Annotated in this window: 92 protein-coding genes, 1 tRNA gene, 5 pseudogenes and 1 other annotated feature (2 of these 99 cut by a window edge); of the genes and pseudogenes, 27 read left to right on the top strand and 71 right to left on the bottom strand. The window is 44.0% G+C overall.

Translation table 11 applies throughout. The features are described 5' to 3' along the window. A protein-coding gene (locus DP114_RS29470; protein ID WP_171977805.1) for a hydantoinase B/oxoprolinase family protein crosses the window boundary here: on the bottom strand, window positions 1–87 show its 5' portion. It extends 3633 nt beyond the left edge of the window; the window shows 87 of its 3720 coding nt (coding positions 1–87); it begins with the start codon at window positions 85–87; its stop codon lies off the left edge, out of view. A gap of 290 nt (window positions 88–377) precedes the next feature. On the opposite strand from DP114_RS29470, the gene DP114_RS29465 reads away from it, so the two are divergent. Further along, a complete protein-coding gene (locus DP114_RS29465) occupies window positions 378–602 on the top strand; it encodes a FitA-like ribbon-helix-helix domain-containing protein (RefSeq protein ID WP_169262989.1) in 225 nt (74 codons plus the stop codon). After that, window positions 602–994, top strand: a complete 393-nt coding sequence (locus DP114_RS29460; protein WP_169262988.1) for a type II toxin-antitoxin system VapC family toxin — start codon at window positions 602–604, stop codon at window positions 992–994. The genes DP114_RS29465 and DP114_RS29460 overlap by 1 nt, the downstream gene beginning before the upstream one ends. A gap of 232 nt (window positions 995–1226) precedes the next feature. Here DP114_RS29460 and DP114_RS29455 read toward each other — a convergent pair whose 3' ends face one another. The 5 genes from DP114_RS29455 to DP114_RS29435 form a co-directional block, all read right to left on the bottom strand. Further along, the gene (locus tag DP114_RS29455) at window positions 1227–1514 is read right to left on the bottom strand and encodes a hypothetical protein (protein ID WP_169262987.1); all 288 of its coding nucleotides are present in this window, start codon (window positions 1512–1514) and stop codon (window positions 1227–1229) included. Between the two features lie 577 nt (window positions 1515–2091). Beyond that, window positions 2092–3927 (bottom strand): AAA family ATPase, encoded by a 1836-nt coding sequence (locus DP114_RS29450; RefSeq protein WP_171977804.1) that lies wholly within the window; start codon window positions 3925–3927, stop codon window positions 2092–2094. A 135-nt stretch (window positions 3928–4062) separates the two neighbouring features. After that, the gene (locus DP114_RS29445) at window positions 4063–5934 is read right to left on the bottom strand and encodes an ArsA family ATPase (RefSeq protein WP_246163450.1); all 1872 of its coding nucleotides are present in this window, start codon (window positions 5932–5934) and stop codon (window positions 4063–4065) included. A gap of 58 nt (window positions 5935–5992) precedes the next feature. After that, the gene (locus DP114_RS29440) at window positions 5993–6676 is read right to left on the bottom strand and encodes a GvpL/GvpF family gas vesicle protein (protein ID WP_169262985.1); all 684 of its coding nucleotides are present in this window, start codon (window positions 6674–6676) and stop codon (window positions 5993–5995) included. 24 nt (window positions 6677–6700) lie between these two features. Continuing rightward, window positions 6701–8290 carry a LamG domain-containing protein gene (locus DP114_RS29435; protein WP_172195331.1) on the bottom strand — a complete coding sequence of 530 codons (1590 nt, stop codon included), beginning with the start codon at window positions 8288–8290 and terminating at the stop codon, window positions 6701–6703. A 208-nt stretch (window positions 8291–8498) separates the two neighbouring features. Between DP114_RS29435 and DP114_RS29430 the strand changes: the two genes are divergently transcribed. Continuing rightward, window positions 8499–8846: a gas vesicle protein gene (locus DP114_RS29430; protein WP_169262983.1), complete on the top strand. Its 348-nt coding sequence runs from the start codon at window positions 8499–8501 to the stop codon at window positions 8844–8846. 50 nt (window positions 8847–8896) lie between these two features. Here DP114_RS29430 and DP114_RS29425 read toward each other — a convergent pair whose 3' ends face one another. The 4 genes from DP114_RS29425 to DP114_RS29410 are packed head-to-tail and all read right to left on the bottom strand — an operon-like array spanning window position 8897 to window position 10851. After that, entirely contained in the window at window positions 8897–9142 is a 246-nt protein-coding gene (locus DP114_RS29425) for a gas vesicle protein GvpG (protein WP_169262982.1), read from the bottom strand. 14 nt (window positions 9143–9156) lie between these two features. Continuing rightward, window positions 9157–9891, bottom strand: a complete 735-nt coding sequence (gene gvpF, locus DP114_RS29420) for a gas vesicle protein GvpF (protein WP_169262981.1) — start codon at window positions 9889–9891, stop codon at window positions 9157–9159. A gap of 24 nt (window positions 9892–9915) precedes the next feature. Further along, the gene (locus DP114_RS29415) at window positions 9916–10386 is read right to left on the bottom strand and encodes a gas vesicle protein K (RefSeq protein WP_171977802.1); all 471 of its coding nucleotides are present in this window, start codon (window positions 10384–10386) and stop codon (window positions 9916–9918) included. 12 nt (window positions 10387–10398) lie between these two features. Further along, the gene (locus DP114_RS29410) at window positions 10399–10851 is read right to left on the bottom strand and encodes a gas vesicle protein (RefSeq protein WP_169262980.1); all 453 of its coding nucleotides are present in this window, start codon (window positions 10849–10851) and stop codon (window positions 10399–10401) included. Between the two features lie 616 nt (window positions 10852–11467). Here DP114_RS29410 and gvpA point away from each other — a divergent pair. The 11 genes from gvpA (at window position 11468) to DP114_RS29355 (ending at window position 22429) form a co-directional block, all read left to right on the top strand. Beyond that, a complete protein-coding gene (gvpA, locus tag DP114_RS29405) occupies window positions 11468–11686 on the top strand; it encodes a gas vesicle structural protein GvpA (RefSeq protein WP_169262979.1) in 219 nt (72 codons plus the stop codon). Between the two features lie 57 nt (window positions 11687–11743). Further along, the gene (locus DP114_RS29400) at window positions 11744–12118 is read left to right on the top strand and encodes a hypothetical protein (RefSeq protein WP_169262978.1); all 375 of its coding nucleotides are present in this window, start codon (window positions 11744–11746) and stop codon (window positions 12116–12118) included. A gap of 2 nt (window positions 12119–12120) precedes the next feature. Beyond that, window positions 12121–13035, top strand: coding sequence for a gas vesicle protein GvpN (gene gvpN, locus DP114_RS29395; RefSeq protein ID WP_169262977.1), 915 nt, complete (start codon window positions 12121–12123; stop codon window positions 13033–13035). Window positions 13036–13039: 4 nt separating this feature from the next. Continuing rightward, window positions 13040–13231, top strand: a complete 192-nt coding sequence (locus tag DP114_RS29390) for a hypothetical protein (protein ID WP_169262976.1) — start codon at window positions 13040–13042, stop codon at window positions 13229–13231. Between the two features lie 189 nt (window positions 13232–13420). Next, window positions 13421–13693, top strand: a complete 273-nt coding sequence (locus tag DP114_RS29385) for a hypothetical protein (protein ID WP_169262933.1) — start codon at window positions 13421–13423, stop codon at window positions 13691–13693. A gap of 79 nt (window positions 13694–13772) precedes the next feature. Next, the gene (locus DP114_RS29380; protein WP_169262975.1) at window positions 13773–14423 is read left to right on the top strand and encodes a 4Fe-4S single cluster domain-containing protein; all 651 of its coding nucleotides are present in this window, start codon (window positions 13773–13775) and stop codon (window positions 14421–14423) included. Between the two features lie 80 nt (window positions 14424–14503). Then, window positions 14504–17047 carry a LamG domain-containing protein gene (locus tag DP114_RS29375; protein ID WP_172195329.1) on the top strand — a complete coding sequence of 848 codons (2544 nt, stop codon included), beginning with the start codon at window positions 14504–14506 and terminating at the stop codon, window positions 17045–17047. A 17-nt stretch (window positions 17048–17064) separates the two neighbouring features. Next, entirely contained in the window at window positions 17065–18891 is a 1827-nt protein-coding gene (locus tag DP114_RS29370; RefSeq protein ID WP_169262973.1) for an AAA family ATPase, read from the top strand. Between the two features lie 43 nt (window positions 18892–18934). After that, window positions 18935–20218, top strand: a complete 1284-nt coding sequence (locus tag DP114_RS29365) for a coiled-coil domain-containing protein (protein WP_169262972.1) — start codon at window positions 18935–18937, stop codon at window positions 20216–20218. Window positions 20219–20330: 112 nt separating this feature from the next. Continuing rightward, window positions 20331–20552, top strand: a complete 222-nt coding sequence (locus tag DP114_RS29360; RefSeq protein WP_169262971.1) for a hypothetical protein — start codon at window positions 20331–20333, stop codon at window positions 20550–20552. A 56-nt stretch (window positions 20553–20608) separates the two neighbouring features. Continuing rightward, complete coding sequence (locus DP114_RS29355; protein WP_171977800.1) at window positions 20609–22429, top strand: bifunctional serine/threonine-protein kinase/formylglycine-generating enzyme family protein; 1821 nt, start codon at window positions 20609–20611, stop codon at window positions 22427–22429. A gap of 165 nt (window positions 22430–22594) precedes the next feature. Here the strand turns inward: DP114_RS29355 and DP114_RS29350 are convergent, their stop codons facing one another. Then, window positions 22595–24439 (bottom strand): lipoxygenase family protein, encoded by a 1845-nt coding sequence (locus DP114_RS29350; protein ID WP_169262969.1) that lies wholly within the window; start codon window positions 24437–24439, stop codon window positions 22595–22597. 289 nt (window positions 24440–24728) lie between these two features. After that, window positions 24729–24923: pseudogene (locus tag DP114_RS29345) on the bottom strand (transposase); the annotation flags it as partial. Between the two features lie 293 nt (window positions 24924–25216). Here DP114_RS29345 and DP114_RS35980 point away from each other — a divergent pair. From DP114_RS35980 to DP114_RS29330, 3 genes are read left to right on the top strand one after another with little or no spacing between them, the layout of a single operon-like run. Continuing rightward, a complete protein-coding gene (locus DP114_RS35980; RefSeq protein WP_169262967.1) occupies window positions 25217–27214 on the top strand; it encodes an AAA family ATPase in 1998 nt (665 codons plus the stop codon). A 3-nt stretch (window positions 27215–27217) separates the two neighbouring features. Further along, window positions 27218–28438, top strand: a complete 1221-nt coding sequence (locus DP114_RS29335; protein ID WP_171977799.1) for a vWA domain-containing protein — start codon at window positions 27218–27220, stop codon at window positions 28436–28438. Then, a complete protein-coding gene (locus tag DP114_RS29330; RefSeq protein ID WP_169262965.1) occupies window positions 28438–28842 on the top strand; it encodes an FHA domain-containing protein in 405 nt (134 codons plus the stop codon). Before DP114_RS29335 ends, DP114_RS29330 begins: the two co-directional genes overlap by 1 nt. 105 nt (window positions 28843–28947) lie before the next feature. On the opposite strand, the gene DP114_RS29325 is transcribed toward DP114_RS29330, so the two are convergent. Then, on the bottom strand, window positions 28948–30282 hold the full coding sequence (locus tag DP114_RS29325; protein WP_169262964.1) for a protein kinase domain-containing protein: 1335 nt from the start codon (window positions 30280–30282) through the stop codon (window positions 28948–28950). 340 nt (window positions 30283–30622) lie between these two features. On the opposite strand from DP114_RS29325, the gene DP114_RS29320 reads away from it, so the two are divergent. Continuing rightward, a complete protein-coding gene (locus DP114_RS29320; RefSeq protein WP_171977798.1) occupies window positions 30623–36436 on the top strand; it encodes a HAMP domain-containing protein in 5814 nt (1937 codons plus the stop codon). Window positions 36437–36700: 264 nt separating this feature from the next. Here DP114_RS29320 and DP114_RS29315 read toward each other — a convergent pair whose 3' ends face one another. The 15 genes from DP114_RS29315 to DP114_RS29240 all read right to left on the bottom strand — a co-directional run bounded on the left by DP114_RS29315 (window position 36701) and on the right by DP114_RS29240 (window position 49967). Continuing rightward, window positions 36701–39802, bottom strand: coding sequence for a beta strand repeat-containing protein (locus DP114_RS29315; protein WP_171977797.1), 3102 nt, complete (start codon window positions 39800–39802; stop codon window positions 36701–36703). A gap of 590 nt (window positions 39803–40392) precedes the next feature. Then, window positions 40393–40707: a slr1957 family protein gene (locus DP114_RS29310; protein ID WP_169262961.1), complete on the bottom strand. Its 315-nt coding sequence runs from the start codon at window positions 40705–40707 to the stop codon at window positions 40393–40395. A 683-nt stretch (window positions 40708–41390) separates the two neighbouring features. Further along, window positions 41391–42572, bottom strand: coding sequence for an ABC transporter permease (locus DP114_RS29305; RefSeq protein WP_171977796.1), 1182 nt, complete (start codon window positions 42570–42572; stop codon window positions 41391–41393). Window positions 42573–42809: 237 nt separating this feature from the next. After that, window positions 42810–43202 carry a 50S ribosomal protein L7/L12 gene (gene rplL / locus DP114_RS29300; RefSeq protein WP_169262959.1) on the bottom strand — a complete coding sequence of 131 codons (393 nt, stop codon included), beginning with the start codon at window positions 43200–43202 and terminating at the stop codon, window positions 42810–42812. Between the two features lie 63 nt (window positions 43203–43265). Beyond that, window positions 43266–43859, bottom strand: a complete 594-nt coding sequence (gene rplJ / locus DP114_RS29295; protein WP_171977795.1) for a 50S ribosomal protein L10 — start codon at window positions 43857–43859, stop codon at window positions 43266–43268. Window positions 43860–43941: 82 nt separating this feature from the next. Further along, window positions 43942–44140 (bottom strand) — a sequence feature (ribosomal protein L10 leader region). A 58-nt stretch (window positions 44141–44198) separates the two neighbouring features. Then, a complete protein-coding gene (gene rplA / locus DP114_RS29290) occupies window positions 44199–44915 on the bottom strand; it encodes a 50S ribosomal protein L1 (RefSeq protein WP_169262957.1) in 717 nt (238 codons plus the stop codon). A gap of 96 nt (window positions 44916–45011) precedes the next feature. Further along, on the bottom strand, window positions 45012–45437 hold the full coding sequence (rplK, locus tag DP114_RS29285) for a 50S ribosomal protein L11 (RefSeq protein ID WP_169262956.1): 426 nt from the start codon (window positions 45435–45437) through the stop codon (window positions 45012–45014). Between the two features lie 6 nt (window positions 45438–45443). Then, window positions 45444–46085: a transcription termination/antitermination protein NusG gene (nusG, locus tag DP114_RS29280; RefSeq protein ID WP_169262955.1), complete on the bottom strand. Its 642-nt coding sequence runs from the start codon at window positions 46083–46085 to the stop codon at window positions 45444–45446. Beyond that, window positions 46082–46306, bottom strand: a complete 225-nt coding sequence (secE, locus tag DP114_RS29275) for a preprotein translocase subunit SecE (protein WP_169262954.1) — start codon at window positions 46304–46306, stop codon at window positions 46082–46084. The genes nusG and secE overlap by 4 nt, the downstream gene beginning before the upstream one ends. Window positions 46307–46500: 194 nt before the next feature. After that, a tRNA-Trp gene (locus DP114_RS29270) sits at window positions 46501–46573 on the bottom strand. Window positions 46574–46720: 147 nt separating this feature from the next. Next, entirely contained in the window at window positions 46721–47083 is a 363-nt protein-coding gene (gene rplS / locus DP114_RS29265; RefSeq protein ID WP_169262953.1) for a 50S ribosomal protein L19, read from the bottom strand. Between the two features lie 782 nt (window positions 47084–47865). Beyond that, on the bottom strand, window positions 47866–48786 hold the full coding sequence (locus DP114_RS29255) for an RNA polymerase sigma-70 factor (protein ID WP_171977794.1): 921 nt from the start codon (window positions 48784–48786) through the stop codon (window positions 47866–47868). Further along, the gene (locus DP114_RS29250) at window positions 48783–49196 is read right to left on the bottom strand and encodes a hypothetical protein (RefSeq protein WP_171977793.1); all 414 of its coding nucleotides are present in this window, start codon (window positions 49194–49196) and stop codon (window positions 48783–48785) included. The genes DP114_RS29255 and DP114_RS29250 overlap by 4 nt, the downstream gene beginning before the upstream one ends. 10 nt (window positions 49197–49206) lie before the next feature. After that, entirely contained in the window at window positions 49207–49671 is a 465-nt protein-coding gene (locus DP114_RS29245) for a carboxymuconolactone decarboxylase family protein (RefSeq protein ID WP_171977792.1), read from the bottom strand. Window positions 49672–49778: 107 nt separating this feature from the next. After that, window positions 49779–49967 (bottom strand): ribbon-helix-helix domain-containing protein, encoded by a 189-nt coding sequence (locus DP114_RS29240; RefSeq protein WP_171977791.1) that lies wholly within the window; start codon window positions 49965–49967, stop codon window positions 49779–49781. A 123-nt stretch (window positions 49968–50090) separates the two neighbouring features. Between DP114_RS29240 and map the strand changes: the two genes are divergently transcribed. Then, window positions 50091–50906, top strand: coding sequence for a type I methionyl aminopeptidase (gene map / locus DP114_RS29235; protein WP_169262948.1), 816 nt, complete (start codon window positions 50091–50093; stop codon window positions 50904–50906). Between the two features lie 121 nt (window positions 50907–51027). Here map and DP114_RS29230 read toward each other — a convergent pair. The 4 genes and pseudogenes from DP114_RS29230 to DP114_RS29215 all read right to left on the bottom strand — a co-directional run. After that, window positions 51028–51298 (bottom strand): annotated as a pseudogene (locus DP114_RS29230) (efflux RND transporter permease subunit); the annotation flags it as partial. Between the two features lie 300 nt (window positions 51299–51598). Then, entirely contained in the window at window positions 51599–52663 is a 1065-nt protein-coding gene (locus DP114_RS29225; RefSeq protein WP_246162871.1) for a formylglycine-generating enzyme family protein, read from the bottom strand. 33 nt (window positions 52664–52696) lie between these two features. Beyond that, window positions 52697–55978 (bottom strand): efflux RND transporter permease subunit, encoded by a 3282-nt coding sequence (locus tag DP114_RS29220; RefSeq protein WP_171977790.1) that lies wholly within the window; start codon window positions 55976–55978, stop codon window positions 52697–52699. Between the two features lie 23 nt (window positions 55979–56001). Continuing rightward, window positions 56002–57348 carry an efflux RND transporter periplasmic adaptor subunit gene (locus tag DP114_RS29215; RefSeq protein ID WP_246162869.1) on the bottom strand — a complete coding sequence of 449 codons (1347 nt, stop codon included), beginning with the start codon at window positions 57346–57348 and terminating at the stop codon, window positions 56002–56004. Window positions 57349–58232: 884 nt separating this feature from the next. On the opposite strand from DP114_RS29215, the gene DP114_RS29210 reads away from it, so the two are divergent. Beyond that, complete coding sequence (locus DP114_RS29210; protein WP_171977788.1) at window positions 58233–58775, top strand: phycobiliprotein lyase; 543 nt, start codon at window positions 58233–58235, stop codon at window positions 58773–58775. Window positions 58776–58785: 10 nt separating this feature from the next. On the opposite strand, the pseudogene DP114_RS29205 reads toward DP114_RS29210, so the two are convergent. Then, window positions 58786–59118: pseudogene (locus tag DP114_RS29205) on the bottom strand (Uma2 family endonuclease); the annotation flags it as partial. Window positions 59119–59269: 151 nt separating this feature from the next. Here DP114_RS29205 and DP114_RS35900 point away from each other — a divergent pair. Beyond that, window positions 59270–59395, top strand: a complete 126-nt coding sequence (locus DP114_RS35900) for a hypothetical protein (protein ID WP_256379292.1) — start codon at window positions 59270–59272, stop codon at window positions 59393–59395. A 54-nt stretch (window positions 59396–59449) separates the two neighbouring features. Here the strand turns inward: DP114_RS35900 and DP114_RS29195 are convergent, their stop codons facing one another. The 5 genes and pseudogenes from DP114_RS29195 to DP114_RS29175 form a co-directional block, all read right to left on the bottom strand. Beyond that, the gene (locus DP114_RS29195; protein ID WP_169262943.1) at window positions 59450–59632 is read right to left on the bottom strand and encodes a hypothetical protein; all 183 of its coding nucleotides are present in this window, start codon (window positions 59630–59632) and stop codon (window positions 59450–59452) included. 14 nt (window positions 59633–59646) lie between these two features. Beyond that, a complete protein-coding gene (locus DP114_RS29190) occupies window positions 59647–60096 on the bottom strand; it encodes a type II toxin-antitoxin system RelE/ParE family toxin (protein ID WP_169262942.1) in 450 nt (149 codons plus the stop codon). 589 nt (window positions 60097–60685) lie between these two features. Further along, window positions 60686–60943: a ParE family toxin-like protein gene (locus DP114_RS29185; RefSeq protein WP_169262941.1), complete on the bottom strand. Its 258-nt coding sequence runs from the start codon at window positions 60941–60943 to the stop codon at window positions 60686–60688. Continuing rightward, a complete protein-coding gene (locus DP114_RS29180; protein ID WP_169262940.1) occupies window positions 60921–61142 on the bottom strand; it encodes a hypothetical protein in 222 nt (73 codons plus the stop codon). The genes DP114_RS29185 and DP114_RS29180 overlap by 23 nt, the downstream gene beginning before the upstream one ends. A 133-nt stretch (window positions 61143–61275) precedes the next feature. Beyond that, window positions 61276–61686: pseudogene (locus DP114_RS29175) on the bottom strand (flavin reductase family protein); the annotation flags it as partial. Here DP114_RS29175 and DP114_RS29170 point away from each other — a divergent pair. Further along, window positions 61684–61833 (top strand): annotated as a pseudogene (locus DP114_RS29170) (phycobiliprotein lyase); the annotation flags it as partial. The pseudogenes DP114_RS29175 and DP114_RS29170 overlap by 3 nt on opposite strands. A 161-nt stretch (window positions 61834–61994) precedes the next feature. On the opposite strand, the gene urtE reads toward DP114_RS29170, so the two are convergent. The 4 genes from urtE to urtB are packed head-to-tail and all read right to left on the bottom strand — an operon-like array spanning window position 61995 to window position 65747. Further along, a complete protein-coding gene (gene urtE / locus DP114_RS29165) occupies window positions 61995–62693 on the bottom strand; it encodes an urea ABC transporter ATP-binding subunit UrtE (RefSeq protein WP_169268810.1) in 699 nt (232 codons plus the stop codon). A gap of 23 nt (window positions 62694–62716) precedes the next feature. After that, complete coding sequence (gene urtD / locus DP114_RS29160; protein ID WP_171977787.1) at window positions 62717–63463, bottom strand: urea ABC transporter ATP-binding protein UrtD; 747 nt, start codon at window positions 63461–63463, stop codon at window positions 62717–62719. After that, entirely contained in the window at window positions 63438–64556 is a 1119-nt protein-coding gene (gene urtC, locus DP114_RS29155; RefSeq protein ID WP_171977786.1) for an urea ABC transporter permease subunit UrtC, read from the bottom strand. The genes urtD and urtC overlap by 26 nt, the downstream gene beginning before the upstream one ends. Window positions 64557–64586: 30 nt before the next feature. Beyond that, complete coding sequence (gene urtB, locus DP114_RS29150; RefSeq protein ID WP_171977785.1) at window positions 64587–65747, bottom strand: urea ABC transporter permease subunit UrtB; 1161 nt, start codon at window positions 65745–65747, stop codon at window positions 64587–64589. Between the two features lie 84 nt (window positions 65748–65831). Here urtB and DP114_RS35895 point away from each other — a divergent pair, with 84 nt between their 5' ends. After that, window positions 65832–65957, top strand: a complete 126-nt coding sequence (locus tag DP114_RS35895) for a hypothetical protein (protein ID WP_256379291.1) — start codon at window positions 65832–65834, stop codon at window positions 65955–65957. Between the two features lie 32 nt (window positions 65958–65989). Here the strand turns inward: DP114_RS35895 and urtA are convergent, their stop codons facing one another. From urtA to DP114_RS29130, 4 genes are all read right to left on the bottom strand, one after another. Then, complete coding sequence (gene urtA / locus DP114_RS29145) at window positions 65990–67306, bottom strand: urea ABC transporter substrate-binding protein (RefSeq protein WP_171977784.1); 1317 nt, start codon at window positions 67304–67306, stop codon at window positions 65990–65992. A 278-nt stretch (window positions 67307–67584) separates the two neighbouring features. Beyond that, on the bottom strand, window positions 67585–69297 hold the full coding sequence (locus tag DP114_RS29140) for a diflavin flavoprotein (protein WP_171977783.1): 1713 nt from the start codon (window positions 69295–69297) through the stop codon (window positions 67585–67587). A 39-nt stretch (window positions 69298–69336) separates the two neighbouring features. Continuing rightward, complete coding sequence (locus DP114_RS29135) at window positions 69337–70092, bottom strand: alpha/beta fold hydrolase (RefSeq protein ID WP_171977782.1); 756 nt, start codon at window positions 70090–70092, stop codon at window positions 69337–69339. A gap of 38 nt (window positions 70093–70130) precedes the next feature. Next, window positions 70131–71855, bottom strand: a complete 1725-nt coding sequence (locus DP114_RS29130; protein WP_169262937.1) for a diflavin flavoprotein — start codon at window positions 71853–71855, stop codon at window positions 70131–70133. A 168-nt stretch (window positions 71856–72023) separates the two neighbouring features. Between DP114_RS29130 and DP114_RS29125 the strand changes: the two genes are divergently transcribed. Then, on the top strand, window positions 72024–72899 hold the full coding sequence (locus DP114_RS29125; RefSeq protein ID WP_171977781.1) for a pantothenate kinase: 876 nt from the start codon (window positions 72024–72026) through the stop codon (window positions 72897–72899). Here the strand turns inward: DP114_RS29125 and DP114_RS29120 are convergent. The 3 genes from DP114_RS29120 to DP114_RS29110 form a co-directional block, all read right to left on the bottom strand. Continuing rightward, window positions 72890–73738 carry an alpha/beta fold hydrolase gene (locus DP114_RS29120; RefSeq protein ID WP_171977780.1) on the bottom strand — a complete coding sequence of 283 codons (849 nt, stop codon included), beginning with the start codon at window positions 73736–73738 and terminating at the stop codon, window positions 72890–72892. The two genes, DP114_RS29125 and DP114_RS29120, sit on opposite strands and share 10 nt — an antisense overlap. Window positions 73739–74594: 856 nt before the next feature. Then, entirely contained in the window at window positions 74595–75089 is a 495-nt protein-coding gene (locus tag DP114_RS29115) for an NUDIX hydrolase (protein WP_169262935.1), read from the bottom strand. A gap of 2 nt (window positions 75090–75091) precedes the next feature. After that, window positions 75092–75268, bottom strand: a complete 177-nt coding sequence (locus DP114_RS29110; RefSeq protein ID WP_169262934.1) for a hypothetical protein — start codon at window positions 75266–75268, stop codon at window positions 75092–75094. A gap of 482 nt (window positions 75269–75750) precedes the next feature. Between DP114_RS29110 and DP114_RS29105 the strand changes: the two genes are divergently transcribed. Beyond that, window positions 75751–75918: a hypothetical protein gene (locus DP114_RS29105; RefSeq protein WP_169265640.1), complete on the top strand. Its 168-nt coding sequence runs from the start codon at window positions 75751–75753 to the stop codon at window positions 75916–75918. A 74-nt stretch (window positions 75919–75992) separates the two neighbouring features. Here DP114_RS29105 and argH read toward each other — a convergent pair whose 3' ends face one another. The 20 genes from argH to DP114_RS29015 all read right to left on the bottom strand — a co-directional run bounded on the left by argH (window position 75993) and on the right by DP114_RS29015 (window position 109780). Then, a complete protein-coding gene (gene argH, locus DP114_RS29100; RefSeq protein ID WP_171977779.1) occupies window positions 75993–77381 on the bottom strand; it encodes an argininosuccinate lyase in 1389 nt (462 codons plus the stop codon). A 171-nt stretch (window positions 77382–77552) separates the two neighbouring features. Next, window positions 77553–78074 carry a GNAT family N-acetyltransferase gene (locus DP114_RS29095; protein WP_171977778.1) on the bottom strand — a complete coding sequence of 174 codons (522 nt, stop codon included), beginning with the start codon at window positions 78072–78074 and terminating at the stop codon, window positions 77553–77555. Window positions 78075–78112: 38 nt separating this feature from the next. Beyond that, on the bottom strand, window positions 78113–78886 hold the full coding sequence (gene larB / locus DP114_RS29090) for a nickel pincer cofactor biosynthesis protein LarB (protein ID WP_171978336.1): 774 nt from the start codon (window positions 78884–78886) through the stop codon (window positions 78113–78115). A gap of 347 nt (window positions 78887–79233) precedes the next feature. Next, a complete protein-coding gene (locus DP114_RS29085; RefSeq protein ID WP_169265643.1) occupies window positions 79234–81537 on the bottom strand; it encodes a M20/M25/M40 family metallo-hydrolase in 2304 nt (767 codons plus the stop codon). A gap of 242 nt (window positions 81538–81779) precedes the next feature. Next, entirely contained in the window at window positions 81780–83096 is a 1317-nt protein-coding gene (locus DP114_RS29080) for an MFS transporter (RefSeq protein ID WP_246162866.1), read from the bottom strand. Next, window positions 83078–83203, bottom strand: coding sequence for a hypothetical protein (locus DP114_RS35890; protein ID WP_256379290.1), 126 nt, complete (start codon window positions 83201–83203; stop codon window positions 83078–83080). The genes DP114_RS29080 and DP114_RS35890 overlap by 19 nt, the downstream gene beginning before the upstream one ends. Window positions 83204–83306: 103 nt before the next feature. After that, complete coding sequence (locus DP114_RS29075; RefSeq protein WP_169265644.1) at window positions 83307–84596, bottom strand: alpha/beta fold hydrolase; 1290 nt, start codon at window positions 84594–84596, stop codon at window positions 83307–83309. After that, the gene (locus DP114_RS29070) at window positions 84565–84936 is read right to left on the bottom strand and encodes a cupin domain-containing protein (protein ID WP_169265645.1); all 372 of its coding nucleotides are present in this window, start codon (window positions 84934–84936) and stop codon (window positions 84565–84567) included. The genes DP114_RS29075 and DP114_RS29070 overlap by 32 nt, the downstream gene beginning before the upstream one ends. A 224-nt stretch (window positions 84937–85160) precedes the next feature. Continuing rightward, the gene (locus tag DP114_RS29065) at window positions 85161–86129 is read right to left on the bottom strand and encodes a chlorinating enzyme (RefSeq protein WP_169265646.1); all 969 of its coding nucleotides are present in this window, start codon (window positions 86127–86129) and stop codon (window positions 85161–85163) included. Window positions 86130–86192: 63 nt separating this feature from the next. Then, window positions 86193–88064, bottom strand: a complete 1872-nt coding sequence (locus DP114_RS29060) for an amino acid adenylation domain-containing protein (RefSeq protein WP_169265647.1) — start codon at window positions 88062–88064, stop codon at window positions 86193–86195. A 244-nt stretch (window positions 88065–88308) separates the two neighbouring features. After that, the gene (locus tag DP114_RS29055; protein ID WP_172195327.1) at window positions 88309–91161 is read right to left on the bottom strand and encodes a condensation domain-containing protein; all 2853 of its coding nucleotides are present in this window, start codon (window positions 91159–91161) and stop codon (window positions 88309–88311) included. Then, window positions 91158–93359, bottom strand: coding sequence for a M20/M25/M40 family metallo-hydrolase (locus tag DP114_RS29050; protein ID WP_172195325.1), 2202 nt, complete (start codon window positions 93357–93359; stop codon window positions 91158–91160). The genes DP114_RS29055 and DP114_RS29050 overlap by 4 nt, the downstream gene beginning before the upstream one ends. Before the next feature lie 242 nt (window positions 93360–93601). Next, window positions 93602–94918 (bottom strand): MFS transporter, encoded by a 1317-nt coding sequence (locus tag DP114_RS29045; RefSeq protein ID WP_246162866.1) that lies wholly within the window; start codon window positions 94916–94918, stop codon window positions 93602–93604. After that, the gene (locus tag DP114_RS35885) at window positions 94900–95025 is read right to left on the bottom strand and encodes a hypothetical protein (protein ID WP_256379290.1); all 126 of its coding nucleotides are present in this window, start codon (window positions 95023–95025) and stop codon (window positions 94900–94902) included. The genes DP114_RS29045 and DP114_RS35885 overlap by 19 nt, the downstream gene beginning before the upstream one ends. A 103-nt stretch (window positions 95026–95128) precedes the next feature. Beyond that, window positions 95129–96418 (bottom strand): alpha/beta fold hydrolase, encoded by a 1290-nt coding sequence (locus DP114_RS29040; RefSeq protein WP_169265644.1) that lies wholly within the window; start codon window positions 96416–96418, stop codon window positions 95129–95131. Further along, window positions 96387–96758, bottom strand: coding sequence for a cupin domain-containing protein (locus DP114_RS29035; protein ID WP_169265645.1), 372 nt, complete (start codon window positions 96756–96758; stop codon window positions 96387–96389). Before DP114_RS29035 ends, DP114_RS29040 begins: the two co-directional genes overlap by 32 nt. Before the next feature lie 224 nt (window positions 96759–96982). Continuing rightward, a complete protein-coding gene (locus DP114_RS29030; protein ID WP_169265646.1) occupies window positions 96983–97951 on the bottom strand; it encodes a chlorinating enzyme in 969 nt (322 codons plus the stop codon). 63 nt (window positions 97952–98014) lie between these two features. Next, window positions 98015–99886, bottom strand: coding sequence for an amino acid adenylation domain-containing protein (locus DP114_RS29025; RefSeq protein ID WP_169265647.1), 1872 nt, complete (start codon window positions 99884–99886; stop codon window positions 98015–98017). 244 nt (window positions 99887–100130) lie between these two features. Further along, entirely contained in the window at window positions 100131–104351 is a 4221-nt protein-coding gene (locus DP114_RS29020; RefSeq protein ID WP_169265648.1) for a condensation domain-containing protein, read from the bottom strand. Window positions 104352–104362: 11 nt separating this feature from the next. Next, the gene (locus DP114_RS29015) at window positions 104363–109780 is read right to left on the bottom strand and encodes a non-ribosomal peptide synthetase (protein ID WP_169265649.1); all 5418 of its coding nucleotides are present in this window, start codon (window positions 109778–109780) and stop codon (window positions 104363–104365) included. Window positions 109781–111181: 1401 nt separating this feature from the next. Between DP114_RS29015 and DP114_RS29010 the strand changes: the two genes are divergently transcribed. Beyond that, window positions 111182–111514, top strand: a complete 333-nt coding sequence (locus DP114_RS29010) for a helix-turn-helix domain-containing protein (RefSeq protein WP_169265650.1) — start codon at window positions 111182–111184, stop codon at window positions 111512–111514. A gap of 71 nt (window positions 111515–111585) precedes the next feature. Here the strand turns inward: DP114_RS29010 and DP114_RS29005 are convergent, their stop codons facing one another. Together DP114_RS29005 and aroA are read right to left on the bottom strand one after the other, a co-directional pair. Next, window positions 111586–113379 carry an ABC transporter substrate-binding protein gene (locus tag DP114_RS29005; protein WP_169265651.1) on the bottom strand — a complete coding sequence of 598 codons (1794 nt, stop codon included), beginning with the start codon at window positions 113377–113379 and terminating at the stop codon, window positions 111586–111588. Window positions 113380–113548: 169 nt separating this feature from the next. Then, window positions 113549–114901 (bottom strand): 3-phosphoshikimate 1-carboxyvinyltransferase, encoded by a 1353-nt coding sequence (gene aroA / locus DP114_RS29000; RefSeq protein ID WP_169265652.1) that lies wholly within the window; start codon window positions 114899–114901, stop codon window positions 113549–113551. A gap of 126 nt (window positions 114902–115027) precedes the next feature. Here aroA and DP114_RS28995 point away from each other — a divergent pair, with 126 nt between their 5' ends. Beyond that, window positions 115028–115343: the 5' portion of a hypothetical protein gene (locus DP114_RS28995; protein ID WP_169265653.1), read on the top strand. The gene runs 200 nt beyond the window's last position; only the first 316 of its 516 coding nucleotides appear in the window; its start codon is at window positions 115028–115030; its stop codon lies off the right edge, out of view.

The raw sequence follows: 115343 nt of genomic DNA, 5'->3' as shown, positions 1-115343 counted from the left end.
CACTATATCGGTAAACGTACCGCCTCGATCAATCCAAAACTGCCAGCGTTCAGTAGTAGGGTTGTTCGTGGAAGAATTATTCTGCATTGTCATTTCCTGAATTCGTTAAATACAGCCTACTAATAGAACTGAAAAAATCTCTACTTCAGATGTAGAAAGAAGTGCTACATCTGTCGCTTTTAGGACTGATGCCAAAATTTGATCGGATTTTTAGAAGTGGTAGGAGATTTGAGATAGTTGCGTTGATTTCTCTGAATCGCCAATACCTTTCTTAGTTAATCGGATGCTGAAATAATTTAGGCGACTCAAATGCTAGCAGAATGCTAGCATAAAGGTAACGATCCGCGAGTATTCTAGCACTCTTCTAAGGAGGCAGTATGGCAACAATTACGATTCGCAATATATCTGATGAATTAGTCGCTCGGATTAAACGCTTGGCGGGACAAAAGGGGATTTCGATGGAGCAAGAAGTCCGCGATTTACTGCAAAAACGCTATGGCGAACGTAATGAAGTGCTTGCTCGTATTCGTCAACGCGCGGAAGCGTTACCGATGGAACAAGAAAGTCAGGTGCAGTCTTGGAAATCAGAAGGACGACTCTGATGGTGATTGATACGATGGTGTTTGCCTATGCGCTCTTACACGTAGAGGAGAAGTATGACCAGGCAATCACTGCTTTAGAAAGTGTAGATCGGATTGTGGTGCCTGATTCGTTGTTTACCGAGCTCGGCAATGTGATTTGGCAATGGATACAATTTCGGCAACTACCGTTGCAAATAGGTTTAGATGCGCTGCAAGATGCTGAGGCATTGGTTGATATCACGATTTCTAGTTCTCAAATTCGGGATATTGCTCTAAAATTGGCAGTCGAGGCAAGTCATTCGTTCTACGATACGTTATTCGTGGCAGCAGCAATTCAATCTAATACTCAGGTGCTGACTTATGATCGCAAACTAGCGGCTAAGTTTGGCGCTCACGTTGAATTGCTGGAATAGGGATAAATATGTGCAAAGCATCAAGTTATATCAAATCCGGTAGCATCTGAATGATTAAAAAACCGCAGAGGCGCAGAGGACGCAGAGGAGCCAGCGCTGCAGGAGGGTTTCCCTCCGTAGGCGACTGGCGTGGAGAGGAAGGAGAAATAATTCCGATACAAACGGATTTGATATTATTCCTACATTGATCGTAAATGCGACCATTTCCATTTTTGTTGTTGAGGATTCCATTTCACAGTAACAATTTCTGATGGTGGTTCAAAGCGATCGCTTCTTGATCAACTTGCATTAACTCTGATATTTGAGAATAGATATAGTGAGACAATCGATCTCTAACACTTTCAGCAGGTAAACGCAGTTGAAGAGCAATGTGTTTTCGAGAGTGTCCTAGTAAAGATTGACAAATAATCTCTTTATCCCACTCGCTAAGTTGTCCTCTACCTAAATCTGCTAGCTTTCTGAAAAAAAGCTCAATGTCAATTCCTAGCTGTTCGATCACCTGTTGGCAATGTTTGCACATGTCATACCAATTCTATTCCTATCAGAAATGATAATCCCAAACCTTAGTGAAAATCGTCTTAATACCAATTCTCCATGATAGCTTGCTCGTAAAGTGCCATAGATGTACTTTATTTTTAAAACGTAGACGCGCAGCGGCTTCCCGCAGGGTACCGCCAAGAACGCCAAGAACGCCAAGAAAAGAGATTTAATTATTTAGTGCAAGTTTATAGCAGAATCGGTATAAAGATTCAGGTCTAAGATTGAGGATAGGACTTACGCACGAGTTACTAATAATAGTTGACTGTGAGATTGCGTACTCCTGGTCGCAATGACACAACTACGTTTCCCTTGCGTAAGTCCTGGAGAAATTAAATACGGTAATTGTTGAGAATTATTAGCCAGTGTTTTACAGCGGTTTTCTGTAAGGTGGGCATTGCTCATTAATATCTCAAATGTCTATCAAATCGGCTTTTCTAAGCAATGCCCACCCTACGATTTGTGGTCTATTCATATGAAAACTGCTGTAATAGCTAGCCTACGGAATACCGGGAAAAACTGTGTGCCATACACCGAAAACTGTTTTTCAACGCAGCAGGTTACGCCGGACGCTGTTGGCTTAAAACCTGGTAGGCATAGTTAAAATCGTCAGTTGTAATCCGGATTGCCGCCGGATCACTCATTCCACCAGAGCGATAGCGACGGATTGCTTCTACAGCAGAGCGATCGCCTAACAATGCCAAATCCGCCCCGTTCCAACCCTCAGTGACTGCTGCCCAGTATGCTAAACTCACATCCTGCAATGGACGGTCTTGGTTGTGGAGTAGCAGAATTGCCAAGCGACTTTCCAAATTAGGTAAATCCACTAATAGCTGTAAATCTAACCGTCCAGCGCGAAGTATTGCTGGATCTAAGGTATCAGGACGATTGGTAGCGGCAATCACTAGAATGGTAGCACCTGTCTGCAACCCGTCTAATTCTGTGAGCAACTGTCCCACAACGCGATCGCTGACTCCAGAATCGCCATTGTAACGCCCTCTTGCTGGTGCTAAAGTATCAATTTCGTCGAGAAAAATAACACAGGGGGCTGCAAGTCTAGCTTTGGCGAATAATTCCCGCACTGCTTGTTCGCTAGCACCCACCCACTTGCTCAGTAATTCCGGACCATTGATGCAGATAAAATTAGCTCTAGCTTGGGAAGCAACGGCTTTAGCTAACATAGTTTTGCCAGTTCCAGGTGGTCCCCAAAGTAAAATGCCTTTGGGCGATCGCGCTTTGGTTCTTAAATAAAGTTCTGGATGTAACAGTGCACCTTCTACCGATTCGCGCAGAGTTTGTTTGATTTCCTCAAGTCCACCAATTTCTGACCAAGCAACATTAGGAGATTCTACTTGTACCGAACGCAAAACGGCGGGTTTAATTTCTTGAAGTGCTTGCAAAAAATCTGACTGCTGTACCGTCATCGTCTCTGGAATTTGGGCTTCAATGGAGGGGACTTGGCGGCGCAAAGCACTGTAGGCAGCTTTTTGACAGACGGCTTTCAAGTCTGCACCCACAAATCCGACGGCTAAATCGGCGATCGCTTCTAAGTTTACCGTCTGGTCTAATGGTATAGCGCGAGTCAGAATTTGTAGGATCTCCAAGCGTCCCTGACGGTCTGGTACGCGAAATAACACTTCGCGATCAAATCTTCCAGGGCGTCGCAACGCTGGATCAAGATGGTCGGGACGATTAGTGGCCCCTAGCACGATCACGCCTTTAGTTGTGGCAAAACCATCCATCAGGCTGAGGAGTTGTGCGACTAGCCGTTTTTCCACTTCCCCTTCTACTTTGCTGCGATCTGGGGCGAGACTGTCGATTTCATCTATGAATATCAAGCAAGGAGTACTTTTCGCAGCTTTCTCAAAGATTTCTCGCAGTCTCTGTTCCGCTTCGCCGTAGTGTTTACCGATGACTTCTGGTCCAGCTATGGCAATGTGGTTGACTCCCAGTTCTTCAGTAAGGGCGCGGGCAGTGAGAGTTTTGCCAGTACCAGGGGGACCGACTAATAAAACACCCCGTGTCGGTTCTAGTCCAATTTTCGCAAGTAGGTCAGGACGTTTTAAAGGTATGGCGATTAATTCTTTGAGTTCTTTGAGGACTTCCCCAAGTCCGCCCACATCTTTTAACGAATAATTCTCTGTTGTCTGATTTGGTTTGACTGGGTTTGGGGTTGTAGAACTCGATCCACCAGAACTAGAACTAGATGAGTGTGGAGTGCGGAAGCTACTTGTGCTGACATTATTTACATAGCTAGGACGGGGAGAACGAGGTATACTCCTCAAAGGACGAGTTCGGAACTGCATATCTGCTTTGAGTTCTCCAGTTTCAATTTTTTCTTCCAAGGCTTTTGCAAGTTCTAATAACTGCTCAAAACCTTTGAATAAATCGTTCATCAAACTTCTCCCCTTTTTTTTGCAGTCACATTTGTACTTATTAACCCGTTTCAAGTTGAGACTAAGCTTTTCAGTTTATGCCCTCCCCTATCCATCGTCACCGCTCCCGGCGGATGCGGAATTTCGCGGAATTCGTTAAAGTAACATACTCGCAGCTGCTTTAATTCGGTCTAGCGGTTCCACAGAACGAGGTAAAATTGGTAAGCGAATAATAGTTTGCTGAGCAAATAAACTATCATCAAGTTCCATATTCTGACTGTAACGGTTATGCACTATGTAACGCTGCGGAACTCCCATATTTTGCAAAGACTCAGTTAACCGCACTTGTTCTGCAATAATTGCAGCTTCAGCTTGGATGACACCAATAAATTCAGTATGGTGGGGGTCTTTTAATTTCTTCTGTGCTTGTACAACTTGTTGTCGCAAATTCCGCAGCCTTCCCATAAAATCTACCCTACCTAAAACATTTTGATACTTCATCCACAGCTTGAATATCCAGGCTAGCCAGTCTGCTAATGCAGATGGCATTTCTAGAAAGCGCAGAAGATGACCGGTAGGGGCAGTATCCAGGATAATTAAATCTTGCTGTTTGCGCTCTAATAAATCCATCACTGTGATCAGAGACAGCATTTCATCAATACCAGGTAAAGCTTGCGCTACAATTTGTCGCCAAGCTTCGGGAGTGTAAGCAATTTTCACCGCCCCGGCTTGAGATCCTTCGCCGCTCATCATTTCGGCTAATTCCCAAAGATAATCATTGCGGAACTGTTCCAAAACTATATCAGCATCGATTTCTTGACCGCTCAAATTGGTCGTTATCTGGGTGGGTTCGTGTTTTAATTTTGCCCCAAAAGCATCTCCCAAAGAATGGGCGGGGTCGATAGAAATGAGGCGAATCTTTTTATCAGGATAACGATTTGCTAACGCCCACCCTATAGCAGCTGCTACTGTCGTTTTTCCAACTCCACCTTTGCCGCCAACAAGGATAAGTTGCCGTCCTTCTGCGATAAAATCGCTGAAATCGGGTAGCACTTTAGCCGGCCACTGTATGGGTGGTGGTGGGGCAATTGGAACTGTATCAATTTTTTGAATTTGGTTAATAAGATTGTCTAATGCTGCACTGCCAAGTGGTTCTGATGGCTGTTGTGATATAAGAAAAACAGGTTGGTTTCCTGGTAGTTTGACAAACTTATTTAGCAATTCTTGTTGTTCGCTATAGCGATCTAAATCTGTATCTGCATCTGCTAAAATCTTGTTAACTAATAACCCACCACTCTTAATTTCTAACACTTGTAAGTTTTCTAGAAATCGTTCTGTTTCTAAAAGGCTCATGGGTTCAGCGATCGCCACTACCAAGCAAGTAGATATATCTTGATTTTGTAGTAGGCGTCTGCCTTCTGCTAATTCAGATTTCATCTTGACCAAAAAGTCATCGATTTCATCGGCGGTATAACTTCGCTTAAAAGTTTGGGTAATGACCCGATGTTTTTCTTGAAATAATTCTAAAGAATTTAAAACTATATCTAAAAAATCTTTGATTCCCAACAAGTTTAAAGTGTGACCGGAAGGAGCCATATCTACTACTACGCGATCTACCACTTTTTCTGTTAGCAGGCGTTGAATTTCCAACAGACCCATAACTTCATCTAAACCGGGCCAGTCTAAATCCCAAACAGGTGTTAAGTCTTCGCCCTCAACAAAACTTCCCCGCTCAACTAATACCTCTAAAAACTTGCCGTATTTTGCCTTAAATTCTAAAAGTAATTCTTTAGCATCCAACGCTCGAACACTCAAGTTAGGTAAATCAGGTAAGGGTAAGGCGTTGTCTTGCACTTTTATTTGTAGCACATCGCCTAAAGAATGGGCTGGATCTGTAGATATTAACAGTATTTGTTCGTTGGGAAATAATCTCGCCCAGCGTCGGGCAAAACCGCAGGCAAGGGTAGTTTTTCCTACTCCACCTTTACCGCTAAACATTGCTAGCTGAAGCGAGTCGTACTTTACCATATCATCCATCTCTACACCTCCTGATATTTTTTAGATTGAAAAATTCCAGATATAACTTTTAGATAAAATGGTACGGAGGTAGGGCGAGTCCTAACTGTAATTCCCAACGAGAACACGCTTTTTGCCAAGCTAGAAATTGTTCTGCAAGTAAAGGTTCGTCTTGGCGACTGACTAAAAGATAAATCCGCGCATCTTCACCTTCCGGTTGAACAACAATTGCCGACTTATATATCTGGGTTATAAGATGAACTGCCCGATCCCATTCCGCAGTTTGAGCTATTTGAAAGTCTTGCTGTGTTTGATAACGTTGTTTCTTGGCTAAAAAATACTGTCTTCCTCCTGCTTCAGGTGTTATGTTTGGTTCATCTAAAGTCCGGGGAATAAATTTCAACATATATTCGGCTTTACCATTTAGTTGGCGTAGCTTTTCTAGATATTCCTCCGCGTGGGATTCTAGATGAGTTAGTAAGCTTTCTTTTGAGGCAAAGGAAGTACCGAACCGCAAGGGTAAAATTGTAGTTTGGCGAAATAGTTCACAAACCACTCGATCATGGGACAAAACTGCTTGGATTAATCGTTCGTCATCGTTCTGTAATGATTCACTAGACACCTCTGGTTCCACCAAAGCTGAAACGCCAGCATGACTGATAAGAAGTACCATGTCGCCAATGCCGACAGGTAACTCCAAAACGGTGGCTGGTGTCAAGAGAAAAGCGTAAGTGTAAAAGTTAGACAGTTCCACGCTTAGTTGTAAAAGTAAAAATTTTTAACTAATTGGCACTTCAACTTGTTTCCAGGTTGCTCCAGTTATCTTGCCGTGATTGGCGTTTTTGGTTTTGTCAGAGACTGTATCACCACTTCCTTCATTCAAAGCCCAGTAGCCCACTAATCCGGGTTCGTCACCCACGAGATGACGCGACATATCGGCTTGGATTTCCGCTTGAGAACGAGTTCGATTCCAAATACGGAATTCAACCATTTGACCTTTAAACAAATGCCGCCCCCCTCCCACTGCCCCTCGACTTAAGTAAAGCGGTGAATTGTTCTGAGTTGTTCCTATAGTTGTGTCATTTGTGGTTGCCACTTCGACACCATCCACATACAAGTACAGTTGGGAACTTTGTTTCACAAACGCAACATGATGAAACTGTTGATCGTTAATCGGTTGCAAACAGGAGACTGCTGGATTCTTTTTGTGATCATCATAGCGAGATGCATAGACGCGACCATTCTTACTGCTGTATCGGATGGCGTATGGAAACGGGGTTCCTACCCATTTTTCAAGGACATTGATATCGAATGTTTTTTTGCTCTTAGTTTCCTCCATAAGGTCTGGCTTTAGCCAAACTTCGATCGCAAAATCTTGCGTTTGAGGAAAGTCTAAAGTAGGAGAATATGGGATTTCTACATAATCATCTTGCCCGTCAAACATCAATACTGGCTGTAAGGATTTCTCTAGCTCTTTGCTTAATGGTTTTATCTCAGAGGATTCAGGAGGAGTTGTAGCAAGAGGCTTGGCAGGTACTTCTGGTTGCTTTACCTGAGCAACTGGAGTCGGGATGGGTGAAGTGATAGTTACTTCTGGTTGCTTTGTCTGAGCAACTGGAGTCGGGATGGGTGGAGTGATAGTTACTTCTGGTTGCTTTGTCTGAGCAACTGGAGTCGGGATGGGTGAAGTGATAGGTACTTCTGGTTGCTTTACCTGAGCAACTGGAGTCGGGATGGGTGAAGTGGGTTCCACAGTTTGTTCCACAGTTTGGTCGCCCAGTACTCCCTCAATAGCAAGAGTCTGAATTTCAACCGGGGAAAGCGCTTCCGCCCAAATCCGCACTTTAGTAATACTCCCGTAAAAGAAACACGAACTTGCTCCGGCTTCGGTTGCTCCTGCGCCCACATGCAATGGATGGCGATTGTTTGGTTGAAACGGAATTCCTGTGTATTGCCCCACAGCTAGACCATTAATATAGAAAGCCATTGTTTTGGATACTGAGTCATAGGTTCCTGTTAGATGAGTCCAGATCCCTCGTTGAGCTTTCGAGCCTGTAAGAATAACCCAAGGAATTCCTATCTGACCGCTACCGAGCCAAAACTGCCACTGTTGTGCGGCGTTCACACAGAAGACATACCCTCGACGCCCAAGGGTTGCAGAACCACTGACGGAAGTCAAAATAGCTCGATAGCCTCTACTGCGTTGAAACAGAACCCACATCTCGACTGTAAAGCTAGTAGGGTTAATATCTGTAGCGTAGGGGATGTCAATTTGATCGCTACTACCATTGAAGTAGGGAGTTGCCGAGGTAGGATAACCAAGGTCAACATCTTTTGGTTGTCCGGCAACAGTTTCTTGCAGTTTCATTGATCGCTCACTCCCCTTCAACGGCTTTCTATAGCAATCCTACTTTTCTTGGCGCTTTTAGGGTCTTGGCGGTTAAAAATTTTCATAAATTAGATAGGACTGCTATATTAAAGGTTTTACTAAGAAATTTTACCCAGCTTTAGTAATAGTATTTGCGAACGCCGTTTTTTAATTATAGTTGATTTATACGTTAATTTTTAAAGTATACATGAAAAGCATTCCCCCGCGCCGCACAATTCAGCCTAAAATCAGCACAATACCTCGTAATAAAAGTGAAGCTGCTGAACAATTAGATTTATATAAAATGGTAACGAAACGGCAGCGTATCCAGCAAGAATTGGAGTTTATGGAACAGCGTATTCAGCTATTGAGACAACAACTGGGGCTTCTCGATCACCAAATAGAGAATACAGAAAAAACTATTCAGAACTTGCGTCAATCAACTCCTAGTTCTTCTCAAAGTGCAACTCCTAATACTTGTTCTCCTCAAAATACAACGACTCCTAATAAGAGTGTTAAGTCGAGTCCTTTCCAAACTTTTTATCTTGAATATTAATTTCTGACTGCTGGCTTTTGTACAAACGCCTCCTAAGGCGTTTGTACAAATCATCCAGATTCTTCTTCTGCTTCTTCCATGGCTTGAATTTTCAGCAAAAGTTCTTCTTCTTGAATTTCAAAGTCCTCTTCTGAAATCTCACCGATATCAAAGGCTAACTGCAAAGCTAATAACTGTTTTTGCAAATTTTGTTCATCATCTAATTCAGCATTAGCACGCTCTAGAAGTTGCTCTCCTAGCCAGATGATTCCACCAAGTGGTCCTGAAATAGGAAAAGTTAAGAGTTCCAGAAACATAATATTAGGTTTCCTTAAGAAAGCTGGGCAAAGGTATAAGGAGCCGTAAAATTGTTGTAGCGAATTCGTAGGCTATCGCCAAATTCCTGGTCGATTGCTTCTACTTTTTCGCTAAAGTTAGATTCACTTTCCCAGGGAATCAAATAAGCCGCATTGTAAATCATCTCTTCCGTCATTGTATCGTTTTCCACAAATTCCTCTGCCAGATCGTTCAATTCAAAACGGAAAACATCAATAACTGCTTGCTTACGAAGTTGCAAACCATTTTCAATCAGCTTACCAATTTCGATGATTTCCGATCTACTTAAAGCTTTACCTTCCATCGCATCGCGCTTTTTTTTCAAGCTAACATTTGACTCTAGTAACCCCTGAATCTCCGACTGGCTATTCCAAAATACCTTGACGCTTACTTCTCTGCGTCCTTCCAATTTTTGAAATAACTCTTGGAGTTTTTCCTTATGGGGACGAGTCAATTGCTCGGTGACTGTTTCCCAGGTTTTCACTACCAATCCAAAGCGAAGAGGTAGTAGAGTGCGAAACCCCTCACTCATCGCCTCTTCCAAAACTTTTTCATGGCACAATAAATTGCGTCGGGAAGTAAGATATTTTTCTTTTTTCGCTTCTGAGTATAAAAAGTTGAACCCGTCAACACTATAGCTCTGAACTGGTTGTTGATCTAGTCCTTCGAGAACTACTTTTTCCGAAATAGGTGCGGGTAAAATGCCGTAAAGATAAAGACCATTATTCATAATTTTTTTGAAATAAAAGAACTTTTATATCGGTTTTGATGTCAAAATCAGCCGCAGCTTCGCGTGAATCAAATTCAGGTTACCCAAACCCAAATCAACATCGCCATGCACCACAATTCCAATATTTAAAAGTCTGTCTAGCAGTTCCAAGATAGAAGGACTGTTGCTAGTTTCTCCCGGATAGTAAGTTCCAGGTGGTGGTAAAAGGGTGCCGAATTCTCCCAGATTCACATTCAAATCTGCTGGATCTATTTCAAAAATCTCGCATAACTGCAACACTTGTTCTTCTAGCTTTTGCAGACTTTCTGCTGCTCTATCTAACTCTGTTTCGCTGAGAATGTGTTGTTCCATGCGGCGAATGACTTGCGCTTCCATGAGTTGGCGAAGCAATTCCACCACTGTTAACAGTAAAGAAGCCAACCCCGCCTTACTGTTCAATTTGTTACTGGTACTTACTATTTCCGGATTTTCAGAGGATGTCCCAAGTAATGCCATAATGTCAATTTTTTATGTTTCATCTGTAGGGTTAGTGTTGTTTTCAGTAGAGGGATTTTTCGACATAGAATAAGGATTTTTTGACTGCTCACTTGCACCGAATTCTATTTGACTGGTAGCTAAAGCTTTGAGCGATCGCATTTCTGCTTCTATACTTTGCAACCGTTCCTGAAGTTGGCGATTTTCTTCAATTAAAGTTTGAGACTTGCTGGTGAGATAGGGGTCATTTTCCCACCAATTTATTCCCATCTCTCGCGCTTTATCAACTGAGGAAATCAACAAACGAATTCTGATATGCAAAAGTTCGGTGGAGGCGACAGAAACAGAGATATCACCTGCAATCACAATTCCCTTATCCAAAACTCGTTCGAGAATATCCGCCAAAGTTGAGCCTTGGGTAGATGTTGCAATCGTTCGATTAGCGTTGGATTGAGAACTTTTCGGCAGAATCGGCGTAGAAGTCACGATTGTTTCGACTCTTTATCTATAGTATTTGATGCTTTCCCATGTTAGACGAGAATATAAAAAAAATTTTTTTTTTGAATCCTCTGAAATTTATCTGAATTTCTTTAGAAGGATGCCTTTTTAGAACCAGTATAGCTGCTTTCTCAACAGCACTATCTAGGAGGAAATGTGAGAATTTTTTCTTCTATCCTAAACACTTAATTTTGGAGTTTGGCGATCCCCCTTTATAACCCTGCGCTCCTTAGCAATTGCCTAGCCTCTTGATAATAAATCGGCTCTCGTGTTTTTAGTGTTTAGGATTTTTAAATTTATATTAAATTTTATATTAAGTTTTTAATAAAATTTAATATAAAGAAAAATAAAATCTCAACAAAAAAGTAAAACCATCTTTCCTTCTGCCTACCCTTAACGAAAAATATTTATTTCCACGCATTTGCTAGGGTTTGGCAGCAATAAGTCAGAAAATTTTCTTTCTTAAGTTTCAAAAAAAAATCTATGACATGCATACATCTGGATTTAAAAATTTCTATTTTGGGATTAAGATAAAATGGCTACTCAAAAAATCTGTGGCTAATAAGTTGTTACAGAAATTCTATATATATCGAGACAAGTAATTATGGCAGTTGAAAAAGTAAACTCATCTTCCAGTCTGGCTGAAGTCATTGATCGCATTCTCGATAAGGGTGTCGTCATCGATGTGTGGGTACGGGTATCCCTTGTGGGAATCGAACTGTTAGCAGTGGAAGCAAGGATTGTGCTAGCATCAGTAGAAACCTATTTGAAGTATGCAGAAGCTGTTGGCTTAACAGCTCAAGCCGCTGTACCAGCCATCTGAGTTGTTGTAGCGTACCTTTTTGTTTTTGGTAGGTATAGCGCCAAAGGAGCCTAGATAGTGTCTCTTAGAGAACAATGGAACGCTGCCCGAGTGCAACGCCAACAAGAAGTCCGCGAACGTCAACAGGATGTGCTGGAGTATCGTCAGCAGATTCAAGCAGAGATGGCAGCACTGCATCAATATCAGCGGACAATGTTGAGTAACTTCCGCAGCACTTTGCAAGCCGATGTGGCTGCTTTCCTAGAGGAGACGCGATTACATCAGCAGGAAGTCTGGTTCGAGCAGCAACAGCAACGAGCAGCCTACGTAGCAGCACTACAAAATTATGTATGGGGGACAACGCCCATTCCTGAGAATGGCAGTTATGCAACAGGTGTTTCACCTTCGCAACCTTCCACTGCTACCCCAACAAATATGATCCCAGGGAGTTAGTTGTGACCACAGTTCTGCAAGCAAACTCCCATAATTTTGTCGATACACCAACAATCAATCGTCTGACTCAGCGTGCGTTGCGCTATCTTCACGCTGGCTTCTCTGTCCACCTGCGCGGTCCGGCTGGAACCGGCAAAACAACATTGGCAATACATTTGGCGAATCTTTTGGAGCGTCCGATTTTGCTGATGTTTGGAGATGATGAGCACAAGTCCTCCGATCTGATTGGTAATCAACGGGGCTATAACCGCAAGAAAGTTGTTGATAATTTTATTCACACCGTTGTCAAGCTGGAAGATGAATTCCGCCAGACCTGGGTCGATGCTCGCCTGACCACTGCCTGCCGTGAGGGCTTCACCTTGGTCTACGATGAGTTCAATCGCTCCCGTCCTGAGGTGAATAATGTGCTGCTCTCCGTATTGGAGGAAAAGCTACTGGTGCTACCAAGCGCTGCCCAGCAACAGGAATATATTCGTGCCCATCCCCAGTTCCGAGTCATCTTTACCTCGAATCCAGAGGAGTATTGCGGAGTTCATGAAACTCAGGATGCACTGATGGATCGCTTGGTAACGATCGATATTCCAGAGCCAGACCAACTGACTCAGGAGGAGATTGTTGTCCAAAAATCAGGATTGACACGAGCGGATGCCTCAGTTATTGTCTCTCTTGTCAAGAAGTTTCGGGAGCGCACACAGCAAAAAGAAAAGTCCTCCGGTTTGCGAGCGTGTCTGATCGTAGCTAAAGTCTGTCACAGCAATAATGTTCCTGTTGTGCCAACCAGCACTGACTTTCAAGATGTCTGTGTAGATGTCTTGCTGTCGCGTTCCAAACTGTCCCAGAGTGAAGCAAGCTTGATTCTTGGGGAACTGTTTCAGGAAATTCCGTCAGCAAAAAAACTTTCTGCTAAACGGAGGTGAAACAATGATCCTTATTCGTACCATGCGGCAAATTCGTACTGGTGGAATGATTCCTAGTTTCCGTGCCTGCCAAACATTGAGCCGTTTGGACTTGTCGAAGAGCGATCGCGCCCGTTGCATTGGTGCATCAGCAAAAATGCTGGCAAGTGAAGCTCGCAGACAGTGGCTCCTTAGACAATGGCAAAGAGATTCCTAATAAAAATTAGTATTTGAGAATCTTCCAGTGGACTAACGGTAGTCTCGGCTAGCTACGATAGCGCAGCTTGGCGAAGCCATAGTTACGCCTGTAGACTGTTGGATATGTCTCCTTTGGATGAAGCACCGAAGTAGACAAGTAGTTGTATTGTACAGCTATAAATAAGTTCTATGTAGCAGGTTTCTACTCATGGCAAATCTTAATAATATCCCAGTAGACAGGCTTGACAGCGAACATTATCGTCAAATGCTTGTCCGAGATGGCGAACGTCGCTTTAGCGAATGGCACGGCGAGTTTCTCAGGCATCAACGCGAGTTTCTCAAAGATCAGCATAATCGAATTCGCGAGCTTGAGAACCTACGCAAGAGCATCTACGTAGATCACAAACGTCGTTCTCAGGAATCGCGCAATGAATTTTTGCGCTACTACTACAAATTCCTTGCTGAAATGCGTCGCTACTAGAAGCTCATCTGAGTGTGATCGCACTCAGATGAGCTTCTAAATCCGTTTGGCGAACTATTAGGAATTCGCTCGGATAACTATGAATGAGAAAATTTTACGCCTATTTAGTCGTCAATCCCCTGTGAGCGTACTTGGTCCGGGGCAAAGAGCCGTAATTTGGGTACAAGGTTGTAGGTTCGCTTGTAAAAATTGTATAGTGCCTGAATCTTGGGATGAGTCAGCGGGAGAGCTGGTGAGCGTGACAGAAATGGCAGCTTGGGTACTAGCTCAACGTGGAATTGAGGGGATGACCTTCTCTGGAGGAGAGCCGATGCTGCAAGCAAAGGCACTGGCTAATCTAGTAGACTTAGTTCGAGCGAAGGCAGATCTGGGAGTAGTATGCTATACAGGCTATCGTCTAGAGCAGCTACAGCAGCAAGGTACACAAGAACAGCAAGATTTGTTGCAGCGAATCGATCTGTTGATAGATGGTGTTTACATCGAACAACAGCACACAGATTTACTTTGGCGTGGATCGGGTAATCAGCGATTGTTACCGATGACAGAGCGTTATCAAGCTCTAATTTTCGCCAAATTAGCGCAGCCAGAGCGCTCGGTAGGTTTACAGTTTTTCATGGAAACAACCGGAGAAATCCAGTTTGTGGGGATTCCCAAGGAACCAGGTTTTCGTCAAGAATTTGAGTCTCGGATGCTTAGTCGAGGCATCATTATGAATCCGGTAAAGGAGTAAAAGTTATACACTGTACAAATCAACCATAATGTGCATTAGCGAGCGGCACGTTCACATATGCTTAGAGTAGCACCAAGCAGATGCTGACAATCGACAAGTTAAGGGTTGGAGTTGCAGGAATTTCCATTGGCACCCTGCGACGTGGCAATCCTCCCATTGACCGTATGGCACAGCAAGCTGCGCTCTCCCAAACAACAATGCAGGAAACGCCTCAAAATGACTCTTTTCCAACAGCTCCTGCCTTTAATGGAGTCAGTGACAAATTGGATATGCCCTATGCTCCCGAGCTAAACCCTACCAGTTTCACAGTAGAAATGTGGGCTATGGTTGGTGGCGGCACAGGCTACCAGACTATTGTCACCTCGGTAGGAGGATCTCCCCTGGAAGGACGCAAGGGCTACCTTTTTTGCGTCACGCCTTCACGACAATGGCAATTTTGGTTGGGTAATGGGGAGCCACGCGCATTTTGGCGAGTACTAACTGGACCAAAGGTAATACCCAGTGTGTGGACACATCTGGCAGGAGCTTATAACCAACACTCTCGGATAATGACGTTCTATGTCAATGGGCAGGAAGTAGGACGACAGATTGACGTGCAATACCAGCCTAATGACCGCAATCCCATGCGCGTCGGCGCAGGCGCTACAGAGCAGTTGGGGGCAAGTCCTTGCTTTTTCTGCGGCAAGATTGCTGAGGTTCATATTTGGGACAGAGTCTTGAGTCCCATTGAGATTGAAGCACTTTCAGCCCAGCAGTCAATCGAAATTCAAGCAGAACCCATTACCGAAATCGACTCTCCTGAGTCTGCTTCTGTGGAGCAAGATATCCACGGCACTGCCACACAACCATTGCTAAATAAGGATACTCCCACCCCAGATTCATCAAAACAGGGTACTGGTACTGTGCCGAGCGTTACCCCTACTCCCTCAAAGCCAAATATTGAAAAACCTATTACTCCGCCAGTTGTCGAACAACCTCTCGCTTTGAAGCAACCCAGCACAGTTACTTCTATGTCTGACCCCCCATCTGTTCTCTGGCAAATTGGTAGACCTGGTCAAGCCGGAATACCAGTCCCGACAGGTGCCTGGACACAAGTATATAATTATACTATTAGCGCAGACCCTGACCCCCTTAATCGTCCGATCATTCCCTCTTGCCTGGTTCCTCCTAGTGCCAGCAAAATTCCCAACTCAACCAGCCAGCTTAACATTCACTTTGTCCTGGCAGAGGATTATACTGAAGGATATTTAGTCCTTTGTTATGATCGCTACGGTTCTGGGGAAGACAATATATTTCTAGACGGGCAACTCATTGCTAGGACACCTGGTGCAGACAAAGTCCAGCTCAAGCAAACTCAAATTCCACTAGGAGTCGTTTTCAAAGGACTTCACACCCTCTCGATTACAGTATCAAACAGTGCTGATAGCGCACACGTCATCGACTACCTGCAACTCCAAACCTTTAAACCTATGCTTTCCAACCTCACGTCCCAACTTTTGCCCTCAGGTAATCAGCCCCGTTCTAGAGGCAATCAACCAGCTTCCCAAAACGCACAACAAGCTCAAGGCGGTCAAGGTGGTGGGCTGCTAGGCGGATTGCTATCTCCAGTCACAGGTATCGTCGGTCAAGTGGCAGGTGGTGCTGGTAACCCTGCTGAATTGGTTGGTGGGTTAGTCGGTCAAGTGGCAGGTGCTGCCGGAAACCCAGCCGAATTGGTTGGTGGGTTAGTCGGTCAAGTGGCAGGTGCTGCCGGAAACCCTGCTGAATTGGTCGGTGGATTAGCCGGTCAAGTGGCAGGTGCTGCGGGTAACGCTACCGGACTGGTTGGTGGATTAGCCGGTCAAGTGGCAGGTGCTGCGGGTAACGCTGCCGGACTGGTTGGTGGATTAGCCGGTCAAGTGGCAGGTGCTGCGGGTAACGCTGCCGGACTGGTTGGTGGATTAGCCGGTCAGGTGGCAGGTGCTGCGGGTAACCCAGCCGAATTGGTTGGTGGGTTAGCCGGTCAAGTGGCAGGATTGGCGGGCGGATTACCAGGGCAATCTGCCGCAAGTTCAGGAAACCATCCTGCTGGAGCAACTGCCCTATCCGTCGAAGTCGTTGCCCAACTAGCTGGATTAGTCAATCAGTTGAGTGTGTTAATCGCTCAGCTCGGTCAGATGCTCAATCAACTTGGAATAGCCAATCAATCTGCCGCAGTGGGGATGTTACAACCTCAACAGCTTGCTCAATTATCACCTCAACAGCTTGCTCAATTATCACCTCAACAGCTTGCACAAGTATATGCAGCAGCACAGCAAGTCCCTGGAGTGGCACCTCAAGTTGCATCCCCAATGGCAGCTCTATCACCTCAACAGCTTGCCCAACTCCATGAAGCAGCACGGCAAATTCTGGGAATTGTACCTCAAGTTCCGTCCCCAATTGCTGGTCTATCACCTCAACAGCTTGCACAAGTATATGCAGCAGCACAGCAAGCCTCAGGAATAACTGGTCTATCACCTCAACAGCTTGCACAAGTATATGCAGCAGCAGCACAGCAAGCTCCGGGAATAGCATCTCAACTTCCACCCGGAATGGCAGCCCTTCCACCGGAACTGCTGGCTCAATTATATAGACTACAGGGATAGGCTAGTAGCAGCGAACAGTGAGTAGGTTATTGCGAGAATTTGAACAATTATTAATACTGGCAAAAACTCTGGAGAAAAAGGCTCAACGGCAAGTGTTGATCGCAAATGCCACCAATTTTCCCAAATCTGAAGAACCGTCGGTCAAAGCTATGGGTCGTCCTAAATCTGCTGGGCAGAAACCTCAATCGCAAGCTGATAATCACACTCTTCAGCCAAAGTCTACTATACAATCACTGGAAGCAGTTGGGGGTTTAAGTGAAGTACTTGCAGAACTGCGGGATTTGGTGGCTCTACCGCTCAAGCGCCCGGATTTGCTAGACAAACTAGGATTAGAGCCGACGCGGGGAGTGTTGTTAATCGGTCCACCAGGGACAGGTAAAACCCTAACTGCTCGCGCCCTGGCAGGAGAATTGGGTGTGAATTACATCGCAATTGCAGGTCCTGAGGTCGTGGGTAAGTACTATGGTGAAGCAGAGGCGCGTCTGCGGCAGATTTTCCAGAAAGCTATGGGGTCAGCGCCTTGCCTGATTTTTATTGACGAGATTGACAGCCTTGCACCTGATCGCGCAAGCGTGGAAGGTGAAGTCGAGAAGCGCGTCGTTGCTCAACTCCTGAGTCTTATGGATGGCTTTGCTCAACTCAATGGGGTGATGGTTTTAGCAGCAACTAACTGTCCCGGTCGCGTAGATCCTGCCCTGCGTCGCCCAGGTCGGTTTGACCGCGAAGTGTATTTCCGTGTCCCCGATCGCAATGGTCGGTTGGAAATTCTCAAGATTCACACTCGCTCGATGCCAATGGATGTCTCTGTCGATTTGGAGGCGATCGCAGATTTGGCAATTGGATTTGTTGGTGCTGATTTGCGAGGACTCTGTCAGAAGGCAGCGTATAATGCCTTGCACCGCTCTACTCTTTCTCTGGACTCACCAATACCTACCGATTTGGGCATCAATCAGCAAGATTTTTTACAAGCATTAAAGGATGTCAAGCCCTCGGTCTTGCGTCCAGTGGCGATTGAAACACCCAGCGTTACTTGGGATCAAATTGGTGGGCTAGAAACTATTAAATCCATCTTACAGGAATCTGTAGAAGGTGCATTGCTTTATCCCGAACTCTACCGCCTGATGAGAGCCATATCTCCACGTGGTATTCTACTTTGGGGGCCGCCGGGAACTGGCAAAACTCTGCTGGCAAAAGCTGTAGCTGCTCAAGCAAGGGCAAATTTTATTGCTGTCAATGGGGCAGAACTACTCAGTCGTTGGGTAGGTGCATCAGAGCAAGCTGTGCGGGATTTGTTTACTAGAGCAAGGCAAGCAGCGCCCTGTGTCATCTTTATTGATGAAATTGATACCTTTGTTCCTGTTAGAGGGGGTTATGACAGTGACTCTGGTGTGAGCGCTCGTGTCGTTGGTCAGCTTCTTACGGAGATTGATGGTATCCAATCGTGTGACAACGTTCTGATTATTGCTGCAACCAATCGACCAGATATGCTTGACCCTGCTCTGTTAAGAGCTGGTCGCTTGGATTTGCAACTAAAAGTGGATCTGCCGGATCTCACAAGTCGGCTGGAAATTTTGCAGGTTCACAACCGCGATCGCCCCTTGGCAGAAGATGTAAACTTGGCAGCTTGGGCTGTGCGTACAGAAGGTTGGAACGGTGCGGAACTTGCACTCCTTAGCAATCAGGCTACTCTGCAAGCTATTCGACGTTATCGTGTCCAAGGATTCACCAACCCAACTGTTGCAAGCATTATCGCTGCAGATTTTGAAACTGCCTATCAATCTCTGCTAGAACGGCGGTATAGCCCTGAAAACGATGTAGCTATGCTGAAGAAGCAACAGCAATGAAAACTTTAATAATTATGTAGTCCATTGACAAAAAAACAGTTTTATGAGTGGAAGCCCCAAATTTTCCGAAGCTGAAATTGCGGAGTGGAAGCAAAAAATCCTGGAAGCTGAGCGACAGCGTCGTTCAGAAGCAGAAGCTAGACGACGGCAGGAAGCCGAGGAGCAGGAGCGACAACGACAATTGGAAATGTCTCGTTACCAAACCCATGTCCGGGTAAATGTGCTGCTGTCAGATTTACACTGGCAATGGGCAAATTTTTATGTTCAAGAAGCAGTGGCATTGGAATATCGTTGTCAGAATCAGTTGGAGGCGATCGCCTCCGCAGAGTCACCAGAAAAACTGCTGGCTATCTCAGAAGAACTGGTGAGAATTGAACTGGCAATGCAAGAAGCTAGCAAGCGCAAGCGGTGGGATGAGGCAGAAAAGAAACGACGGGCAGACATCGAGCGACAACAGTTTGAACTAGAGGAACTGCAACGGCGAGTGGCGCAAATTCCAGAGGCAGAAGCCTTGAAGTTCGATGCAGCGGGTCGGCAACTCTTGCAATCCGTCCTCCAAAATGTGCAAGAAGCGATCGCCGTGGGGAACCCGGTAGCAGTGCGCCGACCTCTAGCAGAAGCAACGGCATTAGTGCAAAAGCACGTCCGTCAAATTGTCCAAGGGCAAGCAGACAGCCGACAGCTACAGGCACAGGCAAATCAGCAACTGGCAGAACTGCAGGTCATTTTGGCTGGCTTGAAGGCTGACCCCGTAGTGATGCGCTGGCAAAGGCAAGCAGTGACAGAATTAGAAAACCAGACGAATGCAGCGAAACTTGCAATCGCAGACGGTCAGTTCAAACAGGTTATCTTCAGCTTAAGCGAAAGCCAGCAACGCTCTCAAATCATTATTGACACTGCCAACACGGCTCAAATACAGGCAGAGCAACGGGATTATATTGCTGATAGCATTGCTCAGACATTGCAGGAAATGGGTTTCAGCATTACCTTTCATCAACCAGAGCATCCAGAGCATCCAGCCAGTGCTATGATTTTGGGAGCCACCACTCAGGCAGGAAAAGGAATTAGTGTCAGCGTCCCTATAGCGGGACAGGTGTTTTATGACGTAGACGGTTATGTTAAGCACAGCGTTGCGACCGTTGATGGCAATACCGCTGCCATTTGTGACGAAGCTGAACAGGTGCTTACCCAAATGCACACCGCCTTAGAGGATAATTTTGGCGTCAGAATGGGCGAAGTGCTATGGCAGGGTAAAGATACCAATCGTGTCCTCCGTCAAGCCGATCAGTTGCCAAGCAGTCAGCAAACGCGTAGTCGTAGTGTATAACAAGTGGTGAAAGGTGTGCATTGAGGATATAGCCTCAAGACGACGACTGCCATTGAAAACGGTAGCAATTTATAATTTTTTGTAACATAGGAGGAAAAGACTTTATATTATTATGTCTCTCAGAGAAGAATGGTACGCCGCAAGAGTGCAACGTCAACAGGAAGTTCGTGAACGTCAACAGCAGGTTGCTGCTTTTCTACAGGACACGCGATTGCAACAGCAGCAAGTTTGGCTCGAACAGCAACAGCAGCGAACAGCTTATGTAGCAGCTTTGCAAGATTATGTTTGGGGAACAACGCCCACTCCTGAAACTGGCTCAGCCCATAGCAGTTAGCCTCAACTCATTTGATACGTAGACCTGATCAGTAATTAAACACGAACCACAGACCAATGAACCCGAATCAGTTCTGGCGAATGTTTGAAGACGAGTGGTTTACTCCTAAATATCGCCTGAAAAAACTCTTAGGCGCGGGATCGTTTGGTGCTGTATTTCTTGCAGACGATGTCGTTGCTGATCGCGTCATGAGAGAAGTTGCGATTAAAATTTTTTCCGATGAAAGCGGACTGCAAGAGCGTCAAATTGCGGAGTTGCAAACTGCGATTTCTCTCAAACATCCTAACTTACTAGAGGGTTTCAGTCCCGAGCAGGGTTGGCTTAAAGGAATTGAATGTCTGGGTTTAGTCATGGAACTGGCTCAAGACTCATTGGGGCGGCGATTGCAACGGGGCAGTTTACCCCTAGCAGAAGTCAAAACGATGGTGAAAAATTTGGCGAGTGCTTTGGATTATTTGCACGGTCGGAGCATTGTGCATCGAGACCTCAAACCCGCTAATATCATGCAAGTGGGTGGGCTATGGAAGCTGACAGATTTTGGGATTTCCCGGCTCTTGGAAAACCGCAATGGCAGTGAAACCCTTCCCAGTCATCAAGTGGGAACGATCGCTTATGCACCTCCAGAATCATATACTGGCAAGATTAGTCTGACCTGGGACTTGTGGTCATTAGGGATGGTCATCGCCGAGACGCTGACAGGCAAACATCCTTTTGCAGGTAATACCATCGAACAGATGATGCAACGGGTGAGAATTGAAGACTTTAACTTTGCTTCAGAACTACCTGCTCCTTTTACTGTAATTGTCCAGGGTTGCTTGGTCAAAGACTACACAAAGCGCTGGACGGCTGCTCAAGTTCTCGCTGCTCTCGACCCCACTTCAGATTTAGGCAGAGTAACGGTGCTATTGCCTCTTTCGCCCAGCTTTCGCAAAGTCCTGCCTGCAGGAGCAGAAGCGCAAGGATATGTCTCAATTCCAAACTCCGGGATTCGGATTGAAGTTGAAGACCAGCCTAATATTAGGTTAACAGAAGATATCAGTGCAGATAAGCAGGGCAAACACAAGAGTCAACCGATGCTCCCGAAGGGAGCCGCGCAAGGCGCTATCGCCCTGCCAAACCGACGAGTCAACTACCAAGAACGTCTTCCTGGTGGCGCAATCTTGGATATGATTGCCATTCCTGCAGGAAGTTTTTTAATGGGAAGTGCCACAGAAGATATTGAGCAGGTTTTACGGCTGGAAAGTTGGTTTAAACGCTCTGACATTGAAAAGTGGTTGCGCCCGGAAATGCCCCAGCATCGGGTTAGTGTACCTGCATTTTGTATGAGTAAGACACCGATTACTCAAGAGCAATGGCAAGCTGTATGTACGAACAATCCTTCCCAATTTAGCAGTCCGTTGCGTCCGGTGGAAAATGTTTCTTGGTGGGATGCACTGGAATTTTGCGATCGCCTCTCTCAACTCACAGGCAAACCCTATTGCCTGCCCACCGAAGCAGAATGGGAATATGCTTGTCGCGCCGGAACCCAAACCCTCTACAGTTTCAGTAACCGTAAACAGCTGCTCCCAAGCTATGCCTGGTACACCTGGAACGCCCGGAACAAAACTCAACAGGTAGGACAAAAAAAGCCAAATGCCTGGGGGCTTTTCGATCTGCATGGCTTAGTCTGGGAGTGGTGTGAAGATACCTGGCATGAGAGTTACAGTGGCGCACCTATGGATGGTAGTGCTTGGAGCGAAGCAGGGCATCCGACAAAGCATGTAGTACGGGGTGGCTCTTGGTACAGCTTAGCAGACGATTGTCGCTGTGCCCACCGTTTTTGCTTTGATGCCAATTTCCGATACTCTAGCATCGGTTTTCGTGTGGTGACATCCTGATTTAAAAAAGTAAATGTGACTGTTATTAATTTGCCTTATATCATTTTTTTAAATTATACTTTTGATTCCAGTTTACCTAATTGATGACACACCCTAATCTAAACTCCAGTTGAGAGACTTAACGGCAAAACTCAGCATCTGCATGGGTGTAGCCGTTGGCTGTTTTTAGGCACTGGTACTGTTAGCCATGCGGGAGGGCAGAAAACCAGGGTAGTATTCCTCGCGGCGTTGATTGCGTTGTGAGATTTGTTTCTCCACCACTTCTAGACGGTCTTGTAAGCTTTTTAGAACATTAATCGCTCGTGGATCTTGAAAACTATTTACCCCAAAATCTGTAAATGCCTTGATATCGACCTTGTTGCTAATTGATGCTATCACATTGACCTGAGCAAAAGTTTGCTCTATGCCAGAGAGAAAATGAGTTAGGCTTGATTCGTCCTGCATCGTCCCTTTAACCGTGGGAATGGGCTGGTAAATAGCTCCGGGCATATTAGGAATAAAAGACATATATTGATATTGAATCCAAGCAATGGCTGAGTGTTGTGGACCGGCGGTGAAAATAATTTGTGTCAGCAGGTTAATTAACTGGTCGCGGTTAGTCAGGCGGGGTGGTAAGGAAACGATACCAAAGCCTCCATCACTAACGGATTTCCGTAAAACTTGTAGCCAATTTTGTAGCTCGAAATCTTCAATGACATCTTGGTTTGATCTGTAGTAAATCCCAACATATTGACTGACATAGTCGAGTAAGGCATCCCACACCAGCAACCCGTCATCCCGATAAGGAAAATCTCGCAATACAGAACGCTCATCAACACCACGCTGACGTAAATTGTTCGGAAGAGCAAAGTTGCTGAAGTTGTTGAAAAATTCCGAGATCCCAAGAGTTGTAAGGTTGAGTGAGCTTTCAATAGTGCTTCCGAAAATGATATCCACATATCCCCCCGGATTAATCAGTACCTGATCGGCAAGAGCATTGATTGCCATTGTGAACTCAAAATGAGGCTTTAATAGCACATTCACCGGATGGCGAGCAGCTAGCTCGCGTACCGTAGCTAATGCGATTGGCTCTAGAGCAAGATGGGTTTGACCTAAATGACGTACCAATTCGTGGACATTAAAATCAGCCATCTGAGCGATCAGCTTTGCTAGAGTCCAGTCTACGCCATCCATAGGCGTACAAAGCAGACTTTCTTTAGGCACCTGTCCCAGTTGGATGGCAATAGGGATTAAGCGCGAATGACTACGACTGCGATCAGCATAATAAAGGGCGATTGGGGCAGTGAGAAACCGATTGGATTTTAGAGTTACGTGAGTAGAATCGAGTCGCGCATAATCAGTGACAAATAGACGACCTTCTTGGGTAGCACTGTTGAGGGTTTCGCTCTCGTCAGCCTTTCCCGTTTGAGATAAGAGAACAGTTTGAAAAATCTCATCGGTGATCCCAAGTTTTTCAAAGAGATTGTAATTGAGTGATAAAACATTGGTTAGTTCCATTGGATTGGGACCTGAAAGCCTTTGTTTTGCGAATGTATCGTTGCTTTTAAAGGTCTTGGCAATATCTGGTAGAGGCAGGACTTTAAAGACAGCTGCGTAATCTTCCAGCGTTACAAAGGGCTTGGGACTCTGTTGAAAAGCTTGTTGATTTGCGGCGATTTTCTGGCTCAAAATTTCTCGATTATTCTTATATGCCTGATCAAAAACTTCTTGGAGGGGTAAAGTCGCCACGCGGACAGCGTTCGGTAGCCGAAACGCCAGTTGATATTGAAGGCGTACTGCTGATAATTGCTCTTGACGCTCAAGTTGGATTGCCGAGTTGTTTTTTTGAGGTAAAGTTGGAATATCCTGATTGGCAGGCAGGTCGGGTGCTGTTGCGTAAGATTTATTGCCTAGGCACATTTCCAAAGCAGGGGCACAAGCTAGACCAATTAGCGCCAGCATCGTCCGGCGCGATAGAACGTATTGCTGGATTAATTGTTGGCGTCGTTGTTGTCGAGCTGGTGATCGCATTACGTGTTTTCCCTAGAATTGTATACGTTATATTATCACTGGAGTTTAGACTAAAAGCAGGCACTCGCCCTCCAATCCGTCTCTTCGTTTTGAAGAAGGCAGGAGGCAGAGGGCAGAGGGCAGAAGGAACAAATGTATTGGTATTGGGACCCCAACCAATTGTGAGCAACGCTCTTATCCTCTGTCGGGATACCCTCCTACAGTACTGGCTCCCGTGTAGACGGTGGGGTTTTAGACCCTTGTTCCCTAGCCCCTAAGAGGGGCCGGAGCTAACGGTCACGGGCAGAGGTCAGGAGCCAGTATTCCCTTCTGCCTCCTGCCTCCTGCCCTCTGCCTTTCTTGATAAATCTGGAGATAATGGTGGTAAAGATTTGACTTTTGCACCGACTGATTCAATCGCAACTCGCACACGCTCTGCGTGATGAACCCTAAGGTTATCCATGACAACTATTGCTCCTGACCACAACTGAGGTGCTAAGACCTGGGTTACATGAGCTACCTAGCGTTGAGAGCCTTCTTTCGCTTCCCACGCTGCAATCACGCGAGAACGCAAATCTTCTGAGTAAACTACTGGCATCTAATTCAACAATCACTCTATGCATAGTTTCTCACATTTTGTGGTTCAATTACCTGAAAATTGCTGTAAGTTTGCTGTTACGATATAGTCTAAAAAAGCTTATTTTTATGCTTTTGACGTACTTTAAAAAATATATTTGCGTATTACTTTGTTGCTTTTAATATTTTGTTGATAATGCTCAAACTTAATTATTATTTGCCATGTTCCCAATCTCAGCCCGTTGGATTCAAGAGTTTGAAAAGCACCTGTATCGCCGTCAACACCAGATTCTATATAGCAACATTCACGATCAATTTCTCTGGCAGGGTAGTTATCAAGGGATGGGAGAATTCCTCAATGCTTATTTCCTCAACATGGGATTTGACCTGATTGTTCGTTACGATCCAGTAGACGGTCTGACCTTTCCCCAGTCAGAGATGCGGCAATTGTTTGATGATCTAGCACGAGTGCGATTGGCACAAAGCAACAAAGAACGGCTAGGACAGTCCTCCACTCCAATAGCACCTGCAGCAGATCCTATGCTGCCCCCATCCCGTGCTAATCCAGCATCAGTGGTGCAACGCCTGACCAGCACTTACCTGTCGCCAGATGCTGCTTTTGCTCATCTGCGGGCAGTGATTTCTCAGCCGAAAACCTCAGTGGTAGCGATTGTCGATCTGGGGGATATGCTAACTGCTGACCCAGAACGCTATCTGGTGGATGAACGTCATTTACTGATGTTGCTGAAAAAATGCACCCTGGAAGGGGAGGTGATTCGTGAGGGACATCTCACCGGCTATCGCAACACCCTCATCCTGTTGGCAAGCGATCTGCGGCGAGTACCTGCCTGGTTTTACACTAACAATCCCTTTGTAGCCTTAGTGCAGGTGACTCGTCCCAACAAAGACGAAAGACTTCAGTTTATCCTGCGCTTTGGGCAACAGGGATTTTATGGGGGAGACCAGATAAATGTCCAACGTTCCAATCAAGAGCAACTGTGCGATCTTGAACGAGCTGCCGAGGAATTTGCTGCCTTAACTGAAGGCTTTGGGACAATGGATCTAGAAGCTATCCGGCACACCTCTTGGCGAGAACGCATTCCCCTGAGTCCCAAAACAGTGTTGCGCTTAGTAGACTTCTACAAATTTGGGCAACGGGATGAACCCTTTGAGAAGATCAGTGCAGATAAAATTGCTTATGCTAAGGAGGAAATATCTCAATCTGTCATTGGTCAACCTCGCGCAGTAGAAGCCGTAACCACTCTCCTGACGAGCGCCAAAGTAGGCATTAGTCTGAGTAATGTTAGCGGTCGTAACAGCAAACCAAAAGGAATTTTCTTTTTCGTTGGTCCCACTGGTGTTGGTAAAACAGAGTTAGCTAAATCACTCACACGCCTGATCTTTGGAGATGAACAAGCGTTTGCCCGCTTTGATATGAGTGAGTATAAAGAAGAACACGCGGCCGAAAAGTTAGCGGGTGCTCCACCTGGTTTTGTGGGTTATGAACAAGGAGGAATACTGACTAACCGCGTCTTAGAGCGTCCTTACAGCATTCTGCTGTTTGATGAAATTGAAAAAGCTCATCCCAAAGTTATGGATAAGTTTCTCCAAATCTTGGAGGACGGTCGCCTTACCGATGGTAAAGGGCAGACAGCCTATTTTAATCAGACTGTTATTATTTTTACTAGTAACCTTGGCGCTTCTGACTTAACCGATCCCCAAACGGGCGCTATCATCCGTAACGGCATTATGACCGAGGTGCATCGGCAAGGTGTCGGTTCATTCACTTATCCTCAGGTCGATGCTCATTTTCGCTCAGAAGTCCACTGGCACTTCACCAGTCGTATTGGTCGTGCTGAACTACTGAACCGTCTGGGTGACAGTATTGTAGTATTTGACTTGCTTCGTCCGGAGTTTGTTTGGAAAATTGGTGAGAAGTTTCTTCGGCAGTTGGCCGAATCTGCTTGGGACAAATATCGGCTGCTGCTGCTATTTCATACTTCTGTGCTGGAAGTTCTAAGTGTTAGTATGCAGAATACTGATAATTTACTGTTTGGCGGTCGGCGGATTAAAACCTTACTAGAAACTTTGGTTGAACGCCCTCTTAACCGCTGGATTTTTGAGAACTATCCTGATTTCAAGACCCTGGCAGAAAAGCAGTTCATTATTAGTCTGGAAAACAACGGTGTACTATTGGTAACAGAAAGCTTGTCTAGATAAGCCATGTTCAATTTGCAACTTGCTTGGGATCGCCCTGCTAAAATCAGTTCACAACTCTCGGAGCATATTTTACGAGTTCGGATCGTAGCTGAGGAAAATCGCACCCAAACCTTACCTTTGCAATTGGCAGTTGCTATGGATACCAGCGCTTCGATGCAGGGTGAAAAATGGGAAAGGGCGAAAGCAGCCTGTCAGCAATTAGTCGCGCAGTTACGGTCAGGCGATCGCCTGTCCCTGGCAGGATTTGCGGACTGGGTCACTCCTGTTGAGCATAATTTTCATAATAATCAACTTGACAACCTCCAAGCTGTTTTGGATACCCTGGTTCCTGAAGGAGTTACCCGAACTGACCTGGCTCTTTCCTGGATTCGGTCTGCCTTAGTGCGATCGGGCGGAGCAAGGGTAGGAATTCTGATTACAGATGGGCATCCAACTACTGATCAAGGAGAGATTTTAGAGGATCTCTACCCACTGATTGAGCAAGCACAGACGATGGCAGTGGATGGCATTACACTTTCTACGGTAGGCTTGGGAGATGCTGCACACTTCAATACAGCATTTTTGGTTAGCCTTAGCGATCGCGGGCGAGGTACGTTTATGTATGCTGATAACCCTACACTGCTTGCAACCCAATTACAAGAACGTTTACAGGCAGTACAAATGGTTGCAGTTGAAAATGTTATCCTCAAACTAGACCTAGCGTCTGGAGTCACGCTCAAAAGCTGTTGCCAGTTTCGTCCTCATTACCTCCCTTTGGGGGAAACTGCTTCCCCAGGAATTATCATCCACAACCTGCGAGCAGATACCTCAACAGATGTGCTGTTGGCATTGGAGGTGTCTGCCTTGAACGCAACTCAACTAAGCGGTACTTACACAATTGCACAAATTCAGTTGCAGACATTAGATTTTGGAACCGTTACGACTCAAGCTGCCTTGCAATTTACTCCCTCTTATCGAGAGGCACAACAAATTAATCTGGAAGTAGATCGCGATCGCCTTTGTTGGGACATCAATCGCTTCACCACAGAACTGGCAGATGTGGACGATCCTCTACAAACTGTGGAACTACTAAGCCACATCCAAGCGGCTGCTCTCAAATCTGGGCAGATAACCATTGCGGCAGAGGTAACACAGCAACTGGATAATCTTTATAAAACAGGCAAACTTAGCGCCCATCAAGCAACAGGCTTGCTCAGAGCATCTCGTGAATTGGGAGATTTGTGATGACTGGTGGCTTTGGTTACGATCCAATCCCTGGGTTAGCTCAACTTAACCCTGAGACAACCTATTTGTTTATCTTCAACGGTCCCAAAGCCAACGAGTCCTTTTCTCTGAATCGGTTGCGATCGCTGATTGGGCGTAGTCATCTCCCTCACATTACTGTTGACATTGATCTGAGTACCTATGAGTTAACCATTCCTGGGACAATTTCGCGTTACCATGCTGTCATCCAGTGGGCTAACAATAAACTTCAGATTATCGACCTTCACAGCCGCAATGGTACGTTTGTCAATGGACAGCAACTTATTCCCCAGTCTGCCAATCAGCCCTCAGTCCCCGTTGTGCTCACAGTGGGTAGTCAAATCCGACTTGGCAATCTAGAGTTGGCAATTATTGTTACTCAATAGGAGTAGTGTTAATACGGTTCGGATAAGCACAACTTAATTTACAAATGCTCCTTGGGAAAAAGTTAAAGGGCAAGGCTTAAAGAAAGAGTTTTTGGCTTTTTGCTCTCATTTCTGAAAATATCTGCGGTTGTAACGGTCTTGATATTCTGCAATATATTCTACATTCCACTGCTCTGTACTTGAGAGCAAGCTAGTTGGAAAATCTTTTGGTGAATACAGAGGTCGATACCACGGCTGTTTATCAAAATACTGTTGTAAGCCAGTAGTGTCAAAACGACGACCGTGACGTGCAAAAATTGAATTTCGCATAACATCAAGCTCGAAACCGCTTTTACCTTCTAAATCTGCATCTGTTACAGTTCTTTGAGAAAGCCAAGAAGAATCATTTGGAGTTTGTTTTACCACTGGCTGTTGTGGAAATGGTTGAGAAGATTTTGTTAACACAAGACCAATAATTACAGATATACCGATTAACCCAGTTGCAATTGCACTTCCTATGACAATATTATTGTGAGCAGGATTGCGCTCTCTAGAAGGTGTCGAGACAACAGCCTCAGGAGATGGCGTACGGACAGATGGTTGAGTAGAAGGCGGTTGTGTCGGTAAAATTGTATTTGCTATTCCGGCACAAGCTTGCAACATTTCTCTAGCACTGGCAAACCTATCCCGTGGATGGTAAGCAATTGCTTTATCAATAACAGATGCGATCGTTGAGCTAATATTCAAAGCATAAGAGCGCCAAACAATTTCTCCAGTGTGTGGATCTGTTTCCAGTTCTTGCGGGTATTTCCCTGTCAGCAGATAAATAATAGTCATGCCTAAACTATACAGATCACTAACATAAACTGGTCTACCCATTGCCTGCTCGCTAGGCATATATCCAAGAGTTCCAATGATAATTGAGCTAGTAAGACTCCCTTGAGAATTGATGACTGTACCCATTGTTTCCCGTACAGCACCAAAATCAATCAGCACTGGTTTTTGATCTGATGAGCGCAAAATAATGTTATCTGGTTTGATATCACGGTGGACAATGCCCTTTGAGTGGATGTACTCCAGTACAGGTAATAAAGTTACCAATAATTCCCGGACAGTATTTTCACCAAATACTCCCTGCTGTCTGAGTTTAGTTGTCAGCGTATCGCCTTCAATATACTCCTGAACTAAGTAGAATAGCTCATCTAACTGAAAATAAGCGTATAAAGCTGGTATTTGATCACTGCTTCCACCTAGCTGTTCTAATATCGCTGCTTCGCGTTGAAATCTCTGTTGTACTAGTTGATAAATCTGGGGGTTATTGTGAATCGGTTTGAGTTGCTTAATCACGCAGCGACGGCGAGAAGGCATATGTATATCTTCCGCCAAAAAAGTTTCACCAAATCCACCCGCACCTAGTACTTGGATAATTTGATAGCGATTGTTAAGCAGCTTATTTGTCATGCTCCATTATCCCAGTTCTCACTCGGATAGAATATAACGCAGCCCAATAGGACAGTGTACAGTTGCCTAGGGTTAAGGTGAAAGAAGGCAGGAATTATAAATAATTCAGCGGACTGATCGATGCTTTTCATCCCTCAGATAGATTTTTAGAATATTTTTTTGAAAGTGTTTAAAATTAGTTATATTTTATACGACATATTCTTTGGCACAACTTGTTATTGAAGACCAAAGTTTCTTTTTTGCGTCATAATTTGGTATGCCTTTTGTGTAAAGAACGCAATTGGAACTGATAGCAAGCAATAGCAAAGATAATTAATATAGATATTCTTGGCCCGCCACTATGTCCACTGAACAGTTAACCAAAGAAAGCGATAATTTAGATTTAAAACAGCTGCTGAAAACGCTGGTAGCTGTTAAAAAAGGTGACTTTTCTGCCCGTATGCCCATAGACCAAACTGGTATGGCAGGAAAAATAGCCGATACGCTCAACGATATTATTGAACAAAATGAGCGGCTAACAACAGAGCTACAGAGGATTAGTCATGTTGTTGGTAAAGATGGCAAAATTAGTGAACGCGCCTCTTTAGGAAATGTTCGTGGTTCTTGGTCAGTTTGTGTTGATTCTGTCAACACCCTGGTGACAGATTTGGTTCAGCCGACAGAGGAAACAGCGCGTGTGATCCGGGCGGTGGCGAATGGTGATTTATCTCAAGCGATTGCACCAGAAATTGAAGGTAGACCCCTCAAAGGAGAATTTCTCCAAACTGCCCAAATGGTTAATACAATGGTGGGTCAGTTGAATTCCTTTGCTAGCGAGGTCACACGAGTTGCCAGGGAAGTGGGAACTGAAGGTAAGCTGGGGGTGAAAGCAGAAGTTCCAGGTGTGGCTGGAACTTGGAAGGATTTGACGGACAGTGTGAATTTAATGGCGGGAAACTTAACCGCACAAGTTCGTAATATTGCGGATGTGACAACAGCAGTCGCAAACGGTGATCTCTCCAAGAAAATTACTGTTGATGTCAAAGGTGAAATTTTGGAGTTGAAAAATACTATCAACACGATGGTCGATCAACTCAACTCGTTTGCTTCTGAGGTGACGCGGGTTGCAAGAGAAGTGGGAACCGAAGGTAAACTCGGTGTGCAAGCAGAAGTACGCGGCGTTGCTGGGATTTGGAAGGATTTAACGGACAACGTGAACTTGATGGCGGGTTCTTTAACCGCGCAGGTACGAAACATTGCAGAAGTGACGACAGCGATCGCCAATGGTGATCTCTCCAAGAAAATCACTGTTGATGTTAAAGGTGAAATTCTAGAACTCAAAAACACCATCAATATTATGGTCGATCAACTCAGTTCCTTCGCTGGAGAAGTGACGCGGGTTGCAAGGGAAGTCGGTGCAGAAGGAAAGCTGGGCGTACAAGCTGAGGTGAGAGGCGTTGCAGGAACTTGGAAAGATTTGACCGACAGCGTCAACTTCATGGCAGGTTCCTTGACAGCGCAGGTACGGAATATTGCCGAAGTGACTACGGCGGTAGCAACAGGTGACCTCTCGAAGAAAATAACTGTTGATGTCAAAGGCGAAATTTTAGAACTGAAAAATACCATCAATACAATGGTCGATCAACTCAGTTCCTTTGCCAGCGAGGTGACACGAGTTGCTAGGGAAGTGGGAACCGAAGGTAAGCTGGGTGTACAAGCAGATGTCAAAGGTGGTGCTGGTACATGGAAGGACTTGACCGACAGCGTCAACTTTATGGCGGGTTCTTTGACAGCCCAGGTACGGAATATTGCGGAAGTGACGACGGCGATCGCTAACGGTGATCTTTCTAAGAAAATCACTGTGCAGGTGAAAGGGGAAATTTTGGAGTTGAAAAACACTATTAATATTATGGTGGATCAACTCAACTCTTTTGCTTCGGAAGTGACGCGGGTTGCAACAGAAGTGGGCAGTGAAGGTAAGCTGGGCGTGCAAGCAGATGTTAGAGGTGTTGCTGGCACTTGGAAAGATTTAACCGACAGTGTCAACTTCATGGCGGGTTCCTTGACAGCACAGGTGCGAAACATCGCTGAAGTCACCACCGCGGTAGCAACTGGTGACCTCTCCAAGAAAATCACTGTTGATGTCAAAGGTGAAATTCTGGAGTTAAAAAACACCGTGAACACGATGGTGGATCAACTCAATTCCTTTGCGTCGGAAGTGACGCGGGTTGCGCGGGAAGTGGGAACTGAAGGTAAGCTGGGTGTGCAAGCAGAAGTACGAGGCGTTGCTGGCACTTGGAAGGACTTGACTGATAGTGTGAATTCGATGGCGGGTTCTTTAACTGCACAAGTGCGGAATATTGCCGAAGTCACCACGGCGGTGGCAACAGGTGACCTCTCGAAGAAAATCACTGTTGACGTTAAAGGTGAAATTCTGGAATTAAAAAACACCATCAATACGATGGTGGATCAACTCAACTCCTTCGCATCGGAAGTGACGCGGGTTGCGCGGGAAGTGGGAACTGAAGGTAAGCTGGGTGTACAAGCCTATGTCAGAGGCGTAGGAGGCACTTGGAAAGATTTGACCGACAACTTCAACTTGATGGCAGGTAACTTGACGGCACAAGTGCGGAATATTGCCGAAGTCACAAAGGCGGTGGCAAATGGTGATCTCTCGAAGAAAATCACTGTTGATGTGAGAGGAGAGATTTTGGAGTTGAAAAACACTATCAACACGATGGTGGATCAGCTTTCGTCTTTCGCCTCAGAGGTGACGCGAGTTGCGAGGGAAGTCGGCACTGAAGGGAAATTAGGCGGTCAAGCGCAGGTTGTTGGCGTGGCAGGTACCTGGAAAGATTTGACCGATAATGTCAACTCGATGGCGGGTAACTTGACGGCACAAGTGCGGGGTATAGCGAAAGTTGTGACGGCGGTTGCTAATGGTAACTTGAAACAGAAACTCACGCTAGATGCCAAGGGAGAAATTGAAACTTTGGCAGAAACGATTAATGAGATGATTGGTACTCTGGCGACGTTTGCCAACCAAGTCACAACTGTAGCACGTGAAGTGGGGATTGAAGGTAAGTTGGGTGGACAAGCCAAAGTGCCGGGGGCTGCGGGAACTTGGAAAGATTTGACCGACAACGTGAATGAACTGGCTGCTACCCTCACCACTCAATTACGGGCGATCGCCGAAGTCGCAACTGCTGTCACCAAAGGCGACTTAACGCGGTCAATTTCCGTCGAGGCGCAAGGTGAAGTCGCCATGCTGAAAGACTACATCAACCAAATGATTGCTAACCTGCGCGAGACAACGCAGAAAAACACTGAACAAGACTGGTTGAAAACTAACTTAACCAAGTTCACCCGCATGCTTCAAGGTCAGCGTGACCTTGAAACGGTGTCTAAACTGATTCTCTCGGAGTTAGCACCGCTGGTTGGGGCTTCGCAGGGTGTCTTTTTTATCATGGATATTACAGTAGATATTAAGTACTTAAAATTACTCAGCAGCTACGCTTACCGTGAGCGCAAGCATCTTGCAAACCGCTTTCAGTTGGGTGAAGGTTTGGTCGGACAATGCGCTTTGGAAAAAGAACGAATTCTGCTGACAGAGGTACCGCACGACTATATCAAAATTAGTTCTGGCTTAGGTGAAGCGACTCCGCTGAATGTTGTTGTGTTACCTGTCCTATTTGAAGGACAAGTCACAGCAGTGATTGAACTAGCCTCATTCCGACGCTTTAACGAAATTCATTTGTCATTCTTCGACCAACTTACCGAAAGCATCGCGATTGTATTAAACACCATCGCTGCCAGTATGCGTACTGAAGAGTTACTCAAACAGTCCCAGTCTTTGGCACAGGAGTTACAAAGTCAGCAAAGCGAACTCAGGGAAACAAACAACCGCCTAGAACAACAAGCAAAATCGCTCCAGTCCTCCGAGGATTTATTGAGAAAACAGCAAGAAGAATTACAAGCGACGAACGCTGAACTAGAAGAAAGATCGGAATTATTAGCTTTGCAAAACAAAGAAGTTGAGCGCAAAAATAATGAAATTGAACAAGCAAGCCTAGATTTAAAAGAGCAAGCCGAACAACTTGCACTTTCGTCAAAATATAAGTCTGAGTTTCTGGCGAACATGTCCCATGAACTACGCACACCGCTAAATAGCTTGTTGATTTTGGCGAAATTGCTCACAGATAACGTTGACAAAAATCTCACAGCTAAACAAGTCGAGTATAGTCGTACGATCTACTCGTCAGGAAACGACCTTTTGACGCTGATCAATGACATTTTGGATTTGGCAAAAATTGAATCTGGAACAATGTCAATTGACATTGAGCAGATGCTGCTTGCAGAATTGCAAGAAAACGTTGAGCGAACTTTTCGACAAATCGCGATTGATAAAGGGCTGAATTTCACGATCAAATTCGCCCCCGAACTGCCAAGAAGCATCTACACTGATGCAAAGCGTTTACAACAAGTTTTAAAAAATCTCCTTGCCAATGCTTTTAAATTTACAGATCGTGGAGAAGTCGGCTTGCAGGTGTTTGTGACAACACAAGGGTGGAGTCATGACCAGGAAAGTTTGAATCGCGCTCAAACTGTGATAGCATTTGCAGTCAGCGATACGGGCATTGGCATTGCTGTAGATAAGCAAAAGATAATTTTCGAGGCGTTTCAACAAGCTGATGGCACCACCAGTCGCAGATATGGCGGTACGGGGTTAGGCTTATCGGTGAGTCGCGAAATCACCCGTCTTCTTGGTGGAGAAATTAAACTTCACAGTCGTCTTGGGGAAGGTAGTACTTTTACACTGTACTTACCTCAGGAAGCAGAACAAATCAATTCAAAATTAGAACTTTCTCCCTTACTCCCTCCCTCCCAGCCTACGCCTCGCTTCGCTAACACTCTCTCATTTCCTCACTCCCTAACTCCCCTCACCGACGACAGAGGCAATATTGAACAAGGCGATGCTCCAGCAGGGAGCCGCCCAAAGGGCGAACGCATACTTCTTATAATTGAAGATGACATCAATTTTGCCCGTATCCTTTTAGACATGGCACGGCAACAAGAATTTAAAGTTATTGTTGCCCATAATGGTAGCGGGGGGTTAGCACTGGCACAACAATTTCAGCCTTCAGCGATCATTTTGGATATCCGCCTACCAGGAATGGATGGTTGGACGGTACTGGATCGCCTCAAGCATGATCCAAGCACCCGTCATATTCCAGTACATATCATGACTGTTGAGGAAGGGCGACAGCGCGGATTACAACTAGGTGCAATCGCTTATATGCAAAAGCCCATCAGCACTGAGGTCTTGTCTGAAGCACTCAGCAATATTAAAGGTTTTGTTGAACGCCCAGTCAAGAATCTGCTGATTGTGGAAGACGACGATAATCAACGCCATAGTATTATGGAATTAATTGGTAACACAGATGTTGCTATGACTGGTGTGAAAACTGCTGGCGAGGCGCTAGAAGCGATACAAAACCAGTATTATGATTGTGTCGTTCTCGATTTGGGTCTGCCTGACATGAGCGGGTTTGAACTGATCACAAGAATCAAACAGCATCCCAATGGTCAAGCACTACCAATTATTGTTTATACCGCAAGAGAGTTGAGTCGGGCAGAAGACACTCAACTGAGGCGCTTGGCAGAGACGATTATTATAAAAGATGTGCGATCGCCTGAACGTCTTCTTGATGAAACAGCCTTATTCCTACATAGAGTTCAAGCAAATTTGCCTGCGCCCAAGCGACAAATCTTAGAACAGTTGCATTCCAATGATCCTGTACTTGCGGGTAAAAAAGTTCTCATCGTAGATGACGATATGCGCAATATCTTTGCCCTCACGAGCATGCTAGAACGTTATCAAATGCAGATTTTATATGCCGAAAATGGTAGAGATGGCATTGAAGTTTTGCAAAACACACCAGACATTGATGTTATTTTGATGGATATTATGATGCCACAAATCGATGGTTACGAAACAACGCGCCTAATTCGGCAGAACAATCAGTTTAAATCCCTGCCAATCATCGCACTCACGGCAAAGGCAATGCAAGGTGACAGAGAAAAGTGTATTGAAGCAGGCGCGTCAGATTATATTACCAAACCTGTAGACATTGAACAGTTGCTTTCGCTGTTGCGTGTTTGGTTATATCGATAATTCACATCCCACAGCTAGAAGGTGAGAGAGGGCTGTAAGCCGTTGAGGGCTTACAACGGGGACTTCGGAGTCCCCAATACAGTTGCTGTTAATGGTATTTAGTTTTGTAAGATTCCCCAACCCCTTAAAAAGGGGCTTAGTTCCCTCCTTTTTAAGGAGGGCTAGTTTAGGATCAATCCTTAACAGCAACCCGGAGGGTTCGCCAGAGCCGGCACGAGGGAGACCCTCCCGCAGCGCTGGACTCACCATATTGCGCTATATCCATCAGGCAATGGAAAATTCCAACGCCTCAATATCAGCTTCGTCACTGTTTACACCAGAAGCTATCAGGTTGATCGTGGTATCGATTATATCTCCTGTGGCTCCAAATCCACTGCTGCCAGTACTGTCCCCAATCAAGTTGTAGCCATCGCTGATGAAGTTGCCTGCCACATCGGGGTTGACACCACCCGAACTGACGAGGTTAGCGGCAATAATCGTGTTTCGCACTCTGGCTGTACCAGAAGTATTATTGAACACACCTCCACCATTTGCGGCTTGGTTGAGCGTGATCGTACTGAACACTAGTTTCAGAGAAGCATTATTATATATACCTCCACCGTTAGATTCTGCCGTGTTACCACGGAGAGTGCTATTGCTGACTTCAATGGTGCCGCTGAAGTTGGCGATACCACCGCCATTGTTGGTTGCTGAGTTGTTGGCTATGGCGCTGTTGGTCACTGTTACAGTAGATTTGTTGGATCCACCGGAGTTATAGATACCGCCGCCGTCTTGGAATGTCGAGTTGCCGAAGATAGTGCTGTTGCTCACCTCAACAGTGCCACCACTGTTAGAGATGCCGCCGCCTTGGCTCGCTGAGTTGCTGGAGATGGCGCTGTTGCTCACCTCAACAGTGCCATCACTGTTATAAATACCGCCGCCAGATAAAAAGCTACCACTTGGCAAGTTGCCGGAGATGGTGCTGTTGGTGACCCTCAAAGTGCCGCTGTTAAAGATACCGCCGCCATAGGTTGGTATGAAGCTGCGTCCGACCAAGTTATCGCTGATGCTGCTGTCGCTGACCTCAAGAGTGCCAGTGTTAGAGATGCCGCCGCCACGGAAGAAGAAGGTCCTCTGAATTGACGGGTTACCGCTGATGCTGCTGTTGCTGACCTTAACAGTGCCACCGTTAAAGATACCGCCGCCATCGCTTGCTGAGTTGCCGGTGATATTACTATGAATCACCTCAAGAATGCCGCTGCTGTTATAGATACCGCCACCAGCACCGCTATCCCTGAAGCCCTGTGTGAAGTTGTCATTCAAACTGCTGTACTTCACCATCACGGTACCGCTTTCGTTATAGATACCACCGCCACTGGGATTGGCAGAAGTGCTGGTTGCTTTGTTGCCACTTATGGTACTGTAGTTGACTTCAAGAGTACCACCAGCGTTATAGATGCCGCCGCCCCTGCTGGGATTATTGCTGTTTGCTTTATTGTCATTTAGGGTACTATTGTTAACCGTTGCGATGCCTGTGTTGTAAATACCGCCACCATAGGCGTTGTTATCGGTGGTCAAACTGCCGTTTACTGAGTTGCCACTGAGGGTGCTATTGTTCACCTGAAGGGTGCCATTGTCGTTAGAGATGCCGCCGCCACTTGCGTTACGCCCACTTACCGAGTTGCTGTTGAGAGTACTATCGCTCACCGTCACGGTCCCTGTATTGTAAATACCGCCACCACTGCCTGTACTATCCCCAGTTACTGAGTTACCACTGATGGCACTATTCCTCACCTCAAGAGTGCCACCATTGTTAGAGATGCCGCCGCCACCAGGGGAGAAGCTGCCGCCGCTGACCGAATTGCCACTGAGGTTGCTGTTGCTCACTGTCACAGTGCCGCCACGGTTATTGATGCCGCCACCGCTTTGGACTGCGGAGTTGTCGGTGATGGCGCTGTCGCGAACCTCAAGAGTGCCAGTGTTATGGATGCCGCCGCCGCCGCCCAAGTTGAAGAAGGAGGTAGTTGTCAAGTTATTGCTTATAGTGCTGTTGCTCACCGTTAGCGTGCCCGCGTTGTTAATGCCGCCGCCGATGCCAAACCTGCCGCCGTTTCCTGCGGAGTTGCCAGTGAGGGTGCTATTGTTCACCTGAAATGTGCCACTGTCGTTGTTAATGCCGCCGCCTTCAGCACCCCTTCCGCGTGCTCTGTTGCCAGTGAGGGTGCTATTATTTACCATGACTGTGCCACTACTGTTAGCGATGCCGCCGCCGATGCCGACAAGATAACCGCCGCTTGCCAAGTTGTCAGTGAGGGTGCTATTGTTCACTGTCAGGCTGCCACTGTCATTATACATGCCGCCTCCGTTGCTGCCATTAGCGCCGTCTGCCAAGTTGCCAGTGAGGGTGCTATTGTTCACCTGAAAGGTTCCATTGTCGTTATAGATGCCGCCCCCACGTGTCCAATCCCCTCTTACCGAGTTGCTGCTGAGGGTACTGTCGCTCACCGTTACGATGCCTGTGTTGTAAATACCCCCGCCAAAGCCGTTGGCACTGGTGAATGTGGTGCCGCTTGCTGAGTTGTCACTGAGGGTGCTGTTGCTCACCGTTACGATGCCCGTGTTGTAAATGCCGCCGCCCCTACCGCTGTTGGGCCCACTTACCGAGTTGCTGCTGAGGATACTGTCGCTCACCGTCAGGGTGCCTGTGTTGTAAATACCGCCGCCAAAGCCGCTGTTATTGAAGGTCAAACTATTGATGATGGTCGAACTGCCGTTTGCTGAGTTGCCACTGAAGGTGCTGTTGTTCACCGTCAGGATGCCTATATTGTAAATACCCCCACCAGAAGCATTGTTCGAGTTCAGAGTTGTCGCGGTGTTATTGCGAACAATACTGTTGTCTAAGGTGAGAGTGCCACTGTTTTTAATCCCAGCACCGTTGTCATCCATCACCTTGCCATCAGCAATAATCAACCCCGAAAGGTTGACTGTTGCTCCCGTTCCAATCTCAAACACCCGTGACGCGTTGTTGCCACTAATCGTTAATAAGTCTGTACCTGTCAATGGATCGACTAAGCCGTTGATCTTCAAGCTGTCGGTGATACTCAGTTGTCCCAGGCTTAAAGTAATCGTCTGTGCAGAGGCAAACACCGAATAGTCAAACACAATTGAGTCTTCTCCAATCAGCGCGTTTGCAAAATTAATCGCTTCACGCAACGTCGTCACCCCATCACCATCATCCACCACATCGGCAATGCTGTTGACTGTAAAGATGGAACTACCGCTTCCTTGGAAGTTTGCGCCACTAATGATGTCTTGTGGAGTACCAAAGTTGAATGTAGATTGGGAAGCTTGAAGATTGTCTAAGGCAGATTCAGATAAGAGATCCATAGATTTAAGTTCCTTTTTTTTCTTATATGTAGAGTATTTTCCACATTCTGTAGATTGAATTGTCGCATAGGATAATTATTTATCAACAATGATTTTTTAGTAATTTAGTTATGCTTTTATAGCAAAATAAATGTGGTTTACACTACATCTTATCAATCAATATAGTATTTTATTTCACATTCTTCTTGATCACATTCCACTGGTTAACACTTTAAGGTAAGGTATTTTCAGGATGTCTTTCTTTTTACAAGTTGGAGATCGAAACGAAGCTGACAAAAGCAGCTAAGACACATAGTGCGTAAATCAATCTCCAGCTGCTTTAAAACTAATCACCAGCTACGTCCACAATCAACCATACTCCGCAAAGCCCTTCTCCTGTGGACTGAGGCTAGAGATTTATTTTTTTGAATCTCCCTAAAACAAGAAATGCAAAAAACGCCCCCCCTTTAAGGAGAACGCTTTTACTTATCTAAATCTTAGCTATTAATCCCAGCACATCATAAAAATAGCCCCCAAGCAAAATACTGTGTGTCAATTATTCTGTGGCGTCTACAACACTCAGTACTACTGAAAATGACTTATTCTTGAGATCACTCTACCTCAAGTTGCGCTGCCGTCACTGCATCAAAAGCAAAAGCTAAAACCAGAGGTATTGGACATTTTAATAAGTAAGTAGAAACGACGGCTACAATTGTCCCAAATAGTGCTGAGATTGACCAAAATTTTTCCTGAGATGTCAATCCCTTTTGAGTTTTTATCAATCTCAACGTATGGGTAGGAATTGGCTCCGGCATAACTGCCCCAGGAGGAAATGCCCAATAGTTATTACGCCGCTCTTCAAATAAATCTGTCCAGCCATTTTCTTGGCACCATTCTTCAATCCATTCATTATGATAATGTTTCATGTTTGGGCTGGAAAGTGGAATCAGCATAAGGTTTAGAAACTGAATATAATTTTTTAGGGTTTTTGGCGAGAAGTCTATTAATTGGTATAAAACTAAAGATTATTCAAGAACTATTTGGCTTGGCTAAGAATCTAAAAATATCTGTAATTACAATTTAATTAATGCTTATCTTAATTCACAGGCTAACAGTATTTAGTTTCTTTTCGCATGAAAAGAAAATAAACTTTACTTGAAACTTTGATTTTTAACAATTCTCAACACTATAGCGATCAATGGCTCTAAAAACAGATATTTGCTCAGTCTCTATGTAAAGTTGTGTAACACAACTTCAAGGCATAAATACGTTAAAAATCAATACGCTTTAGTTAGAACTAAAAACAGAAAAGGATATAAATTACTACAGTTCGGATAGGTTCTTGGCAAATTACTAAAAATCTTAATCTCTAGGGCAGCCACTGCCCACCCGAAGTTGGATTTGCCAATATAGCAGGGAACGCTTAACAGACTTGAAAGTCTGTTGGTGACCATGTTTTCTCATTAGTTCGTGTCCTAATCTACCTGGCGACTGCTATACTATCCGCCGCAACTGTAGCTAAATAAGAAATATTATGAATTGAAACATTGTTAAGATTCTCAACAAGAGGCACAGCTTCCCCAGTACCAAAATCTAAATCACCGTGAAATTATTCTGAGCGTAAGGCTTTGACTGGATCGATTTGGCTTGCTCGCAGGGCGGGGGTCAAACTGGCTCCTACCCCCACCACGAGTGCTGAACCCAACGCTAGTCTTGCAATGGACCCGTCAAACTCGTAGGGCAAGTTAAAGGTATTGGTGACTACAATTGTTAATCCATGCACTACCCCAAGACCAACAGTTCCTCCAATCAGACTCAAAAGCGTAGCCTCCAGAATAAATTGCAGCATGATTTCTTGCTGGGTTGCTCCTATTGCCCGTCTCAAACCAATTTCAGCGGTTCGTTCCGCCACTGAAGCAATCATGATATTCGCAATCCCCACACCGCCAACCAATAGCGCGATTACTCCTACCACTGCAAGTCCTTGGGACGCCATCTCAAGGGTTTTCTGCTGTTCTAGGATGTCTGATACATTGTTCCAAGACTTAAATTTTTGACTGGGGAATCGCTGTTTTAGCAGTTCCTCAGCTTGATTGCTCAAGTTTTCCACGTCTTGGAGTTTGTAAGGACGCATTTGGATACTACCAATATCGCGGCTACCAGTCAGGGCGTTATAAACAGACATTGGTACATAAAGTTGACCACTAGGAGGTGCATTTTCATCCAGACTTGTCGCCACTACCCCCACGACTACATAAGGTCTGTCCCCAGCGTAAATCATCTGACCCAGAGGTTTGTGCCCACCGAAAAGTTGTTCTGCCAACAGTTTATCGATAACAACCACTGGTCGGTAGCTGGCAAAATCTTCAGCGCTAAAGAATCGTCCCGAGACCAGTGCTTTTCCTGAAGTCAGCAAAAAACCTTGGGAAACAGGTGACATAGGTGGAGTTAATTCCTTATCCTGAAATATGGTTGGCAGAGAACCAGCCCAATTAAAAGCACTGATTGCCCGCAAGCCCACCAGCCGTTTTTGTAAGAATTCCATGTCTTCCAATTTAAGTGGGGTGGTTCGACCACCTGAATCCCACTCTGGATAGATTGAGGCTTGAGGTGCGCCTCGTTTTGCTAGTTGTTGACCAATAACTGCCCGACTGATGTTACCGACTTGAAGTGTAGCACTAACAGCAGCCACACCCATAAACACTCCTAAAGCTGTTAGGGCAGAACGCAAAGGGTTTTTACCCAAGGAGCGAAAGGTAATATTCAGTAAGTCTAGAGGTGAAAGACTCATAACGGTAGATTTGCACAAATTTTAAATTCGGAATAAAAAAATTAGGACACTGAAACTTGATAGTCAAGTTCTCAACTCGTTCAAGCAAAGATTTTTTGTTACCCCTGGTTTTTGTTTGTCCAAGTAATTTTCCATAATACCGCGTTGATTTATTCTCAATGAAAAAAAGGCAGCAGCCCACACCAAACTGGTTACTGGACTGCTGCCTTTTCGTAATTAAGAATTACAAATTATGAACTACTTGACAGTTGCCTTACCGCCAGCATCTTCCAACTGCTTCTTAGCTTGTTCAGCAGCTTCCTTGGCGATCGCTTCCTTAACTGGTTTAGGCGCAGATTCTACCAAGTCTTTGGCTTCTTTGAGACCCAAGCCTGTCAATTCCCGTACAATCTTGAGTACAGCAATCTTCTTATCAGCTGGGACTGATTCGAGAATGACGTTAAACTCGGTTTGCTCTTCTACTGGTTCAGCAGCAGCAGGTGCACCACCACCGGGAGCAGCCATAAAGCCTCCAACTGGTGCTGCAGCACTGACGCCAAAGGCTTCTTCAATTTGCTTCACCAATTCAGATGCTTCCAGCAAGCTCAAGGTTTTTAGTTTTTCCAAAATTTCATCAGTTGCAGTAGACATGGATATAACTCCTGTTATGTTGATAAATTATTTGTTAGTTGTTCTGCCTAGCACTAAAACTAACTAGGAAGCACTTTCTTCAGATTCGCCGCCTTTTTCCTGATCAGCGTCAGAAGCGCTTTCAGATTCGCCGCCTTTTTCCTGATCAGCGACAGCCTGCAAGGCACGAGCCAGCGAACCGGGAACCTCGTTGATACCCACAGCAATCTTGGTAGCCAAGGCGTTGATCGCTCCGGCAATTTGTGCCATGAGTTGTTCTTTGGATGGCAAATCTCCTAGAGCTTTGACATCAGGCTCTTGCAGCAGGCGACCTTCCATAACGCCGCCGCGAATTTCTGTTTTCTTGCTGGCTTTTTGGAAATCTTGGTAAGCCTTAATTGCTGCAGAGAAATCGTCTTTAACCAACAAAAAGGCAGAAGAGCCTTTGAGCAATTCTGACAACACTTGCCATTTTTCGTCGTCTTTAATGGCAATGCCCATCAGGGTGTTTTTAGTCACCTTACAAACAGTACCAGAGGGACGCAGGCGTCGCCGCAGGTCTGTGATTTCAGCAACTGTTAGTCCTTGGTAGTCAATCACCAGTGCTAGTTGAGACTGACTCAAAGTTTCTTTGAGTTCAGTAACTATTGCTTTTTTGTCTTCTATCGTTCTAGGCATCCATCTCACCTCCTTAACAAATCAGCTTTCAGGTATTGGCTGTTAGGTTTTTGCCAACTGCTGACCACTATGACAGTGATCGCTTAAAAACAATAAACCCCAGCTCTCGCAGCCGGGGTTTAGTGGTATAGACACCTTATACAGTGCGTGTATACCTTATCATCCTTATGCCGCAGTACTCACGCTTGTTATGCGTGGCACTGGTAGCAATTGGGGCGAAAACCTCGGCAGGACATTAAGCCAATGGCACCTGCTGTCTTGGGCTATTGCCTATTTTATTTTGTTAGCAACCTTCAGTTGTTTGTCGTTTGTCATGTACTAATCGATGACACAACGATATTATGCTGCTTCTGTGAGTTTCAAATCGCGTAAGGCGTTAATATCTACGCTAATTGATGGCCCCATTGTGGCAGAGACATACACTGTGCGCCAGTAACGACCTTTAGCTCCTGAAGGACGGTTACGGTCGATTGTTTCTTGCAACGCCTTCAAGTTTACTAGTAAATCTTCTGGTGAGAACGACACCTTACCAAACATAACATGGACAATGCCAGTCCGGTCAGCTCGGAACTCTAATTTACCTGCTTTGAATTCTGCGATCGCACCGCCTAAGTCAAATGTTACTGTGCCACCTTTTGGTGACGGCATCAAACCACGCGGACCAAGTAACTTACCAAGCTTCGCTACCTGAGGCATAATATCAGGTGTGGCAATAAGCTTGTCAAAGTCCATTCTACCTTTTTGAATTTCGTCAATTAGTTCTTCTGAACCAACAACATCAGCACCCGCATTGGTTGCTTCTGTGACCTTTTCCCCTCTTGCAATCACTGCTACTCGCACTGTTTGTCCTGTTCCTTTGGGCAGTACGACTGTTGTTCGCAGCTGTTGATCAGTATATTTTGGATCAATGCCTAAGCGGATATGCGCTTCTGCAGCTTCGGGAAACTTTGCTGTTGCTGTTTCTTTAAGAAGGGATAACGCCTCTATGGGTGTATAATCCCTCTCTTCAACTTTTCCTAGTAACGCCTGCATTCGGCGTGATAGTTTTTTTGCCATTTTTCTCTCTCCTGGGGTGAATTGCGAGGCTTTACCTCTCCCCCGAATAATTTTTCATTTGTCCTAAGTCAATTGTCTAAAGCCAAGGACTTATAACTAACCTGTAACTGTTACGCCCATGTTTTTTGCAGTGCCTTCGATGATGTTCATCGCTGCTTCTACATCATTAGCGTTAAGATCCGGCAATTTGGTTTGGGCAATTTGCCTCAATTGTTCTCTAGTAATTGACCCAACTTTTCTTTTGTTAGGTTCACTGGAGCCTTTGTCAATTTTTGCTGCTTTAGTAATGAGTACTGATGCAGGTGGAGTTTTGAGGACAAATGTAAAACTCCGGTCTTCAAACACCGAGATTTCTACAGGAATTACCGTTCCAACTTGATCAGATGTCTTGGCGTTGTACTCCTTGCAGAACATCATGATATTAACGCCGTGTTGACCCAAAGCGGGACCCACTGGCGGTGCTGGGTTGGCTTTACCAGCATTTAGGGCCAATTTAATGACCGCTACGATTTTCTTCGCCATTCTTATTTAGCTCTGTTTTTGAACCTGATTAAATTCCAATTCTACTGGTGTTTCCCGTCCAAAAATCGAAAGCAAGGCTTTTAGTTTACTCCGTTCTGGACTGACTTCAATTACCTCACCTTCAAAGTCTTTAAACGGACCAGAAAGCACGACTATCTTATCACCTGTAGCCATGTCAATCTTGACGACTGGCTCTTGTTCGCTGGTCTGTTTGAAGATTCTTTCTACTTCTGTATGACCTAGGGGCATTGGTTTTACGTGACCGCGACCTTTGCCAGTGCCACGCTTTTGTTCTGCTCCCACGAAATTTATCACATGAGTAGTATTTCTTACTACCTGCCAGCTATCATCGTCCATCATCATCCTTACCAGCACATAGCCCGGGAAAACTTTCTCTTCCGTATGCTGGCGACTACCGTCTTTACGGATTTTTACGGCTGGTGTGTGTGGAATTTCCACTTGAAGGATTTTCTCAGACAAATCGAAGGTCTGAATCCGCTGCTCTAAGTTTGTCTTGACACGCTTCTCACAGCCAGAGGCTACTTGCACTGCATACCAGCGGGCTTCGTGAGAAGCTTCTGACGCTGTATCTGCGGCATCCTCTGACTGCAGCGTCGCATTGTAATCTCCGTCTGTTGCAAAACTCATCCGAACACCTGTTGTGCTGCCCAAGTAAATAATCTATCTACCAAAAATATCAGAGATGCGGAGAGAGTGACCATTAACAGTACAGCCGCTGATTCACTCACTAGCTGCTTGCGACTGGGCCAAACCACTTTGTCGAACTCTTCTTTTATCCCATTTACAAAGTTCGTTACGCCAGACCCATTGCTTGACTCTGTTATTTCTGCTTCGTTTTTTTTAGTCACGTCGCTTCTCTCCCCTTATTCCTGATACAAACAACTGTTAAGCCTTAATTTTTACCTTTTGTTAAGATTTAGTATTCAAACTTAACTTGTCCGACGAAGCAATAAGCTGTACACACAAAAATTATACCCGAAATTTTCAATCATGCTGCTCTTTTAGCAGATGTTGCATAATTTTCGGGTTTTTTTTGTGACAGCGCGCCCTGGAGGACTTGAACCCCCGACATCAGGTTTTGGAGACCTGCGTTCTACCAACTGAACTAAGAGCGCACAGGCTGGCTTTTATTCAGTTATTGCACTTAATCTAACCCATTTTAACACAACTTGGCAATTTTTTTCTTTGAGCTTGATTCAGGGAACAAATGAGCGGCTGCTGCCGCTTTTTGTTGAACCCTTCCCATATCTTGCTTTGTTGAATTATAAAGCGCGGTCAAAACGCTGCTTGATTCGGGTAGCTTTACCAACACGCTTACGCAGATAATAAAGTTTAGCACGCCTTACCTTACCACGACGCAAGACTTTGATGTTGTCTATGCGAGGAGAATGCACAAGGAACACTCGTTCAACTCCCACACCTTGGAAAACACGACGAACAGTAATCGTTTGATTAATACCGCCATTGCGCTTACCAATCACGACTCCTTCATAGGGTTGTATGCGGTATTTGTCGCCTTCCTTAATTTTGACTCCGACTTTGACAGTATCGCCTACAAATATTTCAGGCAAATTAGATTTTAGTTGTTCCGCTTCAATTGAGCGGATGATCTCTTGAGTATTCATAGTCCCGGAAAAAAATCCACAATCAACAATAATAAATCCATAACTACTTTACAGTCTAGTCATTTAAAATAGAGAATTTTTAACCACAACGTCAACAATTAGGGGTGTAAGGGTGTAGGGGTGTAGGGGAATGAACGCGCGGGTGTAAGGGTGCAGGGGTGTAGGGGTGTAGGGGAAATGATTTATTCGTTAGTACAGCCCACCATAAATGAGGTACGGAATTCGCTGGTTGGATAAACTTTGTCTAGGGTCGTCAAAATTTTGATTTGCGACCCCTTTTTATAGTGACGTGTAGTTAGTTTCCACAATGAGCGAAATTTAGGGGAAGAAAGTAAAATACTCTTACCCCTAACACCCTAACACCCTAACACCCCTTCTTCCTCTCCCTAACCACCAGTAACCCAAACTCTGGGGGCTGCAATCGTTACAGCGCGTGCTTTGTCACCAATGCGATATGCGTAAGCGCAAGCGCACGCCCAGAGGGCGAACGCGCACGCAAAGTTTTGGCACACGCTTTCCTCGAATATAAAAGTTACTTTCTGTGTTGAGGAGGCGCGGGACTACTGCCAGGTAATGGCGAAAGCCGGGTGATGGGCAGGTAAAAAAGAAAAATCCCGCGCCAGGTGAAGCGAAGGCGCGGGAGCAAAAATATACAGGAGACCAACAAATGGTCAGAGATTAAAGAATATCACCTTTTGCGATCATCTTCAGCGATCGCCCACAATCTTCACAATCAAAAAAGACAGTAACATACCATATTTAACCTGAAGTTCGACGTGTACTCAGTGAGGCTGTGCTAATTGACATTTGATATTTGAGTCAGCCAATTGTTTGAGTTTGTCTGGATTCACAACAATAAAAACAGATTGAATCCGCTCATCCTTAAAATCAAATGTCATAACACTGTGAAAATGATACTGCAAAGTAGCCCCTACGCGAACGCCAATATAGTTAATAATGCCTGGTTGGTCATTAACCTTAGCAATTCGAGACACATAATTTGCAAGTTTCTTGCTCCGAATTGCCAGCAAGAATTTAGCAACCTTAACACTTCCATGTAGTGGCTTCAATGCGGCTGTCACCTGACCACCACCATCTGACCAAAGGGTAATGTCTTCTGCTAGCAAACCAATCAATCCTTGCAAGTCTCCGACATTGCAAGCTTGCAGGAATTTCTCGGTCATCTGTTCTCGGCTGTGTAATGAAACTTCAAAACGAGGTCGCCTAGATGTTAAATGCTGCTTTGCTCGTCGCACAATTTGCCGACAGTTCGTTGGACTTTTATCTACAATTTGTCCAATTTCGTCATAGTCATAATCAAACACTTCCCGCAGCAAAAAAACTGCCCGTTCCAAGGGCGAGAGCGTTTCTAGTAATACGAGAAAAGCGGTTGAGAGAGTATCTACCAATTCGACTGTCTTTGCTGGATCTGGCATCTGTTCGGTAAGAATGGGTTCTGGAAGCCAAGGTCCCACATATTGCTCTCGTTGGACACGGGCAGAACGCAGGTGGTCGATGCAGAGTCGTGTGATAATGCTGGAGAGATACGCTTTGGCAGATTGTACGGTGTCTTCTGCCACTTGCTGCCATCGCAGAAAAGTTTCTTGCACCATATCTTCTGCATCAACCACACTGCCCAGCATTCGGTAGGCAATTGAGAACAGGAAAGGACGATGTTGGTTGAACTCCTCTAGCCGATTCATGCTATTCTCTCTTCATCTCGTAGCTTTTGTATTGCCCACACTCCTACGCCACAGCCTAACAGTTCAGTGAGGAAAAGCAGGACAGCCGTGACTTGGAATAGGAGTTGCCAATTGCCAGGTGGGATTTGAGAGATGTGATCTGGGCTAATAGCAATGAAATGATTGTACACGCCAAAAATTAGCGATCCCAACATCGAAACCAGCAATAGAACAACACCCATGCGACTCAATGGTGTCCACAACAGTACCATTGCCACAAGTGGAACAGTCAGGATAACTGTAACAATAAACACTGCCTGACTAGGAGTGACAGGAACCGGAATCGATACGTGTGTTAAAGCATGTAGAATATTAACGATGGTATGAACAATGACTGCTGCTGTTCCATACCATGCAATTCGACGGGTCATAATGTACCTCCTAGGCTGATTTTTGTATCTGATAGCTACCTGGAATCATCTGTGTGGCGATCGCTATTCGATTCCATCCATTGATCGCAACAATTGCCATGAGGATTTGTGCAATTTGGTTGGCATCAAAATAATGACTGACTTCCTCATACACGTCATTGGGAACGTGGTTTTTCGTAATCATGGTTACAGCCTCAGTTAATGCCAACACGGCTCGTTCTTCAGGCGTGAAAAATTGAGTTTCGTGCCAAGCATTCAACGCATAAATCCGTTGCTCGCTTTCGCCGTGATGTCTAGCGTCTTTCGTGTGCATATCGATGCAAAAGGCACAACCATTGATTTGAGACGCCCGGATTTTGATCAATTCCACCAAGGTTTTACTAAGCCTGCTTGCTGCAAGATACTTCTCTAGCTCAAACATTGCTTTATAGGCAGCAGGCTCAACGGTTTTTAGGTCAATTCTTTGCACCGTCATAATTCCTCCTCGTCTACTTCCATAAAGGACTCATTAAATTAGACGAGGAAGACCGTATAGTTGTGACAACCGGTAGAATAACAAGATTTTTGCTGAGGGGGCGATCGCTAATCCTGGTTGCCCGCAATCAACGCTTGTGATACTTTTTGTCGTCGTTCCTGAAGTTTATTTTCAATCAGTTTGGCAAGAAGCCAGGAAATAGAGCGTTCTTCCTCTTGTGCCCATGCCTCTAACTCTGCTTTCAGTTCCGGGGAAATGTAGGTTGTTACACCAGACAATAGAGTTTTGCCGCCCATTTCAAAATTTATGTATTGCGTAGATAGTACTTACCATAGCATTTTACTATAGCTTTTATTGTCTTATATTTATATAAGCTAAGCTATGCTACAATAGCATAGTTAAATTTTACCTCTCTCGGTATGAATATCCTTGATAACCTCTTCACCCAGCCCGTTACTCAACGGCAAAGTCGTGGTATCAGCGTCAAGTCTCAACGTGAAATTGAAATTATGCGTCAAGCAGCTTCGATTGTTGCAACTGTGCTCAAAGAGATTTCTCAAATAGTGCAACCTGGGATGACGACTGGTGACTTAGATGCTTACGCAGAGAAACGCATCCGAGAAATGGACGCAGCACCCAGTTTCAAGGGATACCACGGCTTTCCTGGCTCTATCTGCGCTTCGATTAATCATGAAGCCGTGCATGGCATCCCCAGTTGTAAGCGGATGATTCGTTCTGGAGATGTTTTGAAGGTTGACACAGCAGCTTGTTATCAGAACTTTCACGGTGATTCTTGTATCACTATTGCCGTGGGTAAGGTGCCCCCAAAGACAGAAAAGTTCATTCAGGTTGCCGAAGAGGCACTCTACAAGGGAATTGAACAAGTCAAAGCAGGAGCGTATCTGATGGATATTGCGGGCGCTGTTCAAGACTATGTAGAGGCACATGGCTTGAGTGTTCTTGAAAACTACACTGGGCACGGGATTGGTCGCAACATGCACGAAGAACCTTCAGTGTTCAACTTTCGTACTCGTGAAATGCCAAATGTGAAACTCCGAGCTGGAATGACATTGACAATCGAACCCATTGTGACTGCTGGTTCTAAAGTGACCCGTACTCTATCAGACCGTTGGACTGTAGTCACATTAGACAAATCTTTAGCTGCTCAGTTTGAACATACATTGCTTGTGACTGACAATGGATACGAAATCTTAACTGACCGTACAAAGGTTTAGGAATTCGTCAAACCAAGCAGGTAGTCAGGCAATACGGTTCGGTAGTGTCGGTATCTATCCCCTTGCAAGCACCGAGGAAGAAGAACAACAGAAGCAGGAGTGGAGAAAAGAACGGAGTGGCTCACCATTTCCTCAACTTATCCAGCCTACCGAACACCGGCTTTGCCCATTTCCCACCCAGTACATCGTGCAGCAGAATGTAAAAACAGGGGATGAGAAATAGTGTTAGCATTGTGGCGTTCGCGTAGCGTGCCGCAGGCATTCGCCATCCCAAAAAACACAACAATCCCCAATGGCTGTAAAAACTCTGAACCTTCACCAATACCCAAAGCTAAGGGGAACAGCCCCAAGATAGTCGTGACTGTAGTCATCATAATCGGACGCAAACGTTGAGCCTGCTTGCTTGAATCGCAATTTTAATCGTCTCATCGTTTACCGCTACGACGATTTTTCCTCTTGTTTTTGGGTTTGCTTCTAGAATGTCCCGGGACAGTTATTGTTTTTTTGTAAGGACGAACATAGCTGGTTTCTTTCTCTTTTTTCTTCCCAGTTACAAGTAAAATTATTCCAGCAATAATTAAAACTATTACAAATAGCGTAAGGTTAGATAGTTTCATTTTTTGCTTTAGGTAGACGAACCATTATTCAACTTCAACCGATATCGATTTAGTTTCTCTTTTGCGAACATTTATTTAAGAAAAAACTACTCGAAAGCCGAGGTAAGTTCCTTGTTCATCAATTCGAGCCTTTTTGCGAGATGCTGAACGACAATTTCCTGGAGGATCAGCCCAAGAACCTCCTCTAATTACACGAAGTTGGCTATCTCTATCATTGAGCCATGCCGTACCATCATTGGGCGCTTTGTTATAGCTATTATGCCAGTGATCCATGCACCACTCCCAAACTAACCCATGCATATCATATAATCCGAATGTGTTTGCAAACTTGAAGTTATCAACAGGAGTAGTTTGATTAGGAAAAACTCCTCTTGAAAATTTAAGATCTTCACAATCTTTATAGTTCGCTAAATCAGGAGTAATAATATCTCCAAAGTAAAATAAAGTTTTAGTCCCAGCACGACAGGCATATTCCCATTCAGCTTCACTGGGTAATCGGTAGTAGCGATCTGTCTTTTGGGAAAGGCGATCGCAGAATTCAACAGCATCGTCCCAGCAAACTTGTTCTACAGGATAGCTGTCTCCCTTGAATTTAGAACAATCAACTACCAAGGGGCGATTGATCTGTGGTAAGCAGGCTACAGCTTTCCATTGTTTTTGAGTAATGGGATATTTCCCTATAAAAAAGGAATTAACAGATACCGGATGTTGAGGATATTCTGAGCTACTTGCATTTATTTGTTCAGATGATCCCATAAAAAAATTTCCATTAGCAATGGCGATCATCTCCAATTCCACTCCACCACCCAAATCTTCAACAAAATAGCTAGCCTCCTTGCGACGAGCGTTGATGATTGGTTTTTTTACGAATCCGAATAGTCTAGAGGACTTAAGTTCGACTTCTGCATATTCAAACCGATACTTCCGAAGACTGGGCTTGAGCTTAAGTTGCGCTGTGAGTTCTTTGTTTTTTTCCGCATTTAAATCATATTGTTTGTTTTGTAAGGTGTTTTTAGTTTCAATAGCTTTTCCTACTTTTTTCTGTATGCTTTTAGGCTCACGGGTTGTAGATAGAAACGATACAGGTTGAAGTTGCTTTTCAATTTCATCTAAGCTATCACCAAGCTCCTTGGGAGTCACAGCAACAAAGGCTGGTTACCCCAACGGAGTGGCTCACCATTTCCTCAACTTACCCAGCCTACCGAACACCGGCTTTGCCCATTTCCCACCCAGTACATCGTGCAGCAGAATGTAAAAACAGGGGATGAGAAACAGCGTCAGCAATGTGGCGATCGCCATCCCAAAAAACACAACAATCCCCAATGGCTGCAAAAACTCCGAACCTTCGCCAATACCCAAAGCTAAGGGGAACAGCCCCAAGATAGTCGTGACTGTGGTCATCATAATCGGACGCAAACGTTGAGGGGCAGCTTTGAGAATGGCAGTGCGGCGATCGCAACCTTCCTCCTCACGAATTTGGTTTGCCAGTTCTACCATGAGAATTCCCGCGTTCACCACAATACCCACCAACAGCACCGCACCGACTATCACCGTTGCACCAATGGCTGTTTTAGTGACGTAAAGTCCAAAAATCCCTCCAGCTAAAGCGAGTGGTACAGTCAACATAATGATTAAAGGGTCAATCAGCGAGTTGTATTGCACAGCCATGACGACGAAAATTAAGAACGTCGCTAGCGCACCCATAGTTTTCAATGAGTTTTGTAACTGCTGATTCGTTTCCTGTGCGGAACTTGGTACAATTGTAACGCCATCAGGCAACTTAATACCCTTGACTATTTCGTTTACTTGTGCAAGCGCGTCACCCAAACTAGCTCCCTCGCTTAAGTTCCCTGCAATCACAAAAACTTGACGTTGGTTAATTCGCTGAACCTCTCCTGGTGCTTGACCTTCTTCAATACGCGCAACGTCCGAAAGGCGGACTTGTTGGTTATTTTGTGTAAATAGCGGTAATCCTTGTAACTGAGAAGGACGCTCAATTGCTTCTTGATTTAACTCTACACGCACATCAACTAGGCGGTTACCGCGTTGAATTTGCGTGGGAACTGAACCTTCAATAGCAGTTTGAATTGTTTCACCAATTTGTTGCGCTGTTAGTCCCAAAGTTGCAACTCTTTCCCAGTCAGGACGAATTTGTACTTCTGGTTGACGCGGATCAGCATCTGGTCGAAATCTAGCGAGTGTAGCCTTTTCTTCTAAAGCTTGCAGCAGTTGCCTACTTGCTTGCTGTAAGTTTTGTTCATTGTTACCTTGCAGAATAACATCAACTTCTGAACCTTGCGCTGGGGTATTACTCAAGATTAAACCGCGTACCTGACCAGGACTCAAGCGCAGCAAAATTCCTGCTAAATTGAGTTTGTTAAATTCCCGAGTAACCTTTTGGACAAATTTTTCAACATCCTTATCTGGTTTGAGATTGATAGTGCTGCTGGCGCGCAAAGGATTTTCTGTTGTGTTGCTACCAAAGAGAAAACCACCTACGGTTGAGAAAACATAGTCAGTTTCTGGCTGCTTCATCAAGATATCATCCACAGCCTGCATAACTTTCTGAGAAGTTGCTAAAGGTGTACCTGGAGGAAACTGCACTCTTAAATTGGCTTGTCCTGTATTGATGCGTGGTAAGATTTCTTGAGAAATTTGACCTGCCATGAATAAGGTGCCGCCGCCTAAAATCAGAAAAACGATAGTGACGGCTATTATCCGATAACGTATAACGTTCTTTAACAACTTACCGTATAAGATTGTTGCATCTTCAAAACGGTGATTAAACTGGCGCAGTAGCCAAAACTCTCTGATACGACTAGACCAAGGTATTGCCAGAAGTCGAGAACACAGCATCGGTACGACTGTGACAGCGACAACCAAAGAAGCGGCGACTGCGAAGCCAATCGTCAGAATCATCTCATTAAATAGCAGTGAGATAAAGCCGCCAATGAGCAAGAATGGAACTACAGAAACTAAGTTGGCTGCAGTGGCAGCGATTAATGCAGATTCGACTTCTTGGGAAGCTGCAATTGTAGTGTCGATAAAGAATTTTGAATTGGGTTTTTTCCCCATTTCTTTATCTGCTAATTTCTCCATCTCCTTTTGATTGGGAGTCATGGCTGTTTTTTCAGCAACGTTCTCCAAAATGACGACTGAGGTATCAATGGCTTGACCAATTCCTAAAGTAAGACCTGCTAAACTGAACACATTCAAAGTCAAGCCGAATAGTTTCATTAAGGCGATCGACGCCAAAGTACACAGCGGAATTGCCAAACTAATAATAAATGTTTGCCGTATTGATCCTAAAAATAACAGCACAGCTACTGCTGCTAACAACGCCCCAGAAACTGCTGAGGTGATCACATCATTCAACGAATTACGAATGAAGCGAGATTCATCTGTTGTGGGAGTCAAAACCATATCCTGTGCAATTAAGCCAGAACCTCGTAATTGCTCAATTCGTTTCTTAACCCCATCTACAACGTTGATTGTATTGGCATCAGGCTGCTTTTGAATTGAAACTTTCACCGCTGGCTGACGGTTTAAATAAACAAAGATTCGCTGTTCTTCTGTACCATCACTGACTTCAGCGAAGTCTCGTAGATAAACGCGGCGAGGAGGAGATGAGGGGGATGATGTGGATGAGGTGGATGATGTGGATGAGGGGGATGATGAAGATGAGGAGACTTGAAAGGAGAGGTTGCTGATTTCATCTGCGTTTTTGAACCGTCCCACTGTGCGGGTTAATGGTTCAGAATTTTTCCCTAAAATTCGACCACCTGATATATCTTGGTTTCTGGCTGTAAGTTGATTGAGTACATCAGTTAACCCAACACCCAAAGCTTGCAAACGGTTTAAGTCAACAAGTACTCGTACTTCTTCTTCAGCAGCACCAGAAATATCAACAGAAGCAACTCCTTGTACAACACTGAGTTCGCGAGACAGTTCCTCATCTGCAAATACCCGCAAATCTTTACCTTGTAGTGAGGAAGATGTCAGCGCCAATTCGTAGATTGGTTGTTGGGAAGGGTCAAATTTAAATATACGCGGTTCTTCAATCGTATCTGGCAGTTGTCCTCTACCTCGGTTAAAAGCAGCAGTCGCATCATTTAGAGCCTGCTCGATATCGCCTCCTGGCTGGAAAAATAAATCAAGGCTAACCTGTCCCTCACGAGTACGGGAAAAAACTTGCACTACATTCTCAGTAGCTGATAAAGCTTCTTCCAAAGGTCTAGTGATTTCATCTACCGCCACTTCAGGTGATATACCAGGTGCTTCCAGCCGCACACCAATCCGCGGATAAGTAATTGATGGTAGTAAATCAACTTGGATGGTTGTTAGAAAAAATATCCCAACAACAATTACCGCCACGGTGAGCATGAGTGTGCCTATATGCTGGCGAATTGAAATGGCGCTAATACTAAATCCGCTAGTCTGGTTTACCTGCTGCATGATACTAAGTGGTGAGTACTGCTTTATGATTGTTGCTCAGAAAGAATAGAAAGACGTACAATACTGCGGTCTTTCAACGGTTTGCCACTACGAGTTACAAATTTTTCTCCTGGTTGCAAGCCAGATAAAACTTCTACATTGCCATCGGATCTTTCCCCAAGCGTTACAGTTCTCTCTGTCACCGTTGCTTTCTCACCTGTTTGGGCTACAACAAATACTGTCCCTTGACGATTGGAATTTGGAGATTGGGCAGAAGAGGAAGAAGCTGTTGTGTTCTGTTTTTGTTGATCTGTCCTTGCTCCCCCATCTCTTCCTTGAAGTGCTGTCTCAGGTATGATGACTCGCGCTTGTGTCTGGGTTTCAAAATTGACTCTTGCCAATAAACCACTGCCAATTTTTCTGTCGCTGTTGGAAATGACGACTTCAACAGGTATCAAACGAGCTGTCGTGTCAGCAGCTGGGGAAATACGTGTCACTTGTCCAGTGTACGTTTGGTTTGCAAAGGCATCTAAACGCACTTTAACTGATTGTCCTAAGCGGATTTTGCCCAGTTCTAATTCTGAAAGTTGAACTACGACTTTGACACGGCTAAAATCACCAAGCCTGACGACTTCGTTTCCTGCTTGCAGGAGATTTCCCGGTTCTGTGATCTTTTCTAAGACGACTCCAGTCACTGGAGATGTTAGCTTTGAATAAGAGCGGCGTTCTTTTGCTTCCGCAACGACAGCTTGTTGGGCGACGACTCGACCTTGTGCAGCTGCGAGGGCTTGCTGTTCTGTGCGGACTGTCTCTTGTGCAGCGCGGAGTGATTGGGCTGCAGTGAGGCTTTCGGTGCGTGATTGTTGGGCTACTTGTTGGGCGATCGCCCCCTCTTTCAAAAGTTGCTGCTGTCTTTGTGAGTCTGCCTGCGCTTGCACAAGTTCAGCTCTTAATCTTTCTACTTGCGCACGGGCGTTACTAATCTGAGCGTTTGTCCGTGCGACTTCTGACTTGAGTGCTGCTAGTTCTGCTTCTGCTTGATTTTGAGCGGTTCTCAGTAAGGCGTCATCTATCTGTGCGATGATTTGCCCTTGCTTAACAGCGTCACCTACATCCACATTCAACGCTAAAAGCTGCCCTTCGACTCGCGATCGCAATGACACTGTACGGAATGGTGTAGTCGTACCTGTATATTCTGGCTCTTCTCGCAACATACCAGTACGGGCAATGGATGCATCCACAGGGACTCCACTGTCTGCCTCTTGCCTACCTCTAGGACTTTGTGATTCAGCTTCTGCTGATTCATTTGGAAACGAACCGCAACCACCGGTTAGTAGTCCCACGCCTAGGATAGAAGCAATAAAAATCTTTTTTGTTGTATTAATTTGCATTTTTTTTAATATTGGCTGTCTCAAAAAACTGTCTGTGTTTTCTCTATTACCGCGTGTTAATTTGTGTGCTGTTTTGCGCTGCTGATTTCCTTCCAAAATCATCTGTACACTCCCCTCTCAGCCAGTTTTAGGTTAGCCGGGTCGTTTTGTTCTCTAAAATTTCATACTCTAAGTAAAAATAATTACTTAAAAAACAAAAGTAACCCTCTTACTTCCTGCAGTTTTGCCGGACATCTTATTTTTTCTATGTTATGAATGCAAATTTTCTTGAAGTTATTATAACTATTTTTTAAGATTCCTTAACTCTGTCCAAGGGTTAGCTATTTCATCTGGTCCCAAAGGAAAACTTTACAGATTAAAACAGCCAAAAGGTGGTGAGACAGCTTTATGTACAGAAGTTTTACGCAAGGAGTGTGACTCGTGTTTCAAAGAGAAACGCTTTGCGATAAGGGCATCTTAGTAAGCGCAAAACCCACACTCTATACGATAGAGAAGTCTAAGGATTTATCAAAAAACAGTAAGCAGCACAAGCACTCATGTCTGCAAAAATAAGCCTTGTTTATGTAGACGAAGCTTTTTGTCTATAAGTTCCAACAATAACCACAAAATGTTTTTGTGAAAAAACTAAACTGTTCTTTCTCAGCTTCTTGCTTAAGATAGTTGTCAACAACTAGGGGGGTTTCCTCTTCCCCCTATACCCCTACACCCTTAGTTTGGTCAAAAAAACACAAATTCTTGCGTTTTTGAATGTAGCAAAACTATCAACAATTTTCATAAGAGCAAGATAAAATTAAGAAAAGTAAAGAAAATTAGTATTTAAGACAGAGATGGTGTAGTTAATCTCGAAACGATTGTAAGTTGACTTAATACGAGGAACAATAACGGTGACATCACAGATTAAATTTACACAAACTGCTGACGAATCTCTACTGGCAGAATTTTTTCAAGAATCAGTTGGTAAGTGGCGTTCGGAACGGCGCTACTACACACTACCAGATGGAGAAACTAAGGAAATGGTGAGTATGATCACCATTCGGTTTTTGATGCAGGGATGCGATGAACTGCAAAAGTTGGCTCAGATGCACGACCTACCTGATACAGTTAGTTTGATTTGTGGTAGCCAAGTGATTTGGGAAAGTGAGAATTCTGTGACGGGAAGGAAGGAATCTCAGGGTTCCACGATATTTGGTGCTTTGGGGAATGTGTTGTATCGCGATCGCGGTTTTGCCACAACCAAACCTATCAGCGCCCAATATTACTTCCCCAACTCCAAAACATTGTGTTTGCGAACTGAATACAACAATTCAGTGTTTGACGAAGAGTTAAAGCTGATTGGCAGCAAATACCGCACACGCCAATCTATCATGTCTCGTGCTGGGGAACAGGTGATGATTGGCCAATATTTGGAGAAGAGAGTGGAGAGTTAGAAAGAATTTCTCATGTTATTTGTAACTCAAACCCTGGCAAAACTTCTTCCCCAGAAAGAAGCCCTGGGGTTTGAACGACTTCTATGGCTAACCCAGTTCGGTAAATCTCTACTTGCTCATCTTGAGGATTGATAAGCCAACCCAAACGTAAACCATTTTCTAGATACTCCTGCATTTTATCTTGCAGAGGTTTGAGGCGATCGCTCTGAGATCGCAGTTCAATCACAAAGTCAGGCATCAGTGGCGGGAATTTTTTACGCTGCTCAGCAGTTAGTGCTTCCCATCGTTCCAATTTTACCCAAGCAGCATCAGGCTATCGCTGTGCCCCATTTGCAAATTGAAATCGGCGATCGCGTGACTCACTCTGTCAATGCTAGCGTTGATGCCATCATTGACACCATTGAAAATCTGAAAGAAGTACCCTTGAAACAATTACAAATTTAAGCCTACGAACTGCACGAAAAGTTGCCAGAGTCCTTGGATTATCACAAAAAGTGGCTGGCAAGGACTTATCGAAACAAGATTTAATAGATGCGATTATGGAGTGCTGGCAGGAAAACAGTGCAGCAGTCGTAGATGCCTCAATACTGCAAGGGATAGGGGCTTTGGGTAAGGGTTAAAGGAAAAAGTAAAATTTCTTACCCCAAGCTCAGTAACTGGATCTCAAAACACAATTATGCTTCCCCAGGGATTGACGGTGGTGGTCTACCCGAAGATTCCTGATTGTCCTCGGAAGCGATCGCTGTTTCTAAAGCAAGTTTTTCTATTTCTTGTAGAAGTTCCTGCGTCTTCTGCTCGGCTCTTTTGCGAGCTTCTGGTGACATTTTCGCTCGAAGTATTTTAAAAGATTTAGCCATTACAGTTCACCTCCCTATTTCAAAGTACGCAGATGAACTGCATACTGCGCCTCTGCTACAGGGATATTCTTCTCGTACCACCGATTATCTCCAGTCTTATCTCCACCAACAAGGAGAATGGCAGTACGGTTGGGGTCAAAAGCATAAAGTACGCGATAAGGACGACCTGCGTGCTGAATACGCAATTCGCGTAGGCGAGAAAGCTTGGAACCATTGATTTTAGAGCTATGGCGGTCGCGAAGTGTCGGTCCCATCTTCTCAAGTAAACCGACTACGGCTGTAACGTCGATTTGTTCCTCCTCGCTCAAAGTATCCCACCACGCGCCAAATTTGTCAGTATACTCCACGCACCATTCTGTTGTTTCTTCCGTAGCATGGAAGGCGCATAAGGTCTGAGAAGACTTTTCAGTTTTCTTAAAGCTTGCGTTTTTCCCCTGGTTGTTGACTTGGCTGCGATTTAGCATTTTTTCCCCCTTTTTTTGTACATTCAGACACACGAATCCTATGATTCGGAATTTCTGAATAACATGGGAGAAATAAACTAAGTCATCGTCACACTAAGCCTCGATAAACAACTCAACGAACTATTTGTTTGCCAGTCACAAGCACAACTTACGTTGTAACTTGATTAGACAAATATGGGTTAACGGAACAAATATAACATTGCCTTGTCTTCAGTGTCAATTTTCTGCATAGCAATATTTGATAAACCGCAATTCTTCCGTCGGGTTTACCACAAACAGGGAGAAACGCTCTGGGCTTGACACTTCCCCGACTGAACAAATTTCGCTTGTCTAAGGTGAGGCTGGTTGTTGGTGTTGTGACCATCCCGACTAACTCCAGTGACGGTATTCTCATCGTGACCTATGGAATACAGAAGATGACCTGCACAAAATACTTGCAAGCTTGGTGATCTGCCGAACGCGAATGCGTGCGCTTTGCGCTTAGGCAGCAGCGAAGTTATCGCTCCAGAGGAGCGGGAGAAAAGCGCCATCGCTCAGTGGGGAAATGTGCACGACACAACCTGTTAGCTTTTATTGAACACTGTCTGTTTTAATCAATCAGCTTCTCATAGTTATCATGCGACCCAATCCAAATCCAGTAATAATTTTCTCCCTTCTTCAGGGCTAGCGCACGGTAGCCACCACTAATTCGAGCAGACCACAAGCCATCTCCCACTTTTTTGAAATGCAACGATGGATAAAACGGGTTATCGCGCCAAAGTCGATATGCTTTCCTTGCTTGGTCTTTCATTTCTGACGAAAGTTCGGCATAGGAATGCCAAAAATCAGGAGTTGTTAAGGATTTCATCGATTGGTTTGACACGATTTGCAGCAATATCTGCCTCAGCACGTTGCAGCAAACTATTAAGGCGACCAGATTTTACATCTGCTTCGATTTGTCTGTCCCAAGCCTGATCCAGATATGCCTGGAACCATTCTAAAAGCTTTCGTGCTTCAACTTCAGGCAGTTGTGCGATTGCTGTTTTAATTTGTGCAAGAGAACTCATTACTCAATGAATGAAAACGCATTCTGATTTTAACGTTGTTGAAGATATTGTGGTCAGTTACTTTTGGCGAAATGTAGAGACGTAGCATGTTACGTCTCTACATTGCTTACAATTCAAAATTTCAAACTCCAAATTAATAATGATTCCCCGACTTACGATGATGCACAGCAGTAATTCCCTTAGCGTCTAGTACTTTCCCATTATCCACGGTTGCATAAACAAGCCAATGGTCACCTACTTCCATCCGGTTTTTTACGGAGCACTCTAAATAAGCTAAGGCATCATTCAGAACAGGAGAACCATTTTCACCTTCTTTACTTGCGACGCCGTCGAATCGGTTTTGTCCTGGACTAAAAGGTTTGAGGAAGTGCTTCATTAAGCCGATGTGATTTCCTTCTTTCAAGACACTTAATAAAAATTTACTACTAAAGTATACCAGTGATTACACTGCCTTCTCTTTTGCCACAGCAATTGTTAAACCAGGAGGATTAAAGCTTGCTTGAGATACCCAAGAGGCTAACATTGCACTGGATATATCGCCTTGTGTTTGCTAACTGAATACAACAATTCAGTGTTTGACGAAGAGTTAAAGCTAATTGGCAGCAAATACCGCACACGCCAATCTATCATGTCTCGTGCTGGGGAACAGGTGATGATTGGTCAATATTTGGAGAAGAGAGTAGAGAGTTAGAAAGAATTTCTCATGTTATTTATAACTCAAACCCTGGCAAAACTTCTTCCCCATAAAGAAGCGCTGGGGTTTGAACGACTTCTACAGCTAACCGAGATCGCTAAATCTCTACCTGCTGATCTTGAGGATTAATAAGCCAACCTAAATGAAAATCCTAAAAATTAAACCGCCAAAAACCTTTGAATCACATCTTGACTAAGTTCATCAGTTGAACCAGAGGCAACAATAGCACCTTTTTGCATAGCGTAATAGTAATCGGCCTGACGGACAAAGTGTAAGTGTTGTTCTACCAGTAAAACAGAAATACCTGTGGTTTCAACGATGCGACGAACTGCCGCTTCAATTTCGAGGATAATTGAGGGTTGAATCCCTTCGGTGGGTTCATCTAATACAAGTAATTGAGGTTGTCCCATTAAAGCACGAGCGATCGCCAGTTGTTGTTGCTGTCCACCACTTAAATCACCACCCATCCGCGACAACATGATTTTTAACACAGGAAATAAGCTAAAAATTTCTTCAGGAATTTCGGCTTTTTTAACCTGTCTCTGCCTAGCTTCTAACCCCAGCAGCAAATTTTCTTTGACTGTCAAACGGGGAATAATCTCTCGTCCTTGGGGAACATAACCAATTCCCATCTTCGCCCTTTGATCTGGAGATTTGGAGTTGATTAAATTACCGGCTAAGTTAATTGTGCCACTCCGGGGTTTGAGTAAACCCATAATTGTTTTGAGTAAGGTTGTTTTACCTACGCCATTGCGTCCAATTAGGCATACCATTTGCCCATTTGGTACATTCAAATCTACGTTGCGGAGAATATGGCTTTCACCGTAGTAAACGTTAATGTTAGAGATGTTTAGCATTGGTTTTCGTCTTGTCTTCCCATCTATTCCTGCTGTTGTCCTAGATATACTTCAACAACACGGGGGTCATTTTGGACTTCTCTAAAATTGCCTTCGCACAGTACCGAACCTTCATGTAGGACTGTGACTTTGTTGGCAATTTGACGGACAAATTCCATATCATGTTCAATCACTAAAATTGAATGATTCTGAGCTAATGTTAAAATTAGTTCGCCGATGTTATAGGTTTCTTCATCGGTTAAACCTGCAACTGGTTCATCTACAAGTAATAAGTCTGGAGATTGTCCTACTAACATCCCAATTTCTAAACGTTGCTTTTCTCCGTGGGATAATAAAGCTGCGGGGATGTCTGCTTTAGAAGTTAAGCCAATGGTTTCTAATAAACCTTTTATAGTATTTTTTTCAGTAGTATGAGAACGCCCAAACAATGTAAAAAAAACATTTTTATTGCGGTTGCTGGTAATTTCTAAATTTTCCCGTGGTGTTAGGTTGAGATAAACTCTAGGTGTTTGGAATTTGCGCCCAATTCCCCGCCGTGCAATTTGATGTTCAGGCAGAGAACGTAGGTTTTTTCCTTTGAATAGTACTCGTCCTATAGTGGGTTGCACTTTACCTGTAATCACATCAAGAAATGTGGTCTTACCAGCACCATTAGGTCCAATTACTACTCGCAATTCACCCACTTCCATACTAAAATTTAGTTGGTTGAGTGCTTTAAAACCATCAAAACTAACAGTGACGTTTTCAGTTTCCAAGATTTTGGCGTTCATGTTGCACTTCTGTGTCTTCTTCCAAGCTGGGATATGTAGAAATTTGTTGAGGGCGTTTGAAAAGAGGAATGTTTTGACTACGCAACCATCCTACTAAGCCGTCAGGAAGGACTGTCACGACAATTAAAAATAGTGCGCCTTGGAAAAATAGCCAGATTTCGGGAAATTGTTCACTCAAAAAAGCACGGGCATAATTGACTAACAAAGTTCCCACAATTCCCCCGATTAATGTCGCACGTCCCCCCACGGCTACCCAAATTACCATTTCAATAGAAAAAGCAATATCCATTGCTCTGGGTGATACAGAACCACTTTGTAGGGTGTAAAATGCTCCTGCTACGCCTGCGATCGCACCCGATATTGTAAACACTAATGTTTTAAAATCTGTGGGGTCATAACCAGAAAATCTTACCCGATTTTCGTCATCCCGAATAGCTATCAAAAGTCGTCCAAAACGTCCACTTGTCAGCCAGCGACAAACCCCGTAGGTAGCAGCGAGAAACAATACTGTGAGAGTATAGAAAACAAATTTTGTTTTAGGATCACTGACGGTTGCACCAAACAAAGTTGTAAAATCTATCAGCCCATTAGTACCGTTGAAAAATTGTTGTTGACCGTTAAAAAAATTGAAAAATACAATAGTTGCGGCTTGGGTCAAAATCGAAAAATAAACTCCCTTAATGCGATTGCGGAATACTAAATATCCCAATAATCCTGCCAGCAAACCTGGAAGTATCACTACAGCCGCTATTGCTATCGGGAAAGAATAAAAAGGTCGCCAAAACCAGGGAAGTTCGGTGATACCATACAGCCCCATAAAATCAGGTAACTCACCAACAGGGACTTGCAGTTTCAGGTACATCGCGATCGCATATCCACCCAAACCAAAGAAAATACCATGTCCCAAACTTAGTAAGCCAGTATAACCCCAAATCAAATCAATAGCTAAAGCCACAATCGCCAGTGACAAAAATCGCCCCAACAAATTCAAGCGAAATTCTGATAGCACCACTGGCATAATTAAGATGAGGATGAGTGCAATCACCATCACCACCCCAACTTCAATTAATATTAACCTTCCTCCCTTCTTCATCCTCTATGTCCTTCACGTCTATGTGTGAGATTAAACATCAACACTACGACCTTTTTGTGGAAAAATCCCCGCAGGCTTCCACTGTAAAAATAAAATAATTAGCATAAATACCATCACCTTGGCCATACTTGTGGTAGCAAAAAACGTCAATAAATCCGCCAGAGGCTTAACAGGAGTTAACAACAAAGCTAGAGTCCCAGAACCAATTAAAAAGTTAGCTGTGCCAATTCCCAAGGCAGCTACAATAGTACCTGCTAAATTACCCACACCGCCAACAACCACAACCATAAAAGTGTCGATAATATAATTTTGTCCAGTATTTGGGCCTACAGAACCGAGCAAACTAATCGCGCAACCAGCCACTCCAGCTAAACCAGAACCCAAAGCAAAAGTGATCGCATCAACTTTTTGAGTTGGGATACCTAAACAAGCACTCATACTCCGCTTTTGTGTCACAGCCCGAATTCTTAATCCCCAGCTAGAACGTTGTAAGAATAGATAAATTCCTACTACACAAATTATTGTCAAAGCAATAATAAATAATCTGGCAAATGGTAATTGTACACCACCTAAAGATATGCCAGTTTGTAACCAACTAGGTGCTGTTACATCTACATTTTGTGCGCCAAACCAAGGTTTAGTTACTGCTAGCTGATAAGTTTGACTTAATAAATTACAAGTTGCTGTTGTTATCCCCAGCGATAGCAATAGTACTACCCACACAACCCAGTTACGAATTCTCTCTAAATTTGTGCGGGAATTTAAAAACCATAACCCACCAAAAAACAATAGAGAAAACAAGACTAAGCCAATTACTAAGACCAAATTCGCACTACGGACAAACTGCTGAAAAATTAAACTTACTCCCCAAGTTGCTAGCAGAGTCTCTAGGGGTCGTCCATAGAGGTAACGAATCACACCTCTTTCAAGAATTAATCCGATAAATGCTGTGAAAATGAAAGCGATAATTAACGCCAAAAATATATAAATTTCAAACCAAAAACCGCCTAATTGTTTACAGCCATTCTGCACAACAAATGTTGTATAAGCCCCAAACATCATCAATTCACCATGGGCCATATTAATGACACCCATCAAGCCAAATATAATGGCTAATCCCAAGGCGGCAATTAATAACACAGAACCGATGCTAATACCATTAAATACAGCATCTAAGAAACCTGTTAACACTTATTTTTCTCCAGCAGCTATAAGCTTGTTTTCTAGTAATGAGTCAAAACTGAAGAGTTAAAATCCTAACTATAGCAATCCTATTTGAGTTGTCAAAATATCGAACCGCCAAGACGAGCCAGCGGTGCAGGAGGGTTTCCCTCCGTAGGCGACTGGCGTCGCCAAGAACGCCAAGAAAAGAGGGAAGAGAGAATTTTACAAATGATTTAGGATTGCTATATTAACTAATGACTAATGACTAATTAGACTTTTTTGTACTTACCGCCCTTAGCTGGATCTGACCAATCACAAGCAAATCCCTTAGTCTCTTTCACAAATTGATTCCAAGGAACTGGCTCAACTGGTGCAGGTGTAGTATAGATAATATTAAACAAACCATCATCTCTAACTTGACCAATCCGCACAACTTTGGATATGTGATGATTAGCATTTACTGTCACTTTTCCTTCAGGTGCATCTATGGTTTGACCATAAGCCGCAGCACGGACTTTAGCTAAATCAGGACTACCCGCTTTTTCTACTGCTTGCTTCCACAAATAAACGGCGATATATGCGGCTTCCATAGGGTCATTTGTTACCCGGTCTGCACCATATTCTTGTTTAAATGCCGCGACAAATTTCTTATTAGCAGGAGTGTCTACTGTTTGGAAGTAATTCCAAGCAGCGTAGTGACCTTTGAGATACTCAACACCAATTGCCTTAACTTCTTCTTCGGCAATACTTACAGACATAGAAGGGTATTTGTCTGGTGTTAATCCAGCACCTTTTAACTGTTTAAAGAAAGCTACATTGCTATCACCATTTAAGGTGTTATAAATGACTCCACCGTTGGGCAAAGCTTGCTTAATTTTTGTGATGATTGGTGTAACTTCTGTATTACCCAAGGGTAAGTAATCTTCACCAACTGTTTTTCGGCTTAGAGCTTCTAATTGGGCTTTGATAATATTGTTAGCAGTACGAGGAAAAACGTAGTCTGAGCCTACTAAAAAGAATTCTTTGCCTTTATTTTTTAACAACCAATCAACAGAAGGTTCAATTTGTTGATTTGGCGCTGCACCTGTGTAAAAAATGTTTTTAGAACACTCTTGACCTTCATACTGCACCGGATACCACAGCATATGGTCTTTACTTTCAAAGACTGGTTTAACATTTTTGCGGCTAGCTGAAGTCCAACAACCAAAAACTACAGCGACTTTATCTTGATCAATCAACTTGGTGGCTTTTTCTCTAAAAGTATCCCAGTTAGAAGCACCATCTTCAATAATGGCTTCAATTTGTTTTCCTAACACCCCACCATTGGCATTAATTTCTTTGATGGCTAATTTCTCAGCATCGACGACACTTTTTTCACTAATAGCCATTGTGCCACTAAGGGAGTGCAGAACACCTACCTTGATGGTTTCACTATTAGCCGCAGCTACAGGAGAAGCATTGCTAGAGGTGGCTGGACTGTTCGTAGCGGTTGGGGTGTTATTAGCGCAAGCCTTCAGAAGGATGCTGCTACCAATACTTGCAGAACTGTAAATCAAAAACCTACGTCGGTTAAATTGTCTACTCATATCTTGGCTAATTTCCCCTCAACGAATCAGCTAGCTTCCTGAAAGTTGACAAGAGCAAGCTTCAAACTGTGATATTAGTTTAATATTTAATCATTAAATTGTTATTTATATAATGACTTTTTGTAAAATGTAGAGACGTAGCGTGCTACGTCTCTACATTGCTTATCATTCAAAATCACCGTAAGCGCAAGCGCACGCCAAGGGCGAACGCGCAGCGTGCCTGAAGGGCATAGTTCTGATCGCCGGAAGCCGGCGCTCAGACTTCTCTCAGACTCACCTTAATAATGATTACCCGACTTACGATGATGCACAGCAGTAATTCCCTTAGCGTCTAGTACTTTGCCATTATCCACGGTTGCATAAACAAGCCAATGGTCACCTACTTCCATCCGGTTTTTTACGGAGCACTCTAAATAAGCTAAGGCATCATTCAGAACAGGAGAACCATTTTCACCTTCTTTACTTGCGACGCCGTCGAATCGGTTTTGTCCTGGACCAAAAGGTTTGAGGAAGTGCTTCATTAAGCCGATGTGATTTCCTTCTTTCAAGACATTTAAGGCAAATTTACTACCAGAATGCGTCAGTGATTCCACTGCTCTGTCTTTTGCGACAGCAATTGTTAAACCAGGAGGATTAAAGCTTGCTTGCGATACCCAAGAGGCTAACATTGCACTGGAGATATCGCCTTGTTTTGCTGTGAGGATACACAGTGAACCAACAACGCGCCCGACTGCTTGTTCTGTAGTTGTGGCGCTTTGGCTTGGAGTGCGCACTTTTTTAGCTTTCTTGAGTGCTTGAGCAAAGTCGGTTCCTGCTTCTTCACACATTTGCAGGGTGGCATCATCAGGTTTAAACTTCACCCTGATAGTATCAAAACCAAATCGATAGCCAGCATCCTTCAGTTTACCCTCAATAATATCGACTGCTTCGCCACTCCAGCCAAAAGAACCAAAGACACCAGCAAGTTTGTTGTTAGTCGCAGTGGAAAGCACAATACCCAAAGCGACTTGCACGGGAGTCGGTGCATGACCTCCAAGTGTAGGAGAACCAATCACAAAGCCAGACGCTTTTTCCACAGCAGCCCTGATTTCTTCTGGTTCAGCAAATTCGCAGTTAATTGATTCTACAGCAACGCCCGCTTTTGTCATCCCACGAGCGATCGCTTGGGCAAGAGTCGCCGTACTTCCATACGCAGAAGCATAAATCAACGCCACAGATGTCTCTTGCGATGCTTGCTCCTGACACCATTGGCGATAAAACTCTGTTAGTTCGATTAAGCTGTAGCGTACCAGAGGTCCATGTCCAGTCGCATACATCCTCACGGATAAGTCGCTAAGTTTATCCAGTGCTGTTTCGACTTGACGAGCATGGGGAGCGATGATGCAATCAAAATAATAGCGTCTATCTTCGTTAAAGATTTCCCAACCTTCATCAAAAACTTGGTCGCCACAAATATGTGCTGCAAAAAGTTTATCTGTGTAGAGAATTTCTGTTTGGGGATCGTAGGTACAAAGTAGATCTGGGTATCGAGGATTGGGAGTGGGGATAAACTCTAGATCATGACCTTTGCCCAAATCTAAAGTTTCTTCCCCGCGCATCACCATCACTGGTAATTCTGGGTTTTCCAGTGCAGCACGCAAACTTTTTGCTCCTGGGTTGGAACACACAAAGGTGATTTGCGGTGCAAGTTCCAGCAAAGCTTTGAGAGTTGCGGCGCGGTTAGGGTTGACGTGACCAAGAATGACGTAATCAATTTCTTTGACATCAAAGCGTTGCTGTAACGATTTGAGGAAAATTTCTGTAAATGTTTCTCCTGGAGGGTCAACTAGAGCGATTTTATCTCCTTTGATCAGATAAGTATTTGCTGTTGTCCCTTTTGCCAAAGCGTATTCTATCTCAAATCTTAGGCGTGTCCAACTGCGGGAACGAAGCACAGTTGTGTCTGTTGCGATGGGGTAAACTTGAACGTCACGAGGTTTAGTTTCTGGCATAGATCATATTTAATAAGGTTTAATATTGAACTGTGTGTTTTATGTAGAGGCGACTTTAGCTAGCATATCGGCGAGCTGAACAGGATGAGATAACATTGGGCTATGCCCGCTTCGAGGTAACTCAATTGCATCAACTCCAAGACGTTTGCGTGCAGCGTATCGACACCATGCGGGAGAGAGGCAACGATCTTCACCACAGACGATATACGTACACTTTACATCTGGCCAAGCTTGTAGAGGACTAACCTCACTCATATATAAAAACTGCTGATTGCGCAACTTCGGAAACGCCCAATGCGCCACATCTGAGGTACAGTCGTTAAAGATAAATTCTCTGGCGACAGCCTCGTCTTGTAAAGAGGTTATCCTCAGTGCTGCCGGATTGAACATATTTGGCTCATCGCTGAACTGCTCGAACTTATCAGCTTCTGGCAGGTTATAGCCTATTGCTTGGAGGAAATTAGGATCTAATTCGTCATAAAATTGGTCGAACAGACTTAAACCGATATGTGGAATCAGCCCAGCAATGAAAACAAGCTGACGCACTGGACGCTGGCTGGCAACCAGAGGAATAGTTAAGCATGCCATAGAGTGACCAACCAGCACCACATCGTCTTCAAATCCTTGCAGCACCTTGTTCACAACTTCGGCATATTGAACAACACCAGCTGTGGGGTCTTCAATTGGGAGATCCACTGCTACCGTCTGATGACCACGCGCTTCTATCTCTTGGGTGAGTAGCTCCCAACACCAAGCGCCCAGGGAAGCACCGTGAACTAAACAGAAAAGAGTCATAAGCAGTTATCAGTTATCAGTAGAGCAGACTGGTGTTGTTAATAATGATTTCCGACTTTACGGTGGTGGGCTGCTGTTAGCGCTTCTGGCTTACTCACTCGTCCTGCGTATACGGTGCTGTACACAAGCCAGTGATCGCCGCCATCCATCCGACTTATAACTTCGCACTCCATATATGCTAGGGCGTCTCCAAGGATGGGTGCACCGTTTTCGGCTGGCTGGGTTTTCACTCCTTCAAAACGATCAGCACCTGGGGCAAAACGTTTGAGGAAGTGTTTCATCAATTTTTGATATTTACCTTCTTCCAAGACATTTAGAACAAATTTATCACCCACTTGCATGAGTGATTCAATTGCCCTATCTTTGGCGACAGCTATGGATATTCCTATAGGTTTGAAGCTGGCTTGAGAAACCCAAGAGGCTAACATGGCACTGGATACATCACCTTTTTTAGCGGTGATAATATACAACCCACCACTGATTCTACCTAGCGCTTTGTCAACGTCAGCACCTAAGGATTTCATCTGCTTGACCGAGCGATCGCGTGTCACCCACTGTGCTATGTCTGTTCCGGATTCTTCACACTGCTTGTAAGTGTTTTCTGTGGGTGTTTGTTTGATCCGAATTCCTGGAAACGCTGCTATTAAGCCCAAATTCCGGAATTTACTCAGCAACGGGTCAATTGGTTCGTCATCACCACCGCCTGATTCAAAAATGCCCACTCCTTGTTTTTCATGAACTGAGCCTAAAATAGTGCTGATGGCAGCTTGGATATTTGCTGCACCAGAAGCTGGAGGCATTCCAACAACAATACCATCACAACGACCTACAAGTTCCCGTAATTCTTGTAAGTCAATGCCTGCACGTAAGTCTACCATTTCTGTAGCGACGCCAGTTTTGGTGATACCCGTGGCAATTGCTTGAGCTAGGCGAGTTCCATAGCCGTAATCTGAAACGTAAAAGACTCCTATGGTAGTTTCTGCCTTCGCTTGTGTTTTGCTCCAAGTGCGATAACGCCCAGTGAGTTCGTCAACGTTATGTTGTAATAATGGTCCGTGACCTGTAGCAATCATGCTGATTTTTTCCAGTTCATCCATCCGCTTGAGAGCAGAGATAACTGAACGGGCATTGGGAGCCATCAGACATTCATAGTAATATTGATAGTCTGCTTCTATAGCTTTTAAGTCTTCGTCAAACGTGCTATCTGAGCAATAGTGCATCCCAAACGCATCACAGGTGAACAAAGTTTGGGTTTTGTGGTCAAAGCTAAAGATGGTGTCGGGCCAGTGTAAATTTGGTGCGATGACAAATTCTAGTTCGTGTCCGTTGCCTAGATCCAGGCGATCGCCATTCTTGACAATTTTCCGCTGAAACGGACGATGCACCATATTCTCCAAAAATTGGATAGCAACTTTAGAACCAACAACCGTTACATCCGGCGCAAGTTGCAAAACATCTTTCACTAAACCGCTGTGGTCTGGCTCAGTGTGGCTGATAATAAGATATTGAATATCTGCTGGATCAACAAGATCTTTAAGGGTATCTAAATACAGCTGACGAAACTTTTCGTGGGAGGTGTCAACCAGCGCTATTTTTTCAGCGCGTATCAGAAATGAATTGTAGGTAGTACCGTTTTGTAGACCGAACTCGATATCAAAGCGATCGCGATCCCAATCCAAAGACCGAATTGCCGTCGTCTCGGAGGCAATCTCTACAGTCTCGATGGTTAGCTTTTTTTTGGTTTTTTCGGTGAGCGCTACCATAACTAGTCTCCTTAGCAATTGAGTATTTATTACTCTGTCCCTATTGTGACATGTTTATTTTGTAAATTTTGTTTAAAATTTTTATCCTCAGGTTAAAAAAAATAAAAGTATCAAATAGTGTTAGTATGTTGTTGCTTACAAGCCCAAACGTTGTCTTAGCAAACGAGGATGTCACTGGCTAATAGCTCTTTGTGGCTAGCTTTGATGATTGGAAATTCCCGACTGCATTGGGCGTACTTTACAGGCGATACGCTTATTTATGCTTGGGACACAGACTATCTACCAGCAGATGTTATTCAGCGACTGTCTCAATCTCAAACGTTGAAGGATTTATTACTAGAGATTTTCCCAAACGATGAAGCAACTGGGAAAGCAAGACACGGAAACATAGAAGATTCTCTAAAAACACTCTGCTCATCTGTGTCCTCTCCTCCTCCTATAATCCTAGCGTCGGTTGTTCCTAGTCAAACCGCACTATGGCAAAGTTATCCTAATGTTCGCATCCTTACTTTAGACCAAGTTCCTATAAAGGGAATTTATCCCACACTCGGAATTGATCGTGCGTTAGCTTTATTGGGTGCTGGGCAGAATTGGGGTTTTCCTATACTGGTGATTGATGCGGGGACAGCACTAACCTTCACTGGTGCGGATGCTAACCAACATTTGGTTGGAGGCGCAATTCTTCCAGGATTGGGCTTGCAGCTTGCTACTCTTGCTGGAAAAACAGGACAATTACCAACAGTAGAGTTACCCCAGCAACTTCCTCACAGATATGCTCTAAATACAAAAGAAGCAATACAAAGCGGGGTTATTTACACTCTAGTTGCTGGAATCAAAGATTTTATAGAGGCTTGGTGGCGGGATTTTCCGCAAGGGAATGTTGTGATGACTGGGGGCGATCGCACTTTGCTGGTAAATTATATGCGATCGCCCATGAAGGCTCCTAAAGGAGCATCGCAGTTTCCTGAGATTGTAGATAGTTTGAATGTTGAAGCGAATTTGATTTTTTGGGGAATGCAAAAAACACTTAAGAATTATGAGTAGTAAATTTCAGCATTATTTTTACTATTAATAAAGTTACGAATATCCCCACCCACAGCTGAGCTACAAGACTCTGGCAAATTCTCCTCTGTGCTAGCGACTATTTTCAACTTTGCATGAGGCATATATTGAGCGTACAACTGACTCATGGCTATAGCTTCTTGGTTGTCTTTTTCACCTTGTAAAATTAAAACCGGGACTGTTATAAAAGATAATTCATCGTGTAGCAATTCTGCTTGAATTTCTAAATGCTGGCGTTGGAAGATAAGCTCACAAGCTGTGGGGTATTGCTGCATCACCTGATGAAACTGCCAATCTTGTTTAATGTTTTGATCCAAACCAAAGATTTTCATGAGCGGACGAAATAGTCGCAACAATTGAAACACAAGTGGTGGACGGTTTGCTATCCGCTGCATTTTCTCCCAACGCTTTTTTTGCCCTTGTATTTCTACACCCTCTGGGGCTAGTAACACCAAACCATTAATTTGTTCTGGATACTTCAAAGCATAACTAGCTGCAATCCAACTTCCAAGGGAATCTCCAACTAAATATACCCTTTCTTGCTTTAAAGCACGCTTTAGAGCCTGTAGCAATTGTGCTAAACACTCCACTTGCAAATCAATTGAATAATGAACATTCGGAAAATCTGACTCGCCAAATCCCAACAAATCTGGTGCAAAGCAATGGAAATCTTGTGCTAGCATCTCCATAACGGATATCCACTGGCTGCTATCTTTCCAAGTACCATGTAAGAAAATAATTGGAGTTCCTTCTCCAATCTCACGCCAGAAAAGCATTCCTTGAGAAGTCTTTATCCGGGAGTTACGGAATATAGAATGCATATTTAAGAATTTAATGTAAGCGTTATATTAAATATATTTTTATTTTGAGGTTAAGAGTTATTGCTAATAGAAAACTACAGAAATAAACTGAAAATTCAAATTTAGCTAAAAGCTTGCCATATCAGCCATATTTCTGAATTTTGAGAGAAGTCTGAGCGCCGGCTTCCGCCGATCACAACTTCGGTGATTTTGATTTGTCAAAGCTGTACTAGATTGTTACTATAAAATCATTTTATTTTTAGCCAACTACTAATTCTTAACTATAGCTCAATACGGTTCGGTTAAAGCAAAAAACAGCGAACCAATGTAGATCGGGTTTCGCTAAGATTTTCCTACTTAGCTATTATTAGTCTCAAAAAATACTCTTAAAAGTGGAGGAAGTAAGCGAGGTGTTTGTGTCAACCCCTTTGCTTAATTTAGGCATTCACTGATTCAAAATTTGCGCTATTGTTGCACAACCAGGACACCAGATGCTCCTCTTGGGGTTCCCGCCAAGATGCCATTGACTCATAAATCGGGGGGCTTGAATGATTAGCTTGTGCATTTGTTTTTTGTGTATGAATAAATACATCTGCATGTATCCTTTTGTTTATTGGTAGAAAGATAAAAACGTAAAATAGAATGTTTGCGATTACTTAGCTACATTATGTTCCGTGTGCTTTCCCTTACTCACTGGTTTGTATCTCCACTTGCAGATGCACTTGTTGTATTCAAAGAACGCTGCTTTGTAAGTCCCAAAGGGACACGCTTCAAGGACGCCTCGGGTGTGCGTTTTGCACTTGGGCTAATACTGGATTCGTGGGCTTTGCGCTTAAGTAATGATATTTTGTCCTTAATTAAGTTGAGCTACTTTTGATTACGCTAATGTTGTCAAGCCATCTAAATAGTCTTGCAACTGGCGACTATGATCATGAGACATCTGTCCCGGAGGTAACGAATCCAGTGGAAAAGCCTGAATTTCCATGACTTCCAAAGTATCTTGAATTTCCATTTTTCCTTGGACTATTGCTTCAGCTACAATACAAATTGAATGAATTCTAGGATCACGATCTGGTGCGGAGTAGACACCAACTAAACGTCGAATTGATAGCAGTTCTAGTCCTGTTTCTTCCATCAACTCTCGTCGGATAGCATTGGGTACATCTTCTCCCCAGTCCACTATACCTCCAGGTAATGCCCATAGACCGTTGTCGCGCCGCCGGATCAGCACAATTCGACCATCAGGTAAAATCGGGATGATGCTCGTACCAGTAATGGGATGACGAAAGATAATGCCCAGTACGGTTTGCCCAATGCGCCATAAGTTACGTGTGGACTGAACAGCCACTGCAAAAAAAGCAAGAATGTTCAATTTTAAAATCTTTGGCTTGTAGTGTAGAGTTTTCCCCATTCACATTTTTCAACGGAAATGTTGAGTTGCAGATGATACAACAATGTTTGTGATTTGGGATTTTGTTCTAACGATTTACGTAGAATCAATGTAGATTCTAGCATTTGCTCAAACTCAAAGTCGTGTTTGTCTGAACACATACACTTATGACTCAAGCAAATTTTCAACTTTTAGCAAAAATATTATAGCTATAGCAGTCCTAAATGAGATTGTAAATTGTCTCATCAGGGCAAGTAACAGGGAACAGGGTTGGGATGAACCCGGACAAAAACGGACAACCTTCTACAAAATCCTCACTAAAAACGACGAACTTGGAGCATTTTGAGGCGGTTATTGACGATATTTTCAACAATAGAACAGATCAACCGCCTCAAAATGCTAAGGTTGTCCGTTTTTGTCTAGGAAAAATGTAGCGGAACAGAATTGTTTATAAATGATTTAGGATTGCTATATAATTCTACAAAAATGTTGATATATAAGCTTAAAATATGCTATAATTGCCTACCGTCTGAAATTATTTTGTTGCAAAACTAGGCTAAATTTATATAAGTAATACCAATACCTGTTATTGCCTACAATCAGCCTAGAAGTAGCTTTTTTGTTGTTTATTAATGAGGTGAACATGGCCAAGCGCCGCAATCCCAAGAAAGAAAAGGCGCTACGGAACCAGGCGTATGCCCGAAAGTTTCGTAAACGGACTACAACGGGACGTTTCCAAAGAAGGTTCCAACAAAGACCGCCGAAGAATGAAGAGGATGAGGGCGCAGCATCAATAGCTGCTGCTGAGTAAGTTCTCTGTGAGAATTTATTTTGCCTGATCGCTTTTTAAGGTGTGAGGGCGTACATAATGTACGCCTTTGTAGGTTATTTAGCAGTCATTTGGGCGCGGGCGCTAAGGAGTGCGCCTTTGACTTGTGCAAACCCTGTGCCACCGTAGCTATTACGAGCTGCAACCACTTGCTGGGGTAAAATTGCCTGGTAAATGTCTTCTGCAAACGCTGGATGAAGTTGTTGCCACTCCTCCAAGGTCAAATCTTTGAGGAGTTTTCCGGCAGCAATACTAGTTTTTACGACTTTTCCCACAAGATTGTATGCTTCTCGGAAAGGAACACCCCGTGCGGCAAGATAGTCTGCTACATCGGTAGCATTAGAAAAGTCTTCTGCAACTGCTTCTGCCAAGCGCTGAGTACGGAATTCTAACCCTTCTTGGAGTAAAATTGTCATTGCTTCTAAACAAGCTTTGACTGTGACGACACTGTCAAATAAACCTTCTTTGTCCTCTTGTAGGTCTTTGTTGTAAGCCAAGGGTAGCCCCTTCATCATCACCAACATTGCCTGCAGATGACCAAATACACGTCCAGTTTTCCCGCGCACCAATTCCGGTACGTCGGGGTTCTTTTTTTGGGGCATAATGCTAGAACCTGTCGCGCAGCTATCTTTAAGAGTCACAAAGCTAAATTCCTCTGATGCCCAAAGGATGACTTCTTCTGACAGACGACTCAGGTGAACCATAATCAGACTAGCAGCACAGAGAAATTCGATCGCAAAATCGCGATCGCTCACTCCATCAAGACTATTTGCATAAACTCCCTCAAAATCCAACAGTTTTGCTGTGTAGTGGCGATCTATAGGGAAAGTTGTTCCAGCCAAAGCACCGCACCCCAATGGTGAGATATTAACTCGGCGAGAAACATCTCCTAAACGTTCCCAGTCACGTTGCGCCATATGAAAGTATGCCAGCAAGTGGTGAGCTAAACTCAAAGGTTGGGCACGTTGTAGGTGAGTATAACCAGGAATCAGCGTTTCAACGTTTTTTTCGGCGATATCTAGTAAGACTTGTTGAAATTCTCGTAATTGCTCGCGAATTTGTTGAATTTGGTCGCGGAGGTAAAGTCTAGTATCAGTACCTACTTGGTCATTTCGGGAGCGGGCAGTGTGTAACTTCTTACCCAAGTCGCCAACAATTTCCACAAGACGCCGTTCAACAGCAAAGTGTACGTCTTCCGCTTCGATACCTGGGTGAAATTTGTCTTGGCGATATTCCTGGCGAATTTGCTCTAAACCTGCAACGAGTTGCTCTCCTTCTTCTGGGGAAATGATACCAGTGTGAGCTAGCATTTGGGCATGAGCTTGAGAGCCAGTGAGGTCATACTCAATTAATTGAATGTCAAAATTAATACTTGCATTAAACAGAGCGATCGCAGGATGTAGTGCCGATTCAAACCGTTGACTCCAAGTTTGTTGTTTTGTCATGGGTATGGGAAAGTTATGAGCAATAAATTATGAACTATGAAACTTTTTAGCATTCATAATTGATAATGCATAATTTATATTTGGCAAAATTGGTAAACTAACTGATACATCAACCTTCAGCACAAAAGCGCTTCAAGTGAAGTCTCAATCATTTAGTGTCTAATTAACTACTCATGAGAAGGTTAAACGGTAAATGAGTTCATCGGAAAGTTTTCCTTTGACGAATTCCGCATTTTTATTGACGTTGTACAGTTCAAACCCAAGCTTCTCAACCACCTTACGGGAGGCATGGTTTTGCTCGTTCACACTAGCGTACAGGGCGGGAAAGTCAAAACGGCTTCGAGCAAGAGCAATCGCTCTTGAACAGTAGACAGGCGCGTATCCCCGGTTCTGGAAGTCTACGAAAGTCATGAAGCCGATTTCTGCGTATGCATCATCGAAAATACCTATCTCGACAACTCCAACGTACTGCTGTTGTGGAACTATCACAACCCACTTCAGCCAAATCATAGTGTCGTTATCTGGCGATTTTTCTAGTGCGGCGAACTTGAATTTGTGCTTGAGAACCGAGAGAGTCGGGATATCATCTTCTAGATATTCGTATAATATTGGGTTACTCAAATGAGAGTACAGCAGTTGGGCGTGGTGTTCCGTTACCTTTTCTAGATGCAAAAGCACCCCCGCTTTGTCCATGTCGCCTCTGGTTTTTCTCGAATTATGTGAACAAAACTCTAATTCCTTAATTTATAAGCTGTACGCACAATTTGCCCAGCCAACACCGCAGCACCAAAACCATTATCAATATTCACCACACCCACACCAGCAGCACAAGAGTTGAGCATTGTCAAGAGTGGCGCTAAACCTCCAAAACTTGCACCGTAACCAATGCTAGTAGGAACAGCGACAACAGGACAATCTGCCAAACCCGCAACTACGCTGGGTAAAGCGCCTTCCATCCCCGCTACGACAATCAAAACTGACGCTGATTCAATTACATGGCGGTTATTTAGTAAACGGTGAATTCCTGCAACTCCCACATCCCAAAGACGCTGCACATGAAAACCAGAAAGTTCTGCGGTGACAGCAGCTTCCTCAGCGACAGATAAATCAGCAGTGCCAGCAGAAAGAATCCCAATTGTGCCAGGATACTGTGGTTCAATGGTGGGGGGAGTAATTGCACAAATTCGCGCCGAGTTGTAGTAATGTAGACCTTGAACTTTTGTTTCCAGTACGGCGAAAACATCTGGTTCTATGCGCGTTGCCATCACCACTGAATTACGCTGGCGCATAGCTTCCATAATTTGAGCAATTTGGTCAGGAGTTTTGCCCGGTCCCCAAATGACTTCTGGAAATCCTGTTCTTAAGGCGCGATGATGGTCAACTTTGGCAAAATCGCCTACAGGTTCATAAGCTAAGTGTTTCAGTTTTTCTAATGCTCCATCTGGAGTAACGTTACCGTTGGCAACGGATTCTAAGAGCGATCGCACTTCTTCAGGTTGACTCACGGCAATTTTGGATGTTAACTTATGGATTTTAGATTTTGGATTAGGGATTGGGAATTGGGGAATCGTTTCTTCCCCATTTTCCATTACCCACTTTCCTATCTAAACTCTATTTTGTTACTTTCAGTTGAATCTGACATCTTGCACCATTCTCAACAAAACCTAAAAAACCGGGCTTGTGAACGGCAAATTAAGGTTTACAAGTGTCGTCATTCTCAAGAAACCCGGTTTTTGACCCTGGTGCAAGATCTGAGCCGACCACGGGCGGTGCGCCACCCGCTATGAATGAAAGAAACACCTCTTTCCCTTCTTCCCTGTTCCCTGTTCCCTGTGTTTCTTGAGAGTTGAATTCAAAAAGTAAACGATTTGCTTACTAGAGTCGAATCACTAACTCCAGATGCAAATCCTGTGGGCATCATATACTTCGGTCTTGCTGGGAAAGATTTGCCAGGTATTTCTGGAAGCCCATCTGATTGATCCACCGCTTTTAGCTTTAAGGGTTGGGATGGCTTTACTGCCAAAGTTAGCTCTATACCTTCTTTAGGAAGGGCAAAATAATTGAAACCCCACTCCTTTGCAGAGGCAGTGCGATCACTTGTATAGTTGTCGATTTTCTTCCCATTCAGTGCTGCCCCGAGAACTTCTGTATTTGAGTCTAAGTATATACGTATAATACGTGCTTGGCGAGGCGAGGTAATACGCATACGTACAGTTCTGGTGCCATCACGCACGTCGTTACTGAGTGGCTCGATTAGGGGTGTAGTCAGTTGTACTACAGGAGCCTGACTTTTGAGAAATTTCCTTGAGACTGTAGGAAAATATTCAGCTAATTTAGTTTGTTCTGTATCCTTAGAAAGGAACTGGGATGTCCACTCGTCTGGTTGTTTATCAGCACTCGCCCAGATTGCTTTCCTTGTGTCGGCATTCAAACCATAAAAGATACTGTTTGGTTTGGGATGGCTAGCGTCAAAACCTGCTGTTAAGCTACCGAGGACAATAAAACTTAAACTTACCAGTATTGAAGCGGTGGGCAACAACCATTTGTTTGGAATTGCCATCAGGCAAAGGTGGGGAATTAGCAATCCAAGTAGTAGCACGACCAGAACCATTACCACAAAAGACAATTCTAGGGTAAGTGCGACGAATACCAAGTAAATTGTGGGAGCAAGCAGGATGATGCCTGGAATGGCGCAAGCAGTTAGGACTACCAAGCGTTTGACCTTGGCACAATCCCGATTGTCAGCAAATATAAACCCCAATCCTACAAGACTAAACAGTAGCGGCCATGTAAATAGATAACTAGCACCGGGCAAATACACGCTAGTCAGCACCATAAATATCAGCCACCAAAGCAATGCGCCAAGTGTTAAGTTTTGTATACTTATCTTTTTGCGGAACCAAACATAAAGACCTGAGGTAATGGCAATGGTGAGGGCTACAAAGCTTAACATGTAAAATTGGCTGTTATAAGTATCGCCCTGAGGAAATGCTTTATACCCACTGTGCAAGCTCCCTATCATCCACCAGGTAAGTGTCACAATCAGCGAAGCACTGACAATACTTAACACAAAAGCAAGAAAGCCTAAACTAATACCAGAGAACGTCAACTGCTTTCTTCTAAAACCGAGTACCACCACCCCAACAAATAATAAAACTACAAAAACTGTCAAAGGAGCAACCCACAGACTGGGGTAGTGAATAAGAGCTAAGCCTAAGATGTCAAAATAGACACAATCGCTTTTTTTTGTATCTTTTAAATCTAAGTTGCCAAAATGACGTGTCAAAGCCAAGGCATAGTCGCCGTGGTGCTGGAGGCTGCGCTGATCAATATTTTCCAGATTGTCAGAAAAAGTGTGATAATGAATGACACCATTCAAATAAGCAAAATTAAATCCAGGAAATCCCGCCTGTTTGAACATCGTTAAATCGGTATCATTTGGCAAAAGCTTATAAATGCTATAAGTGAGTGAATTGGCAACTGGATGGGTGGCGGCTTTAGCAAACTCCTGAATCAGCCATCCATTATCACTGCTAGTTTCAAACATTACTGAAGCACCGTTATTTCCACGGGCTTCAAAATTGAGCACAAGTCCAACATCTTTAGCCCAAGGATGTTCATCTACAAAAGCTTTTGCTCCTAAAAGCCCTGGTTCTTCACCATCACTGATGAGAAAAATAACATCATTTCTTAAGGGTGAACCTGCTCTTAAAGCTCTAATAGTTTCTAGCATTGCCACGACAGCAGCACCATCATCACTGGCACCAGAACCGTTTGGCACTGAGTCGTAGTGAGCGGCAACTAAAATAGCCTTAGTGTTATTTGTTCCTTGTAGTCTGGCAATAATATTATGTACAGTTCCGGCTACAAATGGAGTACCCCATCTAGGGTTGACAACCGTTGTTTTCTGAACTGTTGGGCTAAGTCCCTGAGCGGTCAATTCTTGTAAGATGTAATCGCGTACTTTTGTGTGTTCAGGTGAACCAATTGGGTGAGGTTTTTGGGCGATCGCCTCAAGGTGTTTCATCGCACGACCAGAAGAAAACTCCGCTAGAGGTGCGTTTATGGGTGCTGCGGCGGGAGGATTTAGCTGGTAAACCCCAATGAATGCAAAAAAGAGAATTAACAAAAAGGTAACGATTTTCATCTTTTTCATGCTCAGTTACCCTGGTTTTGATATGGTCTTATACCCAAAAGTAGGGTGGCCTCATTTTGTTAGTTTTGATTAACACCCTACCGATTTTTCATACAGCGATGCTCGCCACTTTTTCGGCAATTTTGGTTTTGAACTTGTGCCTTTGGTTGCAACTGGTCATGCAGGCGTTGCATTCAGTCGTAACAGAATAGCGGAAAGTTCCTCTGCGTTGATAGCCTTAAGCAGGGCAGAGTGGAACGATGCTAAATGTTTTGCAATGCATCCGGCAGTTCATCCTCCACCAGCCTTAGACGAGGATACAAATAACCCCCAACTGTTGCCACCACAGTGAGTACTCCCATCACAACAAACAATAGGGCAATGCCGTATCCTTTTCCTACGCCAATAATCTTTCCAATACTTCCAGCTAGAGGTCCGCCAACAGCAAGCAGTGGCTCGAATACTCGGTCTGCCAACGGTCCTGCAATGACATACGCAAGTGGCAAAGATGCCGAGGCAATCATTCGCCGCACGGCAAAAACTCGTCCCTGTACATCAGGCGGTACCTTGCTCTGCCAGATAGCCTGACTCGAGCCGTTGATCAGGGGTATGCCAAAGAAGTAAAAAAATGCAGTAAAAAAGAAGACAGGGACAGAGGGTCGGAGTCCAGAAAAGAAAATGCATAACCCACCTAAGAATGTGAAGGTTAGGACATTGTAGATGCGGCGCTTGCCACCGCCCCAAACGGTCATTACCAAACTACCGAGCAGCATTCCACTGCCACCAACGGATAGCACTGTGCCAAGCAGGGCGACGGGACCGAATGCCAGCACTAGGGGCGTAACCAACACGCTGACAACTCCCATGACGAAATTGCTACCAGCAAAGAAGATCAATAACCCCAGTAATCCGGGTCGTGCGGTGATATAAGACCAACCATAAGCAGATTCATGCAAAAGCGTTCCCTGCCCTTTTTTACCTTCGGTGGTAGTTTCAGGTCGGGGAAATCGAACGAGCAGCAGTGTAACGAGAGAGAAAGCAAAGGTGGCGACATCAATCAGCATTACACCTTGGATGTGGAGCGTCACAACTAAAAGACCCGCCACCGTTGGTGATAGAATCTGCGCTGTTGCATCTGCGACTTGCACCATACCGCTAGCGCGACCAAGGTGTTGCTTGGGAACGAGCAAGGTCGTTGCGACAGTATAGGCTGGTAACTGAAAGGCGTTAAAGGTAGAAATGGCACTAATTCCTAAGAAGATCTGCCAAACATTCAACTGATTAGCAAAAAGTAGCAGTGCCATGAGCAATGTGCTGAAGCCTGCCCCAGCATCATTAAGTATCATCGTCCAGCGACGATCCCAGCGATCCACAAGCGCACCTGCTAGTGGTGATATCAGGATACCTGGTAGGGTAGTGAACAAGGAAATGAGCGCAAACTGCGTCGCCGAGCCAGTGCGCTGGTACACCCAGATGCCCAATGCGAAACTGGTCAGACCAGAGCCAAACAGTGATACAAGTTGCCCCAACCAGATGAGTGCAAAAACCAGCATCCTGCGATCTAAAGTGCTTTGTGCCATTGAAAATCCTTCATCAACTGGGAAAACACTGCCTTATCGGCTTTGTTTCTGTCTGCCAAACGCAAGTACAAAGGAACATTCCTATCCCCCGTACGAACGATATCCATGACAAATTGCCTGAGGTCTAGTCGATGATCTCTGAAATAGCCGGAGATGATGTGAATTGATCTGGATTCAGCTTCATCCTTTTGCTGATCAGCCACTCAACTACTATAAGGCTTCATCACGAATAAACTTTGTAGCTAGCTTGGTAAGATTTGATTCAGCGCTAAACAAGGAAATGTGGTCACCATGTAACTCTATATGTAGAGTCGCATTTGAGAGCTTGTCAGCTACAAACAAAGAGCCTTCTGGATGAGCCGTAGTGTCATCTTTGCTTGTCACTACCAACGTAGGCTGCAATACCTTATTTAAAAAAGGTATTATGTCGGCATTCATTATGCTCCCGTTCAGTTTACCATAACGGAAAAACAGCTCTCCAGTTACATACGGGTAGAGTATTAGATGAGCCAAATGCATAGGTATATTTTCTAGGATGGCTGGCTGAGCAAACAATTTCTGTAATGATGCAGCCTGAGTTCGATTACTTCCAGCCATAGACATCAGTATTTGTAAATCTTTCTGGTGTCGAGTTTTTTGGCAATTATCACCGAGTTCAAAATCACCATGCCACAGACTAAGCGATGATACTCGCTCTGGTTGTAATGATGCTGCTGTTAGTGCGATCGCCGCTCCACCACACAAACCCATTACATGACTGCAATCAATGCCAAAGTAATCCATTACAGCAAACAAATCTTTTGCTTGAGAAAAAACATCATAGCCCAGAGCGTCGAAATTTTCAGTTTTTCCAAATAGACCACGGCTTTCCCATGTAATCACATAATGCTCCTGTGACAAATAGTGCACCCAGTACTCACATAATTCAACAGGCATGCCACAGGGTGGCACAATGATAACCACTTTTCCATTAGCCACTCCTCCTGCATATGCTCTCAACAAAGCACCATCGAAGGAAATAACCTCTGAGCGCTTGAAATAGGATTCAAGGCTATGATTGACAACTTCATCAACAATTTCATCCACATTTGATAGTAACTCCATTGGCGCTTGAAAATTAGACCAATAGTCTGGAGTAAGAGCCAACCGATTGCTAACCACATGCTCGAATGTAGTCATATTATGTAAAATCTTGGGACAAAATTCTAGTTGGCGCATATCGAGCCGTGTAGTAATTTTGTTTAACAAGTCTTTGATTCCGAAACTGTTAGTTGAACAGCTAAATCCACCTAACTCTGAGGTAAACTTTCCGTTCAATACAGTTGAAACACGCACAGAGTCTTCAAGTGCATTTACTAATGTACTTACAGAAAGTAAAGCCTTTGTAAGGTCTGCGACTGCTTGTTTGGTTTCTTGATTCATAACTTCCCGCCTGTCTACATATTCAGTTTTTTTGTCTACAGGATAATCAGATCCATTCACAGTCAGTTGTAAGCTCATTCGTCACCTCGCCAGTATTGATCGTAGATTTTGGTTCAAACATAAGGACTTGAACTTCTTCATCAGCAATCGGAAGGTGCTGAACACCTCTAGGAATGACAGCAAAATCTCCTTCTCGCAACGTAAGCTCCCGATCTGACAACTTAATTTTTAATACCCCTTTGACAACAAGAAATAATTCATCCTCATTATCATGTTGATGCCAGACAAACTCACCCTTAAACTTTGCCAGCTTGACATACTGACCGTTTAGTTCACCGACAATTTTTGGAGACCAATATTTATCGATCAAGCTAAACTTTTCTGCTAATTCCACTTTTTCACTAGCAATTTGGTTCATGTATTCCACCTCAGTCACAAAGATTAACTAGAGCAACTTAATTATTTGTAGTATGGTTTCATGGCAAGCGTTACCCACCGAAACCATACCATTGTTGGGTGAGAGTCTCTCAAACGCCAGTCCCCTAGGGAGGGAAACCCTCCTATGGCACAAAGTGCGACGCTGCGCGAACAGGGCTGGCTCCCCAACCTAGATTATAATTTCGTTGAATTTAGTTGTTCTACTTATCTTTCTTCATGCAGGCCACAGTTAAAGGGTTTGCCTCTCATTGTGTGGGTTGCAATACGATTGTGAGTGAACTCATTCTTACCTGAAACTAATACTGCACCGTATTTCTCCAGATCAATACTTCCACCATATTCCGTCACTATTTCAGTATCAGGATAAATTCTTACAGAGGTTGGAACGTAGCGAGCAACATAACCCAATCGCATATCTTTTGTTTTTCCACTATGAGGATGCGAAGCATGCATCAGTGTTGACCAGAAAATAATGAATTGTCCAGGGCGCATTACCATTGACACGCTTTTTGATTCGTCGGGTGTCCAGTCTGGATCGATTTGTAACTCGCGGTAATCATAACCAAAGAAGCCGCGTTTAATCTCCTGGTTTTCATTTATGTTGTTGATCTGCTCTGGATCATAGTGCATTCGTTTAGTTTCGTCATAGTACATCGTCCGATGAGTGGCAGGGATGAACTGAAGGCAGCCGTTATCTATAGTGGCTTCCGTAAAAGCTGACCACACAGTTATTGTGCCGCCAAAGTCCTCAGCTTCTGGCCATACAATTTGAGGTGAACCGGAAGCATTAGCAAAAGTGTCTGCCTGATGCCAAGCTGTGCCCTCGTCACCGGGATACTTAGGGAAAAACTCAGATCGCCAGCATAGAACATTAGGACCTAGGATACTGCTGACTCTATCAACGATTTCTGGACGACAGACATGATCTGCCAAAAAAGAAACATCGAGATGGCGATCATAGTTTGAAATATTAGTTACTCCTGAAACTGCTTTGTCGTCCTTATAGACAGCTTTGCTCCGATCAAGCATAATACGGCGTTCTTTCTGCCACAATGCTTTCATCTCTTCGGGTTCGTATAAAGTAAACGGACCTATATACCCTTGCTCATGAAACTTTATTAGCTCTTCTTGAGTAAGAGAAAATTTTTGAAGTTTGGTGTGAATGTTCTGCATTATCTTGTTTCCAATTAGGGTAAAAGTTTAATTCTTAGGGACAGGGAGATGGATCGTTTTGCGTCAACTTACTTTGACAAGCTGTTGATTACGTAATTCAGCATCAACACATCTAGCTAAATGGGAAATTGTGGCTCCTTCAACCATTGAACTTAGATCCAGAGATATTCCAAAGTGTTCATTTATTCTCCCAAAAAGGCGTATTAGAGCTAAGGAGGTTCCACCGAGATCAAAAAAGTCATCATTTGTACTTGTGCAATTAATTTCAAGGAGGTCTTCCCAAATTTCGGTCACCACTTGCTCAGTAGAAGTCTTGGAAGCATTTAATTCCGTGCTAGAAATAGACTTATCTACACATGGAATAGGTAGGGCACGTCGGTCAACTTTGCCATGTGCAGTGATTGGAAGTTCTCTCAGGATAGAGTAAGCTGAGGGTCTCATGTGGATAGGCAATTCTACTCCTGCGTATTGAGCCAAATTACTGCGAAGTTCTTCAGTCGTCTCTATAGTCATACTCAAATTAGGAGTTGGCACTATATAAGCTATTAGACGGACATCACCATCACCATAATCATGTGGTATCACAACACAAGAGGTAACCTGAGGATGGCTTCTCAGGCACATCTCAATTTCCCTGGGTTCTATCCGAAATCCGCGTACCTTGATTTGTTCATCGGCTCGACCAAGATAAATGAGTTCGCCATTATCCATACGAACAGCGCGATCGCCGGAATAGTACAATCTAGCTCCCTCTGTACTAAAGGAATGGTTTTGCAAAAAACGCTCGGCAGTAAGCTCAGGTCTATTATGATATCCACGGGCAAGACCTGGACCTGCGATATAAATATCTCCTGGGGTTCCATCCGGTACTGGCTGACCTGATGAATCTAACAAATGAATTTGCAAATCAGGAATTGGAGTACCAATCGGGCTGAGATCGGAGCTTGCTAAATCCTGTTTTGTAATCCTCCTGTAAGTTACGTGAACTGTAGTTTCGGTGATTCCGTACATATTTACTAATTGAGGACGTTGATCACCATAGCGAGCTATCCAGGGATCTAATAGCTTCAGTTCAAGAGCTTCTCCACCAAAAATCACGAGCCGTAGAGCGAAATCAGTGGATTCCTCACTAGCAATATCAGTTGCCACCAATTGACGAAATGCAGAGGGTGTTTGATTCAGAACCGTTATCCCCTTATGTGTCAACAAATTATGGAATTGTTTCGGCGAACGAGTAACCTCAAAGGGAACGATAACTAGGTGTCCTCCGTAGAGTAAAGCGCCCCAGATCTCCCATACTGAGAAATCAAATGCTACCGAATGAAACATTGTCCAGACATCTTTGTCATCAAAGTTAAACCATTGATGAGTTTGTTCAAATAAGCGAACAGCGTTGCGATGCTCAATCAACACACCTTTGGGAATTCCAGTTGACCCAGATGTATAGATCACATAAGCGAGACTCCTATCATTACTAATAACCTGCCCAGAAGTTACAGGCTGATTGTTAAGTGAGGATAGATTTTCGTCAATACAAACAACTTTTACATTGAAGCCTTCTAAACATCCTGCTACACTCGATACACTCACTACCACTGCAACAGCACTATCTTCAAGTAATAAGCGAATACGATTGCTTGGGTAATTAGGGTCTATAGGAACATATGCTCCGCCAGCTTTTAGGATAGCAAGTATTCCCACGATCATTTCTATGCTTCGGTCAGTGCATAAACCAACTAGTACATCGGCACCAACCCCTAAAGATTGTAATTGGTGAGCGAGTTGATTGGCACGACAATTCAATTCCTCATAAGAAATTTGCTCATCTTTATAGGAAACAGCAATTTTATTAGGTGCTTGACGTGCTCTTGCTTCAAAAATTTCATGCAAGCATTTATTTGAAAACACAGCTGATTCAGACATTGTTTTAGACATTTTGATTTTTTCCACTTTAAGTTTCCTCCATCTGAATTAAAAGTAACGGTTCTTCTTCTGCACCGTTTATAAAAACCTCTCCAAAGCTAAACTTTAAAAGTTAGGTTTTCATAAACCCTCCTTATCTCCTAGACTTAGAGTCACGTCTGAGATGGTTTCTATCTTGTCTACAGACCTCAACTACATCTCCTTGTATTCTCATTCCAGAATAAATTACCATCAGCGAAACTGAATTGATTTACAGTTAGTTAACCATTGATTGTAATAAGGCAGAAAGTTTTTCTGCTACAACTTTTGCATTATCTAGGTTAAGTATATTTTGATGGTTAGCAGATATTTCATAATGCTCAACTCTTTCAACAAGAGCATCCCACTCAGAAGCTAAACTAGGGTTGCTTTCCCTCGCTCGAATCAGAACCATTGAACCTGGATAATATTGTGGAACGTAAGCTTTCATCGCCTCGTCATTTAGCTTGTAAACATTTAATAAATGTTGTGCAATATTTACATCAAAATCCAAGGAGACCAAATTTTGTTGTCTAGCTTGTTGCGTTACAAAAATTAATTGCTCATCAAGTTCCATTCGTCGCAAATCTTCTATTGACAAAGGTAGATTATCTGCAAAATGCTCTACTAATATAGAAGCATCGTCTATTGGTTCGTGGGTAATAGTATGAGGAGGATAAGCATCAATAACAACTAACAACCCTATTGATTGTTTTTGAGAGTAGCATTGTTTAGCCATCTCAAAAGCTATTACACCCCCAAGAGACCAGCCACAAAGTAAGTAAGGTCCTTTTGGTTGGATTGTTTGTATCTGTTCAAGATAGTGAGCAGCCATTTGTTCAATTTGAGTATGTGGCTGGCATTCAGGATTTAAGGCAATTGACTGAAGTCCGTATAGAGGTTGGTTAATACCTAAACAACTTGCTAACTCACGGTAACAAAGAATGTTACCTCCACCTGGATGGATACAGAATAACGGAGGTCGAGATCCTTGAGGTTGTATAGGAACAAGTGCAGAGAACGGGAGAGTCTGTGATGCGGCACGTATAAGCTTTGCCAAGTGTTCAATGGTGGGAGCTTGGAATAGCGTCTCAAGGGGTAAAAGTGTATTAAATTTCTGTTGAATCTGAGATATTAATAGCACAGTGAGCAGTGAATAGCCACCGAGTTCAAAAAAGTTATCTCGCACTCCAACTGGGTTTTTATTCAAAAGCTCTGACCAGATTTGAGCTAGTAAGAGTTCGATAGTATCTCGGGGTGGTACATAAGGAACATCATCGGCAGTTATTTTTGTTGTTGCCAAAGTTCTATTATCAACTTTACGCTCAGGAAGATTCTGTAAGGGTATTTGATCTATTTGCTGCTGGGGGTTAATTACAACTGTTTCCAATATTGTCTGAAAATTTTCTATCATCTGGACAATCGTGGACTGGTCAAAAAGGTCTGTACTGTACTCAAACCAACCTTTAAGTCCTTGTGCAGTATCTTCCAAATTCAGCGTCAAATCAAACTTTGCTGTTTTATCTTCAATCTCTAAGGAACTTACAGTTAAAGCGGGTAGATCAAAAGTTGGTGTAGGGACATTGAGGGAAAACATGGCTTGGAACAGAGGATTATAGCTTAAATTCCGCTCCGGTTGAAGTTCCTCAACTAGCTTTTCAAAGGGCAAGTCCTGATGCTCATAAGCACTCAAACTCATCTGACGAACTCTGGCTAATAACTCCCGAAAACTGGGGTTGCCAGACATGTTAGTACGTAATACTAGGGTGTTGACAAAAAAGCCAATCAGTTGCTCAATTTCAACTTGATTGCGATTAGCAACGGGAGAACCAACAACAATATCCTCCTGAGAGCTATAACGGTAAAACAATGTCTCAACAGCAGCTAATAAAGTCATAAATAAAGTGACTCCTTCCTGCTGGCTCAAGTTTTTGAGCGCATCACTCAGAGGTACAGACAGTGCTAACCTTTGTTTTGCTCCTCGAAAGCTCTGCACGTCTGGTCGTGGATAGTCAGTGGGGATGTCCAGTAATTTAGGAATACCAGCAAGTTGCTGCTTCCAATACGACATGTGAGTTTCGAGAACTTCGCCCTGCAGCCATTGTTGCTGCCAGTTAGCAAAATCGGCATACTGGATAGGTAGTGTCGGCAGCGAAGAAGGTAAGCCCATAGCAAAGGTTCGATAAAGCTCGGACAATTCTTGGATCAGAATCGCCATCGACCAGCCATCAGAAATAATGTGGTGCATTGTCACCAACAGCACGTACTCTTGTGTTCCTAAGGACACTAAGGTGGTGCGTAGTAAGGGAGCATTGCAGAGGTCAAAAGGCTGCTGAGCTTCTTGGTTTGCTAAACGTTGCACCTCAGCAGATAGATGTTGATTTGGAAGATGTTGCAACTCAACCACTGATATAGGCAGGATTAAGTTGGGAGAAATTACCTGTACTGGTTGCCCGTTGATAATTCTAAAGCTAGTTCTTAATACTTCGTGCCTACGCACAATTTCATGAAAACTTTTTTCTAACGTCGCTATATCAAGTGATCCTTGAATGTGAACAGCAGCAGAGATGTTATAAGCAGAGCTATCAGGCTGTAACTGAGCTAAAAACCATAGACTTGCTTGAGAGAAAGATAGCGAAAGAGGTTGATCTCTGGAAACTGTTTCTACTTTATGGGAATTTTGACCGCCTTGTTTTGATTGACGTAGCTTTTCAATGTTACTTGCCAACCCTAAAATGGTTGGCTCTTCAAAAAGACTCGTCAAGGGCATATCTATTTCAAAAGTTTTACAAATACGATACACCACTTGAGTTGCTCGCAAGGAATACCCACCCAACTTAAAAAAGTTATCGTTAATACTTATACTTTCAACTTCTAAAACTTGACGCCAAATCTCTGCGAGTTCTTTTTGTGTCTGTGTGTGAGGCTCAATGTAGGTTTTTTCTGAAATACACTCAGTGGATGACTCAATAATTGTTAGCTCCTCACACTCTTGCTTACGCTCGGGAAGCCTCTGTAAGGGTATTTGATCTATTTGCTGCTGAGGGTTAATTACAACTGTTTCTAAGATAATTTGAAAATTTTCTATCATCTGGACAATCGTGGACTGGTCAAAAAGGTCTGTACTGTACTCAAACCAACCTTCTTTACTGCCAAAGTTAGCTCTATACCTTCTTTAGGAAGGGCAAAATAATTGAAACCCCACTCCTTTGCAGAGGCAGTGCGATCACTTGTATAGTTGTCGATTTTCTTCCCATTCAGTGCTGCCCCGAGAACTTCTGTATTTGAGTCTAAGTATATACGTATAATACGTGCTTGGCGAGGCGAGGTAATACGCATACGTACAGTTCTGGTGCCATCACGCACGTCGTTACTGAGTGGCTCGATTAGGGGTGTAGTCAGTTGTACTACAGGAGCCTGACTTTTGAGAAATTTCCTTGAGACTGTAGGAAAATATTCAGCTAATTTAGTTTGTTCTGTATCCTTAGAAAGGAACTGGGATGTCCACTCGTCTGGTTGTTTATCAGCACTCGCCCAGATTGCTTTCCTTGTGTCGGCATTCAAACCATAAAAGATACTGTTTGGTTTGGGATGGCTAGCGTCAAAACCTGCTGTTAAGCTACCGAGGACAATAAAACTTAAACTTACCAGTATTGAAGCGGTGGGCAACAACCATTTGTTTGGAATTGCCATCAGGCAAAGGTGGGGAATTAGCAATCCAAGTAGTAGCACGACCAGAACCATTACCACAAAAGACAATTCTAGGGTAAGTGCGACGAATACCAAGTAAATTGTGGGAGCAAGCAGGATGATGCCTGGAATGGCGCAAGCAGTTAGGACTACCAAGCGTTTGACCTTGGCACAATCCCGATTGTCAGCAAATATAAACCCCAATCCTACAAGACTAAACAGTAGCGGCCATGTAAATAGATAACTAGCACCGGGCAAATACACGCTAGTCAGCACCATAAATATCAGCCACCAAAGCAATGCGCCAAGTGTTAAGTTTTGTATACTTATCTTTTTGCGGAACCAAACATAAAGACCTGAGGTAATGGCAATGGTGAGGGCTACAAAGCTTAACATGTAAAATTGGCTGTTATAAGTATCGCCCTGAGGAAATGCTTTATACCCACTGTGCAAGCTCCCTATCATCCACCAGGTAAGTGTCACAATCAGCGAAGCACTGACAATACTTAACACAAAAGCAAGAAAGCCTAAACTAATACCAGAGAACGTCAACTGCTTTCTTCTAAAACCGAGTACCACCACCCCAACAAATAATAAAACTACAAAAACTGTCAAAGGAGCAACCCACAGACTGGGGTAGTGAATAAGAGCTAAGCCTAAGATGTCAAAATAGACACAATCGCTTTTTTTTGTATCTTTTAAATCTAAGTTGCCAAAATGACGTGTCAAAGCCAAGGCATAGTCGCCGTGGTGCTGGAGGCTGCGCTGATCAATATTTTCCAGATTGTCAGAAAAAGTGTGATAATGAATGACACCATTCAAATAAGCAAAATTAAATCCAGGAAATCCCGCCTGTTTGAACATCGTTAAATCGGTATCATTTGGCAAAAGCTTATAAATGCTATAAGTGAGTGAATTGGCAACTGGATGGGTGGCGGCTTTAGCAAACTCCTGAATCAGCCATCCATTATCACTGCTAGTTTCAAACATTACTGAAGCACCGTTATTTCCACGGGCTTCAAAATTGAGCACAAGTCCAACATCTTTAGCCCAAGGATGTTCATCTACAAAAGCTTTTGCTCCTAAAAGCCCTGGTTCTTCACCATCACTGATGAGAAAAATAACATCATTTCTTAAGGGTGAACCTGCTCTTAAAGCTCTAATAGTTTCTAGCATTGCCACGACAGCAGCACCATCATCACTGGCACCAGAACCGTTTGGCACTGAGTCGTAGTGAGCGGCAACTAAAATAGCCTTAGTGTTATTTGTTCCTTGTAGTCTGGCAATAATATTATGTACAGTTCCGGCTACAAATGGAGTACCCCATCTAGGGTTGACAACCGTTGTTTTCTGAACTGTTGGGCTAAGTCCCTGAGCGGTCAATTCTTGTAAGATGTAATCGCGTACTTTTGTGTGTTCAGGTGAACCAATTGGGTGAGGTTTTTGGGCGATCGCCTCAAGGTGTTTCATCGCACGACCAGAAGAAAACTCCGCTAGAGGTGCGTTTATGGGTGCTGCGGCGGGAGGATTTAGCTGGTAAACCCCAATGAATGCAAAAAAGAGAATTAACAAAAAGGTAACGATTTTCATCTTTTTCATGCTCAGTTACCCTGGTTTTGATATGGTCTTATACCCAAAAGTAGGGTGGCCTCATTTTGTTAGTTTTGATTAACACCCTACCGATTTTTCATACAGCGATGCTCGCCACTTTTTCGGCAATTTTGGTTTTGAACTTGTGCCTTTGGTTGCAACTGGTCATGCAGGCGTTGCATTCAGTCGTAACAGAATAGCGGAAAGTTCCTCTGCGTTGATAGCCTTAAGCAGGGCAGAGTGGAACGATGCTAAATGTTTTGCAATGCATCCGGCAGTTCATCCTCCACCAGCCTTAGACGAGGATACAAATAACCCCCAACTGTTGCCACCACAGTGAGTACTCCCATCACAACAAACAATAGGGCAATGCCGTATCCTTTTCCTACGCCAATAATCTTTCCAATACTTCCAGCTAGAGGTCCGCCAACAGCAAGCAGTGGCTCGAATACTCGGTCTGCCAACGGTCCTGCAATGACATACGCAAGTGGCAAAGATGCCGAGGCAATCATTCGCCGCACGGCAAAAACTCGTCCCTGTACATCAGGCGGTACCTTGCTCTGCCAGATAGCCTGACTCGAGCCGTTGATCAGGGGTATGCCAAAGAAGTAAAAAAATGCAGTAAAAAAGAAGACAGGGACAGAGGGTCGGAGTCCAGAAAAGAAAATGCATAACCCACCTAAGAATGTGAAGGTTAGGACATTGTAGATGCGGCGCTTGCCACCGCCCCAAACGGTCATTACCAAACTACCGAGCAGCATTCCACTGCCACCAACGGATAGCACTGTGCCAAGCAGGGCGACGGGACCGAATGCCAGCACTAGGGGCGTAACCAACACGCTGACAACTCCCATGACGAAATTGCTACCAGCAAAGAAGATCAATAACCCCAGTAATCCGGGTCGTGCGGTGATATAAGACCAACCATAAGCAGATTCATGCAAAAGCGTTCCCTGCCCTTTTTTACCTTCGGTGGTAGTTTCAGGTCGGGGAAATCGAACGAGCAGCAGTGTAACGAGAGAGAAAGCAAAGGTGGCGACATCAATCAGCATTACACCTTGGATGTGGAGCGTCACAACTAAAAGACCCGCCACCGTTGGTGATAGAATCTGCGCTGTTGCATCTGCGACTTGCACCATACCGCTAGCGCGACCAAGGTGTTGCTTGGGAACGAGCAAGGTCGTTGCGACAGTATAGGCTGGTAACTGAAAGGCGTTAAAGGTAGAAATGGCACTAATTCCTAAGAAGATCTGCCAAACATTCAACTGATTAGCAAAAAGTAGCAGTGCCATGAGCAATGTGCTGAAGCCTGCCCCAGCATCATTAAGTATCATCGTCCAGCGACGATCCCAGCGATCCACAAGCGCACCTGCTAGTGGTGATATCAGGATACCTGGTAGGGTAGTGAACAAGGAAATGAGCGCAAACTGCGTCGCCGAGCCAGTGCGCTGGTACACCCAGATGCCCAATGCGAAACTGGTCAGACCAGAGCCAAACAGTGATACAAGTTGCCCCAACCAGATGAGTGCAAAAACCAGCATCCTGCGATCTAAAGTGCTTTGTGCCATTGAAAATCCTTCATCAACTGGGAAAACACTGCCTTATCGGCTTTGTTTCTGTCTGCCAAACGCAAGTACAAAGGAACATTCCTATCCCCCGTACGAACGATATCCATGACAAATTGCCTGAGGTCTAGTCGATGATCTCTGAAATAGCCGGAGATGATGTGAATTGATCTGGATTCAGCTTCATCCTTTTGCTGATCAGCCACTCAACTACTATAAGGCTTCATCACGAATAAACTTTGTAGCTAGCTTGGTAAGATTTGATTCAGCGCTAAACAAGGAAATGTGGTCACCATGTAACTCTATATGTAGAGTCGCATTTGAGAGCTTGTCAGCTACAAACAAAGAGCCTTCTGGATGAGCCGTAGTGTCATCTTTGCTTGTCACTACCAACGTAGGCTGCAATACCTTATTTAAAAAAGGTATTATGTCGGCATTCATTATGCTCCCGTTCAGTTTACCATAACGGAAAAACAGCTCTCCAGTTACATACGGGTAGAGTATTAGATGAGCCAAATGCATAGGTATATTTTCTAGGATGGCTGGCTGAGCAAACAATTTCTGTAATGATGCAGCCTGAGTTCGATTACTTCCAGCCATAGACATCAGTATTTGTAAATCTTTCTGGTGTCGAGTTTTTTGGCAATTATCACCGAGTTCAAAATCACCATGCCACAGACTAAGCGATGATACTCGCTCTGGTTGTAATGATGCTGCTGTTAGTGCGATCGCCGCTCCACCACACAAACCCATTACATGACTGCAATCAATGCCAAAGTAATCCATTACAGCAAACAAATCTTTTGCTTGAGAAAAAACATCATAGCCCAGAGCGTCGAAATTTTCAGTTTTTCCAAATAGACCACGGCTTTCCCATGTAATCACATAATGCTCCTGTGACAAATAGTGCACCCAGTACTCACATAATTCAACAGGCATGCCACAGGGTGGCACAATGATAACCACTTTTCCATTAGCCACTCCTCCTGCATATGCTCTCAACAAAGCACCATCGAAGGAAATAACCTCTGAGCGCTTGAAATAGGATTCAAGGCTATGATTGACAACTTCATCAACAATTTCATCCACATTTGATAGTAACTCCATTGGCGCTTGAAAATTAGACCAATAGTCTGGAGTAAGAGCCAACCGATTGCTAACCACATGCTCGAATGTAGTCATATTATGTAAAATCTTGGGACAAAATTCTAGTTGGCGCATATCGAGCCGTGTAGTAATTTTGTTTAACAAGTCTTTGATTCCGAAACTGTTAGTTGAACAGCTAAATCCACCTAACTCTGAGGTAAACTTTCCGTTCAATACAGTTGAAACACGCACAGAGTCTTCAAGTGCATTTACTAATGTACTTACAGAAAGTAAAGCCTTTGTAAGGTCTGCGACTGCTTGTTTGGTTTCTTGATTCATAACTTCCCGCCTGTCTACATATTCAGTTTTTTTGTCTACAGGATAATCAGATCCATTCACAGTCAGTTGTAAGCTCATTCGTCACCTCGCCAGTATTGATCGTAGATTTTGGTTCAAACATAAGGACTTGAACTTCTTCATCAGCAATCGGAAGGTGCTGAACACCTCTAGGAATGACAGCAAAATCTCCTTCTCGCAACGTAAGCTCCCGATCTGACAACTTAATTTTTAATACCCCTTTGACAACAAGAAATAATTCATCCTCATTATCATGTTGATGCCAGACAAACTCACCCTTAAACTTTGCCAGCTTGACATACTGACCGTTTAGTTCACCGACAATTTTTGGAGACCAATATTTATCGATCAAGCTAAACTTTTCTGCTAATTCCACTTTTTCACTAGCAATTTGGTTCATGTATTCCACCTCAGTCACAAAGATTAACTAGAGCAACTTAATTATTTGTAGTATGGTTTCATGGCAAGCGTTACCCACCGAAACCATACCATTGTTGGGTGAGAGTCTCTCAAACGCCAGTCCCCTAGGGAGGGAAACCCTCCTATGGCACAAAGTGCGACGCTGCGCGAACAGGGCTGGCTCCCCAACCTAGATTATAATTTCGTTGAATTTAGTTGTTCTACTTATCTTTCTTCATGCAGGCCACAGTTAAAGGGTTTGCCTCTCATTGTGTGGGTTGCAATACGATTGTGAGTGAACTCATTCTTACCTGAAACTAATACTGCACCGTATTTCTCCAGATCAATACTTCCACCATATTCCGTCACTATTTCAGTATCAGGATAAATTCTTACAGAGGTTGGAACGTAGCGAGCAACATAACCCAATCGCATATCTTTTGTTTTTCCACTATGAGGATGCGAAGCATGCATCAGTGTTGACCAGAAAATAATGAATTGTCCAGGGCGCATTACCATTGACACGCTTTTTGATTCGTCGGGTGTCCAGTCTGGATCGATTTGTAACTCGCGGTAATCATAACCAAAGAAGCCGCGTTTAATCTCCTGGTTTTCATTTATGTTGTTGATCTGCTCTGGATCATAGTGCATTCGTTTAGTTTCGTCATAGTACATCGTCCGATGAGTGGCAGGGATGAACTGAAGGCAGCCGTTATCTATAGTGGCTTCCGTAAAAGCTGACCACACAGTTATTGTGCCGCCAAAGTCCTCAGCTTCTGGCCATACAATTTGAGGTGAACCGGAAGCATTAGCAAAAGTGTCTGCCTGATGCCAAGCTGTGCCCTCGTCACCGGGATACTTAGGGAAAAACTCAGATCGCCAGCATAGAACATTAGGACCTAGGATACTGCTGACTCTATCAACGATTTCTGGACGACAGACATGATCTGCCAAAAAAGAAACATCGAGATGGCGATCATAGTTTGAAATATTAGTTACTCCTGAAACTGCTTTGTCGTCCTTATAGACAGCTTTGCTCCGATCAAGCATAATACGGCGTTCTTTCTGCCACAATGCTTTCATCTCTTCGGGTTCGTATAAAGTAAACGGACCTATATACCCTTGCTCATGAAACTTTATTAGCTCTTCTTGAGTAAGAGAAAATTTTTGAAGTTTGGTGTGAATGTTCTGCATTATCTTGTTTCCAATTAGGGTAAAAGTTTAATTCTTAGGGACAGGGAGATGGATCGTTTTGCGTCAACTTACTTTGACAAGCTGTTGATTACGTAATTCAGCATCAACACATCTAGCTAAATGGGAAATTGTGGCTCCTTCAACCATTGAACTTAGATCCAGAGATATTCCAAAGTGTTCATTTATTCTCCCAAAAAGGCGTATTAGAGCTAAGGAGGTTCCACCGAGATCAAAAAAGTCATCATTTGTACTTGTGCAATTAATTTCAAGGAGGTCTTCCCAAATTTCGGTCACCACTTGCTCAGTAGAAGTCTTGGAAGCATTTAATTCCGTGCTAGAAATAGACTTATCTACACATGGAATAGGTAGGGCACGTCGGTCAACTTTGCCATGTGCAGTGATTGGAAGTTCTCTCAGGATAGAGTAAGCTGAGGGTCTCATGTGGATAGGCAATTCTACTCCTGCGTATTGAGCCAAATTACTGCGAAGTTCTTCAGTCGTCTCTATAGTCATACTCAAATTAGGAGTTGGCACTATATAAGCTATTAGACGGACATCACCATCACCATAATCATGTGGTATCACAACACAAGAGGTAACCTGAGGATGGCTTCTCAGGCACATCTCAATTTCCCTGGGTTCTATCCGAAATCCGCGTACCTTGATTTGTTCATCGGCTCGACCAAGATAAATGAGTTCGCCATTATCCATACGAACAGCGCGATCGCCGGAATAGTACAATCTAGCTCCCTCTGTACTAAAGGAATGGTTTTGCAAAAAACGCTCGGCAGTAAGCTCAGGTCTATTATGATATCCACGGGCAAGACCTGGACCTGCGATATAAATATCTCCTGGGGTTCCATCCGGTACTGGCTGACCTGATGAATCTAACAAATGAATTTGCAAATCAGGAATTGGAGTACCAATCGGGCTGAGATCGGAGCTTGCTAAATCCTGTTTTGTAATCCTCCTGTAAGTTACGTGAACTGTAGTTTCGGTGATTCCGTACATATTTACTAATTGAGGACGTTGATCACCATAGCGAGCTATCCAGGGATCTAATAGCTTCAGTTCAAGAGCTTCTCCACCAAAAATCACGAGCCGTAGAGCGAAATCAGTGGATTCCTCACTAGCAATATCAGTTGCCACCAATTGACGAAATGCAGAGGGTGTTTGATTCAGAACCGTTATCCCCTTATGTGTCAACAAATTATGGAATTGTTTCGGCGAACGAGTAACCTCAAAGGGAACGATAACTAGGTGTCCTCCGTAGAGTAAAGCGCCCCAGATCTCCCATACTGAGAAATCAAATGCTACCGAATGAAACATTGTCCAGACATCTTTGTCATCAAAGTTAAACCATTGATGAGTTTGTTCAAATAAGCGAACAGCGTTGCGATGCTCAATCAACACACCTTTGGGAATTCCAGTTGACCCAGATGTATAGATCACATAAGCGAGACTCCTATCATTACTAATAACCTGCCCAGAAGTTACAGGCTGATTGTTAAGTGAGGATAGATTTTCGTCAATACAAACAACTTTTACATTGAAGCCTTCTAAACATCCTGCTACACTCGATACACTCACTACCACTGCAACAGCACTATCTTCAAGTAATAAGCGAATACGATTGCTTGGGTAATTAGGGTCTATAGGAACATATGCTCCGCCAGCTTTTAGGATAGCAAGTATTCCCACGATCATTTCTATGCTTCGGTCAGTGCATAAACCAACTAGTACATCGGCACCAACCCCTAAAGATTGTAATTGGTGAGCGAGTTGATTGGCACGACAATTCAATTCCTCATAAGAAATTTGCTCATCTTTATAGGAAACAGCAATTTTATTAGGTGCTTGACGTGCTCTTGCTTCAAAAATTTCATGCAAGCATTTATTTGAAAACACAGCTGATTCAGACATTGTTTTAGACATTTTGATTTTTTCCACTTTAAGTTTCCTCCATCTGAATTAAAAGTAACGGTTCTTCTTCTGCACCGTTTATAAAAACCTCTCCAAAGCTAAACTTTAAAAGTTAGGTTTTCATAAACCCTCCTTATCTCCTAGACTTAGAGTCACGTCTGAGATGGTTTCTATCTTGTCTACAGACCTCAACTACATCTCCTTGTATTCTCATTCCAGAATAAATTACCATCAGCGAAACTGAATTGATTTACAGTTAGTTAACCATTGATTGTAATAAGGCAGAAAGTTTTTCTGCTACAACTTTTGCATTATCTAGGTTAAGTATATTTTGATGGTTAGCAGATATTTCATAATGCTCAACTCTTTCAACAAGAGCATCCCACTCAGAAGCTAAACTAGGGTTGCTTTCCCTCGCTCGAATCAGAACCATTGAACCTGGATAATATTGTGGAACGTAAGCTTTCATCGCCTCGTCATTTAGCTTGTAAACATTTAATAAATGTTGTGCAATATTTACATCAAAATCCAAGGAGACCAAATTTTGTTGTCTAGCTTGTTGCGTTACAAAAATTAATTGCTCATCAAGTTCCATTCGTCGCAAATCTTCTATTGACAAAGGTAGATTATCTGCAAAATGCTCTACTAATATAGAAGCATCGTCTATTGGTTCGTGGGTAATAGTATGAGGAGGATAAGCATCAATAACAACTAACAACCCTATTGATTGTTTTTGAGAGTAGCATTGTTTAGCCATCTCAAAAGCTATTACACCCCCAAGAGACCAGCCACAAAGTAAGTAAGGTCCTTTTGGTTGGATTGTTTGTATCTGTTCAAGATAGTGAGCAGCCATTTGTTCAATTTGAGTATGTGGCTGGCATTCAGGATTTAAGGCAATTGACTGAAGTCCGTATAGAGGTTGGTTAATACCTAAACAACTTGCTAACTCACGGTAACAAAGAATGTTACCTCCACCTGGATGGATACAGAATAACGGAGGTCGAGATCCTTGAGGTTGTATAGGAACAAGTGCAGAGAACGGGAGAGTCTGTGATGCGGCACGTATAAGCTTTGCCAAGTGTTCAATGGTGGGAGCTTGGAATAGCGTCTCAAGGGGTAAAAGTGTATTAAATTTCTGTTGAATCTGAGATATTAATAGCACAGTGAGCAGTGAATAGCCACCGAGTTCAAAAAAGTTATCTCGCACTCCAACTGGGTTTTTATTCAAAAGCTCTGACCAGATTTGAGCTAGTAAGAGTTCGATAGTATCTCGGGGTGGTACATAAGGAACATCATCGGCAGTTATTTTTGTTGTTGCCAAAGTTCTATTATCAACTTTACGCTCAGGAAGATTCTGTAAGGGTATTTGATCTATTTGCTGCTGGGGGTTAATTACAACTGTTTCCAATATTGTCTGAAAATTTTCTATCATCTGGACAATCGTGGACTGGTCAAAAAGGTCTGTACTGTACTCAAACCAACCTTTAAGTCCTTGTGCAGTATCTTCCAAATTCAGCGTCAAATCAAACTTTGCTGTTTTATCTTCAATCTCTAAGGAACTTACAGTTAAAGCGGGTAGATCAAAAGTTGGTGTAGGGACATTGAGGGAAAACATGGCTTGGAACAGAGGATTATAGCTTAAATTCCGCTCCGGTTGAAGTTCCTCAACTAGCTTTTCAAAGGGCAAGTCCTGATGCTCATAAGCACTCAAACTCATCTGACGAACTCTGGCTAATAACTCCCGAAAACTGGGGTTGCCAGACATGTTAGTACGTAATACTAGGGTGTTGACAAAAAAGCCAATCAGTTGCTCAATTTCAACTTGATTGCGATTAGCAACGGGAGAACCAACAACAATATCCTCCTGAGAGCTATAACGGTAAAACAATGTCTCAACAGCAGCTAATAAAGTCATAAATAAAGTGACTCCTTCCTGCTGGCTCAAGTTTTTGAGCGCATCACTCAGAGGTACAGACAGTGCTAACCTTTGTTTTGCTCCTCGAAAGCTCTGCACGTCTGGTCGTGGATAGTCAGTGGGGATGTCCAGTAATTTAGGAATACCAGCAAGTTGCTGCTTCCAATACGACATGTGAGTTTCGAGAACTTCGCCCTGCAGCCATTGTTGCTGCCAGTTAGCAAAATCGGCATACTGGATAGGTAGTGTCGGCAGCGAAGAAGGTAAGCCCATAGCAAAGGTTCGATAAAGCTCGGACAATTCTTGGATCAGAATCGCCATCGACCAGCCATCAGAAATAATGTGGTGCATTGTCACCAACAGCACGTACTCTTGTGTTCCTAAGGACACTAAGGTGGTGCGTAGTAAGGGAGCATTGCAGAGGTCAAAAGGCTGCTGAGCTTCTTGGTTTGCTAAACGTTGCACCTCAGCAGATAGATGTTGATTTGGAAGATGTTGCAACTCAACCACTGATATAGGCAGGATTAAGTTGGGAGAAATTACCTGTACTGGTTGCCCGTTGATAATTCTAAAGCTAGTTCTTAATACTTCGTGCCTACGCACAATTTCATGAAAACTTTTTTCTAACGTCGCTATATCAAGTGATCCTTGAATGTGAACAGCAGCAGAGATGTTATAAGCAGAGCTATCAGGCTGTAACTGAGCTAAAAACCATAGACTTGCTTGAGAGAAAGATAGCGAAAGAGGTTGATCTCTGGAAACTGTTTCTACTTTATGGGAATTTTGACCGCCTTGTTTTGATTGACGTAGCTTTTCAATGTTACTTGCCAACCCTAAAATGGTTGGCTCTTCAAAAAGACTCGTCAAGGGCATATCTATTTCAAAAGTTTTACAAATACGATACACCACTTGAGTTGCTCGCAAGGAATACCCACCCAACTTAAAAAAGTTATCGTTAATACTTATACTTTCAACTTCTAAAACTTGACGCCAAATCTCTGCGAGTTCTTTTTGTGTCTGTGTGTGAGGCTCAATGTAGGTTTTTTCTGAAATACACTCAGTGGATGACTCAATAATTGTTAGCTCCTCACACTCTTGCTTACGCTCGGGAAGCCTCTGTAAGGGTATTTGATCTATTTGCTGCTGAGGGTTAATTACAACTGTTTCTAAGATAATTTGAAAATTTTCTATCATCTGGACAATCGTGGACTGGTCAAAAAGGTCTGTACTGTACTCAAACCAACCTTTAAGTCCTTGTGGAGTCTCTTCCAAATTCAGCGTTAAATCAAACTTCGCCGTTTTATTGTCAATTTCAATAGGACTTAACTTCAGACCAGAAAATTCCAAAGATGGCATTGGTGTATTTTGGAAAGCAAACATTGTCTGAAATAAAGGAGCATGACTTAAATGTCGCTCAGGACTTAGGGATTCTACCAATTTCTCAAATGGTATATTTTGGTTTTTGAAGGTGTTTAAAACAACATCTCGAACCTGCCATAATACTTCGGTAAAGGTAAAATGATTTTCAAAATAAGACAGAAAAACTACAGTATTCACAAAGCAACCAATCAAATTTTCAATTTCAATCTGGTTGCGATTGGCTACAGGTGACCCTACCAAAATTTTGTCTTGCTCCAAATAGCGGTAAAGTAGGGTTTTAAAGGCAGTTAGTAGAGTGATAAAAAGCGTCGCTTCTTGCTGCTGACTTAGTATTTTAAGTTCTTCAACTAGGGGTTTACCTATAAAGAATGATTGCTTTGTCCCCCGGAAAGTCTGTTTTGTCGGTCGAGGTCTATCTGTCGGTAAATCCAAGACAGATAAGTTATTGCTTAGCTTTTGCTTCCAGTAGTCTAATTGAGTCTTTAACACCTCCCCCTGCAAATGATGTCGTTGCCAAACCGCAAAATCTCCATATTGAATTGGAAGAGCAGGAAGCGGTGAAGGTTTACCTGTAGAGAATGCCTCATAGAGTGCCGCTAGCTCTCGCACGAGCAGGCCAAGGGACCATCCATCGGAAACCGCATGATGCATAGTCAGCAATAGCACATGTTCTTCTGTAGATAAGCACAGGAGTTTGGCACGCACAAGAGAATCCTTTGTCAAATCGAAAGGCTGTTGGGCTTCCTCTACAGCTATTTCCATCACCTCGCCTTCCCGCTCAGTATCAGGGAATTTTTGAAGGTTGATCTTAGCCAGCGTTAAAGTCATATCTGGGACGATAACTTGGACTGGTTGGTCATCAACACAGAAAAATTTGGTTCGTAAGACTTCATGGCGCTGCACAATTTCGTTTAAGCTCTCCTCCAGCACCGCCACGTTGAGTTTACCCTGAATGCGTATAGCTGCGGGGATGTTGTAGGTAGGGGTTCCAGGCACCAGTTGGTCGAGAAACCATAGTTGTTGCTGGGCAAAGGAGAGAGGTAGTTCCTCAGGGTTTTCTCTTTTAGAAATCGTTGGCGTCCCCTCAAGTTCAATGCCCTCCTCTTGCAGCAGGTAGGCGAGAAGTTCACGCTGTTCTGGAGAAAGTCGAGTTTTGTCTGAAAAGTCTTTGATGTCTTTCATGCTTCACCTTTTTACCTTTTCTTCTGCTGAAGCGTCTTGTTGATGTCTTCGCCGGACATCGCCTCAATGTTTTGGATAATCTGAGCAATCTTTTCAGTTTGACCTGGCTTTCTTTCTAGAGCAATTAGATGTTGGGACAGTTTCGCTACGGTCGTTGCCTCAAACAGAACGTGCAGGGGTAGTTCCACCTGGAAAATGTCCCGCAGTCGGGAGAGAACCTGAGTTGCTAGTAGTGAGTGACCTCCCAATTCAAAAAAGTTGTCGTAGATTCCCACTTGCTCCACTCTGAGTACTTCGCTCCAGATTAGAGCTAACACTTCCTCTACAGGGTTGCGAGGTGCTACAAAAGTTTCTTCTAGTTCGGGTCTGATGCCGTCAGGGGCAGGCAACGCGAGGCGGTCTACCTTACCGTTGGGTGTCAGTGGCAGTTTATCCAGCAGTATGAAGGCGGAAGGCACCATATACTCTGGCAGTTTCTCTTTCAAGAACCGACGCAGTTCACTGGTTGTAATTGGTTGCTCTTGGTCAGGGACTACATAAGCTACTAAGCGCTTTTCACCAGGGATATCTTCTCTATCCAAGACGACAACCTCCCGCACCCCTGGATATTGGTTCAGCACCGCCTCAATCTCCCCTAGCTCGATCCGGAAGCCCCGAATCTTGACTTGGTGGTCAATCCGCCCGATGAACTCAAGGTTTCCATTGCTCAAGTAGCGAACCAAGTCCCCAGTCTTGTATAGCCGTGCTATCGGTTCTTGGCTATAGGGATTGGAAATAAATTTATCGGCTGTCAGATCGGGACGGTTGAGATAGCCCCTTGCCACACCGACCCCGCCAATGTATAGTTCGCCCACTACGCCAATAGGAACTGGTTGGAGATGGTTATCCAGGACGTAAGTTTGAACGTTAGGAATTGCAGAACCAATGGGCACCTCTGCTGAGGCTAACTCCGATAAGTCGCACTTGGTGGCAACTATTGTGGTTTCCGTAGGACCGTAAGTATTTACTAGCCGCACGCTATTGGTAGCATATTTTTGCCAAATTGTCAACTGGGTCTTCAGCGCTTTTTCTCCGCCAATCAATACCAAACGCAGTTGCTTAGGTAAGATACAACCTTCGGTAGCTAAGCCAGAAGCCACTTGATGCCAGAATGCTGTAGGCAGATCTAACACCGTTAGCTCAAGTTCACAACATTTTTGTAAGAACACGCGTACTGAACTTAACATGGCATCAGTACGCAGCACCAAGGTTCCACCCCGTATCAGACAGGGAAATATCTCTTCCGCCGCCGCATCGAAACTAATAGAGGCAAACTGCAATACGCGATCGCCTATGTCCAACTCATATTCATCCGCCGCCGCCTGGGTGTAGTTCGTCAAAGCACCGTGTGGAATCATCACACCCTTGGGAACACCAGTGGACCCAGAGGTGTAGATGACATAAGCTAGATTTTCAGCAGTGACATCATTATTAACAGGGTTTTCCTGACTTTCGCAGGCAATAACTTCCCAGTCTGTGTCTATCGACACGACCTTAGCTTTGTGTTTGGGTAGCCATTGTGTGATTTTCTGTTGGGTAATTAACACCGACGATTGAGAATCTTCCAGCATCAAAGCCAACCTTTGGGGTGGATATGCCGGGTCTAGGGGCACATACGCCCCACCTGCCTTAAGGATGGCTAAAATTCCTACCAACATCTGTGGCGATCGCTCTAGGCAGATACTAACCAGCACGTCCGATCCCACACCCAAAAACTTTAGGTAATGCGCTAGTTGATTGGCACGCAGGTTCAGTTCGCGGTAGGACAGTTTTTCATTTGCAAACTCCACCGCTACAGCATCGGGGGTTCGCTCCACCTGGGCGGCAAACAGTTCGTGGACGCATTGGTCAATTTTGGATTTTGGCTCGTTCCCAGGCTCCTGCCTGGGAATGCGGATTTTGGATTGATTCTGGTTGAACTCTACAAGCAGTTGATGCAGTTCTGCTTTTGATAATATCGATAACTCTGAGAGTTTATGGTGTGGATTGGCGAGAATACTTTCCAGCAAAGTTTGAAAATGACTTGCCATCCGCATGATGGTGGCAGCATCAAACAAGTCGGTGTTGTACTCCAAGGATGCCGCTAGTTCTCCGTCCACTTCCGCCATTGTCAGTGTTAAATCGAACTGCGCCACCCGTTGTTCCAGTGCCAAGGACTCCATCTCCAGTTTGCCCAGATGCATCCGTGCCCCAGTCTCGCCTAAAGCAAACGATGCCAAGCCTTCCTCATTGAGAATATGCGCTTTCTGCAAGACGAACATGGTTTGGAACAGGGGCGAACGGCTTGGATCTCGTACTGGTTGCAGTCGCTCTACCAACAGTGCAAAGGAGTAGTCTTGGTGTTCAAAGGCATGAATCACGGTCTGTTGTACTTGACCAAGAAACGCAAGGAAGGTTGGGTTTCCTGACATATCCGACCGTAAAACCACGGGATTGACGAAGTAGCCTACCAGCGCCGCAAAATCAGCGCGATTCCGCCCCGCTGTGGGCGAGCCTACTAGAATATCTTCTTGACCTGTATAGCGATGGAGCAGCACCTTAAAGGCAGCCAGTAACGTCATATAGAGGGTGGCTCCTTGGGTGCGACTGTGCGCCTTAAGTCTCTGGGTCAGATCTGCACTCAGCTTGAACGGTACAGTTGCCCCCTGATAGGTTTGAATCAGTGGTCGAGGTCGATCGGTGGATAAATTTAATACTGGTAAATGACCCGCCAGTTGCTTTTGCCAATATGCCCAAAACCGCTCTCCTTCTGCACTTGCTAGCATTTCTGCTGTAGCGCGAGAATAGTCAGTGTACTGTAGTGGCAAAGGAGCAAGGGACACAGAAGTACCATCTTTTTGAGCCTCGTACAGTATTCCTAGCTCCTGCACCAGTACTGCCAGGGACCAGAAGTCACCCACGATGTGATGTACACCCAGCTGCAGAATATGCTCTTGTGCTGACCGCGCAAACAGATTTACCCGCATCAGGGGACCTCGTTCCAGATTGAAGGGACGGTGCGCCTCTTCCAGCAGACGTTGGTTCACAGACTCCTCACTCCAAGTGGAAATGTCTTGCTTGTGGAAGTCAAAGACCCTCTGCTGGTGAACTTGTTGAACGGGTTCCCCGTAATAAGCAGTGAAAGTAGTCCGTAAAGCAGGATGGCGTTCTACCAGTTTTTCAAACGCACGCTGTAATGCAGGAATGTCTATATCTCCCTTGATGCGCACCGCATTGACAATGTTGTAAGCTGGGCTTAGGGGTGCTAGCTGGTACAAAAACCACAGGGAGCGCTGACCATAAGACAGAGGTTGTTCAACATCAGCTTCCACAACTGGGACAAGAGTGGTTTGTTGGTTAGGTGCAGCCAACTGAGTTAACACCAAGCTAACAAGTTGGACTATACTATCGCCTTCTAAGAAACTCGTCATCGGCAGAACCACACCCAGATCGGTTTCGATGCTGTGCTGCAGTTCTGTTGCCATCAAGGAGTCCAGACCCAAGGAACTCAAGGGCTGCTGCAAGTCCAACTGGTTCGGGGCTATCTTCAACACCCGTGCCACACACTCCTGAAGATAAGACTCCAATAGCGGCTTTTGGTGTTTTGATTCTATTGCTAGCAGAGCTTCGCGAGTCAGTTTATCTTTGCTCTCCATGACATAGGTATCTTCCAAAATGCTGCTACCTACTACATCCAGGCTGCCATTAAGATAATCAGCGCGGCAGGCATGACGTTGAATCTTGCCACTGGAAGTTTTGGGAATGCTTCCAGGCTTGAGCAGTAAGACACCATAAACTTGCAACTCGTGTTGTTCTGCAACTGCTTGACGAATAGCTTTCACGACCTCCTCGACATTTAAATGCCGGAGGTGGCTCCGCTTGACTTCCACAACAACTGCTAGCCGTTCTTCACCTGTGACATCAATGGCAAATGCCGCACTACAGGTGGGTTGCAGTGCCGAATGGCTCTGTTCCAATGTCAGTTCAATGTCCTGGGGGTAATGGTTGCGACCACGGATGATAATTAAATCCTTGAGGCGACCAGTAACAAAGAGTTCGCCTGAGTACAAAAATCCTAAGTCGCCTGTACGCAAAAATGAACCTTCTCCAGAGTCCTTGAGGTACGCGCGGAAAGTGGGTTCTGTCTCCTCAGTTCGCCTCCAGTAACCCTGAGTCACACTGTTACCTGAAACCCAAATCTCACCTACCTCTCCAGGTGCACAGCGAGTTAATGTCTCAGGGTGGGCAATCACAACCCGCAAATCCTGCAAGGGTTGACCCGAACTCACTAATTTCTGAGTCGCACCATCCTCTAAAGTGGCTGGAATGACTCGACTTTGTTCTAGCGCCGCTTTCTCGACGCTTTGGAATACTGGCGGCGCTTCCTTGGTACCACCAGAAACAATGAGCGTCGTTTCTGCCATGCCATAACATGGGTAAAAAGCTTTTTGTCGAAAGCCAGAATCAGCAAAAGTTCGAGCAAACCGCTCAATAGTCTCGGCACGGACGGGTTCGGCTCCGTTAAAAGCCACCTCCCAGCTACTTAGGTCAAGAGTCGCCCGTTGTTCGGGAGTAATTTTGCTCACACACAGATCATAAGCAAAATTCGGCCCACCACTTGTGGTCGCTTTGTATCGGCAAATGGCTTGGAGCCAACGGAAAGGATTTTGGAGAAAAGCCACTGGCGGCATTAGGATACACTCAGTTCCTAAGTACAGGGGCTGAAGCATATTCCCAATCAAACCCATGTCATGGAACAGGGGCAACCAGCCGACGACAATAGTTTGCTCAGTATGTCCAAAACCTGATTTGATCAGTTGTTGGTTGTGTAAAAGATTTCCGTGGTTCACCATCACACCTTTTGGTGTAGAGGTAGAACCCGAAGTATATTGCAGAAAAGCTAATGTGTCGCTAGTTACCTCCGTCTTTTGCCAATGGTCTTCCAGACCACCTGTGAGACTGTCAGTGGCAAGCCATTGTAGAGCCCCCAACTCTGGAGTATGAGTGAATAAACGGGAGCCATTAGATAGTATTTGGGCGGTAGTAAGCACTACCGTTGCCTGAGTATCCACCACAATCGCTTGCAACCTTGGCATAGGTCGATTTAAGTGGGGTGGATAGGCGGGAACAGCAACAACCCCTGCATACAAACAGCCAAAAAATGCCGGAATAAATTCCAAACCAGGCGTATATAGAAGTAGGGCACGTTCCCCCTTGGCAACACCTAATAACTGTAACTCTTGCGCGATCGCCCGAGCCTGTCTATCCAATTCTTGATAAGTCAAGCTTGAGCTTTCTGTTTCTCCATCCTGTAAAAAGGTAAAACCTACTTTATTTGGCTGGTCTAGTGCTCTGTAGCGCAGCAGGTCTATAAAAGTGGAAAATTTTAAATCATTTAAATAGTCAGTCATCTTACTTGAGTCTCATGTGAAAGTCCAACAGTTCTGAAGCGTCGGCTAGTAAAAAAAGAGTTTTATTTAAAGTTGTGAAGTCGTTTCTTGTGGTTCATTAAAAAGTAAGCGTCAGCCATTAATATCTACCTAGTCAGCCAATTTCAAAAATCGCACAAATTCATATGCAGTAAGCTTTGTGATCATTTGCCAAGGAGAAGTTCAGTTGAAATAAACTTTTTTCGGTCGTAATTACATTCCTCTACAAAGGATTGAATATGGATTTCGGATTGCCGAAAAAATAAATGGACATTTTGGCATTACAAAGGTACGTATATTGATTAATACTGTTTCACATGCCTGTTTCATGCAAAATGCAACTTTTTGTTACATGTGTTTACATATAACGGCAAGCAATGATTTTCGCGCTTACGCATTGACAAAATTTTTATGGCATGGTATTGGATGACTTGATTTGCAGAACAGAAGTTAAGTACTCATTTAGCTTTCTTTCTGTATTCTTAAGAACGCAAGTTGCTAGTTAGTCCCCTAAATAGTATCACAACATACAAAAACATGTCTAAATATTTCAAGTTACAACAAATAAGTTTTGTACTTAAGTCGGGGCACTTTTTGATAACTAGCAACTTGGGTTCATAGATCTAAGCACCCATCACTGATGCACTTTTGGGATAGAAATTGAAAAATTTGCCAGTATTCTGTTCAGTTCAACCAAGAAGATTGAGTGCGGTGGCGTTGATGCACGTAACTGTCTCAAAGTAAAGTCCATAAGTCCTAGATTTCTAAATAATGCACGTACATTGATTAATCAGGTTTCAGATGCCTGTTTTATGAAAGATATTGCATTTTTTTACATTTTTTTACATATAGCGGGGAGCAATGATTTCTAAATATGGCAGATATGCTTTGACAAAGTCAGTACCCCTAAGGGTAATTTCTCATTGAAGCCGCTACAACAGATTTTTAGGATTTTTTCCCAATAATACACGTTAGAAAGGTATAAAAACTCCACAGACTGATATTGACCTGGTTAAACAACGCTATAAGGACGCGCTAGCTAGAGAGCAACAACCATGACAGAAGAACCTGTTTTTGAAGAAAACAGCCGCTTCATTTTTAGGACTTACGCAAGCGTCACAATATAAGGTCAACTGGCACATATATTTCAAATGGAGGTAAATACTGGTAAGCATTGATTTATAAACGTTATAGCCAAATTATCCCCGTGTGACAGTTTGAATAAAAATGTGCCAGTTGCGTAAGTCCTGATTTTCCATGAGCCTTGGATGGACAACCCTACACAATGTCTACTCGTAAAACCCAAAATCTGGGTGTGTTTTTGCGGCTTAGCCTGCGAATTTGGGCAAAACTAGTTGACTGGAGGCCGCAAAAATACAAGGGTTGTCCATCCTTGTTGAGGGTTTACCCAACCCAAACGTATTCGCTGACCTCGGTTTAGAGGATGCAGAGGAACTTTTTACCCGTGATAAGATAGGCATTGTCGTACTCCACCTCCTGAAAGAACGTAACTTGAAACAGCGCGAAATCAGTGACTTTCTCGGCATTCTACAGCCAGAAGTATCTCATCTGATGAAAGGAGAGTTTCAACGATTCAGTGAGGGCAAACTACTCATTTTCCTCAAGCGACTCGATACGGAAATCACCTTGCATCTTCACCCCCGTCATGGGAGAAAACAAGCTGCTGAAACTGTGGTACCGCTTTCGGGTTGTTAGTCCTTTAGCGGTAAACAAAAATTGGTTGCTTTGATATTTTGCAGCCTGAATTTAGCCCAACCTATACACAACTAGTTTTCTGTAACTTTGATTTCATACAAGTTCCAGAATGGGCCACCTAGGGCTGTGTATTTGATACCTTGGAAGCGATCGCGCACTGCCTGCAAATTTAACCGTTCTACCAAGTGAATAAACGGTAACTGTTCCGAGGCAATTCGCTGATATTCGTAATAAATTTCTTTGCGCTTGTTCTCATCCAATTCTTGTGCACCCTTAACATAAAGTCGGTCAATTTCCTTTTCCCAATCGGAAGGTTCCCAGCCAATGATTGGAGGTTTACCGGGTTGTGAACCTTGATTAAATGCGTGGGATGCTCCTTTAATTCTCCAGATATTGCTAGCACCGTGAGGTTCAACGCCGCCGCCAAGAAACCCACCAAGGTAACAATCCCAGTTCTGGGACACTTTAAGTTTATCTATATAGGCGTTAAAAGTAAGGACTTGCAAATCAAGATGAATTCCAATGTTAGCCAAATCCTGTCTGATTTGCGCTGCCATATCTGCCCTAGTTTTCCTTTCTACATTGGTTAACAGCGTAAATCTGACTCGGTTGCCATCAGCATCCAACAGTTGATTCTGAGAATTATATTTGAAACCGGCTTGTAATAGTAATTTCTTTGCTTTCTCTGGATCGTAATTGTAAACTTTTAACCCTTTTTCTGGTGGAAGGTAGAAGGGACTTTTGACATAAACAAAGGAATTTTGCGGTTCTCCTAGTCCGCGAAAAACATTTATTTTCATCGCTTCACGGTTAATTGCATAGGCTATAGCTTGTCTGAATTCCTTTTTATTAAACCAACGAGACTTGATTGGATCTACAAAAGGTTGTCCTTTAGGATTTTTGCCTTTAGTGAGATTAAAAGCAATAAAACTTGTGCCTGTATCAGGTCCTCCGTTATAAATGTTGAAACCTACTCGCTTTTCCTCTCGTTTAAGCAAACTAAACCCTTCCGGGGTCACTTCCAAATCATCTAGCTGCCCAGAGCGAAAACTGATTAACTGATTGTCAGTAGATTCAATAATTTGGTAAACAATGCGCTCAATGTAAGGTTGAGGTTTGCCTTGAGTATCTTTGCGCCAGTAGTATGGGTTACGCTTGAATATCACTCGCTGACTTGGAATGTAACTTTCCATCACATAAGGACCGTTCCCCACAATTTTTTTTGGATCAGTGTCTGTTCCCCACATTGAAAAAAACTTGGGATTCCCATCAGAACCAGTTGTGCGAACAGACTCCTGTAGAACATGAGCAGGCAGAATTGTGATACCGCCTACCCATCTTAAAAAAGGAGCAAAAGGTTCGGGTATCGTGAATTCCACGCGTCGTTCATCAAGTTTTTTTACATTTGGTGTTGCCCCACTTTCACCAATTTTCAGAGAGTCCTTAACAGGAGTGGGAATTTTTGGATTTAAGTAAATTTCGTTGTAAGAAAACACAACATCATCAGCAGTCATTGGCTGACCATCTGACCACTTTAGTCCTTCTCTGAGGGTAATAATAATCCGCTTACCATTGTCAAAAACTTCCCAGGACTCGGCTAAAGCAGGCTCTTGCTTGTTGGTAAGAGGATTTTCATTTATCAATGAGTCGTAGATAAAGCCAAAAACGCCATATGCCGTCTCATTCAATGCTGAGTTAAAAGTTGAAGGTGCACCCAGAGTAGCAGTGATCATTCGCGGAACTTGAGCCGCTTGGCTTTTAAACTGACTGGGATTACAACCATTGAGGGCTACTACTACCAATAGACTCAGTAAAGTGAAAATCCAACTACGTTGGAAAAGTTGTTTAAAAATACTAGACTTCATAAATCTTAATGGGTTTTGTTACTTAATGAGTTGTATTTCATTTGAGTCCGAAAACTGATATTGTATCTAAATTGAGCAATATTTTAATGCTGCTGTTGCAGTTATTTACGCCAATAAAGCCTGCTTATGCAGGCTTTTGCATAGAAATCTAAGCCACAACAGACTTTATTTAGCCATCGCCACAAACTTGTTGCAGTGTGGTAAAAAATTCTGGGTAGGATACCGCTGCTGCTTCTGCACGCTGGATAATCGTTTGACCAGAAGCTTTGAGAGATGCGATCGCCAAACTCATCGCAATCCGGTGATCAGTATGACTATCAACCTCAGCACCCGATAGGGAGGTTCCGCCAGTGATTTCCATACCATCAGGTAATTCTGTCACCTGTGCCCCCATTTTGTTGAGTTGCTGTGCTGTGACAGCAATGCGATCGCTTTCTTTGACTCTTAACTCAGCAGCGTCCCGAATGATCGTCGTTCCTTGCGCGAAAACCGCTGCCACTGCCAAAATTGGGATTTCATCAATCAACCTAGGGATAATATCACCAGAGATAGTGCAACTTTTCAAACGACTGGAACGCACTCGTAAATCAGCGACTGGTTCCCCAGCCACCTCCCGCTGATTTTCCTGTTGGATATCTGCTCCCATCATCGCCAAGGCTTCTAAAATGCCTGTGCGGGTGGGATTTACTCCAACATTTTCAATAACCAGTTCAGAATCTGGTACAATTGCCCCAGCGACTAACCAAAAAGCTGCGGAACTTATATCGCCTGGAACAATCACTGTTTGCCCGTAAAGTTGAGTAGGCCCAGTGATTGTGACACTGTTGGTTTGGTGGTCTGTAACTAAATTTGCCCCAAATGCCCGTAGCATGCGTTCGCTGTGATCGCGTGAAAGTGATGGTTCTGTCACAATCGTTTTTCCCTCTGTCGTCAAACCTGCAAGGAGAATGCAAGATTTCACTTGGGCAGAGGCGATGGGGGAATTGTAGTGAATAGGTTTGAGGGACTTTCCTTGAACTGCAAGTGGTGCAAGTGTATTACCTTTTCGTCCCCAAATTTGCGATCCCATTTCTTGTAATGGTTTGATAACACGGGACATGGGACGCGATCGCAAGGAACTATCACCTGTCACGGTAAAAAAGCGCCCAGCATGAGATGCCAAAAGTCCCAGCATCAGGCGTATCGTTGTTCCAGAGTTACCAGCATCTAAGACATCAACTGGTTCTTGTAAGTTTCCTAAACCGATGCCTTTAACCCGCACCAATTCCGTATTCAACTCGGAAATTTCTGCCCCCATCGCTTGGAAACAGCTTGCTGTGCTACGGGGATCTTCTCCCAAAAGTAGACCGGAAATCTGGGTTTCGCCTTCGGCTATTGCGCCCAGCATCAAAGCTCTATGGGAGATAGATTTATCACCTGGAACACGGATGCGACCTTGTAGAGATAGAGAAGCAGCAGGCTCAATGATTAAGTTTTGAGAAGCGCTCTCCCTCTTTTCTACGGTTATAACAGAAGCTGACATTAAGATAAACTGGCGTTGACTGCGCTAGTATCGTATCGCTTTCCTTGCTCCCCCAGCTCTACTAATCTTTATCAATTTCTTCTTGTAACTCATCTCATTGATTGGCTTTTTGCCCTTATCGCTCCCATGCTTACTCACCATCGCAAGCCCGTGTGCCTATCACTTATTTCCACAGATCTACCAGTTTGGTCTGTTGTGGAAACTGCCGCAACACTCTACCAAAAAGATCGTGACAGATTCCATTTACTTTTGTCCGCACCACCTGTAAAAGACTCTCAAAGCGTAGACGACTTTCTGCTGACAAACAACACACTTTGCCAAGAACAAAGTAGCACTCCAGTTCCTAGTGGTCCGCGAGTATTATGGCTGGAAATTTCCCCGTACAGAGTGACTATGACTATGCAAGGAAATGGTCAGTTGAGTTATCGTCACTTTTGGGAAC

Origin of the sequence: Brasilonema sennae CENA114, assembly GCF_006968745.1 — a bacterium.
Lineage (GTDB): Bacteria > Cyanobacteriota > Cyanobacteriia > Cyanobacteriales > Nostocaceae > Brasilonema > Brasilonema sennae.
This window is presented reverse-complemented; position numbering and strand designations above follow the sequence as displayed.

Bases quoted from the DNA above. Each gene is read 5' to 3' on its own strand.
- DP114_RS29465 (WP_169262989.1), top strand. From the start codon at position 378: ATGGCAACAATTACGATTCGCAATATATCTGATGAATTAGTCGCTCGG.
- DP114_RS29460 (WP_169262988.1), top strand. From the start codon at position 602: ATGGTGATTGATACGATGGTGTTTGCCTATGCGCTCTTACACGTAGAG.
- DP114_RS29455 (WP_169262987.1), bottom strand. From the start codon at position 1,514: ATGTGCAAACATTGCCAACAGGTGATCGAACAGCTAGGAATTGACATT.
- DP114_RS29450 (WP_171977804.1), bottom strand. From the start codon at position 3,927: ATGAACGATTTATTCAAAGGTTTTGAGCAGTTATTAGAACTTGCAAAA.
- DP114_RS29445 (WP_246163450.1), bottom strand. From the start codon at position 5,934: ATGGTAAAGTACGACTCGCTTCAGCTAGCAATGTTTAGCGGTAAAGGT.
- DP114_RS29435 (WP_172195331.1), bottom strand. From the start codon at position 8,290: ATGAAACTGCAAGAAACTGTTGCCGGACAACCAAAAGATGTTGACCTT.
- DP114_RS29430 (WP_169262983.1), top strand. From the start codon at position 8,499: ATGAAAAGCATTCCCCCGCGCCGCACAATTCAGCCTAAAATCAGCACA.
- DP114_RS29425 (WP_169262982.1), bottom strand. From the start codon at position 9,142: ATGTTTCTGGAACTCTTAACTTTTCCTATTTCAGGACCACTTGGTGGA.
- gvpF (WP_169262981.1), bottom strand. From the start codon at position 9,891: ATGAATAATGGTCTTTATCTTTACGGCATTTTACCCGCACCTATTTCG.
- DP114_RS29415 (WP_171977802.1), bottom strand. From the start codon at position 10,386: ATGGCATTACTTGGGACATCCTCTGAAAATCCGGAAATAGTAAGTACC.
- gvpA (WP_169262979.1), top strand. From the start codon at position 11,468: ATGGCAGTTGAAAAAGTAAACTCATCTTCCAGTCTGGCTGAAGTCATT.
- DP114_RS29390 (WP_169262976.1), top strand. From the start codon at position 13,040: ATGATCCTTATTCGTACCATGCGGCAAATTCGTACTGGTGGAATGATT.
- DP114_RS29385 (WP_169262933.1), top strand. From the start codon at position 13,421: ATGGCAAATCTTAATAATATCCCAGTAGACAGGCTTGACAGCGAACAT.
- DP114_RS29380 (WP_169262975.1), top strand. From the start codon at position 13,773: ATGAATGAGAAAATTTTACGCCTATTTAGTCGTCAATCCCCTGTGAGC.
- DP114_RS29375 (WP_172195329.1), top strand. From the start codon at position 14,504: ATGCTGACAATCGACAAGTTAAGGGTTGGAGTTGCAGGAATTTCCATT.
- DP114_RS29365 (WP_169262972.1), top strand. From the start codon at position 18,935: ATGAGTGGAAGCCCCAAATTTTCCGAAGCTGAAATTGCGGAGTGGAAG.
- DP114_RS29360 (WP_169262971.1), top strand. From the start codon at position 20,331: ATGTCTCTCAGAGAAGAATGGTACGCCGCAAGAGTGCAACGTCAACAG.
- DP114_RS29355 (WP_171977800.1), top strand. From the start codon at position 20,609: ATGAACCCGAATCAGTTCTGGCGAATGTTTGAAGACGAGTGGTTTACT.
- DP114_RS29350 (WP_169262969.1), bottom strand. From the start codon at position 24,439: ATGCGATCACCAGCTCGACAACAACGACGCCAACAATTAATCCAGCAA.
- DP114_RS35980 (WP_169262967.1), top strand. From the start codon at position 25,217: ATGTTCCCAATCTCAGCCCGTTGGATTCAAGAGTTTGAAAAGCACCTG.
- DP114_RS29335 (WP_171977799.1), top strand. From the start codon at position 27,218: ATGTTCAATTTGCAACTTGCTTGGGATCGCCCTGCTAAAATCAGTTCA.
- DP114_RS29330 (WP_169262965.1), top strand. From the start codon at position 28,438: ATGACTGGTGGCTTTGGTTACGATCCAATCCCTGGGTTAGCTCAACTT.
- DP114_RS29325 (WP_169262964.1), bottom strand. From the start codon at position 30,282: ATGACAAATAAGCTGCTTAACAATCGCTATCAAATTATCCAAGTACTA.
- DP114_RS29320 (WP_171977798.1), top strand. From the start codon at position 30,623: ATGTCCACTGAACAGTTAACCAAAGAAAGCGATAATTTAGATTTAAAA.
- DP114_RS29315 (WP_171977797.1), bottom strand. From the start codon at position 39,802: ATGGATCTCTTATCTGAATCTGCCTTAGACAATCTTCAAGCTTCCCAA.
- DP114_RS29310 (WP_169262961.1), bottom strand. From the start codon at position 40,707: ATGAAACATTATCATAATGAATGGATTGAAGAATGGTGCCAAGAAAAT.
- DP114_RS29305 (WP_171977796.1), bottom strand. From the start codon at position 42,572: ATGAGTCTTTCACCTCTAGACTTACTGAATATTACCTTTCGCTCCTTG.
- rplL (WP_169262959.1), bottom strand. From the start codon at position 43,202: ATGTCTACTGCAACTGATGAAATTTTGGAAAAACTAAAAACCTTGAGC.
- rplJ (WP_171977795.1), bottom strand. From the start codon at position 43,859: ATGCCTAGAACGATAGAAGACAAAAAAGCAATAGTTACTGAACTCAAA.
- rplA (WP_169262957.1), bottom strand. From the start codon at position 44,915: ATGGCAAAAAAACTATCACGCCGAATGCAGGCGTTACTAGGAAAAGTT.
- rplK (WP_169262956.1), bottom strand. From the start codon at position 45,437: ATGGCGAAGAAAATCGTAGCGGTCATTAAATTGGCCCTAAATGCTGGT.
- nusG (WP_169262955.1), bottom strand. From the start codon at position 46,085: ATGAGTTTTGCAACAGACGGAGATTACAATGCGACGCTGCAGTCAGAG.
- rplS (WP_169262953.1), bottom strand. From the start codon at position 47,083: ATGAATACTCAAGAGATCATCCGCTCAATTGAAGCGGAACAACTAAAA.
- DP114_RS29255 (WP_171977794.1), bottom strand. From the start codon at position 48,786: ATGAATCGGCTAGAGGAGTTCAACCAACATCGTCCTTTCCTGTTCTCA.
- DP114_RS29250 (WP_171977793.1), bottom strand. From the start codon at position 49,196: ATGACCCGTCGAATTGCATGGTATGGAACAGCAGCAGTCATTGTTCAT.
- DP114_RS29245 (WP_171977792.1), bottom strand. From the start codon at position 49,671: ATGACGGTGCAAAGAATTGACCTAAAAACCGTTGAGCCTGCTGCCTAT.
- DP114_RS29240 (WP_171977791.1), bottom strand. From the start codon at position 49,967: ATGGGCGGCAAAACTCTATTGTCTGGTGTAACAACCTACATTTCCCCG.
- map (WP_169262948.1), top strand. From the start codon at position 50,091: ATGAATATCCTTGATAACCTCTTCACCCAGCCCGTTACTCAACGGCAA.
- DP114_RS29220 (WP_171977790.1), bottom strand. From the start codon at position 55,978: ATGCAGCAGGTAAACCAGACTAGCGGATTTAGTATTAGCGCCATTTCA.
- DP114_RS29215 (WP_246162869.1), bottom strand. From the start codon at position 57,348: ATGCAAATTAATACAACAAAAAAGATTTTTATTGCTTCTATCCTAGGC.
- DP114_RS29195 (WP_169262943.1), bottom strand. From the start codon at position 59,632: ATGGCTAAATCTTTTAAAATACTTCGAGCGAAAATGTCACCAGAAGCT.
- DP114_RS29190 (WP_169262942.1), bottom strand. From the start codon at position 60,096: ATGCTAAATCGCAGCCAAGTCAACAACCAGGGGAAAAACGCAAGCTTT.
- DP114_RS29185 (WP_169262941.1), bottom strand. From the start codon at position 60,943: ATGAAATCCTTAACAACTCCTGATTTTTGGCATTCCTATGCCGAACTT.
- DP114_RS29180 (WP_169262940.1), bottom strand. From the start codon at position 61,142: ATGAGTTCTCTTGCACAAATTAAAACAGCAATCGCACAACTGCCTGAA.
- urtE (WP_169268810.1), bottom strand. From the start codon at position 62,693: ATGCTAAACATCTCTAACATTAACGTTTACTACGGTGAAAGCCATATT.
- urtD (WP_171977787.1), bottom strand. From the start codon at position 63,463: ATGAACGCCAAAATCTTGGAAACTGAAAACGTCACTGTTAGTTTTGAT.
- urtC (WP_171977786.1), bottom strand. From the start codon at position 64,556: ATGAAGAAGGGAGGAAGGTTAATATTAATTGAAGTTGGGGTGGTGATG.
- urtA (WP_171977784.1), bottom strand. From the start codon at position 67,306: ATGAGTAGACAATTTAACCGACGTAGGTTTTTGATTTACAGTTCTGCA.
- DP114_RS29140 (WP_171977783.1), bottom strand. From the start codon at position 69,297: ATGCCAGAAACTAAACCTCGTGACGTTCAAGTTTACCCCATCGCAACA.
- DP114_RS29135 (WP_171977782.1), bottom strand. From the start codon at position 70,092: ATGACTCTTTTCTGTTTAGTTCACGGTGCTTCCCTGGGCGCTTGGTGT.
- DP114_RS29130 (WP_169262937.1), bottom strand. From the start codon at position 71,855: ATGGTAGCGCTCACCGAAAAAACCAAAAAAAAGCTAACCATCGAGACT.
- DP114_RS29125 (WP_171977781.1), top strand. From the start codon at position 72,024: ATGTCACTGGCTAATAGCTCTTTGTGGCTAGCTTTGATGATTGGAAAT.
- DP114_RS29120 (WP_171977780.1), bottom strand. From the start codon at position 73,738: ATGCATTCTATATTCCGTAACTCCCGGATAAAGACTTCTCAAGGAATG.
- DP114_RS29110 (WP_169262934.1), bottom strand. From the start codon at position 75,268: ATGTGTTCAGACAAACACGACTTTGAGTTTGAGCAAATGCTAGAATCT.
- DP114_RS29105 (WP_169265640.1), top strand. From the start codon at position 75,751: ATGGCCAAGCGCCGCAATCCCAAGAAAGAAAAGGCGCTACGGAACCAG.
- argH (WP_171977779.1), bottom strand. From the start codon at position 77,381: ATGACAAAACAACAAACTTGGAGTCAACGGTTTGAATCGGCACTACAT.
- DP114_RS29095 (WP_171977778.1), bottom strand. From the start codon at position 78,074: ATGGACAAAGCGGGGGTGCTTTTGCATCTAGAAAAGGTAACGGAACAC.
- DP114_RS29085 (WP_169265643.1), bottom strand. From the start codon at position 81,537: ATGAAAAAGATGAAAATCGTTACCTTTTTGTTAATTCTCTTTTTTGCA.
- DP114_RS29080 (WP_246162866.1), bottom strand. From the start codon at position 83,096: ATGGCACAAAGCACTTTAGATCGCAGGATGCTGGTTTTTGCACTCATC.
- DP114_RS35890 (WP_256379290.1), bottom strand. From the start codon at position 83,203: ATGGATATCGTTCGTACGGGGGATAGGAATGTTCCTTTGTACTTGCGT.
- DP114_RS29075 (WP_169265644.1), bottom strand. From the start codon at position 84,596: ATGAGCTTACAACTGACTGTGAATGGATCTGATTATCCTGTAGACAAA.
- DP114_RS29070 (WP_169265645.1), bottom strand. From the start codon at position 84,936: ATGAACCAAATTGCTAGTGAAAAAGTGGAATTAGCAGAAAAGTTTAGC.
- DP114_RS29065 (WP_169265646.1), bottom strand. From the start codon at position 86,129: ATGCAGAACATTCACACCAAACTTCAAAAATTTTCTCTTACTCAAGAA.
- DP114_RS29060 (WP_169265647.1), bottom strand. From the start codon at position 88,064: ATGTCTAAAACAATGTCTGAATCAGCTGTGTTTTCAAATAAATGCTTG.
- DP114_RS29055 (WP_172195327.1), bottom strand. From the start codon at position 91,161: ATGATAGAAAATTTTCAAATTATCTTAGAAACAGTTGTAATTAACCCT.
- DP114_RS29050 (WP_172195325.1), bottom strand. From the start codon at position 93,359: ATGAAAAAGATGAAAATCGTTACCTTTTTGTTAATTCTCTTTTTTGCA.
- DP114_RS29045 (WP_246162866.1), bottom strand. From the start codon at position 94,918: ATGGCACAAAGCACTTTAGATCGCAGGATGCTGGTTTTTGCACTCATC.
- DP114_RS35885 (WP_256379290.1), bottom strand. From the start codon at position 95,025: ATGGATATCGTTCGTACGGGGGATAGGAATGTTCCTTTGTACTTGCGT.
- DP114_RS29040 (WP_169265644.1), bottom strand. From the start codon at position 96,418: ATGAGCTTACAACTGACTGTGAATGGATCTGATTATCCTGTAGACAAA.
- DP114_RS29035 (WP_169265645.1), bottom strand. From the start codon at position 96,758: ATGAACCAAATTGCTAGTGAAAAAGTGGAATTAGCAGAAAAGTTTAGC.
- DP114_RS29030 (WP_169265646.1), bottom strand. From the start codon at position 97,951: ATGCAGAACATTCACACCAAACTTCAAAAATTTTCTCTTACTCAAGAA.
- DP114_RS29025 (WP_169265647.1), bottom strand. From the start codon at position 99,886: ATGTCTAAAACAATGTCTGAATCAGCTGTGTTTTCAAATAAATGCTTG.
- DP114_RS29020 (WP_169265648.1), bottom strand. From the start codon at position 104,351: ATGAAAGACATCAAAGACTTTTCAGACAAAACTCGACTTTCTCCAGAA.
- DP114_RS29015 (WP_169265649.1), bottom strand. From the start codon at position 109,780: ATGACTGACTATTTAAATGATTTAAAATTTTCCACTTTTATAGACCTG.
- DP114_RS29005 (WP_169265651.1), bottom strand. From the start codon at position 113,379: ATGAAGTCTAGTATTTTTAAACAACTTTTCCAACGTAGTTGGATTTTC.
- aroA (WP_169265652.1), bottom strand. From the start codon at position 114,901: ATGTCAGCTTCTGTTATAACCGTAGAAAAGAGGGAGAGCGCTTCTCAA.